Source organism: Sulfuriferula sp. (assembly GCF_054605375.1).
Genome location: NZ_JBTSEG010000006.1, coordinates 1 through 112,775 on the forward strand (window position 1 = coordinate 1; position 112,775 = coordinate 112,775).

Sequence of the window (112,775 nt, forward strand, 5' to 3'; positions counted from 1 at the left end):
ATGGGCTTTGGTACTACTTGATGTCTATGGCGGGGATGCTGGTAGCAATGTCCGACCCTTATGACAAACCGATGAGTGAGCTCAACCTTATCCCTAATCCCATACATAAAGATGGTATAAAAAATCAGTAGTGTCCGGTTAAATGAAGGGGTAAATCGCTGAGAGCCATGATTGACGCGGGATTTAAAGCAATGAAGGGTGTCTCCGATTTGAACGGCGAAAGGTGGTTCTGGCAGTCTTCCGGTTTTTCTTCCGGAGGCTGCCATGAACATCGGCAAGACGCTGTTCGCTCAACTCATGGACTTCCTCCCCTGGAAGACCTTCCATCGCATCGTCGATCGCCACGACGGTGATCGCTACGTAAAGTCCATGACATGCGCCGATCAATTCCGCGTGATGGCCTTCGCGCAACTGACGTACCGCGAGAGTCTGCGCGACATCGAAGTCTGCCTTTCGGCACAGTCGGCCAAGCTCTACCATATGGGCTTGCGGCAGGAGATCAAACGCTCGACGCTAGCCGATGCCAACGAGGCGCGCGACTGGCGTATTCACGCCGAATTTGCCCAGCGCCTGATCGGGCAAGCACGCAAGCTTTATGCGGGCGACAGCTTTGGCATCGAGTTGGAGAATACGGTTTACGCGCTGGATTCGACGACTATCGATCTGTGCCTGTCGCTCTTTCCGTGGGCGCTGTTTCGCACCACGAAGTCTGCGGTGAAGATGCACACGCTGCTGGATTTGCGCGGCAACATTCCCAGCTTCATCCACATCTCCGACGGCAAGCTGGGCGATGTCAATGTGCTCGATGTGCTGATGTTGGAGGCAGGGGCGATCTACGTCATGGATCGGGGCTATCTGGACTTCGCCCGGCTTTACGTGTTGCATCAAGCACAAGCCTTCTTCGTTACTCGTGCCAAGTCGAACACCCGGCTCAAGCGCATTTATTCGGCTCCGGTAGATCGCAGCACGGGCATCATCTGCGATCAGACCGTCGCGCTGACCGGCGCCACCAGCCGCAAGGGCTATCCCGAACATCTGCGCCGCATCCGTTACAAGGACGCCGAGACCGGCAAGACACTCTTGTTCCTCACCAACAACTTCGCGTTGCCGGCAGCCACCATCTGCGCGCTCTACAAGGCACGCTGGCAGGTGGAACTGTTCTTCAAGTGGATCAAGCAGCATCTGCGTATCAAAAAGTTTTACGGCACTACCGAGAATGCGGTGAAGTCGCAAATCTGGATCGCCGTGTCGGTCTATATCCTCGTCGCCATCGTCAAAAAGCGCCTCAATCTGAACGCCTCGCTCTACACTTTGCTACAGATTTTTTCCCTCACCCTTTTCGAGAAGATGCCCATCCAGCAAGCGTTTCCGGGTAGCAACTACAAATCCGAACAGGGCAACGACTGCAACCAGATGAATCTATTCGCGTTTTAACCGGACACTACTGATAAAAAATCATAGTTGATCAAAAAATCACATTAATTACTGTGGATGAAAAACCATATTAAATGGCGCATGCAGAACGCGACCAGCCGAACAATTATTTGCCAACAGGCAGTGCAGATCGTCTCTGCAAGGAAATCATTACATGCTCAATAACTCATCCATACTTATCACCGGCGGTACCGGGTCTTTTGGCCACACATTCGTGCCGATGACCCTGGCCAAATATAACCCGCGCCGGCTTGTCATCTTCTCCCGCGACGAGATGAAACAATGGGAAATGGCCAAGCTTTACAACGGTGATGATCGTGTGCGATTTTTCATTGGTGATGTGCGTGACAAGGATCGTCTTTCACGCGCACTCGACGGCATTGATTATGTGGTTCACGCTGCAGCTACCAAGATCGTACCAACAGCCGAATACAACCCCTTTGAATGCGTGAAGACCAACATACTGGGTGCGATGAACCTGATCGACGCATGCATAGACCGAAAGGTTAAACGCGTTGTCGCACTTTCGACCGACAAGGCGAGCAGCCCGGCCAACCTTTACGGCGCGACAAAACTCGCCTCCGACAAACTGTTCGTAGCGGGCAATGCCTACGCAGGTGCTCACGAAACGCGCTTTGGTGTGGTTCGTTACGGCAATGTAATGGGCTCACGCGGTTCGGTAATCCCATTCTTCCTCTCCATCGCCGACAAGGGCATTTTACCGATTACCGATGATCGCATGACCCGTTTCATGATTACCCTGGAGCAGGGCGTAGACCTCGTATGGCATGCCTTCGAAGACATGGTTGGTGGGGAAATTTACGTCAAGAAGATACCCTCCATGAAAGTGACCGACATTGCCAGGGCCGCCGCATCCGATGCCCGCCATGAAATCGTCGGTATTCGCCCGGGTGAAAAACTCCACGAACAGATGATCGGGCCTGAGGACGCACCACATACCTACGAATATGCCGAGCATTTTAAAATTCTGCCGGCAATTCACAACTGGAGTACGGACCTCACGCGCATCAATGACGGGAAAAAAGTCGCTGAAGATTTTACCTATTGTTCAGACAATAATCCCGATTGGATGAACATTGATACCCTACGTGCCTGGATTGAGCAGAACCGGAATAAAATCGGCAACATCTGAACACAATGATTCCATACGGACGTCAAGATATTTCTGAAGCCGACATCCAGGCTGTCGTGGATGTTCTGCGCTCGGATTTCCTCACCCAGGGTCCTGCTGTCCCTGGTTTTGAGAATGCGGTAGCAGCCTATTGTGGTGCGCAGCATGCGATAGCGGTCAACAGCGCAACCAGCGCCTTGCATATTGCCTGCCTGGCGCTGGGTGTGGGTCCAGGCGACTGGGTATGGACCAGCCCCATCACCTTCGTGGCCAGCGCCAACTGCGCGCTATATTGCGGCGCGCAGGTCGATTTTGTAGACATCGATCCACGCACTTACAACCTCAGTGTGGAATACCTGACAGCAAAACTGACACAGGCGGAAAAGTCCGGCACCCTGCCCAAGGTGGTCATTCCGGTACACCTGTGTGGCCAACCCTGCGACATGGCCGAAATCCACGCCCTGAGCCAACGCTACGGTTTCAAGATCATCGAGGATGCATCGCACGCAATAGGTGGCCGATACAAGGATGAGCCCATCGGCAATTGCTGCTATAGCGACATCACCGTGTTCAGCTTTCATCCGGTCAAGATCATCACCACCGGCGAAGGCGGGATGGCGATGACCAATGACGCGCAACTGGCCAAGTGCATGCAACGCTTACGCAGCCATGGCATTACTCGCGATACAACTGAGATGACGCATGCGCCGGATGGCCCCTGGTACTACCAGCAGATCGACCTCGGTTTTAACTATCGCATGACCGATATGCAAGCGGCATTGGGCTTGAGCCAGATGCAGCGGTTGGATGAGTTTGTGATCAGGCGTCACGCCATCGCCAAGCAATATGACGCACTTTTAGCCGATTCGCCAGTAGTTATCCCCTGGCAACATCCGGACAGCTACTCCGGTCTGCATCTGTATGTAATTCGGTTGAAGCTCGGTGAAATTGGTACGACACACCGAAAGGTATTCGAGGCACTACGGGCGGCGGGTATCGGAGTGAACTTGCATTACATCCCTGTGTATCGCCAGCCCTACTACGAACAAATGGGCTTCAAGGCAATACATTGCCATGAGGCGGAGAAGTATTACGCCGAGGCGCTCAGCTTACCGATGTACCCTGGGTTAACTGATGTACAACAAAAAGAAGTCATCACAACGATTTACAAGACAACCTCAAAATGAATATCGCCATCATTCCCGCCCGGGGTGGCAGCAAACGTATCCCACGCAAAAATATCAAGAATTTCTGCGGCAAACCCATGATTGCCTGGTCGATTGAGGCAGCCAAAACATCGGGCCTGTTCAACCACATCATCGTATCGACTGATGATGCGGAAATTGCAGAAGTGGCCACGCAGTGGGGCGCCAATGTGCCTTTCATGCGCCCCGCAGAGCTGTCTGATGACTATACGGGGACTACCGAAGTCATTGCCCATGCAACGCGGTGGGCTTCAGACCAAGGTTACGATGTGGATGCGGTCTGCTGCATTTACGCTACCGCGCCTTTTGTGCAAGTGGAGGATCTCAAACGGGGGAGAAAAGCGCTCGAGTCTGGTGATTGGGCCTACGCGTTCAGTGTGACTGAGTTTGCCACCCCGATTTTTCGCGCATTCAAACAGGCTGCTGACGGTGGGGTAGAAATGTTCTTTCCGGAACATTTCTCAACACGCTCGCAGGACTTACCAACAGCACTACACGATGCCGGGCAATTTTACTGGGGCCGACCAACAGCTTGGATAGAGGGGAAACGCATTTTTGACCGACACTCCATTCCGGTTGTGATGCCACGCTGGCGCGTACAGGATATTGATACTCAGGAAGACTGGGAGCGTGCGGAGATTCTTGCGCCAATCATTATGGGCACAAAGATTTAAGAATGGCTGCGCAAAACATCGCATTCCGAGTAGATGCATCCAGCCAAATCGGTACCGGGCATTTCATGCGCTGCCTGACCTTGGCGGATGCATTGAAACAGCGCGGGGTACAGATTCGTTTTGTCAGCCGTCACATGCCCGAGCATTTGCGGGACATGTTGGTTGTCAACGGCCATGAGTTCATGTTGCTCGATAGCAGCCCAAGCGATGCGATTTCTGATGGTCTCTCTCACGCCCACTGGCTCGGCACCAGTCAGCACGCCGACGCGCAAGACACGGCTCAGGCCCTGTCTGATCATACTTGGGACTGGCTGGTCGTTGACCACTATGCGTTGGATTTCCGTTGGGAGTCAGAGCTTCGCCAAACGGCCAAAAATATCCTGGCCATCGACGATATTGCTGATCGCCAGCATGACTGCGATGCGCTGCTGGATCAAAACTTCTACGCCGATATGGATACCCGCTACATCGATAAGGTGCCCTCGCACAGCAAGTTATTACTAGGTCCGCGCTATGCCCTACTGCGAGACGAGTTTCGCCAACTGCGTGAACAAGTCAAGCCGCGTAGCGGGCCAGCCAAACGAGTGCTTGTTTTTTTTGGTGGTGTGGATGCCGACAATTACACTGGCCGCGCCATAGAGGCAGTGGCAAATATCAACATTCCTGATCTGCGTGTTGATGTGGTGATCGGCGTACAGCACCCTTCTCGTGAGGAAATCGAGGGCGCCTGTGTCAAGCATGGCTTTAACTTGCATGTGCAGACCGCGCGGATGGCCGAACTGATGGTGGCCACAGACTTGGCTATTGGGGCGGGTGGCGCAGTAACCTGGGAGCGGTGTTGTTTGGGGGTTCCTGCATTGGTTTTTGTTGTGGCCGAGAATCAGCGACGCCTGGTTGAGGATGCCGCGATACAAGGATTTTTGTATGCGCCGCTATCGCGGTCTGGCACCACATCATCTGTGGAGTTGCATCTCAAAGCATTTTTGGACAACCCCGCCCTTTTGCAGTTAGTGTCTCGCAGAGGTTTGGATGCCGTAGACGGTCGCGGAGTCTACCGTGTATTACGAGCGATTGGGTGTGGTTCGATTGTAATCCGTGAAGCGACGCAGGCAGACTCAGAAAATTTGTTTCTTTGGCGGAATCATCCCTCAATTAGAGCGGTATCTCGCAACACCAATCCAATTGAGAAACCTGATCATCAGGCATGGCTTGGTGCAATACTGTCTAGCCCCGACAGTTTGCTGCTGATCGGGGAGTGTCAAGGCGAAGCAATTGGGGTAGTGCGCTTCGATGTACGTGCTGACGAGGCCGAAGTTTCGATATACCTGGTGCCGGGTCGTCAGGCACAAGGTTTTGGCTCGGAGTTGTTATTGGCGGCGGAACAATGGCTGACTAAATATCGTGCCGATGTGCTTTTTATCAAAGCAGAAGTCCTCGGCAACAACGAACCTTCGCAGCGTCTTTTTCATACTGCGGGATATCAAACGCACGCTACTCTGTACACCAAGAAAGTTCATCGTTTATGAGCAAATCATTCCGTATTGCCGACCGTATTATAGGTTCTGAGCACGCCCCATTTATCATCGCCGAGATGTCCGGCAACCATAACCAATCGCTAGAGCGCGCTTTGGAGATCGTCGAGGCTGCGGCGAAGACCGGCGCGCACGCCCTGAAGATACAGACATATACACCCGATACGATGACGCTTGATCTGGATGAGCGAGAATTTCATATCAGCGATCCCAACAGCCTGTGGGCGGGCACGTCGCTCTACAAGCTCTATGGTGAAGCCTACACGCCGTGGGAATGGCACAAGCCCATCTTCGACCGGGCACGTGAACTGGGTATCATCGCTTTCAGCACACCTTTCGATGACACGGCTGTAGATTTTCTCGAAAACCTGGACGTGCCGTGCTACAAGATTGCCTCGTTTGAAAACACCGACCTGCCGCTGATTCGCCGCGTGGCGGCTACCGGAAAACCGCTCATTATTTCAACCGGCATGGCCACAGTCGCCGAACTGGATGAAACCGTTCGCGCCGCGCGGGATGCAGGTTGCAAGGACTTGATCCTGCTCAAGTGCACCAGCACCTACCCAGCCACGGCCGAGAACACCAACATCCTGACCATTCCACATCTGCGCGAATTGTTCGACTGCGAAGTGGGGCTGTCCGACCATACCATGGGCTTGGGCGTATCTGTGGCCAGCGTAGCACTGGGTGCAACTGTCATCGAAAAGCACTTCACCCTCAACCGTGCCGATGGCGGAGTGGACTCGGCTTTTTCCATGGAGCCGGCCGAGATAGCGCAACTGGTAGCGGAAACCGAACGGGCTTGGCAGGCACTTGGGCACGTGAGCTATGGGCCAACTGAAAAAGAAAAGAAATCCCTGGTGTTTCGCCGCTCTCTGTATGTTGTGAAGGACTTGAAAGTCGGCGAGACGCTGACAAAGGAGAACCTGAGAGCGATTCGTCCGGGTTATGGATTGCCTCCCAAATATCTTCCTGCATTGCTTGGTCGGCGTCTTGTAAAGGACGTGAAGATGGGTACAGCCATGTCATGGGACTTGATCGGCTGATCCTGATGATTAAACGATTGAAGGGATGGTTGTCCAATCCGCAACAAAGCTCCCTTTACACACACTTCAAGGGCATGCGGCGGAGTGCCGTGTCGCCCAAAGAAGTTGTATTGGTGCAGTGTGTCGAGGATTTGTATTGCTTCGGCCTGTTTGGCCAGATCGCGTCTTCGTTGCGCGAGAAAAATGCTGTCCGGGTCGAACAGTATGTGTTGAGAAGCTTGCGCGTGGGAGAGGCGAAATCCCTGTTCGCTTTTATGGCTTCACGCTTGTTTATCAACCCATTGCATAGCTTCAAGTGGATACGTTTATACAAGTCTTTTTGTGATGGTGTCGGTTATCGCAGTACCGCACTTCGCCCAATCGGGGACTTGATTGATATTTGCCGTGCATGGAAATGCTGGCGAAGTTTGTCTGACAAAGAACCACTAGTCGGTATGAAGATAGATGGAATCACTGCGGGAGACTTGATCAATGACAGTTTCCTTCGCTTTAAGCCTGCCCCCACGGTTGATCTGAAAGATATTTATTTACTGGCATTACTTTGGCAAGCACATCGGGATGTTCGACGAGCAAAAGCTTATTTCTCGCGCGTCAGACCAAAGCTCTATCTGACTTCTTACAGCACCTATATTCAGCATGGCATTCCGGTAAGGGTGGCTCTGCAATATGGCGTACGGGTATTTTCGTTTGGCAATTATCAGGAGTTCACAAAAGAGCTAACTCTTGAAGACTGGGTACATACCAAAAACCCCGATGGTTACGCAAAAGAGTTTTTAACGCTGAATTGTCAGGATGAAAGATTGGCTTTGGCAGAAACGGCCTTGTCCACGCGCGTGACCGGTGGAGTGGATAGTGCAACCGCCTATATGAAAAAATCCGCCTATGCAGAATCGGGTGAACCGGTGCCAGACGTACGGGGTATGACGGGCCTTTTTCTGCATGACTTTTACGATAGCCCACATGTTTATCGGGAAATGGTATTCCCTGATTTCTGGGAATGGGTGTGCTTCACGATTGAAACGCTGAATAGTGCGAATATTCGCTTCTTTGTGAAACCGCACCCGAATCAAATCAGCCTGAGTGACAAGGTGCTGGATGCCTTAAAGCAACGCTATCCAGGGCTGTCGATGATTTCATCCGGCGTCACAAACAAGCAGTTGGCCGAGGCGGGGATGTCCTGTGCGGTAACGGTCTATGGCACGGTCGCTCACGAAATGGCGTACCTTGGTGTGCCGACCATTGCCTGTGCGCATCATCCGCATATCAGCTTTGGTTTTTGTAGAACAGCACATAGTCGGGATGAATATGCCGATCTATTACAGAACTCCTGGCACTTTTGGATGGATAAAGCGCCCATGCACCGTGAGAGCTTGATTTTCTACCATATGCACAGCCTGAACCTAAGTGAGGAAATGAAGGTACTTAGAGATGCTGCAATGGGATTTCGCAAGGCTTGTGAAGAAAATAACGGGCAGCACGATCTGGCCGGAATGCTGAGTAAAATTGCTACACTTCCGGGCTATGAACAAAGCATTAGCCGGTTGGCTGGGAGATGATGCGGCTGCCTATGGGTGAAGGGTGTGTGATGGCATCTGCCCGATTTTACTTAGCGATCCTCGGTCTGTGCCCTTTTATTGCCGGTCAGGCTTTTGCCTGATTGTCGAACTTATTGGAGGGATCATGCGTCATCCAGAAATCGATTATTCCGCTCATCCGGCGTACGCGCCGTATCAGAGTAATTTGCGCTATGACGAAGATTTCGTCTTGCAACAAATTCAAGAGATCGATGAGCAACATGCGAAATTTTGTGCGTTGACTTCACCGTCCGATAAAGATGCGGAGGATGCTTTGGCGCACGCACAAAAACGTATGGAACAAATTTTGCGCCATGCCAAGGAACAAGACATCTCCATCCTCGCTGAGGAATGGCTACATTCTACGGCCAAGTGGGCTATCACCGACTTGAGCCATGAATATGCGCGCAGAATCTTTTCAGAGCGAGAATATCCGGGGCAGACACTTTCATCCGAAAAATCGAAGCAGCTTGCGTTGATGCAGGAGCAAGGAATGTATATCACCGATCTACCGCCAGATGATTATGCTGATATTCGACAATTGGCACTGGCACATCGGCCAGAACTGCGTCAAAGAGCCATTTCGGATCGGTTCAATCGGGCAGTGACGAATGTGGCCTTCAATTCACCGTTGTGGAAAGCCATCAAACATGCGTCAAAAGAAGCGGGGATTCTTGATGTATTGAGTGAGCTCAAGCGGAATCGAATGACTATGCTGGGAGCCGGTCTGGAGTATTCGTGTCCGGAACAGGATTGGTATCAGAGTCTTTATGCGGATGTTGGGCTCACGGATAGTCCGATGCAGTACCTGCATTTTGACGAGGGCGATTGTTTACCGAAATCCATGATTTACGTGACGCCAGTAAATGAGGAAAATGGTCCGACCCGGGCAATTCCCGGAAGTAATCGCAGGGAAATATCAGAGTGCCAGATCCGCATGCACAAGGCCCTGGATCGGGTGGTGGGAGATCGCTACGCAAAATTCGTGCGTAAGGCACATTACCGGCCTTTAGCTAGGCATGCCGAATTGCGCCGTATTTTTATGGAATTGCCAAAGCCGTTTCAAGGGTCAAGTCATTTTGGTGACGATGTGCTTGCAGGGACGGGGCTAGCCGATAATTTGGCAAAGCTGGAGATGCCCTACCTGAGCCAAGGGGGACAGGCTTTAGTGTTTGATGGCCCGCACCTGTTGCATCGCGGCAGTCTCGTTAAATCGGGTGAGCGAATGGCACTACAGGTGATCTATCGGAATCAAAATCAGGAGCGCATCAAATCACATTTATCCAAAGAGACTTTGCTAAAGGATCAGGTCGCGCTGGCGAAGAAATATGTGCGCAAGTTTGTGATGGGATATGTGTGACCGATTTATTTGAGGATAAAGGATATCGAATGATTCGTCGTTTTGTCGAACAACGCAGAAAAGCGAAAGAAACCGCTTTGCTTCCCGTTAAGAATGCCATCCTTGGCGCGGAACGAATGGTTGGTGTGGATGTAGGGTCTGCCGGAGGCTTGCAGCCTCATTGGCGTTCTTATGCGGGGATTGTGGAGTTTTATCTTTTTGAGCCGCATCAAGAAAGTTATGAAAAACTGAAAGCGTCGTTTTCAGCATCGGCGCATTCGAATCTGTTCCATGTGCTCCCTATTGGGTTATCCGAGGCTGGCGGAGAGCGTACCTTGTACATGCTTAACTGTCCCACCGGCAGTTCACTGTATCCGGTAAATCCAGCCAGCGAGTTTGCAGGCCCGGACAATAGTTACATTTATCCCATCCGTGAAACCCGGATTCAAACGCGTTGCCTGGAGGGCGTGTTGAATGAGGAGAAAGTAGCGAATGTGGACATCATTAAATTAGATGTTCAAGGAGCCGAGCTAGAGGTTCTTCGGGGGTTGGGCGATGCCAGGCGCAAACATCTTCTGCTGGCTGAGGTCGAGGTGAATATCAGCAGTGGCGTGACCAATAATATCGGCCCATATCAGGGTGGCCCGACTTGGGGACAAATCGATGAGATGTTTTCGGCTGAGGGGATGCGTCTGCTGGATGTGAGCGTGGCTCGCAGTTACCGATCTAAAGGCGGGGACAGCGATTGGTATCAACGAGAGATATTCGATGTATACGAAAACAGCCCGTCACTCTCGGCCCGTATTTGGGAGGCCGATGTGGTGTATGTACGTGACTGGAGGGCGCTTGTGGCGGCCGGAGATACGGCATCTATTCGCAAACTCGCTGTAGCCCTTTGCGGGTATCGTTTCTTTAGTGAGGCCTATTTCATGGTGGAGCGGGCTGAAGAAGCTGGCATATTCGATGAAACCGTTGCAAGCGAGATAAAACGCAGCATCGTTGCCTGGCATCGTGCCGGACGGCATTTCTGGCAAGGGCGAAGTGCGTTCTGGTACTGGTTCAGGCGTGCATTGCGGATTACAGGGATGTCGCAACTATTACGTTGGAAACAATACATGTGGTTTGATTATCCCAACGGCTGAGGCATGTTAAACCGAATGAAACCCTATGGGCTGCTCAAGGTGGCCGCTTATTTGCCGCGTTTTGCGTCATATGTATTCAGACACTTCCCCTCCGCCAGACTCGCTGTGGCAGTTGCGGCGCTTGGGGTGATTTTTGAATATGCTGCATTGAGCGTAATGTTGCCGCTCGCCCGCGGCAATGGGAAAAATATTAGCGATACATCCTCAACGGTAATCGATATCTGGCATACCATCGCGGCACACATGGGGTTGCCCGATGAGCCGCGCACTTGGTTGTGGTTGTTCTTGTTGCTGCTGGGAGTGCGAATTGCGGTGGCATTTGCCCAGATCGCCTTGAATACCTGGGTATCGAAACGTATTCTTGCCCATCTCAGTGGGGGGATATTTTCTCGTGTTGTGATGCACGAGCCGCTGGCGGAGATATACCGCCGTACCGTGGGGCATTACACGGCACTTGCCGGAGATGAGGCCGTGCGGGTTGGTCAAGTATTCTTTCATCTTGCACAGACGTTGTCTGCATTAATCGCTGCTACCGTTGGGCTGGTCGTTCTGCTGATTTTTTCTCCCCTGGTATTCAAGTTGACCCTGTTGTTTATTTTACTGTCCGGATTGGGCATCGGGTTGGCCATGAAACGGGTCTTTTCCTGGAGTAATGAGTCCGCACTATTGTCGCGCGAAGCGAACACGACTTTCATCGAGGCATTCAATGGCATCCGTTCCATACGCTCGATGGCTGGGGAGAAATTCGTCGCCCAGCGCTACCGCAACTTTATCAATCGCTATGGGCGTGTGTTGTTTCTTTTGGATGTGTTCAATCATGGGTCGCGCTCGCTGCCCGGGCTGATATTGATTGCGTTTGGATTGGTTGTTTTATTTCCATCCGTGGGATTATTTCAAGATTTTTCCGCCATATATTTCTTCACCGTCACGACTATGTTGATCCGTGTGCTTTCCTTTCTCGGAACAGCCGTATCCTCGGGCGGCCGGGTTGCAATCGATATTCGTGCAGCCTTCGATTTGGAGGACATCATCGGGGAGCCTTCCTCAAGTGGTCAACCACCCTTGGTTGGTGAGGTAATATCTTCTGTCCGTAACATAAACATGTCTAATTTGTCTTGCGGGTATGCGTCAGGACATCCAGTTTTAACTGGCATTTCCGTACAACTGGAAGCTGGACGCAGCTATGCACTTGTGGGCAGATCCGGTTCAGGAAAATCCACCCTTTCAGATGTTTTGCTAGGGCTATTGACCCCCATGTCAGGTAAACTGCAAATCGGTAATTTGCATTATGACCAAATCGACTTGGCTTCTTTACGCCGTAAAGTGGTGCTGGTCGAACAACAGACACGGATATTCAGCGGTAGTGTGCGTGAGAACATCGCATTTGGGCTTACACCTAAGGATACCGAATTGCAGATTGCTGTCGAGGCCGCAGGTTTGAGCGAATTCATAAGCACCCTGCCGGACGGCTTGGAAACGCGTCTGGATTATCAGGGAGCGAATCTTTCCGGAGGCCAACGACAACGTATCGGTCTGGCGCGCGCGATCGTGAGGCAACCAGATGTGCTGATTCTCGATGAGGCAACAAGTGCATTAGATAGCCTCACTCGGGATTTGGTTTTGCAGCATTTACGCACGTTATTTCACGATAAAATTTTGCTTTTCATAACGCACGATAACCACGTCATCCAGGTTGTGGATGAGGTTTGGCACATCAAAAAAGACAAGCTGGTCATTGAGCCGATGATGGTGCCTGCATGATCAATCGGCCTGAATGGGTAAGCCGCCTGGGAAATTGGTTACGGAACTACATTCCATTAGGCCGCCTTTCTTACTCGCAGGAAGGTGAGGATTTGGTGCTTGCACGAATCCTTGGAGAACTAAAGATAATGACGGGGTTCTTTGTTGATATTGGTGCACACCATCCAACGCGGTACTCCAATACTTATTATTTTTATCGGCGCGGTTGGCGCGGTATCAATGTTGATGCATTACCCGGTACAAAAAGACTTTTCGACCGCATGAGACGCAGGGATATAACCATAGAGTGTGGTGTTGGTTCTCATGAGGGTGTGCTGAAATATTTTGCCTTCAATGAACCCGCTTTGAATACTTTCTCTGAACAAGAAGCAGAAAAGAAAATCAGCCCTCAGTATCATATTATCAACACACTCCAAATCCCGGTCGTGACGCTGAAGCGGATTCTTGATGAACATTTGCCGAGTGGTACGAAAATTGATTTTATGACCATCGACGCGGAAGGTTTTGACCACGAAATTATTTCTTCCAACGACTGGAATCTTTACCGCCCTCGCGTGGTTCTGGTGGAGCTGCTGAATACTGATATCCAGAATCTGGAGACGCATCACACTGCACAGATATTGTATCGGCATAACTATCGAGCTCTGGCCAAGACTTTTAACACTTATTTTTTTGTTGCGAATGAAGCTTTTCCTCGAAGCATATAAATGCACGTCAATAGTTTTCTCTCAGGGGTGATGAAGTGAATTGTGCGCCCGTTGCATTATTCGTTTACAACCGGCCATGGCATACCCGCCAAGCCATTAAGGCATTGCAGGCCAACGTCGAGGCAACAAAAACACCACTGTATATATTTTCAGATGCCCCAAGGAATTCTGCTGCTAGCCGGGCAGTTGCAGAAGTCAGGTCGCTTCTTCGCGAAATTTCCGGGTTTAAATCCTTGTCAATCATTGAGCGTGAAAATAATTTTGGGCTGGCCCGTTCAATTATTGATGGGGTTTCACAAGTATGCAAGCAACACGATCGGGTAATTGTGTTGGAAGACGATCTCGTAATATCCCCATATTTTCTAAAATTCATGAACGAAGGATTGCGGAAATATCAGGATGATGAACAAGTAATAAGCATTCATGGGTATATTTATCCATTGGAACAGACATTGCCGGAGACGTTCTTCTTGAAAGGAGCGGATTGTTGGGGTTGGGCAACGTGGAAGCGTGGTTGGGACCTGTTTGAGTCTGATGGGCAAAGTTTACTTGATGAGTTGAAACGCCGAAAACTGACTCGCCTCTTTGATCTTGATGGAAGCTATCCTTACACCAAAATGCTCCAAGACCAAATCCTGGGAAAGAATAACTCTTGGGCGATTCGCTGGTATGCCAGTGCCTTCTTGAAAGACAAACTAACACTTTATCCTGGGCGTAGTTTGGTGCATAACATCGGACTGGATGGGAGTGGTATTCATTGTTCAGTAACGAGTGACTTTTCTAGCAAACTTACGAACCACCCAATTTCTATTGAAAAAATTTCAGTAGACGAAAGCATTTCTGTTAAACAGGCAATAATAAATTTTCACAAACGAACACGGCCGTTATTGCCTATGCGAATAGTCCGCAAAGTGTGGGCCAGAGTGGTCCGGGTAACAAAGCAATATGTAATGAAACAACAATACGCCCCGGATTTTCTAGGGCTTTGGCTTAATCCGTTCTACCATTCGCGTAGCGGATTAAGCAAAGCAATTGGACAGATGGCACTGCACTTAAATGGGCGGTTACTGGATGTCGGATGTGGCCGTAAGCCCTATCGGGAAATGTTTTTGACGGATGAATACGTTGGTCTTGAAATAGACACCCCAGAAAATCGGACAAACAAGCAGGCAGACTTTTTCTATAACGGAAATTCCTTTCCGTTTGCAGACCACGACTTTGATGGGGTGGTCTGCAATCAGGTATTGGAGCATGTGTTCACCCCAGACCTGTTTTTAGGAGAAATTCATCGTGTGTTAAAACCGGGAGGGCTGCTGTTGTTGACTGTCCCCTTCGTTTGGGATGAGCATGAACAACCATGGGACTACGCTCGATACTCGTCATTCGGCCTTAAAAGTTTGTTGGCGAAAAATGGGTTTGGGGTATTGGAACAGCATAAAATCAATGCCGATGTGCGGGTGCTGTTTCAGCTGGTCAATGCGTATTTGTTTAAGGTGCTATGGACGCGATGGTCAGTCGTCAACCTGCTGATTTGTGCAACCGTGATGGCGCCGTTTAATATTCTTGGTGTGCTTTTGTATAAGGTGCTGCCTGATAATCCCGATTTGTATTTAGACCAAGTGGTATTAGCCAGAAAGATTGCAAATGATTGATTATCAAGATATGCGAGGCAAAGAAGTGTTGATCACAGGCGGAGTCGGATTCATCGGCTCCAATCTGGCTCGACGCCTGGTGATGCTGGGTGCAAAAGTTACCCTGGTAGATAGTTTGATTCCAATCTACGGGGGAAATCTACATAATATCGAAGATATTAAGGATCAGGTGACGCTGAATATCAGTGATGTTCGTGATGCTTTCTCGATGGCTTATCTTGTTCAGAACAAGGATTACCTTTTTAATCTTGCAGGACAAACCAGCCATCTGGATTCGATGACCAATCCGCAAGCGGATCTTGATATCAATGCGGCTGCGCAATTATCCATTCTGGAAGCGTGCCGACAACACAATCAAAAAATAAAAATCGTGTTCGCCAGCACGCGCCAACTATATGGCAAGCCGGAATACCTGCCAGTCGATGAGGTACACCCGATCAGGCCAGTGGATGTGAATGGCATTAACAAATTGGCTGGGGAATGGTATCACTTGCTGTACAACAATGTGTATGGCATTCGAGCTTGCGCCTTGCGGTTGACGAATACGTATGGCCCCGGTATGCGGGTAAAGGATGCCAGACAGACTTTCTTGGGTATCTGGATCAGAAATGTTATCGAGGGCAAACCCATCCTGGTGTTTGGCGATGGTTTACAATTGCGCGACTTCAATTATGTAGACGATGTTGTGGACGCACTCTTGATGGCTGCACTTGATGCAAGGGCAGATGGACAAGTATTCAACCTGGGTAGCAAAGAGGTAGTGAATCTAAAGCAATTGGCGCAGATGTTTTGTGAATTATTTCCTGGATCAAGTTATGAAATTGTGCCTTTTCCGCCGGAGCGCAAGATCATTGATATTGGCGATTACTATAGCAACTACGATAAATTTCAAACGACTTTGGGTTGGGAGCCCAAGACGGATATTAGGCAAGGATTGGTAAGCTGTCTTTCCTATTATCAAAAATTTCATCAAGCATATTGGAACGCAGCATGATTTTGATGAATGACTTCAAAGCCGAACCGGAGAGCCTGCGGGCTGCGGAGTTGACAGCTCTGGATAGGGTACTGCGCTCAGGTTGGTATGTGCTTGGTAACGAGGTGAAGGCATTCGAAGCTGCCTGGGCCGGGCGTTGCGGTGTCGCAAATGGTGTTGGCGTTGGCAATGGGATGGACGCCATTGAGATCGGCTTGCGTGCGCTTGGCATCGGAGAAGGGGATGAGGTCATCACTACGCCGATGACGGCGTTTGCCACTGTGCTGGCAATCCTGCGTGCCGGCGCAACGCCAGTGCTGGCCGATATCGAAGCGCACACGGCATTGCTTGATCCAGCGAGCGTGGAGCGTTGCATTGGCCCGCGTACCAAAGCCATATTGCTGGTACATCTGTACGGGCAGATGCGCGAAATGGAGCGCTGGGCGGCGTTGTGCGACCGGCATGGCATCGCCTTGCTGGAAGATTGTGCGCAATCTCATCTGGCGCAGTGGAACGGGAAGGCAGGCGGCAGTTTCGGACGTTTTGGTGCGTACAGCTTTTACCCTACCAAAAATCTGGGTGCACTGGGCGATGGCGGGGCTTTGGTGAGCGATGATGCGACGCTCACGCAACGCGCTGCCGTGTTGCGCAATTACGGCCAGAGCGTGCGCTACCATCACCCGGAACTCGGACTCAATAGCCGCCTTGATGAGTTGCAGGCAGCGCTATTGCTGGTGCGGTTGGAATGGCTGGAAGGCTTTACCGACCGCCGCCGCCAGATTGCAGCAACTTATCACGCAGGCATTAGCAACCCGTCAGTGCAACTGATGGCTACGCCAGCCCAAGCCCAAAGCCATGTTTACCATCTGTTTGTTGTGCTGTGTGAGCAGCGTGACCGATTGGCGCAACACCTCAAGGCACAGGGCGTGGAAACGCTGGCGCATTATCCGGTGCCGGTGCATTTTCAGCCGCCCTGCAAAGAAATGCGTCGTGATCCACACGGTTTGAGTGTTGCCGAACGCCACGCCGCACAGTGCCTGTCCATTCCCTGTCACCCGCAGATGAGTGATGCGGACGTGGCTCTGGTGATTAGTGCGATCAATGCTTTCGAATAGTCAAACTTTACCGGTTGAACACTTTGTTACCCTGTTCGACAACAACTTTCTGCCGATGGGGCTGTGTCTGTACCAGTCATTGCTTGAACTTGACCAACCTTTTCACCTGTGGATTTTGTGCATGGATGAGTTGGCGGAGCGCCATTTGCATCAGTTGGTGCTGCCGCATGTCAGCCTGATTTCGCTGCGCGAGGTAGAAGATGACCGGCTGCTTGCGGTCAAACCCACACGCAGCCGCGGTGAATATTGCTGGACGCTCACACCCTTTACCCCGCAATTCGTTTTTGATCGTGATGCCAGCGTAGACCGCGTGACTTATCTGGACGCAGACCTGTACTTTTTTGCTTCGCCGGAACCGTTTTTCGAGGAATTCGATCGCTCCGGAAAGCACGTGCTAATTACCGAACATGCCTACGACCCACGCTATGACAAGACCCGCCGGAGCGGGCGATTTTGTGTACAGTTCATGACCTTTCGTCGAACTCAAGAGGCCGAAAAAGTCATGCACTGGTGGCAGGCGCGTTGCCTGGAATGGTGCTACGCTCGAGTCGAAGGCGGCAAGTTCGGCGACCAGAAATATCTCGACCAATGGCCAACGTTATTCGGGCACGAGGTACACATTCTGCAACAGAAGGATAAAACGCTGGCACCCTGGAATGTCCATTATTACGAGCATTTGGGAGACGGGTGCGTGGCGCCGGTGTTCTATCATTTTCACGGCCTACGCTTAATTGCGCCGGGCAAGTTACTGCTTTACTCCGGTTATCAGGTAGGAAATGCTGCATGCGTGTTGTATGACGCGTATAAGCACCGGTTGCTAACCAGCATTAACGTATTGAGAAAAAATGACATTCCGGTTCCATACCTACCGCTTCGCGACGATTTTATTGGTCGTCTATTGCAATGGAAGCGGAGAATCTTTGCTGGGGAGGGCTACGCGACGCTCCCGAATTTAGGCAGTATCGATTAACGCTGTAAAATCCCCTAATGAAAATCAGCATTATCACTGCGGCATATAACGCCGCCGACACCATTACCGACACGCTGGAATCCGTCGCTGCACAGCGCCATCAGGATATCGAACACATCGTAATTGATGGAGCATCCACGGACAACACGCTCAAGATTGTAGAGCGTTACGCCGACACCATTGCCCACGTGCTTTCCGAACCAGATCGGGGAGTGTACGACGCTATGAACAAGGGATTGGCGTTCGCATCCGGCGAAGTGGTTGGCTTCCTCAACGCAGACGACATTTATATGCACCAGGATGTGCTGACCAAGGTTGCCGCGACCATGGCCGACCCTGCCATAGACGCCTGCTATGCCGATCTGGTTTACGTGGATCGTGAGCAGACCAGCCGCGTGGTACGTCACTGGGTATCACGGGATTACACGTCAGGGTTATTCGAAAAAGGTTGGATGCCCGCCCATCCGACCTTTTTTGTGCGCAAATCCGTGTACAAAAAGCTCGGTGGGTTCGACCTGCGTTACCGCCTGCAGGCGGATTTCGATCTCGCGCTCCGCTTCATGGGCATTAATGGAGTTCAAGCTCGCTATGTGCCGGAAGTCTGGGTGCGCATGAGGATGGGCGGAATGAGCAATAACAGTATTCGCAACATGGTACGTGGCAACATCGAGGCCTATACATCTTGCCGCGCCAACGGTTTGAACGTACCACCCTGGTTCATCCTGACTAAGGTGCTCTCTCGAGTGCCGCAATTCATCAGAGCGCACCGGATGAAACTGGATTGATCCCACTGCCACTTATCCTGCTTTGCACAGCCTGTAGCGGCAGCCTTGATAGTTTCCACATTCGGCATGTTCACCTTCACCTGAGTGATCTGGAAACGCATACACTACCCTGGGCGACGACCTCACCCACCTGGCCGGGCGGATGGAATTTGGTCTTAAGGCGTGAGCGAATTCGTCGAAGCCGCACGCCTGTTGGCGCAAGCGGGGATCAACACGCGCTTCGTGCTGGTGGGCGACCCCGATTCCGGCAACCCGGCCTAGGTGCCGGAGGCAAGCTTGCACGCATGGCGTGGAAAAAATGGCGTGGAATGGTGGGGGCAACGCGACAATATGCCAGCCATGTTCCACCAGCACATATCGCCTGCCTGCCGTCCTATCGCGAGGGTTTGCCCAAATCGCTGCTGGAGGCGGCGGCGTGCGGTCTGCCGATTGTCACCACAGACGCCCCCGGCTGCCGGGAAATCGTGCGTGACGGCGACAACGGCTTTCTGGTGCCGGTGCGCGATGCGCAAGCACTCGCCATCGCGCTGCGCAGCTTGATCGACAATCCGGTGCTGCGCGCCGAAATGGGCTTGCGTTCGCGCGAGATTGTTCTGGCAGAATTCTCCCGCGAGCAGGTCATCGCGGAAACCCTGGCGGTTTATCGGGAATTAACACAATGAAGGTATTAACAACCGGCGCCTCTGGTTTCATCGGCAATGCGATGTGTAGCTGGCTCATGGCCCAAGGCCTCGATACCGTCGGCACGGTACGTAAATTACCCGCTCGCCGCTTGCCGAATGTAGACTACCGCATCGTGGGCGACCTGAATGCAGACACAGACTGGCGTACGGCGCTCTCAGGTGTGGAAGGTATCATCCACTGCGCCGCGCGCGTGCATGTGATGCGCGAGACGGCAGATGATCCGCTGATGGCCTTCAGAGCCACCAATGTGGCAGGTACGGGACAGCTTGCCCGTCAGGCCGCGGCAGCTGGAGTGAAACGGCTGGTTTTTGTCAGCAGCATCAAGGTAAACGGCGAGGAAACCGCCACCGGCTTTAATGAGGGCGATACGCCTGCTCCGCACGACCCTTATGGCCAGACCAAGCGGGAAGCAGAACAAATGCTGTCTCAAATATCGAAGGAAACCGGCCTGGAAGTAGTGATCGTGCGGCCGCCGCTGGTTTATGGACCTGGTGTGAAAGGCAATCTGGCGCGTTTGTTGAGCTGGGTGGAACGCGGTATTCCACTGCCGCTGGCCGGAATCCGCAACACTCGCAGCCTGATCGGCATAGATAATTTCACCAGCGCACTGCACGCTTGCCTCACCCACCCCGCAGCCGCTGGACGGACTTATCTGGTACGTGATGGCGAGGATATTTCTACGCCAGAGCTGGTACGCCGATTGGGGCACCATCTGGACAAGCCGGCACGGCTGTTTGCGCTACCCTCATCGCTGCTGGAGCATTTAGCGGGATTGGTTGGGCGACGTGCTGACGCGCAGCGCCTGACCAGTTCACTGATCGTGGACGACAGCCGGATTCGGCGCGAGCTGGGCTGGTTGCCACCGTGCACGCTGGATGATGGATTAGCCCAAATGGCGCATGCTTGGCTGGATAGCATCAGATAACTCAACTGACGCCACAGACATGCATGGGTTAGAATCAAGCCCCATTGGCGCAGTTCTGTCCTACATGTAACAGAAACAGCATTCGTAAAAATACCGGACACCTCATTGCCTAATTTATCCGACTTCTATTTTGCGTTATTGGCTTTGCCAGTCAGCGCGCTGGCCGTGTGGCTGTTTTCGAGAGGGCGTGCCGCCGATCTGGCGCTGGATCATCCCAATTTACGTTCGCTGCATACGCTACCCATTCCGCGCACTGGCGGATTGGGCATGATTGCCGGCGTTGCGACCGGCTGGTTCGCGGCCGGGGTCAATTTACCCATTCCATTATCGATCAGTGCCGGACTGCTCGCCGCATTATCATTTGCGGATGACCGCCACAACCTGCCAAGCAGCGTGCGTTTTCTCGCCCACACCGCAGCCGCGACATGGCTAGTGACTACACTGGGCATAAACTGGAACGTCTGGATGTGGCCTCTGGCGATCATTATCGTCGTCTGGATGACCAATCTGTATAACTTCATGGACGGTTCGGACGGGTTGGCAGGCGGCATGACGCTGTTTGGTTTCGGTAGTTACGCACTGGCCGCGCTGCTGCACGGGCAAACCGATCTGGCCCTGGCCAGCACGGTGATTGCTCTCGCGGCAATAGGGTTTCTATTATTTAATTTTCCGCCCGCAAAGGTGTTCATGGGTGATGCCGGATCCATTCCGCTGGGATTTCTGGCCGCCGGACTTGGGCTATTGGGTACGGTACGCGGAAGCTGGCCAGGCTGGTTTCCCCTGCTGGTTTTTGCGCCATTTGTGCTGGATGCCAGTGTCACCCTGGCGCGCCGTGGCATGCGCGGCGAAAAGGTATGGCACGCACACAAGGAGCATTATTACCAGCGCCTGATCCGCATGGGTTGGAGCCACCGCAAAACCGCACTGGCCGAATATGCCGTCATGGCTGGCAGCGGCAGTGTCGCATTGCTCGGCATATCCATGTCCGCTTCAACAACCATCGCGATGGTGGCACTATGGGACGCAATCCTGGCCACGCTCATGTGGCGTATAGATAAACACTGGCATGAATTTTCACATAATCCCAATGATATCCCTGCCCCGCTTTAATTCGCGAATCGCACTTGCGGTCCTGCATGATCTTGGTGCGGCCGCAGCCGCATGGCTCATCGCCTACTGGCTGCGCTTCAACCTCGCCATTCCCCCCGCATTCTGGATGGCGGCGCTGGAAACCCTGGTGTGGGTGGTACCGTTGCAGGCGCTGGCATTCTGGTTTTTTGGCCTGTACCGCGGCATCTGGCGCTTTGCCAGCCTGCCGGATCTGCGCCGCATTCTGACGGCAGTGGGCGTAGCTGCATTGCTGGTGCCGCTCGGGCTGCTGATGTTCCGCACCCATGCCGTGGTGCCGCGCTCGGTATTGCTGCTCGACCCCTTGCTGCTGGTGCTGTTGATGGGAGGCAGCCGCCTGCTTTACCGCGCCTGGAAAGAGCATCGCTTTTCCAGTCCGCTGCAAGCCGAACGCAATCCCCTGCTGATCATAGGCGCCGGCAGTGCAGCAGCATCGCTGGTACGCGAACTCGCACAGAGCAAGGAATGGCGCGTAGTCGGATTGCTCGACAACACGGCCACCAAGCTGGGACGCGATATCCACGGCATAGCGGTACTGGGCACACTGGACAGCCTGTCTGACCAAGCCAGCAAGTTGGGTGTAAAGCACGCAGTGATTGCCATGCCCTCTGCTCCGCATTCTGTGCGCCGCCACGCTGCACAGCTGTGTAATGACGCCGGTGTATCGGCACTGACCGTACCCGCCTTTGAAGACCTGGTGAGTGGCAAGGTGACCGTCTCCAGCTTGCGCAAGATCGAGCTGGACGATTTGCTTGGACGCGATCCCGTACAGCTTGATGATGCCGGCCTGCATAGCCTGCTGTGGGATCAAGTCGTTATGGTGAGCGGCGCAGGCGGTTCGATCGGTTCAGAATTGGCACGGCAAATTGCGCGCTATCAACCTCAGTTATTGATCCTGTTCGAGCTGAGTGAATTTGCCCTATATCAAATCGAACAGGAATTCAGCAATCGTTTCCCCGGCATACCTATCCTCTGCATCATTGGTGATGTTAAAAACCGTGCCGTACTCGACGATCTGATGCGGCGTCATCGCCCCACTGTGGTATTCCACGCCGCCGCCTACAAACATGTGCCACTGATGGAACAGCAGAATGCCTGGCAGGCGCTGCAAAACAATATGCTCGGCACCTATACCCTGGCCAGTGCCGCCCAAGCGCACGGTGTCGCCAAATTCGTGCTGATTTCCACCGACAAGGCGGTCAACCCGACCAACGTGATGGGCACCAGTAAACGCAGCGCGGAAATGGTATGCCAGAGCCTGCAGCAAACTACGGGTACGCGCTTTATCGCGGTACGCTTCGGCAACGTGCTGGGCAGCTCAGGCAGCGTGATCCCGAAGTTCCAGGAACAGATTGCCAAAGGCGGGCCGATTACCGTCACCCATCCAGACATCACACGTTATTTCATGTCCATCCCGGAAGCCTGCCAACTGGTAATGCAGGCCGGATTGATGGGCACAGGTGGCGAGATTTTTGTGCTCGACATGGGCGAGCCGGTCAAAATAACCGACCTTGCACGCGACATGATCCGGCTGTCTGGATACACCGAGCAGGATATCAAGATCGTTTATTCCGGCCTGCGCCCTGGCGAGAAATTATTTGAAGAATTACTGGCCGACGACGAGCACACCTTGCCTACACCTCACCCCAAACTGCGCATCGCGCAAGCACGCAGTGTAGATGCCAAGTGGTTGACGGCGGCGCTGGACTGGCTGATGCAGGATGGCGTGGTGGCGGAAGCGGAAGTGAAACAGAAACTGCGCGAATGGGTGCCGGAATACACGCCGAAACAAGTTGATGACAGAAAAGGTATACGGGCCTGATTAAAAATAAGGGTACCGCTGAACATGGCTGGAAAACCACCGGCTCACCCCTGATCGAAGCCAAGCGCATCACAAGCTTGTCTTCGACAACGCCTCACTGTGCTCGATGACCCGCGCACCACAGGCCTCACCAGCCTGCATCTCGGCGCATACAGGCGCTACCGCGTCGGCGGCTATCGAATCATCTGCGACATACTGGACAGCGCGCTTTGCGTGATCGAGACCGGCGGCCTGAGCAACTAATCGGCAAGCACCAAACATGCTGGGCGAGGGGTTGCGCGAGATTCAATTCATTAAGTCGACAATCACCTCAAAACAAATATACTTACTAAGTAATTACATTTAGGTGATCGATATGGAAGTGAAACTGGTAAAAATCGGCAACTCGAAAGGTGTGCGTTTACCCAAAGCCATGCTCATCCAGACGGGCATGACTGAGCGTATCGAGATTGAGGCGCGAGGGCATAACATTATCCTCAAACCAGTTAAAGAACCGCGCAGCGGCTGGGAAGCGAGCTTTGCCAAAGGTGGTTGTGATCTGACCGAAGAGGACCATGCATGGCTGGATGCTGATCTTGTCACTAGCGAAAGTGATAGCTGTTGAAACGCGGCGAAGTCTATTGGGTCAATCTCGATCCGACGGTGAGCAGCGAAGTGAAAAAACGCCGTCCCGCCGTTATTTTGTCGCCGGATGAAATGAACCGCAGTCTGCCGGTGGTAATCGTGGCGCCGATTACCAGCAGCAAAAAATCATGGCCAACTAGAGTAGATGTCACGTTAAGCGGCAAAGCGGGGCAGATCATGCTGGATCAGATTCGCACCGTGGACAAATCCAGACTGATGAAGCGCATTGCCGAAGTTGAAATTGTTGAAGCACTGCACGCATTACAAATCATGTTTTCCCCATAGCACCCCCAAAGCTTACAATCGTACGCTGCGCCCGCCATCAACGGTCAACACCTGCCCGGTCACATAACCTGCATCGGACACCAGATAGCGCACCGCACGCGCAATGTCCTCCGGTTCGCCGGCCTGTTTGAGGATGGTGTGGGAAATGATGCGCTGGCGCGATAGTTCGTCGAATATGGCATCGTCTTCCGGCCATAAAATCGGCCCCGGCGCGACGGCGTTGACGCGCACTTCCGGCCCCAACTCCCGGGCCAGCGAGCGCGTGAGCCCGACCACACCGGCCTTGGCGATGCTATATACCGCGTAGCTTTTCATCGGCCGCTCGGCGTGGATATCGGCAATGTTGACGATGCAGCCATGTCGGCGGCGCAGCTCATTGGCCGCTGCCTGCGAGAGGAAAAGCGGCGCTTTCAGGTTGGTCCCGATCAGGTCATCCCAGTTGGTTGCGTTGATCTCGCCGATAGGAGTAGCGTAAAAACTGGAGGCATTGTTGATCAGCACGTCGAGGCTGCCGTAGGTTTCCACAGTAGTGGCGACCATGTTGGGAAAAGCTTCGGTTTTGAGCAAATCACCCTGGATCAGCGTCACTGAATCGGCTCGGATGGCATTAAGTTCGTCTTGCAATGCGCGCGCCTGCTGCACCGAGGTATGATAATGCACCATCAGATTGGCGCCCTCGCAATGCAGTAGCCGGCAGATGGCTGCCCCCACCCGTTTTGCCCCGCCTGTAATCAATACCGTTTTGCCTTGCATGGCTTAATTCCTTATCCTCTCAGCTTTACTGAACTTCAACCAAGCATCATGCCTTTACCCACACCCAGCCCCGAAGCTCTCGCCCATAGTACCGCGCTCGTCCATCATATAACGGATGTTATTCACCAAACTGATGGCTGGATCAGTTTTGCCCGCTATATGGAGCTGGCGCTGTATGCGCCCGGGCAGGGCTATTACAGCGGCGGATCAGCCAAATTCGGCGCTGCCGGGGATTTTGTCACCGCGCCGGAAATATCTCCCCTGTTTGGCCGCAGTCTGGCACGGCAGGTGGCCCAAGTCCTGCAAACCTGCGGCGGCGATGTGCTGGAGGCAGGTGCAGGAAGCGGCCGTCTGGCATGTGATCTGCTCCAGGAACTGGCGGCGCTTGACTGTATCCCTGAGTATTATTACATCCTCGAAGTGAGTGCCGACTTGCGCGAAAGACAGCGCACCACCATCCTGCAGCAAGCTCCACAGATGCTGGAACGCGTATGCTGGCTGGATGCCCTCCCGGAAGCCTTTACAGGCTGCATGGTTGGCAACGAGGTACTCGATGCGATGCCAGTGCACCTGTTGCACTGGATGCCAGACGCCCTGTTCGAACGCGGCGTGGCCTGGGTAGACGATGCTTTCACATGGCGCGAACAAGCCATTATTGACGGACGTTTGCAGGGCGCGGCTCACGCGCTTGACGTCCCTGCCGGCTATGTCAGCGAAATCAATCTGGCGGCTGGCGCATTCATCAAGAGCCTTGCGCAGTGCCTGCAGCGCGGCGCGCTGGTGCTCATCGACTACGGTTTCGGCGAGCGCGAGTACTATCATCCGCAACGCAACCGGGGCACGCTGATGTGCCATTATCGCCATCATGCGCACGATGATCCATTTTATTATCCGGGGTTGCAGGACATCACGGCCCATGTGGATTTCACAGCAATTGCCGTAGCCGGTATCGAGGCGGGAATGCGCCTGGCGGGCTATACCAGTCAGGCACAATTCCTGATCAACTGCGGCATCACGGGCCTGTTGGCACGCACCCCGGCAAGTGATGCCGGTGCCTATCTACCCCAGGCCAGCGCGTTACAAAAACTGATGAGTCCAGCCGAGATGGGTGAATTGTTCAAGGTCATCGCCTTGTGCAAGGACATGGACACCACTTTGCTTGGTTTTGTACAGGGCGATCAACAACGCAAATTGTAGACACGCCTGATTGATCAGGCTTTAGTCTCAAACCAGTTCATTTTAGACATTCCTGCAAGTGCGATTCCGTGCTGATATTGTGGCGCCTGGTCAGCTGATGTTTTGATTCAATGCAAATGCGGCGTGGGTTCGGCCGATTCCGGGATTTGTGCGTGCACCAGTTCACCTTCCGGACTGGGGAATAACGGCGCACCACAGTCATCACAATATTCCAGCGGCATACGTTCATTCAGCAGCAGCACTTCGGTAATTCCGGCGGCGCGCACGATGGCCTCGATTTCGCCTGGCACTTCGGTGGCTTCGTCTTCATTGCCGATCAACGGCCAGACGACACCATGCAGAACATCATTCGAACCAGTACGGGTAAATCCGATCCGGTATTCTTCCAGCACGTGATCATGAAAAGGCGCAACCACCACACGCAGTGAGCCCGCAGGTAACGCCAGTATTGCTTTCAGGTAGTCCACGGTGGAACGCACTCCCCAGCCGCGCCCGGACAGGTCCGATTCACGCCAGGCACTGAAATAGGCATTGGGCAGTAATGCTTCGATTGCACAACCCGGCAACATGGTTTGCAGCACGCTGCCGCCGTGCAGCTGCCAGTCGCGCAATACCTGCTCGCGGCTCTGCTGGTCTTCCTGCCAGCGAAAAACTGCCGCGCCCGGCATCGCCTTCACCGCACCCACGACATAACGCACATCGGCCACGAAAGGGACGGCTTGAGCCAAACCAGCCGGGTCAATATGCATCAGTTGCTCATGTTCTACCACATCAATCAGGCTGCATAGAAATTTGCGCGTCGCAGCAAAGCCGCGCGGCAATTGATCCGGGCTGAACAACACATCCGCCAGTCCCACATGCACGCCCGCGGCCAGCACATGATCGTGCAACCGGGTGCGCAGTTCCGTTAATCGCGCCGGCGTAATCGCACCGGACGCAATACTGTAACGCGACCACGCTTGCACCGGCAGGGCGATCAGCAATAATTCCCGTCCGTCAGCATCCAACAATCCGCTGCTACGCGCTTCGATGGCCTGTGCAAGGGCATCATAAGCCGGCGGATTGGCAGTCCAGAGTTGATCCAGGGCGGATTCCAGCGTGTCCTCCTGACCCTTGTCAAGCACGCTATCAATTTGCGCATCCAGTTGCTGCGTCCAGAAGCGGTCTTCCATACGGCTTGCAGATACGCTCAGCGCGATGGCAAGGCGCAACAGCTGTGTCGTGTCGCGGCCCAGGCGCGGTGTGCGGGGAAGTCGAGGTCGTTTCATCAGAATGGTGTGGGTTGAACCGGGGAGCTCTAGTGAGATATCCCCAAGAGCATCAGCTCAATTTGCCGTGGCACTGTTTGTATTTTTTACCTGACCCGCATGGGCAGGGATCATTGCGCCCCACCTTGTCTTCATTCCGTATCGGTACAGCCGGCGCATGCTCAACGACATGATCAGCCTGGTTACCTGCAAAATCCTCTTTGAAATCGGCGTGTTGATATTCCACATTAGCCAGCGGAGTGACAGTCTCGACTGCCTCGACTTCCTGTTCTGAACGTATCTGTACCGTTGCCGTCGTTTGCGTCACCTCGCGCTTGATGGCTTCGAGCAGCGCAGAAAACAGTTCGAAGGCTTCGCGCTTGTATTCCTGTTTGGGATTTTTCTGCGCATAACCGCGCAGGTGAATACCCTGACGCAGATGATCCAGCGCGGCCAGATGCTCGCGCCAGTGGCTATCCACATTCTGCAGCATGATTGCCCGCTCGAAATGACGTATCACCGGCTCGCCGACCTGGGTGACCTTATCCTGATAGCGCGCGTTGGCTTCGGCCACGATACGCTCGCGCAGGCCATCTTCGTCGAGCTTGCTGTCCTGCTCCAGCAATTCCTGCAGTGGCAATTGCAGCTGAAACTCGGCTGCCAGTGCACGCTCCAGTCCTGCCACGTCCCACTGCTCGGCCATGCTGCCGGCCTGGACATATTCGCCCACGATACTGTTCAACACGTCCGTACGCATCGCGTGAATCGTTTCGGATATATCTTCGGATTCCAGCAATTCATTACGCTGCTGATAAATCACCTGACGCTGGTCGTTGGAAACGTCATCATATTCGAGCAATTGCTTGCGCATGTCGAAGTTGCGTGCCTCCACCTTGCGCTGCGCATTTTCAATGGCACGGGTAACCCAGATATGCTCGATGGCTTCGCCTTCGGGCATTTTCAGGCGGTTCATGATCGATGCCACGCGATCGGAGGCAAAAATACGCAGCAGCGGGTCTTCCAGCGACAGGTAAAAACGGCTTGAACCGGCATCACCCTGACGCCCGGAACGGCCACGCAACTGGTTGTCCACACGCCGCGATTCATGGCGCTCGGTACCGATAATATGCAAACCACCAGCCGCCAACACGGCGTCATGAAGAGGCTGCCACTCCGTTTTGATCATCTGGGTGCGCGTCTGTTTGATACTGTCCGACAGGCTCTCGTCCAGCCGGATGGCTTCGAGTTCCTTCTCGATACTGCCGCCAAGTACGATGTCGGTACCCCGTCCCGCCATGTTGGTGGCGATGGTAATGGCCTTGGGCTTACCCGCCTGGGCAATGATTTCGGCTTCGCGCGCGTGCTGCTTGGCGTTGAGCACTTCGTGCGGCAGCCTGGCTTTTTTCAGGAGTGAAGACAGGTATTCGTTGTTCTCGATCGAGGTGGTGCCCACCAGCACCGGCTGGCCACGCTCGTAGCAATCCTTGATGTCATTGAGAATGGCCTGGTATTTCTCGCCCGCAGTACGAAATACCTGGTCCATCTTGTCGATGCGGATCATCGGCCGATGGGTCGGGATGACCACCGTTTCCAGTCCGTAAATCTGCTGGAATTCGTAGGCTTCGGTATCTGCCGTGCCGGTCATCCCGGACAGCTTGTTGTACATGCGGAAATAATTCTGGAAGGTAATCGAAGCCAGTGTCTGGTTCTCCTTCTGGATGGCGACACCCTCTTTCGCTTCCACCGCCTGGTGCAGACCTTCCGACCAGCGCCGGCCGGACATCAAGCGCCCGGTAAACTCATCCACGATGACGACTTCATCTTCCTGCACGACATAGTGCTGATCAAGATGGTATAGCGCGTGAGCACGCAGTCCGGCGTAGATGTGGTGCATCAGACCGATGTTGGCGGCTTCATACAAGCTGGAACCCGGTGGTAGCAGGCCTGCGCCGGTCAGTAACTGCTCGGCGTGCTCGTGTCCGGCCTCGGACAGCAATACAGTGTGGGCTTTCTCGTCCACCCAGTAATCGCCTTCGCTGTCTTCTTTTTCCTGACGGGTCAGGCTGGGAATGACTTTATCCACTGCCAGATACAGTTCAGTGCTGTTCTCCGCCTGGCCTGAAATAATCAGCGGCGTGCGCGCCTCGTCGATCAGGATCGAGTCGACCTCGTCCACAATGGCGAAATTCAGGCTGCGCTGCACTTTTTCATAGACCTGGTAGACCATGTTGTCGCGCAGGTAGTCGAAACCGAATTCGTTGTTGGTACCGTAGGTGATGTCGGCAGCGTAAGCGACCTGTTTTTCGTCATGCGGCATCTGCGACAGATTCACTCCGACGCTGAGACCGAGGAAATTATGGATACGCCCCATCTGTGCGGCATCCCGGCTGGCCAGATAATCGTTCACGGTAACGATGTGCACGCCCTTGCCCGACAAGGCGTTGAGATAGGACGGCAGAGTCGCCATCAAGGTCTTGCCCTCGCCGGTGCGCATCTCGGCAATGTTGCCATCGTGCAGCACCATGCCGCCGATCAGCTGCACATCGTAATGGCGTTGATCCATCACGCGGCGAGCTGCCTCTCGCACTACTGCAAACGCTTCCGGCAGCAATTGATCCAGCGTTTCGCCCTTTTCCACACGGGCTTTGAATTCATCCGTCCTGGCGCGCAATTCCGCGTCGGTCAGCTTCTGGAGGACAGGTTCGAGAGCATTGATGGCCTTGACTTTGGCCATATACTGTTTGACCAACCGCTCATTGCGGCTGCCAAACACTTTTTTCAGCAGGGAAGAAATCATGGCTAAAGGGTAAATCCTTGACGCGTTGCGAGAAAATCAGGCAATGTTACCATACTCAGACTTGCATTCCGAAGACACTCCATGCGCCCTACCCTGCCAGCTCGCCAAGCCAACGTTTTTCTGACTGAAAACGATAAATTGCGACTACTCTCCACCCAGGTTCAAACACTACTTGGTTTACAGCGCATCTGGGAGGCTGTGGCGCCCGCGAACCTGGCTGGCGTATCTCATATCGGGCAAGACGAGTTCGGTCAGACAACGCTTTATTGCGACAACGGCGCAGTGGCGGCAAAACTGCGTCAGCAACTGTCCACGCTGGCAGAAACATTACGCAGCAAAGGGGTCGCAACGACAAATCTGCAGGTGAAGGTACGTGCCCAGGCACTACCTGTACCGGCACGCACTGTGCAAAAACGGGAAATCAGCCGCGCTGGGTTAGACAATATTGCGCAACTAAGCGATCAACTGGAAACCGGCGAGCTCAAGTCCGCATTGGATCATTTGCTCGCCCGGCACCACCGGAATTAACGAACCAGTCCACTCTCCAACAGCATGCTGCGGTGAAGGTTACCGAACGGAAAACAGCCCACGTCAGAAAATCCGCGTGAGCATTGCGCCCGCACCCCAATCCGGGCTGGCATTCGAAAAGCCATTCACAGCATAAACCTGGGCTTTCCAGTCCTGGTTGATCTTATGACTTATAAACGCAGTGACATCCCGTTGCGACGCTCCTGTTGAAATCACCTTCTGGCGCAGATCCAGAATCAGCCCCCCGCTGGTTTGTTGCGAGATTTTGTATACGCCGCCTACCGAGCCATACAACACATTGTCCAGTTTGAGCCCAGGTGCATTGCCGAACACCTTGTAACCCACTGTACCCAGCGCGGTAAATTGCCCCATGCCTTTGTACATATCAACCTGCGCAGCATAGTCATTCGAACCGGTACCGAGACCCTTTTTCTCGTCTGCCGTGCCGAACTTGACCTTGCCAGTCAAATCAATCAGCAATGGATCCGGGCCGTTGCCTGCGTAGGCGTTATAGGTAGCGCCCGCCACGATGTCACCCAGACCCGATTCGGTGGTGCGCGTCGTCCGGCCCGAACGCAACACAATACCGCCCTGGGTCACGTTGCCAGGGCCCGTAATTCGCACATAGGGAACAGTTAACTGAAAAATCCAGCGTCCTGTTTCATATTTCCCCGTTAGGGGGATATATGTGATGTCGGTGGACTGTGTACCACCGTATTTGCCCGAACTGTAATCCAGACCCGTGGTGAAGCTAAGACCTGAGTTTCCGGCGATTGCCTGGCTTGAGACCAAAATCAGTGCAACCAAAGCGCTAGCCTGAATCGTATTTCCTATTATTCTCTTCATGTCATGCCCTATTTAAGAATGATCGGGGCGTTCGACCTGTTCAGGACGTTCGACTCTCTCCGGACGTTCGACCCTCTCCGGGCGCTCGACTTTCTCCGGACGTTCAATTTTTTCCGGGCGCTCCGCTTTTTCTACACGCTCGGTCTTTTCAACCCGCTCCACTTTTTCGTGTTTTTCGGCTTTTTCAATACGTGTCTGATTACGCTCCAGCCGCTCCTTGGCATTCTTCAACCCGCGATTGTCCGGATTTTTGTCCAGATTCGTATTCACACTGGTCAACGCCTGATCCAACGGCTGTTTTGATGTAGCGGAAGTCGTGCTGGCAGTACCTGTTGAAACCGTGGTTGTGCCGGCAGCTACAGCAAAATTAGTCCCAACGATCAAAAATACCGAGCTCAGTGCAACTACAACATGTTTTTTGGTAAACATACGTTCTCCTGTGAGGTAATGATTCCGAACAAGCCAATCTAAGCGTTTAAATGGCCTGCATACACGTTATCACAACCCAACGAAGTAATGCTGTCTACTGAAAACCGATCAACGGCAGGGTATGGAGGATGAGTGGTCATCTGAAAAACAGATTACGAAAAAATGCTGTTTACCCTCTGAATTCATAAAAAGTTGCGGCCGTCGACAAAAGCCGACGGCCGCATAGTCAAAGCAGGAATACCTCTCCTCTGCTATTAACTTCCAACCGATTATTTATGGACGGATATAAGCGTAGCCCTGTCTTTGTTTTTCCATCAACTCTACCACACCGGCTTTCACGTAACCAATATTGGGCAGCATGTCTTCCTTGGTCAGTTTTGCGTTGTGCATGGTGTTGCCGCAAGCAACCACATGAGCACCTGTACCGAGCGCTTCTGCCACGCGGTTGCCGACAGCCGAATCCAGTTTCAGCATGCCAATACCCGGGCCATAGGCTACCACCTCAATATCCACATTATCCTTGCCCAGATCATGCTGAATGTTTTTCACGTTATTAAGCGTCAGATTCCATTTTTTCGGGTCAGCATCGCTAACCTGAAACACGACTTTTTGTTTGACCACGCCTTTCATTTCTGCGGACGACGCGTCGACTGGCTGGGTGCCGGCCGCTGTGGCAGCGAAAGATGCGCCTGTTGCAAACAGGGCGGTCGCCATAACCAAACTACCGATAAGATTTGTCTTCAATTTTGTCTCCTTGCGTTCACGGGTGTTGTTGTAGGTATTTACAAAGGCGGTACCTGTTAAATTGGTATGCCCTGCATGGGTAGACGAGGTGGAATGCCAATTTATTCCATTTATGATTAAATATTCGCCACGCAAGCAGCCAGGACAATATCGATCACCATGGCATGGTGATCAATCAGAGAAAAAGAAAACGTTCTGCCACCACCAAGGCGCCGAATACAAGCACCAGCACCACGCCGAATTTGAGCACGTTCCAGACAAAGTTGACGTAACGCCGGTTGCCGGTGAATAGATACAGCCCACCGGACACTGCCAGCGCCAGCAAGGTCAGTACAAACAACAGGCGAATAATGATCACGCAGGGTTATATTGCTGGCGCATACAATTGCTGAATCCCGGCAGGCGCACGGGCTTCATCTTCGAAGCTGACATACTCCCAGGCACTCTGCGTCTGCAGCAAGGTCCGCAACAGACGGTTATTGAGCGCGTGCCCGGATTTGTAGGCATTGAATGCGCCAATAATCGGATGCCCAAGAATATACAAATCACCAATGGCATCCAGAACCTTGTGCTTGACGAACTCGTCTTCGTAACGCAGGCCGTCGTTATTCAGCACACGAAATTCATCCATGACGATGGCATTATCCAGGCTGCCGCCCAGCGCCAGGCCATTGGCGCGCAACCACTCAACTTCTTGCATGAAACCGAAGGTACGCGCACGGCTGACTTCTTTAATATAGGAAGTATTGGCAAAATCCAGCGTGATTTCCTGGCCGGATTTTTCGAACACCGGGTGCTTGAAATCGATCGTAAAATTGATCTTGAAGCCGTCGAACGGCTCGAAGCGAACCCATTTGTCCCCTTCTACCACTTCGACGGTTTCCTTGATACGCACGAATTTCTTCGCCACATTCTGCGTCTCTATCCCCGCCGACTGCAGGAGAAACACAAATGATGAGGCGGAGCCGTCCATGATCGGGACTTCCGGGCCATCCAGATCCACATACACGTTATCCACACCCAGGCCTGCCAGGGCCGACATCAGGTGCTCGACGGTCGCGACGCTGGCTTGACCATTGTCGAGCGTGGAACATAGCCTGGTATCTCCCACCAGCTCGGCAGAAACGGGCAAATCCACCGGGCTGGCCAGATCGATACGGCGAAACACCACGCCCGTATCGGGCGCGGCCGGACGCAGCGTCATCAGGACTTTTTCGCCCGTATGCAGACCCACGCCCGAAGCGCGGATCACGTTTTTCAGTGTACGTTGTCGGATCATGCAAATATTTCCAATGAATCAGCGCATTATAGCGCGGATTCCGAAATTTCGGCTGGCTGCTTGAGCCAGCCGAAATTCAGTCGGCCTGTTTACGCAGGAATGCCGGTATATCCAGCATTTCCATGCCTGACTGCCGCATTGCTTCGACCTGTGCTTCACGACGATTGTTGCGAAATACCGCAGGCTCGGCTTCGGAGCTTTGATATTCCGTTGTTGAGGTCGCGTAATGATGATCCGTGCCGGTTTTAACAATGACCGGTTTTACCTGGCTGCGCGCCACAGGGCTGCCCAGGCCGGTCGCCACCATGGTCACACGGAGCTCTTCACCCATGTTCTCATCCACCACTGCGCCGACGATCACGGTGGCTTCTTCTGCGGTAAAGCTCTTGATGGTGTTCATCACCTCGTGGATTTCACGCATCTTGAGGTGGGCGCTGGCGGTAATATTCACCAATACGCCACGCGCTCCAGCAAGGTTGATGTCTTCGAGCAGCGGACTCGCCACGGCTTGCTGCGCTGCCTGGCGCGCGCGCTCGGCACCGCTGGCCACTGCGGAACCCATCATCGCCATACCCATTTCCGACATCACGGTTTTCACGTCGGCAAAGTCGACGTTGACCAGGCCGGGGCAATTAATCACTTCGGCAATACCCGCCACCGCGCCATGCAGCACATTATTGGCTGCCGTGAAGGCATCCAGCATGGAGACATCCTCACCCAGAACCTGCATCAGTTTCTCGTTGGGGATAATGATGAGCGAGTCCACATGACGCGACAGCGCTTCGATGCCGGCATTGGCCAGACGTACGCGCTTGCCTTCGAACATGAAGGGCTTGGTCACTACGGCAACCGTCAGGATACCCATTTCCTTGGCGACTTCCGCCACCACCGGCGCTGCACCCGTGCCGGTTCCGCCGCCCATGCCAGCGGTGATAAACAGCATATCCGCGCCTTCGATCAGCTCGGCGATGCGCTCGCGGTCTTCCAGTGCGGCTTCGCGGCCGATTTCCGGATTGGCGCCAGCACCCAGTCCACGTGTCACGCCTGTCCCCAGTTGCAGCTGGATTTTGGCCTTGTTGCGCTGCAGCGCCTGCGCATCGGTATTGATGCTGATGAACTCCACGCCCTGCACACCAAAATCGATCATGTGGTCTACCGCATTACCGCCACAACCCCCAACGCCGATCACTTTGATAATTGCATCCTGCGTTTGTGTATCCACGATTTCAAACATTGCCATCTCCTTTATCAACCAATCAAAATTTACCCAGACCACTTAACTGCTCAACCCGTGACTGCTATCCCATCAGAAATTCTTGAACCAGCCCCTCATACGCTCCAATATTTGCTTTACCGAACTCCCCGACAATTTCATCGGCTGATGCCGATCTTGTTGATCCATACCTGCCAGCAACAAACCCACGCCGGTGGCGTAACGTGCATTGCGCATCATTTCCGACAGGCCGCCGGTGTATTGCGGCAGCCCCAGCCGTACCGGCATGTGAAATACTTCCTCGCCCAAATCCACCATGCCCTGCATTGCTGCAGAGCCCCCGGTAATCACGATGCCGGAACGCATCAGCTCCTCGAATCCGCTGCGCCGCAACTCGGCCTGAACCAATTCATACAGTTCCAGCACGCGCGGCTCGATGACCTCGGCCAGCGTCTGGCGCGACAACTGGCGCGGAGCGCGTTCACCCACTCCCGGCACTTCAACCATATCGTGCGCCCCAGCCAACTGACGCAACGCACAGCCATGCGCGATTTTGATATCTTCCGCATCCTTCAATGGAGTGCGGAGCGCCAGCGCGATGTCGTTGGTAATCTGGTCGCCGGCGATCGGTATCACGGCAGTGTGGCGAATCGCCCCTTGCGTAAACACCGCGATATCGGTGGTACCCCCGCCGATGTCTACCAGCGCCACACCCAGATCTTTTTCGTCCTCGGTCAACACAGCCAGCGCAGAAGCCAGCGGTTGCAATACCAGGTCGCGGACTTCCAGACCGCAGCGGCGCACGCACTTGATGATATTTTGCGCAGCGGATACCGCGCCGGTCACAATGTGCACCTTCACTTCCAGGCGTACGCCGCTCATGCCGAGCGGTTCACGCACGTCTTCCTGGCCGTCCACCAGATATTCCTGCGGCAGGATGTGCAGGATTTGCTGATCGGTAGGAATATTCACCGCGCGCGCTGTCTCGATTACCCTGTCCACATCGAGTTGGCTGACTTCCTTGTCCCTGATCGGCACCATGCCATGCGAGTTGAAGCTTTTGATATGGCTACCGGCAATACCGGTGTAAACCTCGCGTATCTTGCAATCCGCCATCAACTCGGCCTCCTCCAGTGCGCGCTGAATTGCGCTGACGGTGGATTCGATATTCACCACCACGCCTTTTTTCAGACCACGTGATGGGTGGCTGCCCATGCCGATCACCTCCACTTCGCCATCGGGCGACAACTCTGCCACGATCGCGAGAATTTTTGAGGTGCCAATATCGAGTCCGACAATCAGCTCGCGTGTGTCCTTGTATCTGCTCATCCCAGCTTTCCTTGCCCCGTAACCAAGCGGGCGCTATGTATTAAATCTCGATGTAATTGATTTCGACTGGATTGCTTGTCGGGCAATCCGGCATGCTTGATGGCGGCGACCGGCACGCGCACTGCAAAGCCATCCTGGTAACGCAAATCCACATATTTAACCGGTGTTGCCACGTTAGCCAGCGTACGCGGATACAACTCGACAAAACTGGCCAGACGCGTATCCACGTGCTCACGGCCCAACGCAATACTCATGCCGCCATCCAGACGGATACTCCAGGCGCGTCGCGCACTCAAATCCACCTCGATTGGCCGGTGATGCAAGGGCAGCAGAATGCGGGTGAAATCGGCATAGCGCTGCGCCACTTCCTTTTCGCTGCCAGGCGGCCCGGACAGCAGCGGCAGTTTTTGTGCGGTGGCCGCCTGGAATAATTCACCATAGGTATTCAGCAATCCTTCATCGTCCCAGCGAGCCAGCGGCTTGTGTTCCTCCAGCGTCACTTCCAGCCCATCCGGCCAGTGTCGGCGCACGCTGGCGCTGCGCACCCACGGTAACTTGGTGAAAGCGGCGCGCGCCGAATCCAGATTCACCGAGAAAAAATTCCCGCGCAAGTGCTGGTACACCACCAGATTCACCTGCTCGCGCGTCACATGCTCGGCACCATTGACTTTGATCTGGCGCAAATCAAACCAGGGCAGACGCGAGGCCAGCACCAGCAATGCCCACAGCACGAGGAGTGCGGTTGCCCACAGGCTCCAGCGGGTCAGGCGCGCAAGCGCGGCCTCGTCATCCCACACGAGCGGTCTCCAGAATCTTCAGTACCAGCATGTCGAAATCCATTCCTGCCGCGCGTGCCGCCATGGGTACCAGGCTGTGATCGGTCATCCCGGGTGACGTGTTCGCCTCCAGAAAATACGGCTTCCCCTCCTCATCCAGCATCACGTCGAGTCGCGCCCAGCCTCTGCACCCCAATACATCAAAAGCCTTCAGCGCCAGTGCCTGGATAGACTCCTCTTCAGTAGCAGACAGGCCGCATGGCACCCGGTATTCGGTGTCTTCACGCAAATATTTGGCCTCGAAATCATAAAAATCCTTTTTCGGCACCAGGCGAATCATCGGCAATACGTTCGGACCCACAATTGCGCAGGTATATTCGCCACCCGATATGAAGCGTTCTGCCAGTACCAATGGGTCAAACTGCACGGCTTTTTCCCAGGCAGGCTTCAGATCGATTGCTGCCGTTACCTTGCTCATTCCGATACTGGATCCCTCACGTGCCGGCTTGACGAAAATCGGCAATCCCAGCTTGCTTACCACGCCATCGAAATCGGTTCTTGCATCAAGCAACGCGTACTCTGGAGTGGGCACCCCCGCGGCTTGCCACAGCAACTTGGTACGCCATTTGTCCAGCGCCAATGCCGATGCCATCACACCGCTGCCGGTATACGGAATACCCATCAATTCCAGCGCACCCTGTATCGTGCCATCCTCACCATAGCGGCCATGCAGGGCGATAATGACACGATCAAAATGCTCCTGCGCCAGCGCTGCCAAATCGCGTTCCGCCGGGTCAAACGCGTGCGCATCCACACCCTGGCGCAACAATGCGGCCAATACCGCAGCACCACTTTTCAACGACACTTCACGTTCTGCCGAGCGCCCACCCAGCAGCACCCCGACTTTTCCAAATTCTTTCATTGCTTCACTCACATTCGTGTCCCGATGATGCGTACTTCGCGGACCAGCCTTACGCCGGAATGCCGGTTTACCTGGTATTCCACTTCGTCGATCAAATTTTCAATATCTGCGGCTGTGGCGCCGCCTGTATTGACAATGAAATTGGCGTGTTTTTCCGATACCTGCGCACCACCGATACGTATGCCTTTCAAGCCGCACGACTCAATCAGGCGCGCAGCAAAATCACCTGGCGGGTTACGGAATACCGACCCGGCATTCGGCAGATTCAGCGGCTGGGCGGCGATGCGGCGGTTCAGCAGATCCTTGATACGCTGCCGGGATGCGGCGCCGTCGCCGCGTGCCAGACGGAACCAGCCACCCACAAACCATTCGTCTGCCCCGCTGTTCAATGCCACGTGGCGGTACGCTAGCGTGTAATCAGCCACACTGCGCTCGGTGAAATATCCATTACGATTGAGCGTCAACACCTGCGCCGCCACATCCCATGTTTCCGAGTCGTAACAGCCGGCATTCATCGCCAGCGCGCCACCTACCGTACCGGGAATGCCGGCCATGAATTCGGCACCCACCAGGTTATGGCTGGCTGCATAACGCGCCAGCTTGGGTGCGGCCACACCAGCTTCGGCATACACCACACCGTGCCCCTCGACCGCTTCGCCTTCCCAACTGGTTCCCTTGACCCGCGACTCCAACGCGATGCGCTTCAATGCCGCATGCAACAACACCACCACGCCTGGCACACCGCCATCGCGTACCAGCAAATTGCTGCCCAGCCCGACGAAAGTCACTGGCAAATCAGGCGGCAATCCGCGCAGATATTCAGCCAGGTCACTCATGTCAGCGGGGATATAAGCGCGCTCGGCGCTCCCGCCGGCACGCCAGCTCACATGCCTGGCCATGGGCTCGTGCAGACGCACTTCGCCGCGCGTGCCGGTGTTGCTGATCGCCCCACCCGAGGCGCTATGACCGAGCTCTTCATTGCGTCGCATTGGCTGCCTCCACAATCTGCGCGGGTATCTGACCGATGGATCCGGCACCCATGACCAGCACTACGTCGCCGTCCTGTGCCGTATCCAGCACGGTGCGTGGCATTTCATCGATATGTTCGACAAACACCGGTTCGGTCTTGCCCGCCACGCGTAGCGCCCGTGCCAGCGCACGCCCATCCGCCGCGACGATCGCTGCTTCGCCTGCGGCATAGACTTCGGCCAGCAGCAGCACGTCCACACCGGACAATACCTTGACGAAATCCTCAAACACGTCACGGGTGCGGGTATAGCGATGCGGCTGGAACGCCAGCACCAGGCGCCGCCCCGGAAATGCAGCACGCGCTGCCGCCAATGTGGCGGCCATTTCCACCGGATGGTGGCCGTAGTCGTCTACCAGCGTAAAGCTGCCGCCGCCCGCAATTTCAATTTCACCATAGCGCTGGAAACGTCGGCCTACGCCGCTGAATTCTGCCAATGCCTTGACAATTGCGCCTTCGGCCGCGCCGACCTCAAGGCTGACGGCGATCGCTGCCAGCGCATTGAGCACGTTATGCAGACCGGGCAGATTGAGGGTGACTTCCATCACACGCCGCCCGCCGCCATTGATCACGCCAAAACGCATTTGACCACCGCTATGGGTAATATCCACCGCGCGGATGTCGGCGCCGTCATTCAATCCATAGGTAGTCACTGGTTTGCTGATGCTGGGCATGATTTCCCGCACATTGGCATCGTCGCTGCACAACACCGCCATGCCGTAAAAAGGAATGTGCTGCACGAAATCCACGAATGCCTGCTTCAGGCGGTTGAAATCGTGGCCATAGGTTTCCATATGGTCGGCATCGATATTGGTCACCACTGCCAGCACCGGCGTGAGATGAAGGAAGGAGGCGTCCGACTCGTCCGCCTCGACCACAATGAATTCACCCTTGCCCAGGCGCGCATTGGCGCCCGCCGCTTCCAGGCGGCCACCAATGACGAACGTCGGGTCCATACCCGCTTCCGCCAGAATGCTGGCGATCAGCGAAGTGGTCGTGGTTTTGCCATGAGTGCCGGCTATGCCAATGCCTTGACGCAAGCGCATCAATTCCGCCAGCATGATTGCGCGCGGCACCACCGGGATATGATTTTCACGCGCCGCCATGACTTCCGGGTTGTCTTCTTTCACTGCGGTGGAAACCACGACTGCATTTGCACCACTGATGTGCGCTGCGGCATGACCGTAAAATACCTTGGCACCCAGCTTTACCAGGCGCTGCGTAGCTGCATTTTCGGCCACATCGGAACCGGTCACGACGAAACCCAGATTGACCAGGACTTCGGCAATGCCACTCATACCCGCGCCGCCAATACCGACAAAATGCAGCTGTTTGACTTTATGCTTCATGCTGCCAGCTCCATGCATATCTGCGCCACGCTTTCGGTGGCATCCGGCTTGGCCAGTGCGCGCGCATGCTGTGCCATAGCCAATAATTTTTCCCGATTCAGGCTGCGCAATATTGCAGCCAAACTATCCGGCGTTAATTCGTCTTGCGGCATGAGCAAAGCGGCACCGGCTTCGCTCAGAAATCTCGCATTCGTGGTCTGGTGGTCATCCACCGCATGGGGATAAGGCACGAGCACGGCAGGCACACCGGCGGCGGCAAGCTCGGCGATGGTCAAAGCGCCCGCACGGGTCACAGCGAGATCACACCAGGCATATACTTCTGCCATGTCGGCGATGTAGTCACGCACATCCGCAACCACCCCTGCCATAGCATAATTGGCACGCAAGCCGTCCGCATGCCGGGTGCCGGATTGATGAATGACCGCGGGACGCTCAGCTTCCGGAAGCAGTGCCAACGCACGCGGCACCACGTCATTTAACGCCGCAGCACCGAGGCTGCCACCCACCACCAGCAAACGTAATTGCGACAAGGCGCGTGCCTGCGGAGCAGGTAATGCAGCGATGCTATTGCGCACCGGATTTCCTACCCATGTCGTGGTCACAGTGCCGCACGGTAGCGGTTTATCGCGCCGGCTTTTGAAAACGTCAGGAAAACCGGTTAATACCCGATCAGCCACGCATGCCAGCACGCGATTGGCGAGTCCGCCTACTGAATTCTGTTCATGGATTACCAAGGGCTTGCCCAGCAATACGCTCATCATGCCGCCCGGAAAACTCGGATAGCCCCCCATACCCAACACGACATCGGGGCGATGCTGCAGCAAGGCGCGCAGTGCCTGCGCAAACGCCACCAGCAGCGTCACCGGCAACAACAACTTACGCAGCAAACCGTTACCCCGCACACCGCCGAGCGATAGCCAGGCCATCGGGTAGCCATGCTCCGGCACCAGACGTGCCTCCATGCCGTGGCGGGTACCCAGCCAGACCACATTCCAGCCGTGATTGCGCAACGCATCTGCGGCGGCAAGTCCCGGATAGATATGACCGCCCGTTCCGCCGGCCATGACCATCAGTGTCCGCACGCCGCTCATGAGCCCTTCTTTCCGCGCATCAGGCAACGCGTTTCATGGTCTACGCGCAGCAACAGCGCGATGGCGATACAGTTGGCGACAATTCCGCTGCCGCCAAACGACAGCAATGGCAGGGTTAAACCCTTGGTGGGGAGCAGCCCCATGTTCACACCCATGTTGATGCATGCCTGCACGCCCAGCCACACGCCCACACCCATCGCCGTCAACGCGCAAAAATGGCGTTCCAGCCCGGCCGCCTGACGACCGATCTGGAAGGCACGCAGGATCAGCCAGCCGAACAGCAGAATCACGGCAAGCACACCCACAAAACCCAGCTCTTCGGCAATGACGGCCAGCAGAAAATCGGTATGCGCCTCCGGCAGATAGAACAATTTTTCCACGCTGCCACCCAGCCCCAGCCCGAACCACTGGCCACGCCCGAAGGCAATCAGCGCGTGCGACAACTGATAGCCCTTGCCGAACGGGTCCGCCCACGGATCCATGAAACCGACAATACGTTGCAGGCGGTAAGGCGAACTCCAGATCAGCGCCACGAAACCGACGACCAGCAATACAATCAATCCGGCAAAAATACGTAAATTCAGCCCGCCCAGAAACAGCGCTGACATGGCGATGGCAATAATCACCACAAACGCGCCGAAGTCCGGCTCGCGCAACAACAGGAAACCGGTGAGCAGCATGACGATCAGCATCGGCATGAAACCCTGCTTGAAGCTGTGCATGAAGGCAGCCTTGCGCACTGTATAGTCAGCAGCGTAGAGCACCGCCACCAGCTTCATCAATTCCGATGGCTGCAGATTGAGAACCCCCAGCGGCAGCCAGCGCTGGCTACCGTTGACGTTGCGCCCGACACCCGGAATCAGCACAATCGCCAGCAGGCCCAGGCCGCCAATAAACAGCCAGGGTGCAGCACGCTGCCACTCGCGCATCGGCACCTGAAATGCAGCAAAACCAGCCGCGATACCCAGGCCAATGAACATGGCTTGGCGAATCAGAAAGTAGGCCGAATTGTGGCCGGTGCGGCGGCTCGCCTCGGCAATGTCGATGGATGCCGAATACACCATTACCAGACCAAAGGCGAGCAGAATCAATGTGATCCACATCAGCGCGAAGTCATATTCCGGAACCGCGCTGCGGCGCGGCATGGCGGCAGCTGTCGCGGAACTCATGCGGTGACTCCGGACAAGGCGCGCACCGCGTCTACAAACACCTGGGCGCGATGGGCATAATTGTTGAACATGTCAAAACTGGCGCAGGCGGGTGAAAGCAGGACCGCATCACCGGATTGGGCGATTGAAAATGCGGCTTGCACTGCGTCCGGCATGCTTTCAGCGCGCAACACCGGCACCCCTGAATCCGCGATGGCGGCGGCAATCAATGCGCCATCGCGGCCGATCTGTACAACGGCACGTGCGTGCCGGGCAACGGCCGCCTTGAGCGGACTGAAATCCTGTCCCTTGCCATCGCCACCGGCGATCAGCACCACTTTCCTGTTCATTCCGTTTAATGCAGCCTCGGTAGCACCGACATTCGTGCCTTTGGAATCGTCATAGAACTCGACACCGTTGACGCTCGCCACCCACTCCACCCGATGCGGCAGGCCACGGAACTGGCGCAGCGCCTCGGCCAAGGGCGCAATCGGCAAACCTGCTGCACGACACAGTGCGAACGCAGCCAGCGCGTTAGCCACATTATGCAAACCGGCTAGCGGCAATTGGTCGATTTCCATGAGTCGATGCTCGCCCTCCCACATCCAGCCGTCCTTGATGCCGAATTCATTCAACATCAGGGGCGCGGTCAGCCCGAATGTCAGCACCGTGCGCCAGGGCAGCGCCATGCTCAGACTGGTCGCATCGTCGCGATTCAATATCTGTATGCCATCACCGCTGAAAATGCGCGCCTTGGCCGCGCTATAGGCATTGAGATCGGCGTAACGATCGAGGTGATCCTCGCTGATATTCAGCATGACTGCCGATGTGGCATTGAGGCTGGCCGTCGTTTCCAGCTGAAAACTGGACAATTCCAGTACAAAAATATCCGCTTCTGGATGATCTTCAAGCGCATCCAGCACAGGCAGGCCGATATTCCCAGCCATGATGGTTTTTTTACCGGCCCCCGCACACATTGCACCGACCATGCTGGTGACGGTGCTCTTGCCATTGGAACCGGTAATGGCAATGACTTTTGCAGCGGCAGGAACAGCCTGTGCAAACAGCTCGACATCGCCCTCCACCGCCACGCCGCGTTGCATGGCTTGCTGGATCAAGGGCTCGGACACGGCGACGCCGGGACTCGTCACGATACGTTCAGCCCAGTCGAAATCGGCACTGCGAAACGGGCCAACAGAAGCGGCTACGTCAGGCAGCATTTCCTGCAACCGCGCCAGATTGGGTGGCGCGCTACGGGTATCTGCCACACGCACCGTGGCACCGCGCCGCGCCAGCCAGCGCGCCGCAGACAGGCCGGTATCACCCAGCCCGAGTACCAGAATATTTTGTCCGTATAAATTCATCAGCGCAGCTTCAACGTGGACAAACCGATCAGCACCAGCATCATGGTGATGATCCAGAAGCGGACGACGACTTGCGTCTCCTTCCAGCCTTTCAATTCATAATGGTGGTGCAGCGGCGCCATGCGGAATACCCGCTTGCCAGTCAGCTTGAACGAAGCCACCTGGATCACCACAGACAGGGTTTCCACCACAAACACACCGCCCATGATGAACAGCACAATCTCCTGGCGCACGATCACTGCCACTACGCCCAGCGCGGCGCCCAATGCCAGCGCGCCAACGTCGCCCATGAACACTTCTGCCGGATAGGCGTTAAACCACAGAAATGCCAGCCCCGCTCCCGCCATGGCAGTACAAAACACCACCAGTTCACCCGCACCCGGGATATGCGGCACACCGAGATATCTGGAAAACACCGCATTGCCCGCCACATAGGCAAAAATAGCCAGTGCCGAGGCCACCATTACCGTGGGCATGATCGCCAGCCCATCAAGCCCATCGGTCAGATTGACCGCGTTGCTGGAACCTACAATGACGAAATATGTCAGGACGACAAAACCGAATGCACCGAGCGGAATACCGACATGCTTGAAGAACGGCACGATCAATTCGGTCTGCGCAGGCAAATGCGTGGAGTAGGCAATAAACAAGGCGGCAATCAAACCGATCAGCGACTGCCAGAAATATTTGGCCTTGGCGGACAGACCTTTGGGATTGCGGTGCACGACTTTCCGGTAATCGTCTACCCAGCCGACGGCACCGAAACCAAGCGTGGTAAACAATACAACCCATATGTAATGGTTGGACAAATCCGCCCACAACAAGGTGGAAATGGTAATGGACACCAGGATCAACGCACCGCCCATCGTCGGCGTACCAGCCTTGACAAGATGGGTTTGCGGACCGTCATCACGTACCGACTGACCGATTTTCATTGAAGCCAGCTTGCGAATAACCGCTGGCCCGACCACAAACGAGATGGTGAGCGAGGTCAATGTCGCCAGTACCGCACGCAAGGTGATGTAGTTGAACACATTGAAGGCGCGCACATCATGTGCCATATGTTGGGTAAGCCAGAGCAGCATTAGCGTTTGACCTCGAAACTTTGCACGACCCGCTCCATCTGCATGAAACGGGAACCTTTTACTAATACAGTCGTTTCTGCATCCAGCCGGTTTTCCAGTTCCGCCAGCAATTCCTCGATGCGTTCGAAATGCATCGCGCCGTGACCGAATGCTTTAGCCGCCTCCGCACTCATCTCTCCCAACGCCAGCAGCCGATCAATGTTTGCTGTGCGCGCGGCATGGCCGATCGCCGCATGCATCGCCGCAGCCTCCTCACCCAGCTCGCCCATATCCCCCAGCACCAGGATTTTTGTGCCCGGATTCGCCGCCAGTACTGACAGTGCAGCGTTTACCGAATCCGGATTCGCGTTGTAGGTATCGTCAATCAGGGTTGCGCCATGCAGTGCAGACTTGAATTGCAGACGTCCGCCCACCCCGCCGAATCCGGACAGGCCTTTCACAATTGCGTCCGCATTGATATTTAATGCCAGTGCCGCAGCAGCTGCCGCCAGCGCATTGCGCACGTTATGTTCTCCAGCCACCTGCAGACTGAATTGAAACTGGCCAATCGGCGTATGCAGCGTCACTTCACTGCCGCGAGCATGCGCACTGTAGCTACCACGAACAGCACCATGCCCGATCCCGAAATCCAGTACCGGATGTTTACCCGCCAAATTGCGCCACAATCCGGCGTAAACATCATCGGCATTGATCACCGCCACTCCACCGTCTTTCAGACCGGCAAATATTTCGCCTTTGGCGCGCGCCACGTTTTCCACTGAACCCAGCATGCCGACATGCGCTGCACCAGCGTTATTCACCAAAGCCACATCGGGGTGCGCCAGCCGCGTCAGGTAGTCAATTTCGCCCTGGTGATTCATGCCCATCTCGATGACCGCGTATTCATGTTGCTGCTGCAGTCTCAACAGCGTGAGCGGCATGCCAATGTCATTATTGAAATTGCCCTGCGTCGCCAGCACCGCATCGCTGGAACTGGCAGCTCGCAGAATTCCCGCGAGCATTTCCTTGACCGTGGTTTTACCATTGCTACCGGTGATCGCCACCAGGCGCGCAGGCATTTGCGCACGCCACCAGGCAGCCAGCTGACCCAGTGCCAGACGCGTGTCGCCAACGACTAACATAGGCTGCACATCGCAACCGCTGCCCTCAGCGACCATGACCGCCACCGCGCCCTTATCCAGCGCCTGCCGGGCAAATTGATGACCATCGAAACGCTCGCCTTTGATCGCCACAAACAAATCACCGGACTGGATAGTGCGGGTATCGGTGGCGACGCGCGTAAATTCCACATCCGTGCCGCGCATATCAGCATGGATGGCGGCGGCGGCGCTGGAAAGCCTCATCATGCCCACGCCCCCAGCGCCTGGGTGGCAACGGCGATATCACTGAATGAATGCCTCACACCTTGAATCTCCTGATAATCCTCATGTCCCTTTCCTGCCACCAGCACCACATCGCCAGCGCCGGCCATCCGCACGGCCGCCGATATGGCTGCAGCGCGATCCGCTTCGATGCAATAGTCCCCACTCATGCCAGCCGTGATATTGGCGATGATGACCAATGGATCTTCATGGCGCGGATTGTCTGAGGTTACGATGACTTGATCAGCCAGACGGGCGGCAATGGCGCCCATCTGCGGGCGCTTGCCGGCGTCGCGCTTGCCCCCGCATCCAAATACGCAGACCAGCTTTCCGTGCGGATTGATTTCGCGCAGCGTGCAAAGCACCTTTTCCAATGCATCCGGTGTATGCGCATAGTCCACTACCACCACCGGCTTGCCATTTCCCCCCAGCGCCTGCATGCGGCCGGCTACCGGTCTGATGGCTGCCAGCTGCTGCGTTGCAGCTGCCATCGGCATACCGCTGACCAGCAATGTAGCCAGCACGGCTAGCAGGTTGTACGCATTGAAACTACCGAGCAACGGTGAGACCAAATGCGCCTTGCCCCATTCGGATTCGACCTCCATTTCCAGACCTGCTGCGCTCAATTTAAGCGCAGTGCCACGTACGCGGCTGTTACGCATGCCGTAACTCACCACTTCAACTTTGCTGCCACGTAATTTCCCGGCCAGTGTGCGACCTAACTCGTCATCTACATTAAGTACCGCGTAGCGCAGTCCCGGCCATTCAAACAGCGCAGCTTTGGCCGCAGCGTAAGCGGCCATGTCGCCGTGGTAGTCAAGATGGTCGCGCGAAAGATTGGTGAGTACGGCCACGTCAAATTGCACGCCATTTACCCGGCCTTGCGCCAGACCATGCGAGGACACTTCCATCACCGCAGCGCTCGCTCCTTGTTCGACATATCCGGCTAACGCCTGTTGCAGCACAATGGCATCGGGAGTGGTGTTGGCGGACGGTGTCAGCGCATCGGGAAAACCGTTACCCAGCGTACCGATCACAGCACTGCGCCGGCCGCTGCCGGACAAGCTCTGCGCCAGCCAGTGCGCGCAGGAGGTTTTGCCATTGGTCCCAGTCACACCGATCATCCATAATTTGCCGGATGGATTGCCGTACACTGCTGCGGCAATTTCTCCAATACGATCTTTCAATCTGGTCACCGCTACATTAGGTAGCTGTGACCATTCCTGCGGCCAGGCATAGTCACGCTGCTCCCACAGCACGCCTGCCGCACCTGCGGCAATCGCCTGATCCAGATAATCGCGGCCATCGCTGGTGTCGCCCGGGTAGGCAGCGAACCCGCAACCCGGTTTGACCATGCGGCTATCCGCCGTAAGATTTTCCAGCAACACACCCTGGCGAGCCAGACTTGCCAGGATATCGCCTGCGGTTTGCTCTACATCCGGTGCCGCCATCACATCGACTCCTCTTCGGCATGGCTGGATGCCGGTGGCAATACGACGTTGCCAGTAGGATTGTCCGGGGTCACATTGAGTATCCGCAGCGCGCCGCCCATTACGCTGCTGAATACTGGAGCAGCGACAATACCGCCGTAATACTGGCCGGCATCCGGCTCATCAATCATCACTGCGATAATCAAGCGCGGGTTACTGACGGGTGCCATGCCGATGAATGAGGCGATGTATTTGTGCGCAGAGTAGCGCCCATCTTCCGGTTTATGTGCAGTGCCGGTTTTTCCCGCGACCCGATAACCGGCAACCTGGGCACGCGGCGCGGTGCCTTGCGGCGAAACCACCGTTTCCATCATGGCAAGCACTGCATGCGCCGTCGCCGGACTGAATACCTGCACTTCCTTGCTGGATGGGTCATCCTGTTTCAGCAAAGTAACCGGCTTCATCGCCCCGTCATTGGCAAACACGGTATAACCACGCGCCATTTGCAACAGACTGACCGCGATGCCATTACCATAAGCCATGGTCGCCTGATCAATCGTGTGCCAGCGTTGATACGGGCGCAGACGGCCGCTGGCCACACCCGGAAATCCCAACTGCGGCGCGGTACCAAACCCCACCTTGTGCAGCTCATTCCAGAGATACTCCGGCTTGAGTTCCAGCGCAATCTTGGCCGCGCCGATGTTGCTGGATTTCTCGATAATCTGCGAAATGGTAAGCATGCCGTTGGCATGCGTATCGTGAATGCGCCGATTGCCCACTTCATAGGTACCATCACCAGTGTCAATCACAGTATCCGGCTTGATCGTACCCGCATCCAGCGCGGCCGCTATCGTAAATGGCTTCATCGTTGAACCCGGCTCATACTCATCGGTGATCGCATGATTTCGCATCTGCCAGAGCTTGACGCCTTCACGGTTGTTGGGGTTGTAAGACGGGGTGTTGGCAAGCGCGAGAATCTCACCGGTTTTCGCGTCCAACACCACAATCGCACCATCCTTCGCCTTATTGTCGATCACGGCTTTCTGCAATTCACGATAGGCCAGATACTGGATTTTCATGTCGATGGACAACACCAGATCACGCCCCGGCTTCGGACTCTGGATGCTCTCCACATCTTCCACAATATTGCCGCGTCTATCTTTCATGACCCGGCGACTGCCTGGTATGCCGGCAAGCCAATTCTGATAACTAAGCTCCACGCCTTCCTGGCCCGCATCATCAATATTGGTAAAACCCAGCAACTGCGCCGTGACATCCGCTGACGGGTAGTAACGGCGATATTCGCGCCGCAGATACAACCCCGGGATCCCCAACTGGGTCACAGCGGCCGCCTGGTCAGGTGGCAATAAACGCTTGAGGTATACGAATTCACGGTCCTTGTCATTCAAGCGGGCTTGCAGATCCTTTACCGGTATTTCCAGCAACTTCGCCAGATGTTTGACCTGCTCCTGGCTGGCACTGACTGTGCCGGGATTGGCCCATAACGACTCCATGGGCGTACTGATCGCCAGCGGCTCCCCGCGACGATCGGTGATCATGCCCCGGTGCGCAGGCAAGGCCAGGATCCGGTTGGTCACCGCATCCCCTTTGCGCTGTAGAAAATCATGGTGCAGCCCTTGCAAATACACCGCGCGCCCTACCAGCGCCAACAACCACAGCATCAACAAACCGGCCACAACGCGGCCGCGCCAGCGTTGCAAATGCAACTCCAGCAAATGACTGGAGGGGCGTGTGGCAATACGGCTCATTGCGCTGGTCCCACCATGTCATTTACTACTTGTACCCGATCGGCAGACGGCACCTGCATTTGCAGGCGCTCTTTCGCCAGCTTTTCAATACGCCCATGCATTGCCCAGGTACTCTGCTCCAGTTGCAGCTGCCCCCACTCCACATCCAGCTTGCGCTGTTGCGCCTGTTCCTGCTGCAAGGCAACAAACAGCTGGCGACCATGATGCTGACTGTTCACCACCCCCAGCGCGCAGACCACGACCAGCGCCAATAACACGAGATGCAGCCGGCTCACTCAGCCACCCCGCATCGCTCGGCAATACGCAAAATCGCGCTGCGCGCACGTGGATTGGCGGCGACCTCGGCAGCGCCTGGACGAATCGCACGCCCCACCAAACGCATTTCCGGAATCGGAATATCCGCAGCTCGAACCGGCAAACGACGCGGCAGCTCGGGCGGACTGGACACTTCACGCATGAAGCGCTTGACGATACGGTCTTCCAGCGAATGAAAACTGATCACCGCCAAACGCCCGCCGGGAGCAAGCAATTGCTCGGCCTGAGGTAACGCTAGCGACAACTCCTCAAGCTCCCGATTGATGTAAATCCGTATAGCCTGAAAGGTGCGGGTCGCCGGATTCTGCCCTGGCTCGCGCGTGGGCACGACTCCCGCCACGAGATCCGCAAGCCTTTTGGTGGTTGTAATCGGCGCGCCCGCTCTCTGCGCAACAATCGCGCCTGCAATCGATTTAGCATACCGCTCTTCGCCATAATCCTTGATGACCCCCCTGATCTCCCCTTCATCAGCATCCGCCAGCCAAGCGGCGGCAGACAGCCCGCGCGTGGTGTCCATACGCATGTCGAGCGGCGCATCGAAACGAAAACTGAAACCGCGCTCAGCATCATCCAGCTGCGGTGAAGACACACCCAAATCCATCAACACACCACTCACTTGAGTTAAGCCACGCGAGGACACAGCCTCCGCCATTTGCGCAAAGCTACTATGAACGATCTCGAAACGAGGGTCTTGCCAGCCTTGCCCCGCCACCATGGCAGCCGGATCTTTATCAAATGCGATCAGCCGCCCGTTCGCTCCCAATTGCGCCAGTATCGCGCGACTGTGTCCGCCACGACCAAAGGTTGCATCTACATAGATGCCGTCCGGCTTGATGTTCAGTGCTGCAACCGCTTCCTCAAGTAGAACCGTTTCGTGCTGCAAGCCAAAGCTCACAGAGAGAAGCCCTCAAGCTCGGGCGGCATGGCGCCATCCCTGAACACCAGCGCCTGTTCCATTTGCGCCTGCCAGCGCTCCTCATTCCACAATTCGAATTTCACGCCCTGGCCTACCAGCACCACGTTTTTTTCCAGCGCGGCAAACTGGCGCAACATGGCCGGCAGCAAGACACGCCCCGCGCCATCCAATTCCAGATCGGCTGCATTACCCACCAACAGACGCTGCAAACTGCGCGTTTGGGGATTGAAGCTGGACAAGCTATTGAGTTTTTTCTCGATGGGTTCCCACTCCGGCAGCGGGAACAATAACAGACACTGGCTGGGATCGGCAGTGACCACCACTCGCCCGGCGCCATGCACCATCAGCGCGTCACGATACCTGGAGGGCACTGCCAGCCGGCCTTTACTATCCAGGTTTAGTGTTGCGACGCCACGGAACATGAGATCCCTTGATTTACCTAACCAGGAGGAAATTTCCCACTTTCCCCCACAATTTACCACTTCAACCCACTATAGATAAAAAGCCATAGGGGGTCAAGCAGCTAAAAGGGATTTTTTCAAGACGTTACAAACACTTACACAAAATTAGCAAAAGCTAATTAACAATCAAAAATAAGCACATAGCCCATTCTCTGAAGGCTTGATATCAAGTGTTGGCGGCATGTAGATGTAGCAGACACCTGGCGTGAACCAGGTTAGGCGTCACCAGATGATGCGGATGGTTCAGAACTTGTTATGTAGCGCACTTCCAGAACATCGATTTCGCGCAATCCGGACGGGCTTTGCAGGCGTACGACATCGCCTGCGCGGGCCTTGACCAATGCTCGAGCCAGGGGCGACGCCCAGCTGATGCGGCCAGCGCCCGGATCAGCCTCATCCGCGCCCACAATCTGATAAACATGTTCGCTGCCATCCGCCTCGCCCACACTCACCGTAGCGCCGAAAAACACTTGCTCCAATCCTTGTTGAGTCGAAGGATCAACCACAACCGCATCATCCAGACGCTTGGTAAGGTAACGCAAACGACGATCGATCTCACGCAGGCGTTTTTTGCCGTAGATATAGTCACCGTTCTCGGAACGGTCGCCGTTCGATGCCGCCCACGATACCGTCTCCACCATCTGCGGGCGCTCGATTTTCAGCAGATGATCGAACTCGGCTTTAAGCAGCACATAACCGCGCGGCGTCATGTAATTTTTTGCACCCGGCGGAAGAAGTTGCGTTACAAACTCAATTTCCTCCTCGCCGGTTTCAGATTCTTTAGTGAAAGCTTTACTCATATTGAACGGCGTATATCCGATTTTATAATTGGTTTTTCAAATAGGTTTGACCAGAAATCAGATTCCGGTAAATGAACGCGGAGGCCGAGATGATGATCATCGCATCCCTATGCCGGGTGAGGCTGGAACCGCATTGTCATTGCCACCAATAACCACAGCCCGAGCTTGTCAATTTCCAAACGCAACCTATATTGAACACAGCGCTTGTTGTTTTCTTCAGTTGGGATGGCTTTCTGCCAAGACGGCATCGTGACCATTGACGAGATGATCGATTGCCCCAGCAAACCCAACTCCACCGGCTTCACAGGTATCAGCAACAAAATCCGGTACTGAAACCAGGAAATCACAAGCTGTAGCCTCAACAGACGTTTATAGACGAAAGGAAGCATTTTATGAAGCTGCATAAACCTTTATTCCTGCTGGCTGCGGCATTACTCGTGAGCTTGCCATCAGCCTATGCAGACAGCACAGGATCAAATTACCTCAACGGCGGCGTAGGCGAAGAGGAACTGGCGATGATGCACAGTTCAGCCAAAGAATATCCACTCCACATTACTTTTTCTGCGGGCAAGAGCGGCACATATCTCGCCGACGTCCCGGTTAAAATTGTTGATCTGCATGGCAAAACCGTGTTTGACCTGGCTGAAGCGGGCCCATTATTGTATGTACGCCTGCCAAAGGGTACCTACATTGTCAAAGCTGTGTCGAAAGATGTGCCGCTATCCAGCAAAGTGAAGCTGGATGGCAAGCACAACAAATCGATTATTCTGCATTGGAAACACGAGCCGGATGAATAGCCACATCCTCTAGCCAGCAGCGCATTGAGATTGATTGGCTCATATCTGTGCTCTGCTGCCGGGAAGGCTACAGAGCACAGACCCTTAACGGTGTGCCGGCTTTATTTTCATCCTGAACAATATAAGCATGAACTAATTTTGTTTCGTCAGCACTAATCCATCGTGCCCTGATTCAACATCTTGAGCACACCAGTTCTTCCACACCCATCAATCAGCGTACCCAAGGAAAATCATGCTTAAAAGCAAGCGATCTATCACGCTGGCCATCGCCGGGCTTCTCATCCTGTCGTTGCCAGGCATGTCGACGGCGGTTTTCGCCGAAACCAGCGACACCGCAGCAAACAATACACTCCCGCCGCTGCAGATCGTTAACCAGACGGGATTGAAAATTGCGATCCAGGTCAATTATTCCGACACGGTTCCCAACGGGGTCAGCAAGCAAGTGCTGGCGGCAAAAAACCTGTATGACCAATATACCGCACTGGGCATGAAACCCGGTAAGGACTATGAAATAGTGATGGTTTTCAGAGGTGATGGCGCTCAGTTCCTGCTGACTGACGAGGCCTACGATCAAAAAGTGAAGCAGGCACACCCCAAAGGCAATCCCAATCTGAAGATACTCGATGCCCTCAACAAAAATGGCGTGAAAATGTATGAGTGCGCTGTCGCCATGAAATTGAAGGGCTACTCACCTCACGACATCCTCCCCTATAGTCGAATAGTAACGTCCGGCATTGGCGCGATGGTTGACCTGGAGAAATCCGGTTATCTTTCCATAACGCCTTAAGCCGGTCGTTAACCCATCGACCACCTTGATGCATGTTAGTGATCAATGCCGCCGAATCCACGCCGGGAGCGCCGTCATATCCTGTGTAAGGTGAAGCTGGCCGATAAGCCGGGTTTTGTCGTGGACAGTCATTCCTCTAGGCCGCCGGTTACCCGACGGCTCAAGCAGCCTACCCGCAGACTCAGCGAGCCGCTTCATCGCCTGCCTATTTGGCCTTGCTCCGGATGGAGGTTACCGCGTTTCACTCCGGACTTAACCGGCTCGTCTCTGTGGCCCTGTTCCTCGCCTCACGGCGGCCGGCCATTAACCGGCATCCTGCTCTATGGAGCCCGGACTTTCCTCCCCCCCGGTTGCCCGGAGCGGCGACTGTCTGGCCAACTTCCCCGCCATTCTATCATCATCAGCCCAATCTATATCCTTGACATTATTAGATTTATTACCTAGAACGCACTATGACGCTGCTTGACTGGCAGCGCTCTCCCCGCCCCTGTCAGGGGCACTCTGATGTCCAGATACTTTCTTTCAAAGGAGTAAATGATGAGACGCAGACTCTATTTCACGGTGCCGGATACGGTCAGTGCCCAGCAGATGGTCAATGATTTATTGCTGGCACGAATTGATGAAGGGCATATGCACGTCCTGGCCCGCGATGGCATTCCTCTCGACGGCTTGCATGAAGCCTCCATTCTGCAAAAAAGCGACGTCATCCACGGCATGGAAAGCGGTTTGGTCATTGGCGGCATTGCCGGCATTCTGGCAGGTATCGTGGGTATATTATTTCCTCCAGCAGGCGTCGATTTGAGGCTGGTCACCATTCTGGTGACTGCGCTGGCAGGAGCCGCGTTCGGTGCCTGGGTATCCAGCATGATTGCCAGCTCGGTTCCCAATTCCAGACTCAAGACCTACGAAAAAGCGATTGAACAGGGACGCATCCTGATGATGGTTGACGTGCCCAGCGGGCGCGTGGACGAGATTCGCAAGCTCATCGCCAGCCGCCACCCCGAGGCCAGCAGCAGCAGTATGGAACCCACCATCCCGGCTTTTCCCTGATCCATACAGGGAACATCGCATCTTGACCAAGTCCGCGGGGATTATGCCCCCGCAGACTTGGTGGATATGCCCCGCCCTATTCCGGACAAGGACTTCTTAACCAGCAGTATCAATCAGTTACATCCTGGCACGGCAATTGTATGCAGAAAGGTAAGGACCTTGTTTTTGCCGGAGAACAACATGCACGCTTTTACCTATGGCCCGCTCATGATTGCCTTGCTGTTGAGTAGTGCGCTAATTCCTGCCTGGGGGGCAGAGGCCGGGATAGCGCGACAGATGTCGGGGAGCTCTGGTTCCGCTTTGAACATGCAGCAACAACATCAACTGTCGAATATGGCAATCAATGCTCTGCATCAGATTTCCGCCGCGCGGGAGGATATCGCTCAGCACAATCCCGCCGCCGCTCATCAGATGCTGGATAAGGCCAGCGTCCTGCTCGACAGCTTGCAAACCGGCCTGACCGCGACCCCTGTTCTCGAGCATACGGAGATCGCGCAGAAACACCTTGAACACGATGGTCGCGCGGGCGGATTCCCCGATCTGATTCCCATCTACACCGACCTGCACACATTGCAGGATTTCATGCCGGTGAAGCAACGCAATACGCCGGATTCGACTCTCAACTATCCGCAACCTGGTTTGAAACTGCCTGACAACAATGGATTGCATACTACGGATACTGCGCTGATTTATACCGAAGCCGACCTGCCAATCGCCCATACCCGACATGCCGTGGATGCGGCACATCACGCGCTTGATCAACACCATTGGCAGCGCGCTGACAACGCGTTAAAGAATGCCGAAAACGGCGTCGTGTTCATGTCGACAAGCGTGAACAACCCCTTCTCGGCCGGCCGCCAATCACTGCTGCAAACCACACGTTTGCTGGCGGCAGGCGAAATGACCCAGGCCCGGGTCGAGTTGCGGCGCGCGCGCAGCTATCTGCAACACGCCACGCAAACCACGGATAGCATAGCCAGGGCTGATGCCGACAAGCTGCTGCAGGATGCCAGCCAGCTTGACGCGCACATCCAGAATGATGATGCCAACCTGGTCAATGATGCGCAAACCTTGTGGTACAGGGCAGCCGCACTGGCTGAACGCTCCAATGCTTATCTGGGCAATGAATGGGCCAGCGTCATGCACGACCAGCCGATCAAGGCCAGGCTCATCGAAGCACGCCTCGCCTTACGCGATGCGGCTATTGATCAATTTTCCGCACACCAGCCGGCAGCCGCCGAGGCGGCACTGGCGCATACGCAAAACTATCTGGGTCAGGCACTGAAAATCGCACGGAACGGCAATCAGCCGCAAATGGAAATACGTGGTGTACAAAAACACGTTGCCCGGCTTGCATCTACGCCTCCAGCCCGGCGCAGCCAAAGTCGATATAATCGGCTTGCCGGCGAATTAGGCATCCTGATCGGCCAAAGTTGATTGCATGTGGCTTGCCTACCCTAGCGAAACCAGTTTGAATAGCGGACATGACGATACCAATGTCCGCTCCATGTCGAATGCACTGATCCTGCGCCCATTTCGCGTACCCGCGATGGTACTGGGCAGTATGGTGATCCTGACCCTGACCCTGATGACGCTGACTGCCTGGCGTGCCGAAACCCGCATCGACACCGTGCAGCGGCATATGCAGAACATTCTTGCACTGCAGGCGCTGTCGACGCATATCGAACACGATTATCTGCGCCTGGTGAATCCGCAGGCGCCCCTTCCGGCAGGCGTCCGGCAGACGCTGGACAAGCAACTGTCTGACATTATTACTGCCGATCACTCGCGCACAGCCGATACACCCGCTGTGCTGAGCCAGTTAAGGCAATTGCTGGCAGGCGGAGGCGCCAGCCATGACACACTGCTCTCCGCATTGGCGCAAATTCATGAACGCATCACCCGCGAAACCAATGCCCACGCTGCGTTGATCAGCGCGGTAAAACGTACCGCGCACTTCGAATTCAATCTCGCACTGACGCTGGTCGCGGTACTCCCGCTATTAGCCTTGGCTATCCTCTATCTGCTGCGCCACCGCATACAGCTGCCGCTACGTGACCTGAGCTGGCTGATGCAGCGCCTGTCGCAACAGGACTACGCCAGCGCACCCATTACCCACGCCGACCCGGTGATCAAGCCATTGCTGTTGCGTTACAACCATCTGGTCAGCCGCCTGGCCGAACTTGAGATCGAGCACCAGAACCGCGAAACCTTGCTCGAACAGCAGGTGCGCGCTGCCAGTACCACCTTGCTCACTCAACAACAGCATCTGGCACAGGCAGAAAAACTCGCCAGCGTCGGCGAAGTCGCCGCCAGCATCGCGCACGAATTGCGCAACCCGCTATCCGGCATTCAGCTGGCATTGACCAACCTGCGCCGGGAAACAGAATCAGGCGATCATGCCGAGCGCCTGGATATGATCCTGGATGAAATCAACCGCATCACACGCTTGCTAAACGGTTTGCTGAATCAGGCGCGACACCGGCCCGAAACAGCCCGTGAAGTAAACCTGGCAGAACTGTGCAGCACACTGGCGCGCCTTGTCCATTATCTTCTGCCGCCGAATATCACACTGATAACCGAGGTTCCCCCGAATTTACACTGCGTGATCGCGGACGACGGCCTGCGTCAGGCATTGCTTAATTTAATCCTCAACGCGAGCAAATCAATCGGCGAAAATACCGGCAGCATCATCCTTGCCGCCAAGCCCGGTGAAGGCCGCATCGAAATCAGCATCACCGACAGCGGCAGCGGCTTTTCCGATACACTGCTCAGCCATGGCCCGCGCCCGTTTATCAGCGGTCACGAATCCGGTACCGGGCTCGGACTGGCTATCACACGCCGTTTTGTAAACGACCTGGGCGGACGCCTTACCCTGGACAATCCCCCCGCCGGTGGCGCGCGCGTCACCCTCTACCTGCCTTGTGCCGCCCATGCCTGACAGCCTCCTCATCATCGAAGACGAAACCCTGCTCGGCACCGAACTGCAGCGTCATTTCCGCCGTGAAGGCTGGGAGGTCAGCTGGGTGCGCAGTATTGCCGAAGCCGAAACCCTGTTGTTCAGCGAGAGCCTGTCGCCGCTGATCGTGCTTTCCGACATGAGCCTGCCGGATGGCAACGGTCTGGACTTGCTCGAATCCGTGCGCCAGAAAAATCTGCCCGGCGAGTGGCTGTTCCTTACCGGCTACGGCACCGTGCCGGATTCGGTACGTGCGCTGAAACTGGGTGCCCTGGACTTTCTGACCAAACCCTGCGATCTGGCGCGACTCGATCTGATTATCGCCGCCGCCACGCGCAGCGGGCGCGCCCAACGGCGTATCGCGGAGCACTCAGCAGTCGCCGCACAGCGCTATTGCGTGGACAGTTTCAGCGGCGATAGCGCTGCCTCCGGCGCAGCACGCCAGATGCTCACCCGGTTAACCGGCGTGCCTTATTCGGCGCTGCTCATCCATGGCGAAACCGGCACCGGAAAGGGCCTGGCGGCACGCATCCTGCATCACGGCGGGACGCGGGCCAGCGCGCCATTGATCGAGGTCAATTGCGCCGCGCTACCGCGCGAATTGATCGAATCCGAGCTGTTCGGTCACGAACCCGGCGCCTTTACCGGTGCCAAGACCCGACGCCGCGGTTTGTTCGAGCAGGCCGATGGCGGTACCTTGTTTCTGGATGAGGTGGGCGAACTGGCACCTGATTTGCAGGCCAAGCTGCTCAAGGCGATTGAAGACAAAGTGATCCGCCGCGTGGGGGGAGACCGCGAAATTACGCTGGACGTGCAACTCATCGCGGCGACCAACCAGAATCTGGTCGAAGCGGTCGCAGCGCAGCGTTTCCGCGAAGATTTCTATCATCGCCTGTCGGTGTTCCGCCTTGAGCTGCCGCCGCTGCGCCAGCGGCGCGAGGACATTCGTGCCCTGGTGCAACGCTTTGTCACCGAATTCAACCTCAAGGCCGGCAAGAAAATACGCCATATCCGCGACAGCACCTGGCTGTTGCTCGAGCAACACGACTGGCCGGGTAATGTACGCGAACTGCGCAATGCCATCGAACGTGCCGTGCTGCTCACCCAGAGCGATGCCGACACCCTGCAGGAGGAATGGCTGCAACTCACTCCGGCTCGAACCACACCCGCATCGTCAAAATCACAAAGCGACGAAAATCTGTTGTGCCTGCCACTGGATGGCAGTATGGCGCTCGACGATATGGATCGCCACATCATCCAGACTACCCTGACACGCTGCGCCCACAATGTGACTGCCGCCGCGCGCGCGCTCGGCACCACACGCGAAACCCTGCGCTATCGGGTGGAAAAATACGGCCTCAAACCCACGGCAAATTCAGACAGTTGAGAATACCGGCTATTTTTCCAGCCAACCGCTGGCAGAAACACATTCTCGTGGATACCGCCTGTAACCGTCAGTTTCCATTCACCCCGGGCGTCGCGACCGGCGCGGATACAACCACCGTGATATTGCCTCGGGGGGCGTTACCCGGAAATGGAGCTGGCGGCAGAGGAGAAGTACGGAGGATGGCGGCACGCACCGTATTCGCCAACTCATCGCTCGCACACTGGCCAGGATGAACCGCTTCAATAACGCCCTCCCGGGTAATGGTCACAATGGCCATGCACGATCCCGTCGGCAGCGGAACCGGTTTTCCTGCTTTTTTCATTGCCCTGCTTTCCTGTTCAACACGAACCTCGCGCAGTGAATGGCCCTCAATACTTTCAATGCCTACCATATAGCTTCTGACATTTTGCCAATACACGGTTTGTGCAAAAGAGTTTTGCGCTGACGCGGCGTTTGGCTGCGCGGGTTGGACGGGCGGAGACACAACTGCACACCCGGAAAGTGCTACAAGCACGAATGCACCAATTGCAGTGATTGATTTCAATGTCTCCCCCTTATCAACGATTGAACAACGGCCTAAATGTTGAATTGATCGTGCAGAAAACCAGCAACACGATTAACTCAAGTTATTCTTGATCTGCTTAAAAATAGTCAGCCCGGATGCCATCTTGCATATTTAAGCTGACACGGTGCTGACGTCCCTGCTGGCGGGCAGCCTGCCTTCTGAAACAAGCCATCCCGGTGCGATATCACCCTGGTTTTTTTCAGGCACCGGGGCATATCCACCGGGTCGCGTCACAAAAAATAATCTTTATGTTTTTTTTCAATCAGTTAAAGCTCTGGCATGGATGCTGCTGAACTCCTGGGTAAAGTATCCGCGTAATGAACGCCAACAACGCCCACGCAGTAAAGGAGAATGAAATGAACCCTGTCGGTTATGCCATTCACACCGTAGTTCTGTTACTTGCCTTTGCAAGCATTGCAATCTGGGTATTTGGTAAATAGCGCAAATCGTGTTTCGGCAAGGACGCCGACATCCCGTTTGGAGAAGCACGGAATTGATTTTGGACATTACCTTGGCACTTGCCTGGCAAACCGGGTCACAAGCTTTACCAACCATCCAATATCTGGAGATATCAACATGAAAAGTACGCTGCTCGTCACTATTATCGCCACTTCGATTATTTCTTTTACCGCCATCGCCGACCCTGTTGCTGGCTCCGAAACCGTAGGTGTATCCGTCCAGGAAGCTCATATCACTGCGATGGGCTGGAGCGCAGAAAAACAAATCCTGCACAAAGCGGTCTATAACGACAGCAAGAAGAAAATCGGTGTAATCGAGGACATTATCGTGTCACCCGAAAATTCGGTTTCTTATGCGGTAGTCGGGGTCGGCGGCTTCCTCGGCATGGATCGTCACGATGTGCTGGTGCCGTTCAATCATTTCCAGGCCAAGGGAAACCAGTATTTGCTGCCGGGTGCGAGCGTAGCCATGCTCAAATCGTTGCCTGCATTCAAGTACAGCACTTGAAAAACGCGGGCGATTGCGGAGTCTGCACATCTCGATGTGTGCCAACTCGAATCGAGTCAAGGAATTCATTATGAGACGTCGTATCATCCCCATACTCACCGTGTCCACATTGGTCATTATGCTGGCGGGTTGTGCCAGTGTTCCGCCGCCGGCGCCGCTTCCGGTGTCAGAGGTGATTCGACTGAGCAAGGAAGGCGACCCGCCCGAACAAATCATTCAGCGCATGCGTGACGCCGGCATGGTTTACCGGCTTGAGGCCAGCCAGCTGGCGCACCTGCATCAGCAAGGGGTGCCGGATGCGGTACTCAATTACATGCAGCACACCTATCTTGAGGCGGTACGCCGCGATCAGCACCTACAGGACTGGAACCTTTGGAGACCCGGGCCCAACGGCTATTTTTATGGCGGTTGCTACTATGGATGGCCATACAGCTGCTACTGATGGGCACTTTTTCTGAAACGGAAACATGGCAGGCAACCCTCCCCTGTGCAGCAGACCAATAACCCAACCTCGGCATGAGTCAGTTGAAGAATCTTTCATCGCATATTTTGCAGACATCGGCCTCCATGGTGGGGGTTTGCATGATGATTATCAGCATCGTCAAACTCATCCACATGGGCGGGACCATGAGCCGCCTGGTGGACAAGATTCTTGCCTTCGACAATGTTGTATTTCTGCTCAGCGCCATCCTGTCCTATGCATCCATGCGCTATGAACGCAGGGCGGTGCATCTGGAGAATATGGCCGACACCGTGTTTATCGTCGGGTTGATTTGCATGACGGTCGCCTCGCTCGTGCTTTCCCTGGAGATATTTTGATCGGCATTCACCCACAGAGGACACAATGAAAAACAGCATCCCGCAACCTGCAGGTACCGCCCCGGCGCCAGAGTGGCGCAACCCGGCCTCCTGGTCATCTGCGCGCAAGGATATGACAGGCACCACACTCGGCGCCTCACGGCTGTGGTTCAGCGTAGCGCAGGGAATCGTCAGCGAGGTGTATTACCCGCGCCTGGATATTCCGCAACTCAAGGATCTCGGCCTGATCGTCGCCGATGGCCAAGGCTTCTGGCAGGAATTACGTAGACTGCCCGGCTATACCCTGGAATTCGTTGCGCCCGGCATCCCGGTAGTGACCATTCACCACCGGCATGCGCGCTTCGACCTGCACCTGCGCATCTGTCCCGACCCGCAACGCGACGTGCTGCTGCTGGATATCGAGCTGGAGGGCGATACGGAATTGCGCCCTTATCTGCTCGCCGCACCACGTCTTGGTGGAGACAGCCTCACCAACCGCGCCTGGGCGGACAGCTGGGAGGGCCGCTCCTTGCTATGGGCGGAACAGGGCCCTTTCGGGATGGCGCTGATGTGTGCCGGTAATGACGGGTTACCCGGTTTTGGCATGCGTTCAGCGGGCAGCGTGGGGGAAAGCGATTTATGGCAGGATTTCGACCGCCACCGGCGCATGACCTGGTGCTTTGCCGATACCGAGCCGGGTGAGGTGTCGCTGGCTGGTGAACTGCCACATCGCTGTACGGTGGCGCTGGGTCTGGGCAGCAGCAAGGAAGCCGCTGCCACACTGGCCTGGAGTGCATTGATGCGAGGGTTCGAGCCGGCCTGGAAAGATCAATGTGCAGACTGGGAAAACTGGCAAAAGAACTGGCAACTGCCGGTGGCCCTCAGTGCCTTGCCTGATGCTGCTCAGCAACTGTTGCAACGCTCTGCCAGCGTGCTCAAGATACACCAGGACCACACTTACCCGGGGGCCGCTGTCGCCAGCCTGTCGGTACCGTGGGGCGAATCCAGCTCGAGTCAGGGCGGCTACCATCTGGTATGGTCACGCGATCTGGTGGAGACTGCGGGCGCATTGTTGGCCATGGATAAACTCGACGATGCGCGCGCCATCCTGTGCTACCTGATGGCCACCCAGCAGAGCGACGGCCACTGGCTGCAAAATCAGTGGCTAGGCGGCAAACCGTTCTGGCAGGGCATCCAGCTGGACGAAACCGCTTTCCCCGTACTGCTGGCCGCCGCTCTGCATGCACGCGACGCGCTGGCGCAAATTCCGGTACACGATACGGTGCGTCGCGCGCTCGATTTCATCCTGCGTGAGGGCCCATCCACAGGTCAGGATCGCTGGGAGGAGGACGCCGGCATCAATACCTTCACCCTCGCCGTGGCCATCGCCGCATTGGTAGAAGGCACCGCTTTCCTGCAAGGCCGCGAGCGCGATTGCGCACTGATGCTGGCGGATTACTGGAATGCCCGGCTGGAAGACTGGACCTGGGTGGAAGACACGCAGCTGGCGCGCAGCCTTGGCGTACCCGGCTATTATTTGCGTAGCGCCCCCACCGACGAGCTCATCCACGACGGCGCCAAACTCGAACACCTGCTGATCAAAAACCGCGCTATCGATCCCGATCTTCCCGCCGAGGAGCAACTGGCAACCGATTTTTTGCAGCTGGTGCGCTACGGACTGCGCGATGCCCATGATCCATGCATCGCGGCGAGCGTCACCGCCATCGACAAGCTGCTCAAGACCGATACGCCCAACGGCCCGGTATGGCATCGCTACAACGGTGACGGTTACGGCGAACATGCCGATGGCAGACCCTTTGACGGCAGCGGACACGGACGCGGCTGGCCGCTGCTTACCGGTGAACGGGCGCATTATGCATTGATGGCCGGAGATGACGTGTTGCCCTACATCAACGCCATCACAGCCATGACCGGCTCCGGTGGCCTCATTCCTGAACAGGTATGGGACGCCGATCCCATTCCTGCACGCGATCTCTATCCGGGCCAGCCCAGCGGTTCCGCAATGCCGCTGGTGTGGGCGCATGCCGAGTACATCAAGCTCTGCCTGAGCCACGCGCAGGGCTATCCGGTGGATCGTCCGGTGCAGACCTGGCTGCGCTATCACGGCCAGCGTCCGGCCATTTCCTACTATCTGTGGCGTCTGCAACAGCGCCCGCGCAACCTGCCCGCAGGCAAGGAACTGCGTCTGCTGTTGCACTCACCCGCCCGCGTGCACTGGGGGCACAGCGGCTGGCAGGACATCGCCGATGTGGACACGCAGGACTGGGGGCTGGCGCACATCGCCATCCTGCCGACGACGCAGCTGAGGCCGGGCGACACACTGGAATTCACCTTGTACTGGCCTGAAACCGGGCAATGGCAAGGCGAGAATTTTTCCCTTCACATCACTGGAGACGCATCATGATGCAAATTGATTTAAGCGGGCGCCGGGCGCTGGTTACCGGCGCCAGCTCCGGTTTGGGTGAAGCCGTTGCAACGGCTTTAGCCAGCGCAGGCGCACAGGTGGCGATTAACTACCTGCATGACAAAACAGCCGCAGATGCGGTGGTGGCACGCATCGCCAAGCAAGGCGGCAAAGCGCAGGCGTTTCAGGCTGACATCGCCATAACGGGCGATGTCACGCGGCTATTCGAAGAAGTCGGCGCCGCATTCGGCGGGCTGGATATTCTGGTCAACAATGCCGGCATCGACGGTGGCTCGGCCAATTGTGCCGGCAGCGATCCGGACCAATGGGCGCGCGTCATCGCGGTGGACCTGCAAGGTCCCTACTACTGCGCGCGCCAGGCACTGCAATGGATGCTGCCGCAGAAACGCGGGGTCATCATCAACATCACCTCGGTGCATGAATTCATCCCCTGGTCGGGTTATAGCGCCTACACCAGCGCCAAGGCCGGGCTGTCCATGTTTACCAAAACGCTGGCGCAGGAAGTGGCGGGAGACGGGGTACGCGTACTCGCTATCGCACCCGGCGCCATTCGCACCCCGATCAACGCCAATGTATGGGAGGACACACAAGGATTGGCCGATCTGGATCAGAAAATTGCCATGGGACGCATGGGCGAGCCGGATGAAATCGGCCAGGTCGCGGCTTTCCTGGCCAGCGATCTGGCCAGCTATATCACCGGCACCAGCATTGCGGTGGACGGCGGCATGCTGATCTACCCGGACTTCCGTCATGGCGGATGATCTGGATGCCGATCTGATCATCATCGGTAGTGGTGCCGGGGGTGGCACGCTGGCGCGTGCGCTGGCGCCCAGCGGTATTTCCATTCTGGTGCTGGAGCGCGGCGATTATCTGCCCAGGGAAAAAGCCAACTGGCAGGCCGAAGCCGTATTCCACGCGCACCGCTACCATACGCAGGATCATTGGCGCGATGGGGCCGGGCGCCTGTTTCAGCCCGCCACCGGCTACCACGTGGGGGGCAACACCAAGCTCTACGGCGAGGATTTTGTGGCGCGCAAGCATGCCGACGGCAGCACCCCGAACTGGCCGATTGGCTATGCCGACCTGCGCCCGTTCTACGATGAAGCAGAACGCTGGTATTACGCGCACGGCTTGGCCGGTGCCGACCCTACGGAGCCACCGCGCAACGATTATCCATGGCCGCCGTTCACCCATGAGCCTTACATGGTAGAAGTGGCGCGCCAACTGAAAACGCTCGGGCTGCACCCCTTTCCGCTGCCGCTGGCGCTGGATCGGGACGAAGATCATCCGCAACAAAGTGCCTGCATACGCTGCGACAGCTGCGACGGTTTCCCGTGCCTGGTGCATGCCAAGGGCGATGCGGAAACCTGCGGCATCCGCCCCGCATTGCAGCACGCCAATGTTCATATTCTGCCTGGTGTCCGGGTGCAAAAACTCCTCACCAATAGCGCTGGCAGCCGCGTGGAAAGTGTGGAGGCGCTGGACCTGCAAGGAGCGCGACGTTTCCGCGCGCGCGTGGTTGTCGTCGCTGCCGGCGCCATCAATTCCGCCGCGCTGTTACTGGCTTCAGCCAGCACCCGGCACCCGCGCGGGCTGGCGAATGGCAGCGACCAGCTCGGGCGAAACTACATGTGCCACCTCAACAGCGCCTGCATTGCCATCGATCCGCGTCGCCGCAACCCGACCGTGTTTCAGAAAACCATTGCCATCAACGATTTTTACCATAGCTCGGGCGAGGTGGATTTCCCCTACCCGCTCGGCCATATTCAAAATCTCGGCAAGGTCACCCCGGCCATCCTCAAGGCCCAGCGCCCGGCCTTGCCCTGGCCACTGGCGCGCTGGGCGGCGCAGCATTCGGTGGACTGGTGGCTGACCACGGAAGACCTGCCGCGCCCGGACAACCGGGTTAGCCTGGACGCTGACGGCACCATCCGGCTGCACTACCAACCCACCAACGAAGCCGCGCATCAGCGCCTGGTCGGTGGCTGGAAAAACATCCTGAAACGGCTCGGCTATCCGCTCGTCTTCACCCAACGCATGGGCATCGAGGCGGTGGCCCATCAGGTGGGCACGGCACGTTTCGGCACCGACCCCGGCGCCAGCGTGCTCGACCTCCATTGCAAAGCGCATGAGCTGGACAACCTGTATGTGGTGGATGCGTCGTTCATGCCCTCCATCGCCGCCGTCAATCCGTCGCTGACCATCATGGCCAACGCGCTGCGCGTCGGCGCCCATCTGTGCCAGCGTTTCGCTCAGGGCGATTGGCATGGATAGGCTACTGGTGTGCCGAAATGGGGATTGAAAAGCACTTTGGCCACAGAGAACACGGAGGAAACGCGCTTCCCAGGCCTGAGTACCCAGTCGGTCAACTCAAAATACGGCATACCCGCGCCTATTCTGTGGCCTCTGTGTTCTCTGTGGCTGCAACTGCTTTTTCCAGATTCATGACATTGACGACCTAATCGAGAGATTCAGACATGGCCAAGCTCAGCGCCGTCGCAGTCTATACAGCAGGTTTCCTGCAAGGTTGCGCGTTTGTCCTGATCCCGGCGCTCGGCACCATTCTGGCCGCGCCGCCTTACCACCTGTCCAGCAGCGCATATGGCGTGCTGTTTCTGCCGCAGACGCTGGGCGCCATCTTCGGCGCGCTCGCTGCCGACACGTTGCACCAGCGCATCGGCAGTCGCGGTCTGTTCCGTACCGGCGTTGCAGCTAATGTGGTCGCCCTGCTCCTGCTGGCCGGCGCGGCCTATAGCCGTGGCACGCTGGCGCATGCCTTGCTGTTGATGGAAACACTATTTCTCGGCGTGGGTTTTGGCTTGACGCTGGCTGCCGTCAATCACTATGCGGCGCTGCTGTTTCCCCGTACCGCCACGATGGCAGTCACCTTGCTCAACGCCGGCATCGGCGGCGCCACCGCGCTCTCCCCGCTCATCCTGCATGGCATTACTGCCTGGACCAGTTGGGGCGTATGGCCGCTCATGCTGGCAGCGGGATTCGGACTGGTGCTCTTTCTGCCGCTCCCGGCAAGCACTGCCAAAACGGGTGAATCACCGCGCTGGCAAGCCGCCATGCTGCTGTTTGCGCTGGCCGCATTTCTCTATGCCATCGGCGAGGGCATCTTCGGCAGTTGGGCCAATATTTACATCAGCGTGAACAAGGCCCTGCCGACACATTACGGGGCACTGGCGCTCTCCGCTTTCTGGGGCAGCATGACGCTGTTTCGCATCTTGCTGGCGCTAGTGCCGGAGCGCGTGATCGCGCAGCGTTGGCTTTATCTGGCGGCGCCGCTCGGCATGGGCGCCTGCTTCGCTACGTTGCCATTTCTGTCCAGCGCCTGGACTTTGATAGGCACGTTTGCACTGGCCGGCGCAGCATGCAGCGTCTACTTTCCGTTTTCCATGTCGTATGGTCTGGCCGCCTTTTCCGGGCAGCAGACGCGCATGGCCGGTCTGATGGTGGCTGCGCTGATGGCCGGTGAGGGCATCGGCTCATTTGCCCTTGGGCCTTTGCAAAGCCTGGTCGCGCTGCCGCGCATCTATCTGTTTTCGGCCCTGTTGGCGGTGCCGCTGTTCGTGCTCGGCTGGCGCCTCTCGGCGCGGGCAAAAACCAGCTAGACTAGTTATCGGCTGACAAAAACAACAACGCCGTTAAGAATAAAGTAAGTTTTCTCGGCGCAATATTCAGACATGGATATCGAATCATTACGTTCAGAATTCATGTCGACACAACCTGCTTGTCCGTGACGGTTTAATGGCCGGGTTAATAATTGCAAATCACAAAGGCTTACCGTGCGAATTCTAATCATCGAAGACGATCATGTTATTGCAGCCAACCTGTATGACTATCTCGAAAGCAGAGGCCATACCGTCGATGCGGCGATGGAAGGCGTGATGGGGCTGCGCATGGCGGTCACCCAGAAATGGGACGTCATCCTGCTTGACGTGTCGTTACCCGGCATGAGTGGTCTGGACCTTTGCCAGAAGCTGCGCCAAGAGGCCGGCCAGGACACGCCCATTCTCATGCTCACGGCACGCGACACACTTCAGGACAAACTCGACGGATTTGCCAGTGGCGCCGATGATTACCTGGTCAAACCCTTTGCGTTACGGGAGGTTGAAGCGCGCGTGACTGCACTGGTGAAGCGCTATCGGGGTCGGGTCACAAATTCCGTGTTACGCGTTGGTGATTTGGTCTTTCATCCCGAGACTTTAGTCGTCGAGCGGCATGGTGAAGAAGTGAAGCTGCCGTCCAAATGCTTGCGCATCCTCGAACTCATGATGCAAAACCCAAACCGGGTATTCAGTCGCGCGGAGCTGCAAGCCGCAGTGTGGGGCGAGGAACAGACCGACAGCGACACGTTGCGCACGCACATCTACATGCTGCGCCGCGCACTGACCGAACGCGGTGGAAGCGATCCGATCGAAAATATTCGCGGTGAGGGCTACAAGCTGGTGACGTCGAATGCGCATCAAGCATAGTCTGCGGCTCAAGGTCGCGTTAAGCTTCGCCCTTTTCACTGTTCTGATTCTCGTCGCGCTGATGGTGGGTGTCCTGTCGCTGGCAGAAAAACAGGCGGAGCAGTTAATTGATGCCACTGTCTCCGACGAAATGTCGCATCTGATGCATGAGTACCAGCGTAGTCCTCAGATATTTCCTCCCCGCACGCAAAACCTTCACGGTTACATCATCCAAAATGACGACGAGAACGCTACGCTGCCCAGTTACCTGCGTAAGCTCGGTCCGGGTATCCATCACACGTTCGTGGGTGACAGGGAACTGCACATTGCCGTCCGGTATTCCGGAACGACCAAGTTTTACCTCGTCTACGATGTCAGTCGCTATGAGCAAGGCATCAAGCAATTCAGGGTGGCACTACTGTTCATCACCGCCGTCATATCAGCGCTCACCGTTTGGATGGCCTTCTGGCTGGCCGGTCTTCTGACCCGGCAGGTATCCGATTTGGCAAATCAGGTGGAGAGCTTAAGCCCCAATGATATGAAAATACCTTTGGCCGCCAAATACAATGACGAGGAAGTGCTCGGCCTGGCCCGCGCGTTTGACGGCTATCACCAGCGGGTTCAGGAACTCCTCGACCGGGAACAGGAATTCACTGCGAATGCCAGCCACGAATTGCGTACCCCCTTGACCCAAATCAAGACAAGTTGTGAACTCATCGCCCAGAATACCGCTCTCGACGCCAGGTCAAAAAGACGTTTGAATGACGTCAATCAGGCCGTTGACCATATGACTGAAGCCATCAATTCCTTGTTGTTGCTGGCGCGAGGCGGCTCGCAGGGGGCAACAGACTCGATTCCAGTTAAAGCGTGCCTCGATATGATCATAAACTCGTGCGCCGATACACTTGCCGCCAAGCCAATCTTGCTGGAAATAAGCATTGCCCCCGAAGCCACCCTGCAAGTCCACCGGGACGCGTTCGATCTTGTACTCACCAACCTGATCAAGAACGCGATCGTCTATACCGAGCAGGGCAAAATTTCTGTCCGCTACGAAGCGCAGCGCTTATGCATCGAAGACACGGGCATTGGTATCTCTGCTGCCGACCTTCCTCATATCTTCGAGCGGTTTTATCGGGGAATCCACCCCATGGAGAAACAGGGCGGCCTAGGGTTGGGACTTTCGATCGTAAAAAGAATCTGCGACCAATCCGGCTGGCGGATTACGCTGCATAGCGAAGAAAACCGGGGAACCCGAGTCATGATCGACTTTTCGCCTGTCTAGATTTCATGGCGACTTGACGCAGATTTGACATTCGCCGAACTATTATCGTCGGCAATGTGTACTTCTTTTCTCCCTATCTTCGGGGAAGCTTCGGCTTCCAGTTTTTTTTGCAAGGAGTAATGGCATGAGGACATTGTTCCTACTTAGTATTGCGGCGTTGCTGTCTGGCTGCGCGATGCAGTCATATCAAGCACGGCCTCTTGATCCAGCCAAGCTGGCAAAGTCCTATGAGGCACGTACGCTCGACTCCGCAGAACTCCATCAATTCATCCAGACGAGTTTGGGTCAGGAGGATGTGATTCCTTGGCCGCCCAAAAGCTGGAGCGGGAAGATGCTTACCTTGGCCGCCTTTTATTACAGCCCTGATTTGGATGCGGCGCGCGCTAAATGGGGAACGGCCAAGGCGGGCATTGTTACTGCCGCGCAGCGGCCCAATCCAACGCTGCAATTGCCTTTTCAACACACGACCGGCTCAAGCGGAAGCTCCCCGTGGACGTTTGGCCTGGGACTCGATATTCCGATTGAAACCGCGGGCAAGCGTGGGTACCGGGTAGCGCAAGCTCAACAATTGTCGGATGCCGCCCGCTTCAGCATCGGCAACGTGGCCTGGCAAGTCAGAAGCCGGCTGCGTGCACAACTGCTTAAGCTTTACACCGCTACCCAAAAGACCTCAATACTGAAGCAGCAGATCGAGGCTCAGAGTCAGATCGTCAAGATGCTGGAGCAGCGTCTCTCGGCGGGCGAGGCATCCGCCACCGACGTGAATCAGCAGCGCATTGCGCTGATCCAAAGCCGCACTGACCTGGCGAATGCGCAAAAGCAGAGGGAAGATGCCCGTGCCCAGGTGGCAAGCGCAATCGGCGTGCCGGTGAGCGCACTGGACGGCATCCCTATCAGCTTTGCAGAGTTCGACCGGATTTATCCGGATATCCCGATGCGAGACGCCCAACGCCAGGCGATCCTTAACCGGGCGGACCTGTTGAGCGCGTTGGCGCAATACCAGGCTAGCCAGGAAGCCTTGCAGCTTGCAATCGCCAATCAATATCCGGACATCCACCTGGGGCCTGGCTACCTCTGGGATCAGGGCGCGACCAAGATCGCCTTCGGTGCTAGCGGCATCGCCCTCCCCATCCTCAATCAAAACCAGGGGCCAATCGCCGAGGCAAAAGCGCGCCGCGCCGAAGCCGAGGCGAACGTAATATCACTACAGGCGCAGGCCATCAACCAAACGGGCCAGGCGCTGGTCGCTTACCATGCGGCGCTTAACAGCTTAAGCCAGAGCGAAGCGCTCTTGTCCGCGCAACAACAGCAACTTTCATCTGTGCAGAATTTGTATAGGGCGGGCGAGACAGACCGCCTGATGTTGACGCTGGCGCATCAGGCTCTTTTTACGGTTCTCCTCGCCCGTCAAAATGCGCTTATGCAAGTCCAGCAATCGTTAAACCAGCTGGAAGATGCGATCGAGCGCCCACTGGACGGCGCTATCGAAGTAAGCACACTGCCTGACCCCGCGCGCAACGCGCCTGCCAATCAAGGATCCCGGCCATGAAACACAAACGTAATATCCTCGTGGGCCTGATCGCCGCTGTGATCATTATCGGCGCGGTTATCTGGATACGCAGCAAGCCGGCCCAGCCCGCCAACCCGGCGGCTAGCTCGCGAGCGGCCACGACCAGCGCAGGTACGATTGAGATCACCCCCCAGCAACTGACGGCGAGCGGCATAGCAGTGCAGGCGTTGCCCACCACGCGTTTCCAGCCGCAGACCAGCGCTTACGCCAGCGTGCTGGACCCGGGGCCGTTGCTGCAGTTGCGCGGACAACTGCGCTCGGCACAACTCCAGACCGACGCGGCGCGCGCCCAGGCGGCGGCCTCGGAACGCGAATACCGGCGTCTGGCTGTGCTTAATGGTCAGGACCACACCGTGTCGGACAAAGTGACCGAAGCGGCGCGTGCCACCCGGGATGCAGACCGCGCGCATCTGGAAGCGGCACAGGCAGGCTTATTGGCTGCCCGCGACACGGCGCGCAGCCGCTGGGGCGACGTGCTGGTGGGCTGGGCGCTCGCCGCACGCTCGCCGCAACTGGATGCGCTGAATTCCGGGCAGCAGGCTTTACTTTCCGTCGCATTGCCGCACAGCGAGGCGGCAGGTACACCACCGCCAACCATCCATATCGGCGTGCCCGGAAGCAGCGGGACTCAGATCATTGCGCGCCTCATATCGCCTTCGCCGCTGGCCGACCCGGTCATCCAGAGCCCGGCTTATTTTTACCAGGCGCCGCGCGGCGGATTGCGCACCGACATGCGCATTGAGGCCTTGCTGCCCGCCGGCCCCTCTCTCGAAGGCGTTACCATCCCGAACTCGGCTGTAGTCTGGTACGCCAACCGGCCGTGGGTCTACGTGCAGTCCACCGATACACAATTCGTGCGCCGCGAAATCGCCGTCAACACACCCGCACCCGGCGGCTGGTTTGTTGCGCAGTGGCACGCTGGCGAACGCGTGGTGGTCCAGGGCGCCGCGCTGCTGTTCTCGCAGGAATTCCAGCCGAAACCGCAACCGGGCGCCCCGAGCAGCGGCGGCGATGACGATGATTAACGCGCGAATTAAGTTAAATAAAAAAGGCGATTTATCCACGAAAAACACAAAAGACACGAAATAAATCAACGGCGAAATGCCTGCTTACCCTATTTCGTGCTTTTTGTGTTTTTGCGAGTTATTGCCCAAGGGCAATATCCCTGCGAGAACCATTTCGTGGACCAACTATTTTTTCTTGGTTGAAAGGATTTTTCCCTTCCATGCTGACTCCCATCGTTCGCTTTGCCATCCGCTTTCGCGGCGTCGTCATCGCCCTGGCCATACTGCTGGCGGGGTATGGCCTGTTCGCTCTCAGCCATGCGCGGCTGGATGTATTTCCGGAATTCGCGCCACCTCAGGTGCAGGTGCAGACCGAGGCTCCGGGCTTGTCGCCCGCCCAGGTGGAAGTACTGGTCACCCAACCCCTGGAGAACCGGCTGGCCGGCCTGACCGGTATCAAGACCATGCGCTCCAAGTCGTTTCAGGGGCTGTCCATGATCACCCTGACTTTCACGGCGAACACCGATATCTACCGGGCCCGGCAGGTCGTGGCTGAACAAATGGGCGGCACTGCCGCTACGCTTCCTCAGGGCGTGAAGGCGCCGGCCTTGCTGCCGCTGGCTTCATCCACCAGCGTGGTGCTGAGTCTTGGTCTGACCTCGAAGTCGCGCTCCCTGATGGAACTGCGCACCCTTGCCGACTGGAGCGTCAAACCACAGCTGCTTTCCGTGCACGGGGTGGCGGGCATTTCCGTATTTGGCGGTGAGGTGAAGCAGTTGCAGATCCAGATCGCCCCCGACAAGCTGGTGCGCTACGGCCTGGCTATCCAGGACGTGGTCGATGCGGCAAAACGGGCAACCGCAGTGCGCGGCGCCGGCATCATCGAAAACAACAACCAGCGCATCACGCTGGAAACCACCGGGCAGCCCATCTCCGCCGCAGCGTTGGGAGCGGTGGTGCTGCGCAATCAGGGCGGCGCCACGCTGCACCTGGCAGACGTCGCGAATGTGACGGTGGCGCCCGCCCCCGCAGTCGGTGCGGCTTCGATCGAGGGGCAGCCGGGAGTGATGCTGGTGGTCGAGGAACAGTACGGCGCGAATACCCTGGCCGTGACCCGTGCACTGGAACAGCGCCTCGCGCAGCTCAAACCCGCCCTCACTGCCGAGGGCGTGACGCTGAATCCCGACCTGTTCCGTCCGGCCAACTTCATTGAAACCGCGATCAGCCACCTGCGCACCGCGCTGCTGATCGGCGCTGCGCTGGTGCTGATCGTACTGTTCCTGTTCCTGTTCAACGCACGCGCAGCGGTCATTTCTGCCACGGCGATTCCGCTCTCGCTGCTGACTGCGGTGATCGTGCTGAATCACTTCGGTATCGGCCTCAATACCATGACGCTGGGCGGACTCGCCATCGCCATCGGCGAGGTGGTGGACGACGCCATTGTCGATGTGGAAAACATTTTCCGGCGCCTGCGCGAAAACCGCCTGCTGGCTGCACCGCTGAATGCGGCGCAAGTGGTGCTGAGTGCCTCGCTTGAAGTGCGCGGTGCAGTGATCTACGCTACCTTCATCGTGGCGCTGGTGTTCGTACCTGTACTGACGCTGTCCGGCGTCGCGGGCAGCCTGTTCGGCCCGCTGGCAATCGCTTATATTGCGGCCATCATGGCTTCGCTGGTGGTGGCGCTGACGCTTACCCCGGCGCTGGCCTATGCGTTGCTGGCAAGTCGTGCCGCTGAAGCAAAAGAGCCGCCGCTGGGTAAATGGCTCAAGGTACGCTACACCCGTCTGCTCGCCGGCATCGATCAGCGCGCGGGTGCGGCGATTCTGGTCGTGGTGTTGCTGTGCGGTGCGGCATTGGTGGTGCTGCCGTTCATGCAAGGCAGCTTCCTGCCCACGCTGCGCGAGGGACATTTCATCGTCCATATGAAAATGGCACCGGGCACGTCGCTGGCCCAGTCGCTTGCGCTGGGGCAACGTGTGAGCGCATCGCTCAGCCGGATTCCGGGAATACGTTCAGTGGCCCAGCGCGCGGGACGGGCCACCCAGGTGTCGGATCCGGCAGGCGCATTTTCGAGCGAGTTCGAGGTGGACCTGACGCCGCTCTCGGGCCCCGGACAACAGCGCGTATTGAATGCCATCCGCAGCACCGTTGCGCCATTCGTGGGCGCGAGTTTCTCGGTCAACACCTTCCTGACCGAGCGCATCCACGAAACAATTTCAGGCTACACCGCGCCGCTGGTCGTGGATATCTACGGCAACGACCTCGACGTGCTCGACCGCAAGGCCGAACAAGTCGCCGCCGCGATACGCAGCGTGCCGGGCGCCGGCGCGGTGCAGGTACAGGCGCCGACAGGCAGTCCGCAACTGGTCATCCAGCTGCGCGACAGCGCCCTGTCGCGGCTCGGCATCGCCCCGGTCGACGCCCTGAGTGCGATTCAAACCGCCTACGCCGGTACCCAAGTCGGCGAGGTGTACGAGGGGAGTCGCGTATTCGACGTGACGGTGGTACTGGCGCCACAGCTGCGCCAAAGTCCGGCGCAAGTGGGCGAGCTGCCGTTGAAGACATCGGACGGCCGCATGGTGCTGCTCAAGGACATTGCCGATATTCACCAGACCGATGGGCGTTATTTAATCCTGCACGACGACGCGCAACGCCTGCAGGTAGTGACCGCAGACGTCAAGGGACGTGCGCTGTCGAGTTTTGTCACGGCGGTAAAAAAACACATCGCGGCCCAGGTCACGCTGCCGCGCGGCACTTACCTGGTCTACGCCGGCGATGCGCCGGAGCAGGCCCGCGCGCAACAGGATCTGCTGTTGCATTCGGCACTGGCGGCGGCGGGCGTAGCGCTGCTGCTGTATATGGCGCTGGGCGGCGTGCGCTCGACCATTCTGGTGTTCGTCAACCTGCCGTTCGCGCTGGCCGGCGGCGTGGTAATGGTGCTGGTCACTGGCGGGGTATTGTCGATCGGCTCGCTGGTGGGTTTCGTCACCCTGTTCGGCATTACCCTGCGCAACGCCATCATGCTGATCTCGCACTATCGCCATCTGGTCGAGGTGGAAGGCGTGGCATGGGGCAAGGATGCAGCGATACGCGGCGCAGCGGAACGCCTGTCGCCGATCCTGATGACGGCGCTGGTCACCGCGCTGGGGCTGCTGCCGCTGGCGCTGACCAGCGGCGCGCCCGGCAACGAGATCGAAGGCCCGATGGCCACCGTCATCCTGGGCGGGCTGATCACCTCCACGCTGCTCAACCTGCTGATCCTGCCGACCCTCGCGCTGCGCTACGGGCGGTTTGAGGGCCGCGCACAACGGGAAGATGATCTGGCGCAGACTTAGATTTCAGCGGCTGCGCGACCGTTTCGACATGGCCCAGTAAACAACTGCAACCAGCAGGGCCAGCGCCAACGCGCCCGCCAGCCACAACTCTGCCGTATGAACCCGCAGCAGCCATGCTTCAATCCGCTTGCCGAAATAGTAGACGCCCGCACTCCATGCGCCAACCCACAGGAGCGCGCCCAGCGCGTTGTAGACTGCGAAGCGTTTCCAGCCCATTCCGGCACTGCCCGCAACGATGCCGTTGAGCTGTCGCAGCACCGGGAAGAAACGCGCGACGATGACGACTTCCGGGCCGTAATGCGCGAAGAAGCGTTCCGTCTTATCCAGTCGTTCCGTGCTGATACCTACGCGCGCACCGTGACGAACCACCAGCTTGCGGCCACCGAAATGACCAATGGCATAGCCCAGGTTATCGCCCAGCGCTGCTGCAGCCCATGCCGTCAGACCTACCAGCCAGATGTTGAGCTGACCCTGTGTGGCGAGAAACGCAGCCGCGACCAGAAACGTCTCGCCTGGCAACGGCAGGCCTATCGACTCCGCAAATAACACACCGAATAGCGCGCCGTAACCGTACTGCAGAATATAGGGGTGGGCGGTGGCCAGCAGACTATTCATTGACCGCCATGGTCGTCGTCACCATAAGCCAACCCATCCACCTTGCCGCTGAACACCAGATATTGATAGCCGTTGTAAAACAGCATAATCGGTATCAGTGGCAGGATGCCAACCAGCATGAACAATTGCGTGCCGGGGGAAGCTGCCGATGCACTCCAGGTCAACGCAGGCATGACCGCATACGGATACAGACTCGCAACCAGACCCACAAACGACGCCACGAACAGCAGCAACGTGCCCAGAAATGGCCAGTATTCGTGCCGTTTAAGGTAAGCCCAGATGGTGAGCAGCGCTGCGAATACAGCGACACCTCCGGCTAGCGCATAGGGCAGTGCTCCATTGCCGGTCCAACGCGCCGCGATATGCGCGTTGTGCAGCGGCGTCAACGCCAATACCAGTGCGCCGGTCGCCAAGGCTCCCAGCAGTAGCCAGAAGCCACGCTGATAAGCGCGATCCTGCATCTCGCCCGTGGACTTTAGTATTAACCAGCCTGCGCCCATCAAGGCATAACCGAGCACAACGCCCAGCGCAGTCAGCAACGTGAATGGCGTCAACCAGTGCCAGCCATGCTGCACATAGTTGCCGGCCTCGGTCGGCCAGCCTTGAATCAGGGCGCCCAGTATCATGCCCTGGCTAACCGCAGCGCCCAGGCTACCCAGACCAAAAGTAAAATTCCACAGCCATTTTCGCCCGCTGGCATGGCGGAATTCAAATGCTACGCCACGCATGATCAGCGCAAACAACATCACCATGACTGGAATATACAAGCCTTGCAGCAAGGCTGCGTAAACCGGCGGAAATGCGCCGAATAACACGCCGCCCAACAACACCAGCCAGGTTTCATTGGCATCCCATACACTGGACAGGCTTGCCATCATCAAGCCGCGCCGGTCTTCATCGCAAGCGACCAGAGACAGAATACCTACCCCGAGATCGAATCCGTCCAGCACCACATACAGCAGCAGAGACAGCCCCGCTACGCCGATCCAGAATGCCACCAGGAAAGTTTGCATATCCATACAGCATTTGTCCTTGAATGATTAAACCGTGTTGCCATGCGCAGCGTGTTCAGATACGCCGATCCTGCCAGGCATGTGGCGGCGCCTTTGGCGGCTCCAGCGTCAAATCGGGGCCTTTGCGTAACCAGCGCCGGGCAAAAATAAAGAACGCAATTGCCAACACGATGTACAACAACGAATAGCCGGCTATGCTGAACATGACGCTGGACGCAGGTAATTTCGAGGCCCCCTCGCTGGTGCGCAATATCCCGTAGATCAACCAGGGCTGACGCCCGACCTCGCGCACGATCCAGCCCATTTCCACCGCCACGTAGCCCATCGGCACCGCCCACAACCAGCCTTTGAGCAGCCATGGCCGCTGCTGCCAGTCCTGTTCCCGCCAACCGTGACGCCACGCCTGCCACAGACTCATGGCCATCAACGCAAAAAAGTAAAAACCGATCGCCACCATCAAACGGAAACTGTAAAACAACAGCGGCAACGCGGGTGGCCGATCCTGCGGCGCAATATCGAGCAGGCCTTTTACCTGACCGTCCCAGCTATGGGTGGCCAGCACACTCAATACATTGGGGACTTCCAGTGTCCAATCGTTACCGCCCTTTTCCGCATCGGGCCAGGCAACGACTGCCCAGGGCGCGCCCTGCCCAAGCGAATTGGTATGCCAGTGTCCTTCGATTGCCGCACCCTTGGCTGGCTGATACTGGAATACGGATTGCCCGGAACCGTCACCCAAGAATATTTGCAGCGGGGTAATCAGCACCGCTGCCAATACCGCCATTTTCAGGCTTTTCATGAAAAACGCAGGATTACGGTTTTTCAGCACATACCAGGCGGACACGCCGCCGACCACGAAACAACCCACTTCCAGCGCGGCCACCCACATGTGGCTCACGCCCCAAATCATGTCCGGATTGAACATGGCGGCCCAGAAGTCGGTCACCACAAAATGGCCGTTCACAACCGTCCCGCCTGCCGGGGTTTGCATCCAGGAATTCGCCATGACGATCCACAGCGCCGACAAACTGGCGCCCACCGCCACCATCAGCGTTGCAAAGAAATGCACGGCCCGTGGCACGCGCTTCCAGCCCAGCAGCATGATGCCGAGGAAGCCTGCCTCCAGCATGAACGCCATGGCGCCTTCGAAGCCCAGCACCGCGCCGAAAAAGTCGCCGGCAAAGCGTGAGAATTCCGCCCAGTTGGTTCCAAATTCGAATTCCAGCGGCAGGCCGGTAACGACCCCTACACCGAAATTCAGCACAAATAATTTTGCCCAGAAACGCGCATGTCGATAGTAGTCAACGTCGCCCGTCTTGAGCCAGAGCGCCTCGATTACAACCAGAAAGAACGACAACCCGATGGTGAGTACCGGCCACAGAATATGAAACAGCGCGGTCAAGGCGAATTGGGCACGAGACAGATCGGTAACGAGCGTGGCTGACATGAGTGATTGCATTAGCAAATTAGGATGTACTTAATAATAATTCATCGACTGACTTGCAAACCTTAAGTTCAATCCGCAAGCCAATTACATTTGGCTTATATCCCCCAAGCCCGGGCATGACCCGGGACATATCCCCCGCACTTACTTCCAACGAATCCACAACATTACAATAAATCAACTGCCTGTAAATATGGCATGCGACATGCGTCGTATCGCTTGGGCAATTATCTGAACAAAACAATCGCAACAGGAGGTTCCCATCATGAACAAGCGAATCATGCCATCCGCAAAATTCACATTACCCATCATGTTATCCATGTCGCTCATATCCGGTACCAGCTATACAGCGCTATCCATGACTCACCCAAATCTGCGCATTGAAATTAAAAATACACCGAAAATAGCGGTTGGGCCAATCCCGAGATGGAACACGCGGCGGCATCATCCGACACACATCCTCAAGCAGAGCAGGGGGTGAAGGAGGTACAGAAATCCGGTTTCGACATGAACAGACCATCCATCATCGGACGTGGTTATCACAGCGAAGAACATCCGCTCGGCTTCTACACTCGCGGCGATCACATCAAAACCCGGGGTGGCATCGACGCCTTCTTCTGGGTACCCGGCCACGGCCCGCTAGCCGTGGCCTGGAAGGCGCTGCGGTGGCAGGTGGCATCAGCGCCCTGGTCGCCACACTGATGAGTCTGGGCATGCCCAAACACAGCGCGATCAAATACGAGACCTTGCTCAAGGCAGACAAATATCTGGTCATCGCTCATGGCAGCGTCGAGGAAGTGGATAACGCCCGGGAAATCCTGCAGCGTGCGAATGCGCTGGAAACCAAACAGTTAGCCGCCTGATTTACACTTGCTTCGGTCAGAACCGACAGTTTGAGTAGTGTCGATCGGCATGAACATCGCGAGGGCGGCTAATAGACAGCGCCGCCCTTGATCTGGCAGAAAACCCGTTGCACCTCAATAAAATACCATGGCATGATGCGCGTCAGTATTGTTGGCTATTAGCCCGGACGCATATATTCGGTTAATCACTGTTATGTCCCGAAAAGAATGGATGAGATAGCAGAAATCCTGAGCGAAGCTAAAGCGTTGGCGAGAAAATATCGCAAGCTCACTGGTAAGCCGCTCGGCATTACCGGCGAGATCGCCGAATTCTCAGCCGCACAGATTCTTGGCTTGGAGTTAGCGATAGCCAGGCAGTCCGGCTATGATGCAATACGGCGAGAAAACGGGCGGGAAACAAAAATACAAATTAAAGGCAGGTGTATCCCTATCAACGCAAAACCGGGGCAACGTCTTGGCAGCATCCAGCTTGATAAAGAATGGGACACCGTACTCTTGGTGCTAATGGACGAAGACCTAACAGTATTAAGCATATATGAAGCCACGAGGCCTGCAATTGAACACGCATTGCTCGCGCCAGGCTCGAAAGCGCGCAATGAACGTGGTGCTTTACCCGTAAGCAAATTCAAGGCTATAGGGTATGAAGTCTGGAAACGTTAAGTCGTCGCAATCAATGTGTTCAAGATCGTTCGCTGTCGCTCACTGCGGCACACTCCTTACATGCCCTTATCCACCGTAGCTAAATCAGTTAAAGGGGAGATATAACCATGGCGCTTGAAATAATCGGTACAGGCTTCGGACGCACCGGCACATTGTCTGTATACACCGCGCTTCAGCAATTGGGTTTTCCGTGCTATCACATGTTCGAGGTGCTGGAAAACAAGGACAACAAATCGCATCTGGATTTTTGGCGCAAGGTCGCCAACACTGCGCCGGGCACGCAGCATGACTGGACGCAGGTATTTTCAAAATATACCGCCGCGGTGGACAACCCGGCGTGTTGTGTATGGCGGGAACTGCTGGTCGCCTATCCCGATGCCAAGGTATTGCTGACTGTACACCCGCGTGGCGCCGAAGCCTGGTATGAAAGCACGATGGACACCATTTATTTCACGGAGAAAATGTGGCAGTTCAAGGTACTGGAATTAGCTACGCCGTTCGGGCGAAAGTTTGGCGACATGTCCCGCAAGCTGATCTGGCAGCGCGCGCACAAGGGCACCATGGAGGATCGCGACCAGGCCATCGCTCACTACCATCAACACATCGCTGATGTAAAAGCAGCGGTTTCCCCGGATCGGCTGCTGATATTTTCCGCCGACCAGGGCTGGCAGCCGCTTTGCACGTTTCTGGAAGTTCCGGCGCCCGAATCAGAATTTCCCAACGTCAACGATCGTGCAGCCATTAAAAAAGCATTGAATGGCATGACGCGTGGCGCCTATGTCATTCTAGGTGCAGGTGCGGCAGCCGTGGCTGGTTTGATTTATGGTGCGATGCATTTCTTCGCCTAAAAATAAAGGCATGGCGAACCATCAGGGGCTCGCCCTACTCACCTGGACTGGTCGCGTACGGTGCTGTGCCAGCCTATTAACTCAAAGGCAATCATTTTTCGAGGAAGCAGGAGGCCAGGCGAAGTGAACAAAAACATTTTTGTGGCTGGCGCGGGAGGAGCTATCGGCCGCAGGCTGTGCCCGTTACTGATTCAGGATGGCTGGGTGGTGACTGGCACAACTCGCTCGGTTGAGAAAGCGGCGGCGCTACGCGCCATGGGCGTAACGCCGGTGATTGTAGACGTATTCGACGAGCAGGCACTGCTCGACATTGTTTGCTCGGCACAGCCAGCGGTTGTGATGCACCAATTGACTGACCTGCCGCCTGCGCTCGACCCTGCGAAAATGCCCGAAGCGCGAATCCGCAACGCGCGTCTTCGTGAAATCGGTACGCGCCATCTGGTTGCCGCTGCCGTCGCTGCGGGAGCCCGCAGGATGGTCGCCCAAAGCCTTGCCTTTGTTTATGCGCCCGGCCCGCTACCCTACCGCGAGGATGCGCCGCTGGATCTGAATGACCCTGATGCGGGATTATCAGCCCGTGCCGTTGCCAGTCTCGAACAGCAGATGCTCGGTGCGCCATTCGAGGGGATTGTGCTTCGTTACGGCAAGCTCTATGGCCCAGGGACCGGCTTCGATAAGCCATCTGCTGGCGGGCCATTGCACGTGGATGACGCTGCCGATGCTGCACGCCGTGCAGTCACAAGCGGCCATGCAGGGATTTACAATATCGCGGAGGAGGATGGCACCGTTGCCATCGCCAAAGCCGTGGCCGGACTGGGCTGGCGGCCAGGATTCCGCTATGACGGAAACAATCGTTGATCGAGCACGATACCGGCGGCAGAGCGCTGCCTGGTATCTGCGCTTTAGTAAACCTGCCGGTCCATGATCTACTAGCAATCATTAATTCATTGCACATCAATCAATTGCGATGGCACTATATGTTGGATATTGAAATTTCAAGTCAGCAAGCCGCATGAGATTTGCTACTGTCCGATACCGTTAGCGTATCCATCACCTGTCAATTGGGGGATCAACATGAAAACCGGATCGTTGATATTTGCGCTTGTTTCCAGCCTTGCCTCGCTTGCGCCGCGCCTGAAAATGGCTGGCATGAAGGGGCGTTCCGTGATGGCGCATACGGGCGGGGACAATCATGCCGATCACCCTGCCCCACTGGGCGGAGGCGGTGCTCGCGTGGCCTGCGGCATAGTACTTTAAGATACACATTTTTTTGACGGGCAATCCATTGCACCATCTTGCCTGTCTGCACTTTGAACGGAGTTCCAATGACGACAGCACAGGATACCTGCCCCAATTGCACCCACTTGCGTCAACAGTTGTCTGAACATGAACAGACGATCGAGGCGTTGCGCCATCAGATGGACAAATTATCCCGGCATGACGCACTGACTGGTGTACTCAATCGGCGCAGCCTGTCCGAGATGCTTGATGCCGAATTGCAACGTGCATTGCGAACCGGCCACCCTTTTAGCTTCGCCATCATGGACATCGATCATTTCACTGCAGCGAATGACCAGCATGGCCGGCAGGCAGGGGATGCCGTATTGAAAACGGTAGCCGATACCGCAATCAAGCTGCTCAGGACGGTGGACCGTTTTGGCCGCCTGGACAATGATCAGTTCGGCATCGTATTGCCGGCCACATGGCTGGATCATGGCTTGATAGCAATGGAGCGGTTAACCAAAGCCGTGGCGGAGTGCAACTGGGCAGCCATCGCGCCAGGCATGACGGTGACCTTTTCAGCGGGCATCACCACCAATGCGCCAAAAGATACCGTCGAAGTGATCATCAAACGCGCAGAAAAAGCCCTCGCTCAGGCAAAACAGGAGGGCGGAAATCGCACCGCACAAATGGAAGAAGCGCTACCGGATTTCCCGTCAATGGATTAACGGTAAGCGCAGAGCAACCCTGATTCATCCGGAAACGCGGTCTCCATGGCTAGTCCTGCGCACCGCCTGTGCTTCTTGATTTTTGTTGAGCCTTTGATCGTGGGGATGTCTAGCGATGGGTCTTGCCGGCTCACTTGGGAATCTCCAGCCGCCGTACCGGTTGCGGTTGATAGCGCCCCGTTTTCAGGTCGTTGTGCAGTTCTTCAAGATGGCGTTGCGCGCGACTATCGAAGCGCTTGACGCTGATTCGATCTACGCCCGCCGCCCCCTTGTTGCGCCGCACCAGCTGCCATCACTTCCGGCCGGTATACCTTGTCCATCAGGCTGAACCATTTGCCTCCTTGGACGCCGTTATCCAGCGCCGCCAACATGCGCCCCGTCCACACTGCGGCTTCGACCCATGCCCGGTTTTGGGTGGGGATGTCTGTATCTTGTTTAGTCGTTTCCAGCACTGCCGATACTCCTGCTCGCCGTTCGCTTTCAGTGCCCTGGTCCGGCTTTTGCGCATCTACCTTCCTGCCTCGCTTCCCTGTGCACGGGTTATGTTGTCCCGCGCTTCACCATGTCCGGTGCCAGATGCTTTAGGACGCTGTTTGTGTTCTCCGTTTGCCGCCTGGTTTCCCGGCGGTGCCACATTGTCGATCCTACGGACCGGTCGTTCATCTCCGGTTGCTCTCCACCTCGCCTCACAGCGACGCAGTTACCTTTGATTGCGGAGGCATGGCTTTCTCCGGCACGGATTTCCACCGTGCTGTTCATGCGCCTTCGCACGCGCACGCGCAATGCGCTTCGCTTATTTATGTTGTTGATCTGGCATGAACAAAACACGGGTTGGTATCGATGGAGACGGAATGTGGCGGATAGCGCGGGAGCCCGGGATTTTGGGTCAACGGGTTAACCGTTCATTTTTCTACTGTTGAGTTTTCATACTGATCCCATGGCACTTCAGAGACTTGGTACTCGCCTTGTGCTTTAGCCCAGGCATGCACATCTGAAAAATATGCATCGTCATCATCCGCTAAATTATTTCCATCAGATGCTGCGACTATTTCCCGGGAAGGTTTAATTGGGAATCGCCAGTAAATTTTCTCAACTACTGTGCCTGTGGTTTTGAAAATATGGGATATCAGATTATTCTCTAAAATGATGGAATAACGGAATCGCTTTAATGGTTCGGATTCTATCAAGACAACGAAATGATTGTTACCCTCCAGCTTAAAGCAAGTTACCCGTGTCTCTGCTCCGCTATCATTGAAGTACCCTGTTATGAAATCCGTTATCGCACTCTTCGCCTTATTAAGCCGTCTTTTCTTGTGAAAGATGTACAGGATATACGAAAGCAGGAGAAGGACATCAGCAGCAACTATGTATAAAGCCAGGGAATCCAAATTAATTGTCAATGTAAGCATGAAGCATCCTCATGATTATCAATTTAACTTTTTACCGTTTGCCGGAATAGTGTAACGCTTGCACCCTGATTAATTCCCTCCCGGACTCCATCAAGATCATATTACCATTAAAGCCTATGCCAGCTTTCCATTTACCTGGCTGACCGTCAGTTGATTGCCGCATCCAAGCACCCCATACCAAGGCTTGCCACTTATCCCGCTTCGTTGACCAGCCGCCACGCCACCGATTCTCCCGCCCTGAGCGGCACCAGCATTGTCTCGCCCAGGGGTAGCGCATCGGGCACCACCCAGATTTCACGTTTCAGCGTGATGCGCTCGCTGTTACGCGGCAAACCGTAAAAATCCGCCCCGAAATGGCTGGCAAAGGCTTCCAGCTTGTCCAGCGCGCCGGCTGCTTCAAACGCTTCGGCATAGAGTTCGATGGCGGCATGCGCAGTGTAGATACCGGCGCAGCCGCAGGCGGTTTCCTTTGCGCCTACCGGATGCGGTGCGCTGTCGGTACCCAGAAAGAATTTTGCGCTGCCGCTGGCGGCGGCGGTAATCAGTGCCTGGCGATGCGCTTCCCGCTTCAACACCGGCAAGCAGTAGTAATGCGGGCGCATGCCGCCCTGGAACAGGGCGTTGCGGTTGTACAGCAGATGGTGTGCAGTAATGGTAGCCGCCACGTGGGCGGGTGCGGCGTTTACAAACTCGACGCCTTGTTTTGTCGTGAGATGTTCGAGCACGATTTTCAGCGCGGGAAATTTTTTTCGCAACGGGATAAGATGACGCTCGATGAATACGGCCTCGCGATCGAAGATGTCCACCGCCGGATCGGTGACTTCGCCATGCAGTAATAACGGTACACCGTGCTGCTCCATCGCGGCAAATACCGCGTCACAATTGGCCAGATCGGTCACGCCTATATCCGAGTTGGTCGTCGCCCCGGCCGGATAGTATTTCACCGCGTGCACAAATCCACTGGTCTTGGCACGCGCAATCTCACCGGGATCGGTGTTGTTAGTGAGATACAGTGTCATCAGCGGCTGGAAATCCGACCCGGCAGGCAAGGCTGCCAGGATGCGCTCGCGATAGGCGTGTGCATTTTCTACCGTGCGCACCGGCGGCTTGAGATTGGGCATGACGATGGCGCGGGCAAAGCGCCGTGCCGTATCGGGCAGGACCGACTGCATGTCGGCACCATCACGCAAATGCAGGTGCCAGTCGTCTGGGCGAGTAAGGGTAATCTGATTCATGGATTGCTTTCTTCCTTCATTTGCAAAGCCAGCTCGTAGGCGGCATTTTTCTTCAGGCCAGTCAGCTTGGCAGCCAGCTGTGCCGCCTGTTTCACCGGCAATTCTTTCAGCAGTACCGTGAGCGTATCGCGCAGACGCAACATGTTTTCATCCATACCGGCCTCGGGTGCCCCTTCCACGAGCAGCACGAATTCGCCTTTCTGGCGGTTGGTGTCTGCTTCCAGCCACGCCTGCGCCTCGCCTAGCGGCAAACTGTGGATGGACTCAAACAGCTTGGTCAGCTCGCGTGCCAAAGTGACGCGCCGCTCGCCACCCAGAGTTTCGGCCAGATCCGCGACACAGTCGAGGATACGATGCGGGGCTTCATAGAACACCAGCACATAAGGCAGCCGGGAAAGGTCGCTCAGTGCCTGGCGCCGTGCGGACGATTTGGCGGGCAAAAATCCGTAAAACAGCCAGTGCGGCGCCACCACCCCGGCCGCCGATAGCGCACAGATCACGGCACTTGCACCCGGCACCGGCACTACGGCTATTCCCGCCGCATGCGCCGCAGCCACCAGCAATGTACCGGGATCGCTGATCGCCGGGGTACCGGCATCGGTCACCAGCGCCACATTCTTGCCGCCCTGCATGTCTGTTATCAGACGCGCGCTGATCTGCTGCTCATTGTGCTCGTGCAACGCCACAAAACGTGCCTGGATGCCCAGCCGGGTAAGCAACTGGCCGCTGTGGCGGGTGTCTTCGGCCGCGACCAGATCAACCGAGCGCAACACCTCCAGCGCACGCTGGGTAATATCACCCAGATTACCAATGGGCGTTGCCACCACATATAATGTCCCGCATGTATGCATGTTTACCGCCGCTGACGAATCCTGCTATTGTCGCCGCCCCAGCCAGCCGGAGCAAATCCTGATGCCGACCGGTGCAGTGGCGGAGCAGGCCGCCGCAGCGTATCTGGTCAAACGCGGGCTGCAACTGGTGGAAAAAAACTATCGCTGCCGCTTTGGTGAAATCGATTTGATCATGCGCGCCGGCACAACGCTGGTATTTGTCGAGGTGCGCAGCCGCAGCTCACGCGCATTTGGCGGCGCAGGCGCCAGTATCGATGCCCACAAGCAACGCAAACTGATCGCCGCAGCACAGCATTATCTGGCCCAACTTGGAAAACCGCCGCCGTGCCGGTTTGACGCCCTGCTGTTTGAAGGCGACGAAATCGAATGGATACCAAATGCCTTCGGTGCATAGTGCATGGCGTGTGTCATAATTTAATCTATGGATCTAATCGCACGTATATCTGAACACTTTGGCGACAGCGCGCGCCTCAAAATGGATGCCATGGACACGCTGGCAGTGCCCATCGCGCTGGCCGTGGAACACATGAGCGAATGCCTGCTGGCGGACGGCAAAATCCTGTCCTGCGGCAATGGCGGCTCGGCCGCCGACGCGCAGCATTTTTCTTCGGAGCTGGTCAACCGCTTCGAGATCGAACGACCCGGCCTGGCCGCGATTGCGCTGTCCACCGACACATCGATCCTGACCTCGATCGCCAACGACTACGATTTCAGTCTGGTATTCGCCAAACAGGTGACTGCTCTGGGTCGCGAGGGTGACATATTGCTGGCGATTTCCACCAGCGGCAATTCGCGCAATGTGATTGAAGCGATCCGCGCTGCCCATGCCCGCGACATGCGCGTGATCGCATTGACCGGCAATGGTGGCGGCCAGATTGACGAACTTCTGCGCGACGATGACGTCCATATCTGCGTACCGGCCACTTCCACGGCACGAATTCAGGAAGTTCACCTGCTCACCATCCACTGTCTGTGCGATGGGATTGATTGTCTAATTCTAGGAGTCGAATAATGCGTACTACATTGATTGTTGCCGCACTCGGTTTGGCGCTATTGCAATTACAGGGATGCGTACCACTAGTTGCAACCGGCGTCGGCGCAGGCGCGTTGATGGCGGCAGACCGACGCAGTTCGGCCGCCTACATCGAGGATCAGGAAATCGAGCTGCGCGCGGGTAACCGCATCGGCGCGGCCTTCCCCAAAAATACACATGTCAATGTCACCAGTTTCAATCACGATGTATTGATCACCGGCGAAGTGCCGAGCGCCGAAGCGCAGCAGAAAATCACCGATATCGCCCAAGGTGTGGGCAATGTACGCAAGGTATACAACCAGACCGTGGTGGGCCCGGTGTCGCTGTTCTCCTCGCGCAGCAACGACGCCTACATCACGACCAAGGTCAAAGCGCGCTTTCTCGACGCCAAACGTTTCCAGGTCAACTACGTCAAAGTGGTCACCGAAGACGGCGTGGTGTACCTGATGGGCCTGGTCACTCAACAAGAAGCAGATGACGCCGCACAACTCGCCAGCACCACCAGCGGGGTGAAGAAAGTGGTCAAAATGTTCCAGATCGTTCAGTAAACGCGTTGAAATCCACCTACCCGTTGCCTGATTTCGAGGCCAGCATTGCCACGCTGCAAACGCTGCCCGACCTGCTGGCTCGCCTGCCGCGCCCGCTGGTGTTCACCAACGGCTGCTTCGATATCCTGCACCGCGGACACGTCACCTATCTGGCGCAAGCGCGTGCGCTGGGTGCGGCGCTGATCGTCGGGGTCAATTCGGATGACTCGGTACGACGCCAGAACAAGGGTGCGGATCGCCCCATCAATTGTCTGGAGGACCGCATGGCGGTACTGGCAGCACTCGGCTCGGTCGACGGCGTGATCGGCTTCGACGACGATACCCCGCTGGCTCTCATCCAGTTGATTCATCCCGACGTTCTGGTCAAAGGCGGCGACTGGCCGGTGGAGGCCATGGTCGGTGGCTGCGAAGTACTCGACTGGGGCGGGCAGGTACATTCCATCCCGTTCCTGCACACCACTTCCACCACAGCAACTTTGACGCGTATCCGGGGACTGGTTTGAAATACAAAGACCTGCGCGATTTTATGGCGCAACTGGAAAAAATCGGCGAACTGAAACGCATCGGTGCCACCGTCAGCCCCCATCTCGAAATGACGGAAATCTGCGACCGGGTACTCAAAGCCGCAGGGCCGGCCATCCTGTTCGAGCACCCTGCCGGTCATACCATGCCGGTGCTCGGCAACCTGTTCGGTACGCCACGACGGGTCGCATTGGGCATGGGCGAAGACTCGGTCGAGGCGTTGCGAGAGGTCGGCAAGCTGTTGGCTTTCCTGAAAGAACCGGAACCGCCCAAAGGTCTGAAAGACGCGTGGGACAAATTGCCGGTGTTCAAGCAGGTGCTCAACATGGCCCCCAGGGAAGTGAGCAGCGCGCCCTGTCAGGATATTGTGTGGGAAGGCACCGACGTGGACTTGGCCAAACTACCTATTCAAACCTGCTGGCCCGGTGACGCAGGTCCGCTCATCACCTGGGGTTTGACTGTTACCCGCGGACCGCACAAAAAACGCCAGAATCTGGGTATCTACCGCCAGCAGGTCATCGCGCCCAACAAGGTCATCATGCGCTGGCTGGCGCATCGCGGCGGCGCGCTGGATTTCCGCGAGTTCCAGCTGGCACATCCGGGTAAACCGTTTCCTGTCGCCGTCGCGTTGGGCGCCGACCCGGCTACCATTCTCGGCGCAGTCACGCCGGTGCCGGATTCGCTCTCCGAGTACCAGTTCGCCGGGTTGCTGCGCGGTGCAAAAACTGAAGTAGTGAAATGCCTCGGCAGCGATCTGCAGGTGCCCGCCAGCGCCGAGATCGTGCTGGAAGGCGTCATTCACCCTGGCGAAATGGCGCAGGAAGGCCCGTTCGGCGACCACACCGGTTATTACAACGAGGTGGACAGCTTTCCGGTGTTTACCATTGAGCGCATCACCCTGCGCCACGACCCGATCTATCACAGCACCTACACCGGCAAACCGCCCGACGAACCCGCAGTGCTGGGCGTGGCACTCAATGAAGTATTCGTGCCGCTACTGCAAAAACAGTTCAGCGAAATCGCCGATTTCTACCTGCCGCCGGAAGGCTGCTCCTACCGGCTGGCGGTGGTCAGCATCAAAAAAAGCTATCCCGGCCACGCCAAGCGCGTGATGTTCGGGGTCTGGAGTTTTCTGCGCCAGTTCATGTACACCAAGTTCATCGTGGTGGTGGACGACGACATCAACATCCGCGACTGGAAAGAGGTGATCTGGGCAATCACCACGCGCATGGACCCGGTACGCGATACGCTGCTGGTGGAAAACACCCCGATCGACTACCTTGATTTCGCCAGCCCGGTGTCCGGCCTGGGCGGCAAGATGGGCATGGATGCAACCAACAAATGGCCGGGCGAGACGGCGCGTGAATGGGGTACCCCCATAGTCATGGATGCCGACGTGAAACAGCGCGTGGATGCGATGTGGGACGAATTCGGCCTGGGTAAAGCCTGAGCAGGGAATGACCAGCGCCACACGGACATTACACCCATATACACCGCCCGGCTCCACGTCTATCATATCCTGTCAGTACCCTGACAAACTTCAGCGCTATATAACGATTATCATCAGGAGTCATTCATGAAACGCTTTCTGCTTACCGCAATCATCGCCCTCGCGGCCAGCCCTGCGCTTGCAGCCGACGTTGGCGTCTCGGTCAGTATTGGTCAACCCGGTTTTTATGGGCAGATCAATATCGGCAACAACTACCCGCGCCCTCAGCTGATTTATGCGGAACCTATCGTGATCGAGCGTCATCATCGCGCTCCGCCGCCGATTTATCTGCGCGTACCGCCCGGCCATGCCAAACACTGGCGTAAACACTGCCATGAATACAATGCATGCGGGCGGCCGGTGTATTTCGTGCAGGACGGCTGGTACAACAATGTGTATGCACCGCGCTACCGCGAGGATCATGGGGATAGAGGCGGGGAGCACCGTTATGAAAACCGTGGTGACCGTGACCACCGGGGCTATGACAACGAACGAGGCCGTGGAAAAGAGCATGGCCGCGGTCACGACAAAGGGCACGGGGAAGGTCATGGCAACGGACACCATGACGACTGAGTCCCGGCGACCCGGCAGCTAACCCAAGGAACAACGTCCCGGAATAATTATCGCCGGGGCGTTGTTTCGGGCGATGGCAGAATCCGCAATCTAGCGGCCGCCGTAGACCCATTCCAGCAAGGCATCCTGCGCCGCACCGCCTGCCGCCGCATTCGGGTCGTTGATATCGAACACCACCACAAAACGCTTGCCGGTCTTGTCGAACACGTAACCGGCAATGGTTTTGACTCCTTCCAGCGTGCCGGTCTTGATGTGCGCGTGGCCCGCCAGCGGAGTGTCTTTGCAGCGCGATTTCATGGTGCCGTCCACTGCGGCGATGGGCAGCGCGGATTCAAGCTCGGCAAACACCGGACTGTCGTAGGCGGCCAGTAATAATCGCGCCATGCTATGCGGACTGATGCGTTCGATGCGCGACAGGCCGGAGCCGTTTTCAAGCACCAATTCCGGGAAATCCAGGCCTTTGCCGGCCAGCCAGCTGCGCACCGCATCGGCGGATTTTTGCGGATTACCGGGAGCGCCGCCGGTCACTGCGCCCAGGCTCAGAAACAGGCTGCGCGCCATGACGTTGTTGCTGAATTTATTCAGGCTGCGCACCACCTCCGCCAGCGGCGTGGAATCGAACACCATCAGCTGCTGCGCATTGGCCGGCACCTGACCCACGCGCCAGTTGCCGGTAAAGCGCCCTCCCAATTCCTGCCACAACATACGGAATGCATCCGCCACCGCTACGCTGGCATCGCCCAGATTGAAAGCGGTGCTTTTCTCGCCGCAGGCTAGCGCATAATTGCCGTTCAGCACCAGACGGCTATTGCCGTTGTCGGGCAACCACTGGATATCGATACGATCGCGCCATTCGCCACAGGGCGCATTATCGAGCTGCAGTTTGTTGACCAGACGCATGCCCGGCGGCAACGGATCGGCGTATGCGACCACACTGTCCGCCGTTGGGGTGAGTCGCAGCATCGTGCTGTTGAAATTCACCATCAGCGCGGCCGGGATCGCATTGTAGGCGCGTCCCGGCTCACCATCGAAGCGCGCCGGGTCGGCACCGGGCAAGCTGAAATAACTTTGATCCAGCACCAGATCGCCGCGAATCTCGCGCACGCCCCGGCTACGCAACTCGCGCAATAGCAGCCAGAAGCGCTCCAGGGTGAGCTGCGGATCGCCATTGCCCTTGATGTACAGATTACCGGTAAGCACGCCATCAACCAGGCTGCCATCGGTATAGATTTCGGTTTTCCAGGTATAGGCCGGACCGAGTAATTCGAGCGCGGCATAACTGGTCACCAGCTTCATGGTGGACGCGGGATTGAATGACAGCGTGTCATCATGCTGCAGCAGCGGCGCATGCTTGCCCACTTCCCAAACGACGATACCGACATGGCTGACCGGGATATTGGCTTGACGCAGGGCCGCCTGCACCGATTGCGGCAACGCCTGATTACCCGCCCAGGCGGTGCTCCATACCAGCAATAGAACCAGTATCTGCAGGGGTTGAAGAATCGCGCGCATCGGCATCCTGTTCTGTGCGGTGTGAGCGCTTTTATTCACTTGCATTGCAATGGCACAGCGTGGATTGGGGCATGCGCGCCGTCGGGCGCCGGCCAAGATTACCCAACACCAGGGCAACCATGACGATCAGCGCACCGGCCAATTCTGCGATGCTCAGGCGATGGCCCTGAAACCAGCCGATGATCAGTGCCGTTACCGGCACAAAATTGATAAACAGCACCCCGCTGGCACCGACCCGTTTGATCCCCATGTTCCACGCCAGCACCGCCACCACACCGGCGAACATGATCAGATAAATCAATTCACCCGTGAGACCGGCCAACATAGGCAATGAAGGTGCATGCGCCACGCCGACCAGGGTAGCGATCAGCGTAATACCAGCGATGCTGGGCACCGCCATCAGGCAACTCAGCGCGGTGTAGCGCAACGGCGACCAGCCGGGAAAATCCTGCGCCCCGATTGTGTAAATGACCCAGCACAGCGCGCCGGCCAGAATCGACAAATCCGCCATTGCCTCACCACCCTGCGTGAGCGCAGCCAAATGGCCCTTGGTAATGACCAGCGCCACCCCGCTTAAAGCCAGCGCGATGGCTGCGATATTCCCCGGCGTGGGTCGTACGCCGCGCCACACTGCATTCACCAGTACGCCCAGTAACGGCATCAGCGCCAGAATGATGGCGCCATGTTCCGGTTGCGAACGCGACAAACCCAAAAACGCCAGAATACTGAATCCGGCAAACCCTGCGGTACCATAAGCCCACAGCGCCAGGGTGCGTGATTCGAAACGCAACACGGCACGCCCCTCGATCGCCGCCAGCAGCGCCACAAACAATAACGCGCCGCTACCATAGCGAACCAGCGTCAGCCAATAGGCATCCAGCGTTACCAGGGCTGCCTTGGCCACCGGGAACATCCCGCCCCACAATACGGCGGCCAGCAACAAGGCCAGCATGCCGCTCATCAATCCGGGCTTGCGCGTTTGAGTCACAGGGTCACCTGATTCAATCGGAAGTTACAAAAGAAAGATCAATTAACGCAATTATTGATCCCACATCACATCGGCTTTTGCGGCCACCGCTGCTTCCAATAGTTTGACCAGCGGCAACGCGCGATGCGACAAACTTACCTCAGGCTCATCGCCGTTGTCCGCGCCGGCCAAGTCGGATTGCGGCGCGCTGGTCGCCACGCCCGTCTGCAGCTTTTGCAAGGCAGCAGGCACATCCGCCGCCAGTATGGCGCCCGGCACGGTGGCGCTATGCCCCATCAATTTGAGCATGTTGAGCGCCGCATCACCAAACATGGTGATGTCTGCATAAGCGTCGGTACGAAAGGTAATGAGCATCTTGATTTCCTTGAAGTTGAATAGCGCGGGACAGACCCATTATATCCCTGGGTCCGCCGGTAAATGAGGTTAACCAACCGGTGCCGGCTGCGTGATTATTTCCCATGCCGTGAGCTTCTGCACCTGACTCAACGCAGCATGCGCAGGGCTGGTAGAAGGCAGTCGCTGATAGTGCAGCCGGGCCGCTGCACCAAGACCGAGCAACACATGTTTACGATAACAGGCTTCGGCTTTTGCACCATTGAAAAAAACATGCGTGATATTTGGATGTACCCGATGGAACGACGCGAAATCATTGGCGATGATGGAAGTATCGTCAATAGCGGAATCCAGACTGCCCTCCCGTGTGCACGACTTCAGCACATCCCATAGCGCGATGCCGTTGGCTTTCAGCACCTGCAATCGGGCAGCATACGGCAAGTGCGGGCCTGCGCCCACCAGCTCACCCAATATCGGCCAGAACGCATTGCGTGGATGCGCGTAATACTGCTGCGCCTGCAATGACAGCTTGCCGGGCATGCTGCCCAGAATCAGTACGCGCGCCCGGACGTCGGCAATAGGAGAGAAACTATGGAGCTGGTGCATGGCAACACGAATGGACAATTGAGTTGAGAGTGCGTAGTGCGCGATGAGTTCGCAGATTTTCCGCTATAGCCTGCGGATTCCATTAAATTCTCCCACCGATGCAACGACTTTCTCGGCTGGCGTGGCCGCAGCGGAGGTCTGTTTGTCGGCCTCATCGGTCATTCGCTCTATCTTGCACGGGGAATCAGGATTACCGGAGCGAATGGCCGCTTCTTAAAACTCGGCAGGCCTCCTACCCAGAAGTGATCTCCGCTCTTAGATCATCAGCTGTCCGCTTGTTTGCCAATTCCAGCTTTCAATATCATCAAAATACTTGCTGCAGAGTGGAAGAGTCCAATCCCATGCCACCACCAACATTCCCAAGCGCGTCATTCCAATTTCGAATAGAAAGAAGAACTAAGGCGGCGGAAATGAGCCAACGACGACATAGAATAAGGTCAGGTGTCGAAGACGTAGCCAACGTTTTATCGCTTTATTGTTTTTATTCGAAATTGAAATAGATTCACCTACTTATCGCCAGCAGGGCCAACCCGAAGCATATCACCGCAATGCCCGCCAGCCGCATGCGCCAGTGGGCACGTTCGCGGAACAGGGAGATGGACAGGATGCCGGCAATGACAATGCCCGCGTTGGTAAACGTCACCACCACGGCGGCGGGCAGATCGCGCATGGCGTGGATCACCAGGGCGTAGGCCAGGCCGATGCTGGCGCCCGCAATCAGCAGGTAGGGCAGCCGGGGCGCGCGTTGCGGCCGCCAGATGCCATGCTTGATGCGCATCTGCAGGGTCAGCGCGACGAACGAGGCGGTGTAGCCGACGGTCACGAAGCCGACCAGGCTGCCGAAGGTGGGCAGGTAAGCCGTCGCCGCCTTGTCGCTCAGGGAATAGATGCTGGTCGCCAGGGCTGCGGTCAGCGCCAGCGGCAAGGCGGCGAAACCGTCCTTGCGCCACGCGGTAGCGGCCAGCAACAGCAAGCCAACGACACTGACCCCCATCGCACCCCAGGCAGGCACGCCCAGCGACTCGCCGAAAAACAGCACGCCCCACAAGCCGATCAGCAGCGGCGAACTGCGCACGATGGGATACACCAGCGCCACCGGCGCGTGTTCGTAGGCGCGGTTGAGGGTCAGGAAATACAGCACGTTGGCGCTGGCCGACACCAGCAGGAAACCCACCAGCTCCAGGCTCCAGCGCGCCTCGCTCGCCAGCGCGAGCAGCCCCCACAGGCCGAGCGTCGCGCAATGGGCCGCCAGCGCCCACCATAGCATCCGGGTTTGGGTGCCCTGGTGCCGGACCAGCAGGTTCCACGCCACATGCATCGCCACCGAGCCGGCAATGGCCAGATACGCCTGTTCGGGCACCGCGTTTACTCCGTCAGGATATCGCGGGGATCATGCACGGACGCTCCGTCGCGGGCAACGAAAACCTGAGGCGGCAAGGTGTGGCGATTGTCTTTCAGCCACGCGTCGAGTTCGTGCCCGATATGGGTCAGCCAGGCGCGTTGCGGCCGCACCGCCGCGATGGCCGCCAGCGCCAGGTTCACGTCGTTGTGGCTTTTCGAGGGGGTGGCACGGGGCGGGTAGGAACAGTCGATGACCAATGCCGAAGGCTGCCAGTCGCGCAGGAAGGCCTCGGTTTTGGGCGGCAGCCCGGCGGTGTCGGTGAGGTAGGCGATCCGGCTGTCGCCGGATTCGATGCAGTAACCCAGCGTGACTTTCGAGTGGATCAGCGGCACCGGCGTGACGCTCATCGGCCCCACGTGAAAGGCCTCGAACTTGCGTACCGGCCTGAAATCCAGCAGGCCCGGATTCTTGTAAAGGTCGGCGCAGCCTTCCGAATCCGGCGGGCAATAGACGGGGATGCGCTTTCCCACCCCCCAGCGCAGGTGAAACAAGCCCTGCACGTGGTCGGGATGGAAATGGGTCAGCAATACCGGGGGGAGATCGCCCGCCGAAAAACGCTCAGCGAGGTCAGTCAGGCCGGCGTCGATCAGCAGCCGCGCATCCCCTGCCTCGATCAGCACGGATGCGGGACGACGGCGCATTTGAGGATGGGCGCGCGCCTCGGTGCAAACCGCACATTCACAGCCATACAGCGGCGGCGCGCTGGTGGAACCGGTGCCGAGAAAGCTCAGGCGCATCTCAGACCCTCCCCCCGCCCGGCGCGCTTGCCGGTCAGCAGCTGGACGAAGCGTTCGCCAGCCTGGTGCAATTCCCCGTCGTTGTCGATGCGTTCCACCTGCCCGTCGGGACGCATGAAACAGCTGGCGCGTTCCAGCCGCCCGGCGATCTCGGCTTCCGTTTCTCGGCCGCGGGCGCGCAGTCTCGCGGCCAGCACCTCGGGCGAAACAGTGACCATGAGCGCATGCAGCGCCGGGTAGCGACGCTGTGCTTCCGGCAGATACTCGCGCGAACCGTTCATCACCACATTGCAGCCCTTGGCCAGCCACAGGTTGATTTCGCGGCCGATGCCGTAGCGCAGGCCGTGACTACGCCAGTACATGGCGAACAGGCCAACGCGCAGACGCACCTCGAATTCGGTTTCGCTCAGGGCGACGTGGTTTTCGCCTTGCAGTTCCACCGGCCGCGTGATGTAACGGTGCGCGAAGACCACGCCGGGGTCGCCGGCAAGGCGCTCGCGACCGTAGCGCATCAGGCTGTCCTTGCCGCTGCCGGAGGCGCCGATGACATAGAACAGCGTGCCCTCAACCATGGTCGAAGCGCGCCTCGAATACCGGTTTACCGGCCGAGAACACGCTGCTCGCCTGGGCCAGTCCGTTGACGTCGGAGACCGCCACCAGATCGGCGCGTTTGCCGACGGCAATCTCGCCGCGATCCGTCAATCCCGCAGCGCGGGCCGGGTTGATGCTGACCAGCCGCACCGCATCGGCCAGCGTGATTGCCGCCAGTTCCGGCAAGCGGAACACCGCCACGATCAGTGCCGCCGGGTGATAGTCGGCGCACAGGCAGTCGGCCACGCCGGCCTTCACCGCATCGAGCGCCCGCACGGCGCCGGACTGGCTCTTGCCGCGCAGGATGTTGGGTGCGCCGAACACCGTGCTCATGCCGCGTTCGCGGGCGGCGCGGGCGGATTCCAGGTTGATGGGGAATTCCGAGATGCCTACGCCCAGCGCGTGCAGGGTCTCGACCTTTTCCGGCGTGTCGTCGTCGTGGCTGGCGACGCGGATGCCCTGCGCCTGCGCCGCGTCGATCAAGCGGCGGATGCGCGCCATCGCGCCTTCCGCCTGCGCGAGCTTGTTTTCCATCAGGATGTCCAGCTCGGCTTCCGACTTTTTGTAGGTGCGCGCCAGATAATCGCGAAAGGCGGCGATGTCCCTGAACTGCCCCTGGCCGGGGGAATGATCCATCACCGACAGCAGGTGCATCTCGCCGGCGGCCATCAGCTCAAGCAGGATGTCGGGCGCGCTCGGGTCGGTCACTTCGTAGCGGCAGTGCACGCGGTTGTCAACGAGGCCGTGCGGGTTCCAGGCGTGGACCGCGCGCGCCACCGCAGCGGCGAAGGCGTTGTTGCGCACGCCGAGTTCCTCGTTGGCGAAAGAGAGCGCATGGAACACCGTGGTGACGCCGGCGGCGGCATTGCGCTTGTCGGCCTGGGCGCAGGCGAAGTCGAGCGGAAAATGCACGTTGGGGCGCGGCTCGACCTCCTTTTCCAGGGCGTCGCAATGCAGGTCGATCATGCCGGGGATCAGCGTCTTGCCGGAGAGATCGACGACTGGCGCGCCGTGGCCTGATTCGGGGTTGATGGCGGCGATGACGCCGTCCTCGATCAGCACGGCGGCGTCTTCGAGCACGGCGTCGGGCAGCACCACGCGGGCGCCGGTCAGATACAGCGGGTTCATGCGTATTCCTTGAGAAGGGCTTCGACCGCGGGCGGCGGGGCCAGTTCGACGACCTGGTCGGCCAGCCGGCGGGTGGTTTCGGGATGGTGAAAGATGGCGAGCATCGCCGTGCCTTCGGCCTTGAGTCCTTCGATCAGGCGGATGACGCATTCGGCCGTGGCCGGGTCGAGGCTGGCCGTCGGCTCGTCGAGCAGCAGCAGGCGCGGCCTGGCAATGAAGCCGCGGGCGAGGTTCACCCGCTGCCGCTCGCCGCCGGAAAAAGTGGCCGGCGAGACGCTCCACAGGCGCTCCGGCAGATTCATGGCAGACAACAGATCGGCCGCACGCTGCCTGGCTTCCGCGCGCGGGGCGCCCAGGCCGAACAGCGGCTGCGCGACCACGTCGAGCGTCGGCTGGCGCGGCAGACAATGCAGGAACTGGGTGACGAAGCCGATTTCGCGACGCCGCAATTCGAGAATCTGGTGCGCACTGGCCAGCGCCAGATCAAGCTCGTGGCCCATCGCATCGCGATAGAGAATGCGGCCGGCACTCGGCAGATAGGTGCGGTAGATGCCCTTCAGCACCGACGACTTGCCGGCGCCGGTGGGGCCGATCAGCGCGGTGAGCTCGCCTTCGCGCGCCGTGAAGCTGACGTTGTGCGCGGACGGGATCAGCTTGTTCTGCTCGTGCAACTCGAAGTGCTTGCCGTAGCCTTCAACCTGGAGAATCGGTGGGGTCATGTTGCGTTCCTCACAAGGCGGACGCCACCAGCCGCTGGGTATAGGCGTGCTGGGGGTCTTCGAGTATTTGATCGGTCAGCCCCGCCTCGATGACGCGGCCGTATTTCATGACGATGGCGCGGCCGGTCAGCAGGCGGATCACGCCGAGGTCGTGGGTGACGACGACCATCGCGGTCTTCAGCTCCTGCTGGATTTCCAGGATCAGATCCAGAATCCGCGCCTGCACCGAAAGATCGAGCCCGGTGGTCACCTCGTCGAGAAACAGCAGCGGCGGCTGGGTGGCGAGCGCCTTGGCGATCTGCACGCGTTGCTGCATGCCGCCGGAGAAGTGCTTCGGCAGGTCGTCGACGCGGGAGAGCAGCACCTCGGTGCGCGCCAGCAAGGCCTTGGCCCGTTCGCGGATGGCGCCGTAGTCCATCAGGTCGCTCATCAGCAGGCGCTCGGCGATGTTGCCGCCGGCGCTGATGTTGAAATTGAGGCCCAGATTCGGGTTCTGGTAGACCATGCCGAAGCGGTGATTGCGCAGCCAGCGCTGCCGCGCGGCGTTGAGGGCGAACAGCTCGTGCTGCGTGTCGCCGTCGAAAAAGATCGCTTCGCCGCCGGTGGGCGCCTGATCGAAATACAGGGCCTTCACCACGGTCGATTTGCCGCTGCCCGATTCGCCCATGACGCCCAGGATCTCGCCCTCGAACAGGTCGAAGGACACGTCATGGATGGCGACAATGCTGCCGCAATGCGGGCAAAGATTGGTGTCGGCCTCCGGGCCGGTGGAGTCGACGCAGCGCGGGCAGCCCGGGCCGTAGCTTTTGCTCAAGCCCCGGACTTCGAGAATCTTGTTCATGCCGTTGCCTCCCCGGTCTTGCGGAGCAACTGCGTGTCGCACCAGTCGCTGTCCGAGCACTGATATGTCTTGCTGCCCGCATCGCCGACGAACTCGTCGAGAAAGGAATCCGTGCAACCGCAGCGGGCGCAGGCGCGGCGCTGCCCCGCCGGGTCGCGGAAATCCTCGACCCGGAACGGCACGTCGGAAAAGGCCAGCGGCTCCGCCCGCGTGTGCGGCGGCACGGCGTAAATCTTCTTCTCGCGCCCGGCGCCGAACAGCACCAGAGCCGCCGAATCGTTGAGTTTGGGCACATCCCAGCGCGGAATCGGCGACGGGTCGATGACGTAATGGCCATTGATGCGCGTCGGATAGCGGTGCGAGATGGTGATCTCGTCGAACTGGACGATGTCCTCGTACAGCTTCACCAGCAGGCGCGAATAGTCGGCCTCGCCGTGCATGGTCTTGCGCTTGTCCTCGGACGGCTCGACCACCACCAGCGGGTCGGGATAAGGCACCTGCAGGACGAGGATCTGCGTCGATGTCAGCGGCTGCTCCGGGATGCGGTGGCGCGACTGGATCAGGGTGCTCTCCGCCGTTTTCGTGGTGGTGGCGATGCCGGGACAGGTCATCTCGATGAACTGGCGCAGATTGACCGCGTTGACCGAGTCGTCGGAGCCCTGGTCGATGACCTTGAGCACCTCGCCGGGGCCGATCAGCGCCAGCGTCAGTTGCAGGCCGCCGGTGCCGAAGCCGCGCCCCATGGGCATTTCGCGCGAGGCGTAGGGCACCTGATAGCCGGGGATGGCGATCGCCTTGAGGACGGCGCGGCGGATTTCCTTCTTGGCGTATTCGTCGAGGAAGCCGAAGTTGTAGGCGTTGCCGCGGGTGGTGTGGGGCATGGCATTCATGCGGGCTCCCCCGACTTCTGCTGTGTGGTGCGCAGCCGGTCCAGATCGGACTGGAAGGTGACGTAGTGCGGCATTTTGTAATGCGAGGCGAAGCCCATGGAATCGACGCCGTCGACGTGCAGCAGCACGAACTCCGGATCTTCGGACGGGTTTTCCGGGCCGTCCTGCATGCCCTTCTGCAGCGCGCGATCGAGAATGGCCATGGAAATCGCCTTGACCTCGTTGTGGCCGAAACAGGCGCCGTAGCCGACGGTGAACATGGGCTTGCCGCCGGGCTCAATGGCCGCGTACATCGCCACCACCTCGCACTCGGTGATCAGCACCTCGCCGGCTTCGGTGAGTTCGCCGGTCACCGGATGCGGCAGCAGCACCGGCAGATAGCCGACCCGCAGTTCCGCCACCGTGGGGTGCACGTCGCCGTAGCCGCGCATGTTGGAATAGGCGATGGCCAGCAGCGAGCCGGTTTCCGCCCGCGCCAGGGTGGACAGCGCCGCCGAACGCGGCACCGGAAACACCAGCGGTTCGCGGGTGATATCAAACGCTGCCGGTTCTCCCCTCTCCCCCTGGGAGAGGGGCTGGGGGTGAGGGAGCGGCGGCAGCAGGCCTTCCGCGCGCAGGGCATCGAGCACCTTGGGAAAGCTGTCGGGCAACTGCGCCTCGGGGCAGCTTTCCAGCCAGTCGCGGGCCACCGCGCGGAAGGCCTCCGGCGATTCGTCCATCAGCTCCAGGCGCAGCAGGCGCAGGGCGTAGTCCGGCGTCGGCCCCAGCATCTGGCCGCCGGGAATATCCTTGAAGGCGGACGAGATGCGGCGGATCAGGCGCATGCGCGAGGTGTCGAGCGGCGGCGTGGCGGACAGGCGCGGCCGGGTGGAGCGCCAGGCGCGCAGCGCGAACGCGGCTTCCAGCGTGTCGCCGAGGCTCTGCTTGATGGCGAGCGCGGCGAATTGCGGGTGATACACCCCGCCTTCGGAAACGACACGATCCACCAGATGGCGCAGCTGATGCAGGATGGCGTCGATGGCGAGCGGCGCGGCGGCGGGATTGTCCAGCCCTTCCTCGGTGCGCAGATATTCGGTGACGGCGGCGGCGCCGGCGATGGCGCGGCCGCCGCCCTTGATGGCAACGTAACTCATGTCAATGGGTTCCCTGTAATTGTCGCGCGCGTGGTGCGCGGCAAGGCGACAATGCGTGTCGCATCGGTAAGCAGCATGTCGACGCCGAGCGGAAAACCGGCGCTCCAGTCCGCGCGACAGAGCAGCCAGTCGGGATGCAGACCGTCCAGGCGCAGTTCACGCCGGCCGTCGATGCCAAGACCATCAATTCCAGGCCCGGCGAGTTCCAGGGCCAGCGGGCCGCTGCCGACGGCCGCCACCTCGATCAGCAGGGTCGCGCCGGATTCCGGGCTTTCCAGCGTGCCCAGCGCCGGCTGGAAATCGGGCGCCCGGCGGCCGTCGGCGACGACATAGCGGGCGGTCTCCGTCGTGCCCCGCCGGGCCTGGAGCAGGGACCAGTCCGCGGCGCCGAGCCGTGCGTGGGGGTCGGCGAGCGTGGTCTCCCCGTCCATCAGGGTGGCCAGCACGGCGCGTTGCGCGGCGGTGCCCGCGAGCCAGTCCGTCAGATCGCGCACCGTGCCCGGCCGCGAAAACGCCTCGACCAGTTCGCGGAATACGCGCTGCTGGGCATCGGCCTGCCAGATGCATTCACGCTTCATCGTCGTCCTCCCCGGCGTTGCCCAGCAGGGCGAAATCGACCCGGGTGGCGGCGAGCATCGCGCGGCGGCGTCGGTCTTCCTCGTCGCGCCGCGCGGCGCCGGATTGCACCTGGCCGGATACCGTTTCCCACCCCGGCAGCCGGGCTGCGAGCACGGCGTCAAGGATCGCCAGCGAGCGGGCGAGCGCCGCGTCGTCGGCCATGACCTGCGCGCCGCCCTCGGCCCTGCGTCCATCCGCCAGCGTCAGTTCAAGGCTGCACGTGGACAGCGGAAATTCGCCCAGGTAATAGGGTTCATGCAAGGCGCCGTCGGCAAGCTGAAGCAGGCCCAGCCCCGCCTGCGGCAGGCGGGTGAGCCGGACTTCGCAGCCGGCCGCCAGCCGCTCGGCCAGCGCGTGCAAGTCGGGGGCGGGATGGGCGGTGAGCGCCCGGATCCAGTCTGTGCGTTCCAGCTTCATCAACCCAGTCTCCTGCGCAACCACGCCGAGGCGTAATCGATGATTAAAATAGTAGCCAGGATGACCAGAATCAGAGCAGATGACTGTCCGTAGTTGAAAAGATGCAAGGTATCGATAAGCGCAAGACCAATGCCGCCAGCACCCACCATACCGAGCACGGAGGCCATGCGCACGTTACGGTCCAGGATGTAGAGGGTGTAGCCTAGGGCCTCGCGCAGAATGGATGGCCAGCCGGCATACATGACGAGCTGCGGGAAATTGGCGCCAGTGGCTGCCACACCCTCACAAATGCCTTGGTCTACTCGCTCCAGGCTTTCGGCGAAAAACTTGCCGAGAAAACCGGCCGTATGCACGCCAAGCGCCAGCGCGCCGGGCAACGGCCCCAGCCCGAGAGTGGCAACAAAAATCAGAGCCAGCAGCAAATCCGGCATGGCGCGCATGAAATTCAGTATTTCGCGGGCGATGCGATAAGCCACCGGATTCGGCGTGAAATTGCGCGCCGCGAGCGGCGCCAGTAGGAACGCAACTAGCAGCGCGAACACCGTTCCCCAAAGTGCTGTGGCCAGGGTGATACCCATCAGAGACAGATATCTAGACAAGTTAGTGAAGTCAGGCTGCCCGTAACGGCCGAAATACTCGGCCATGTCCTCAACGCCATAGGCAAGGTTCTCGAAGGAAATATCCAGATCCCATATGATCAGCCAGAGGACGACCAGCGTCGCGGCTACCCAGACCGGCATCGGGTTGCGCGGCCTTGGCGGGAGCGCCTGTGCTGGTGGACGAGCGGATTTCAGGTCATGGACGTTCATCTCCGGCTCCCATAAATGATGCGGCTGCGTAAACGGTCGGACGCACGATCAAGGGCCGTGACCACCAGATAGATGGACAATGCGATCAGCAGCAGCCGGTCATACTGGAACAAGCGCATGGACATCACCAGGTCGTAGCCGATACCACCGGCGCCGACCAAGCCCAGGATGGCGGCCGCGCGCAGGTTGTGATCCAGGATGTACATCACCGTGCCGACGAAGTCAGGCAAAGCCTGGGGCAGCATGGCGAACACGCGCACCTGCAACCAGCCCGCGCCGTGTGCCCGAACGCCTTCCACGGCCTTGTGGTCCACGACCTCAATGGATTCCGCGAAGAACTTGCCCATGAAACCGATCGTCACAAAAGCCAGCGCCATCACTCCGGGCAGCGGACCCAGACCCACTGCCGAGACGAATACCAATGCCCACACCAGTTCCGGCAGGGCGCGCATCAGGCTGAGCAGATCCCTGACCAGCCGATAAACCAGCACATGTGGCGTCGCATTGCGCGCGGCAAGCACACCCAAAGGCAGGCTGACAAGCATCGCAATCATGGTCGCGAGGAAAGTCATCTCGATCGTTTCGAGCATCTTGTCGAGTAACTGGGGGAGATAGCTCCAGTCCGGTTTGACAAACAAATGCCCGGCGAAGGCGAGCATCTTTTCCAACGCGTCGAGGAAACGGATGGAATCCACATCCACCAACGGCGCCGTCAGCCACATCGCGACCAGCACCGCACATAGCGACGCGACGGCCGGCAACGGTGGCAGGCCGTTAGGCGTAGGCCAGCGCCATGTCGAGACTATTATCATCTTCGATGCCTTCCCGTTGGTAGATGGTGCGCAGCACGGGCTGCGTCATTTGTTCGGGGCTACCGTCGAAAACAATCTTCCCGCTGTTCATGCCGATGATGCGATCGGCAAAACGCTTGGCCAGGTCCACCTGATGCAGGTTGACCACGACCGTGATGCCGTCGCGGTCGCAGATTTCCCGCAGCAGCGTCATGATCTCCTCGCTCGATACCGGATCGAGGCTGGCAACCGGCTCGTCGGCCAGAATGACCTTGGGCCGCTGCGCCAGTGCCCGCGCAATGCCGACGCGTTGCTGCTGCCCGCCGGAAAGTTTGTCGGCCCGGCTCCATGCCTTGTCAGTGAGCCCGACGCGCGCCAGCACTTCTCTGGCGATATCCATGTCTTCGTTGCGGAACAGATAGAACACGCTACCGGCCCAGGAGCGATGAGCCAGTCGACCGGTCAGGACGTTGGTTGCCACCGACAGCCGCTCGACCAGATTGAACTGCTGAAACACCATGGCGACGCGCGAGCGCACCTTGCGCAAATTTGCCTTTCCAAGCATTTCTCCGGCAATACAAACGCTGCCCACGGTAGGCGTTTCCAGGCCATTCATCAGCCGGAGCAAGGTGGATTTTCCGGCGCCGCTCGGCCCGAGAATGATGGTGAAACTGCCGGGCGCAATGTCCGCACTGACGCCTTTTAGCGCCTCGAAGCCATTCGGAAAACGCTTTGATACAGACTGGATCGAAATATTGGACATGACCATCTCCTCTGAATCGGGCGGGCAACAGGCGTTACCCACCCTTTACGGGTTACTTGAGCATTTGCTCTTTTTTCAGGCCGAGTTCTTTCACCATGTCGCGGATCGGCTGATAATCCGCCGGTGTCACAGCGTCGTAGCGAACGATGTTCCCGTAGCCGCTAACCTTGATTTCCTTATGCGCATTGAGGATCGCGTCCCGAATTTTCTTTTTCAGGCTGTCAGGCAAGTCGCGGCGGTAGGTGAGAGGTGAACCGGGCAATTCCGGCGACTCCATGAGAACGCGATTGCTTTCTTTCGTGATAAGTCCTTTTGAAAGCATCAACGGGTAAGTAATATCGTTGTCTGCGGCAATGTCCACTGTTTTGTTCTTGACCGCCATCTCGGCGGCGTCGTGGGACCCGGTCCAGGTGAACTTGCCAAAGAACTGCTCGGGCATCATTCCGGTCATTTTTTTCACCAAATAAGTCGGCATCAATCCACCGGAAGTCGAGGCTGGATCAACAAAAGCCGCGCTCTTCCCCTTCAAATCCATGAGGCTTTTCGCGGGAGAATCACCAGGTACCACAAAATAAGATTTGTAGGTCGATTTCCCGTTTGGCATGACACCTACGGCGAAGGCTTCTGCCCCCGCTTCCTGTTCAGCCAAGTAGTAGGACAATGGCCCGAACCACGCAATGTCGAGACGCTTCTTCTTCATCGCCTCAATCACGCCGGAGTAATCCGTGGCGGTATACACTTTCACTTTCTGTCCCAGTTTCTTCTCCAGGTAGGCGCGCATCGGCTCGAACTTCTGAATCATTTCTTCGTTGTTTTCAGCTGGAATGAGGCCCATGATGATGTCCTTGGCCAGGGCCTGTGCGCTGACTGCAGTCAAGACAGCAGCAGCGATGCTGGCGGAAATCAGTTTCTTCATATACATTTGAGATGCTCCTTCAGGGTTGGGATGACGTTGCAAAGTCAGGGATTGATGCGCAGTTGGATCCGGTCGGCGCGAAACCGGGTCAGGGCGTATTCGAGCGGGGTTCCATCCCGTTCGTCTACATTGACGCTTTTGACCCGTAGCACGGGCTGGTTCTGAGGCATGCTAAGCAGCGAAGCATCGTCGCCTTGCGGGAGCGCCCCACTGACCAAACTTTCGATCCGCCTAAGTTTCAATCCGTAGCGGACGAACAGATGTTCATGCAGCGACCCCCCGTGGTATTCGTTCAGCAATTCTGGGAAGCCCTGCTGTGGCAGGAAGTGGGAAATCACGCAGATGGGTCGATCGTCGGCGAGGCGTAGGGATTCGATCCAGACCACCGGGTCGTTTTCGGTCAGGCGCAGGCGGGTGGCAACGCCTCCCCGTGCAGGGATGATCAGTTTGCGCAAAGTACGACTGCTTGCGGTTCTGCCGAGCGATTCGAAGGTCTCGGTAAAGCGCGTACTGCTGCCCAGTACGTAGTCGGCGGGCGCATCCAGCACGAAAGTGCCTTTGCCGTGGCGACGCTCCAGCAGACCAGCGGCCATCAAATCTTCAACGGCGCGTCGGATCGTGTGGCGATTGACGCCGAAACGCTCCGCCAGTTCGTTTTCCGAAGGCAGACACGCCCCCGGCGCCAGGAACGAAGCGATTTCTTCCTTGAGCAGTTTGGCGATCTGGCTATAGATCGCCTCGCCGCCGTTTCGTTGCAGAGCTACAAGACTCATCTAGACATCCCTACATTAAGTTGATGGGATTCTAGCCACTCAATGTGACAGGATTGTGAAACGCGGATGTTTGCGCCAGCCTGAGGGAGCAGAAATTAAGGGTGGCTCTAACATGCCCCGCCCGAGTGTGACCATCCGCTTCGCCTTACTCGGCAAGATGGATGATCAGGCGTGCCAGTTGGGGGAAGGAGGCGTTGTCGCTTGGTACTGATCGGAAATGGTCGGCTTGATGACGGCAAAGGTCTTGATGACCATGGCAAGATAGAGAGCGCCCAAGCCATCATCGTCCCCATCGGGAATAGGAGAGCGAACATTGACGCGCATGCACCACCACACCTGCTAGGCGCGCAATCTGAGGAGCCATCCAGAGATCATCGCCGTCTGCAATTGTGTAGGTTTGTCCGACGCCTGCCCACCCACCTCGGCTGGTCATCTGCCGCTTGCACGGTCAGGGCAGGCATCGAACAAACCTACACAAAATCGGTCATATGAACCGCATAACCAATCCATTATTAACGCGGCTGCCACTCCTGATAGGTCAGCACGTCCTCGTTATCCTGCAACCAGGAAACGTCATGCGAACACCAGATATGCATGGCTGGCTGTGCGCCCGGGTCTTCATCCAGCGTCGCCACGCGCAGGATAACGTGAGCTTGGGCGGGCCATTCCGCCAGGATGTGGGTGCCGCAGACTGAACAAAAATAACGTTGTTTCCCCGGCGACGACTCGAAGGAGCTTAGTTTTTCCTTGCCTTGCAACCACCGGAAATGCGAGCGATTGACACCAGCACTGGGGGCATACGCAACTGCATGGGCCTTGCGGCAAGTGTGACAGTGGCAATGAACAATCGGCATATCGAGTTGTTCGGCCTCGTATACCACCGCGCCGCATAAACAAGCTCCCCTCATCACTGCCTCCGATCGCAATTCATCCATAGAAGGATGCCCGCATTCAAGCAACCCTGTTTCAGGCTATCCAAATAAGCAGCAATGTGTGTGGTGATGGTTTTTTAGTTCTCGACCTCAACAACATGAGCCTGAATCTTGCCATCTATCCGGCCGTGCCCGAACCGTGCGGCAATCGCGTTTTCGGCAGCCTGCGTTGCCCGATCGAGAAAAGCACTGTTACGCATTTCGATTTCATTGCGGAGGGGCGTACCCTGGCAGTATGCCAGCGCGGCGATGCTTGCGGAATCCGCGATGCTTCTTGCCGCAATTGTTTCGAACAATGGCGCAGAAATGAAACCGCTATTCCGCAGATCCTGCCGGATGATTTCGATGTCGTAATAACCATGCGGTGTGCGCGCCATGAAATGCGGAGGGTCTTCGGGAAAAATCGCTTCGAGCGCACAAGATACCGCATGCGCGAATTCGTTTTCCTCGATTCGATCCCATACGTTGAACAGCAGCACACCACCTGGCTTTAAAACCCGGCGAATTTCTGCAAAAGCCTGTGACTTGTCGGGGAAAAACATGACCCCGAATTGACAGGCCACCGCGTCGAATGAGTTTGCTTCAAAAGGGAGTTGCATGACGTCGGCCTGCCGCCATTCGACTGGGCGGACAGTGCCTATCCCGGATGCCATGTCCAGCATGGGCTGATTCAGATCGGTGGCTACAATCGCCACCTCATCCGGCAATAGCGCTACAAGTTGACGGGTGAGTACGCCGGTCCCTGCCGCAACCTCCAGAACCCGGGCCGGTTTTCGTGCAGCCAGCCGCTTCGCCAGTCCTTCCGCGTACTGCTCGAAAATGAGCGGTGCCAGATATTTTTCGTAAAGCGCAGGAATTGAACCCGCGAAGAGTTTGTCTGATTGAGCGATACTCATCCCGGTTCCTTTGCAATGTCTAATAACTATGCAATTCTCCGACCCGTCCCGCACGAACGGATAGTGGCCATGATACGCGTCTTGTGCGTGGCGCATCTCCCCACAACGGAGCCAGTTCCTTCTCCAGGACATCGACCGGATCGATGCCGTGTGCAGCGATATAGCGGCCGGTCGCCGACCAGCTGCGCAGATAACCGAGCAGCTCTGCCAGAGTCCATGCCGTTTCCATCATGAATTGTGGTGTTTGAATTGCGCTGAAAGGGAACGCCAGTGTCCGATAACCGCTTTCCACTTGCATACGTTCCGGCGGCCAGAACGGGCCCACCGTGTCCTGATAGAAGGCATTCGTGCAGTCATTGATTGTTTCACCTTCCACGCTGAACACGCCATAGGTCCAGACTGCCAGCACCCCGCCAGGTTTCAGAACCCGCCGTACCTCGACATAGAACGGGTCGAGGTCGAACCAATGCAAGGCCTGTGCCACGGTGATCAGGTCTGCCGAGGCATTGGCGAGACCGCTGGCCTCCGCCGCTGCAACACGATATTCGATTTGGGGATGAGCCCGCGCGACGGCAATCTGCGCCGTACTCGCATCCGTGGCGACAACCCGATTGAAGTGCGCAGCCAGATCACGTGCCGCCTGCCCGCTGCCCGTCGCGCAATCCCACGCGAGGCTCCTGTCCGGGGCAATTTGCGCCAGCCACGCGAACAGCGCTGCGGGATAGGTTGGACGGAAATCAGCGTAACTGGCTGCTACCGCGACGAAGTGATCGTTGAAGGTTTGAACCATATGGAATAGGGTCTCCTGACTTTGGTCAGGCCAGATTTTGAACAATGATGATGCAGAATGCGCCATCACGGATCAATCAAAAAATCTGTTATGTTCCGTTATAAGTGCGTATTGGGCTGCAAAATAACCAGTTCTGCCATTTAAAATACCGGAAATCGTGGGATTTGCTTACGATCGCACTATTTCTTCTTCGTATTTTTCTCTATTTCCGCCATTCTCTCGCGCCATTCATTGAGCTCCTTATCCTCTATCTCGAGCTGAATCGCCACGACCTCCAGTTCACTCAGCTTGTTGTCTTCCAGCCTGCGCGTGAGCTTGGTACGCATTCTTGACAACAGGCGCTCGGTTTCGTCCTTGGTCAATCGCTTGGCTTTTTCGAGGTATTGTTCATCAGGTGTTTTTCTCATTGCAATTCATCCTTGAATTTATGGAAAAAGACATTTTCATGCTACAACATTACCGGATTGCCTCGCTACCTCTTCCGGCGTCACACTCTTGGCGGATTTTCAATTCACGGTGGCACACTACTGGCCAGATGCAGGCATCGCGCCACTTCTGCCGCGATCAATTGATGCGCCAGTGCATTCGGATGCTTGCGATCCGCGCTCCATATACCGGGGTCGTGAGTGCTCGCCAGCTGCCAGCAATCCACACAGACGCAACGATATTGTTCGCTTAATTCCCGCACAACGCTATGCGTCTGTTCCAGGCGCGAGCAGGTTCGCGCGGCAAGCCGTGGAGGCAAAACGGAGGCGGGATTCAACAAGGTAAAGGAAATGACCGTCGCGCCTTGCAGTTTGAACGCGCCAAACAGTTTTTCCAGCGCGCTTCTGTATTGTGGCGGGGACCAGTGTGGCGACAGAACGTCATTTCCGCCGCACAGAATGCTGACCAAGTCCGGCCGCAGCGCCTCGGCTTCTGGATACTGGATACTGCCGGGTGAGGATGTCCTGAGCGGTATGACCGTGCTAGGCCAGATTGTCATAGCGCAGACCGGGATTAATCTGGCGCAATGTCCGGGCGAGACGATCTGGCCAGCGTAGCGCCTCGATACCGGCAACGCTATCGCCCATTCCCGCCGAAATGCTGTCCCCAAGCGCGACATAATGCTTCCAGCGCATGTCTGCTTACCTCACTTCAGGCGTTGCCTGATACTGGCGTACCTTGCGGCTGCGCAAACTGACAAGGTAATGATATGGCATGGCCAGCATGCCCCATGTCCATACCCGATTCTGATCATTGCCGGACAGTTCTCCGTGGGACTGGAATGGCAGCGCAGCCGCCATCACGCGTTAATCGAGCGTGGCAATATTTTTCAACTCAACGCGAACCACCGCAATGGAATTATTGGTTTTATGGAATCGCCAATAGCCAAATATCCCGGTTAAAACCCCACTCGGAATACAGGTGATGCCCACAACAGTAAACCATACCTCGTGCGAGAAATGGATGATCGATACGCCTGCAATAAGCAGTGCCACGCCTGAGCGCAGATACGACAGGAAAGTTCTCTCATTCGCCAATAGCGTACGATCAATTGCCAGCTGATCTCTCAAGATCAGCTCTGCTGCTTCAAAGCGTGAATATGGGCCGTGTGCCATCTTGCTCGGGACTCCTTGGTTTGGTAAAAATGAAAAGAATAAGCCCCCGAAACGGTGCAGGAAGCGCCGTGATATTGGGGGCTGGGAAGTATGTGCTGTAAGGCGCCATGGGCGGGCATTATAAACCCCGCTGTCGCCGCATGGGGCTATTCGGGCAATTCAGTACCGGCAAAGCCGCTGATTACCCGATCATATTTCAGAACCAGAACGAGGTATCTTTCAGCAAAAACTCGACATAGGACATGTAGTGCGAGCCGTCGCAGGAGAAGGTCAGGCTGATCATGCCATTGAATATATTGATCGAAGCCGTGCGCAGATAAATGGTTTGATCGGCAAAGCGCAAGGCGCGCATGGTGGCCAGAATCCGCTCGATATTGTGCTGCGGGATGGTCGCATCATGCGGGTAAGGACGGGACGGGAATATCAGGCAGATGTCCGGGTCGCTCAGTGCTTCATGATCCAGCATGCGATAGCGATAGGGGTCGTCTACGGTCCAGATAGTGGCCTGGCTGCTGGAAAAATGAATCTGGCACTGAAACACGCCGCGCATGGTCAGCAGTTCTTCGAGAATGGACAAGGCCTGTTCCAGATTGCCGTCCATGGGGCTGTCCACGCGGCATTGCTGAAATACCGTGCCGCGAATGGCCGGATCGCCTTTTACCTGCCGCCAGTAGCCTGGTTCTTCGTAGAGTTCCGAAGTGACCGGCAGATCGCGCAAATCGAAGTCGGCACCCAGGTAGCCCAGCATGTCCGAACCCGAGCGCACCACCTGCAGTGCCGTGAGCGAAGGCCGGTGCCCCATCATGCTGATATAGGCATCGGAAAGCAGGAAACCCCATGCCGGCACTGCTTCCTTCATGTACGGGCGCTGGGAACGGTCGCGCCCGAAATGCTCCCGCGCCAGTCCCGTCTGACTGACATTGTCGCAAATCTGGACGCCATCGGTGCCCAGACAATACAGGTAGGCACAATAGGGAACGCTGGAAAAGCTGCCGGCAAGAATTTCGTCCAGCCGCTCGCGATCTCCCCATGCCGAGGCGCATTGTTCGGCCAGATGCGCGAGCGGCTCACGCAGCTTTTTGGCCAATTCTTCCCGTTGCACATAAATACATTCTTTCCAGGAGCTTTTCATATATTCCGGTCAACATGATTGCGTGTAGTGAAGCAGTGTTGCAGTAACGCCAGCATCGTGAAGATACACCACCCGAATTTCAGATTGGATACGGCCCGCTGACAAATGGTTTCCGTATTTTCATTCCTGAAATTTTATCGAACCATGGATTGTTCGAGGTAATGTTTCAACACCATCGCGCTGTTGTGCTGCTCATCTTTTGCCGCAAAAACCAGGGTTACCTTGTCTTTCCGGGCCATCTGCCTTAACTGGTCAAGCAGTCCGGATTTTCCGGCCAGCTCAGCCTGATAACGCTGCTGGAATTCAGGCCATTT

General features: G+C 57.0%; 119 protein-coding genes and 1 other RNA gene (1 of these 120 running past the window's edge). 55 read left to right on the plus strand and 65 right to left on the minus strand.

What is annotated here, in order from left to right; all coding sequences use genetic code 11:
* Window positions 1-264 precede the first annotated feature (264 nt).
* The 22 genes from ACYCZJ_RS05190 (at window position 265) to ACYCZJ_RS05295 (ending at window position 24,509) form a co-directional block, all read left to right on the plus strand.
* Window positions 265-1,434 carry an IS4 family transposase gene (locus tag ACYCZJ_RS05190; protein WP_461553156.1) on the plus strand — a complete coding sequence of 390 codons (1,170 nt, stop codon included), beginning with the start codon at window positions 265-267 and terminating at the stop codon, window positions 1,432-1,434.
* A 154-nt stretch (window positions 1,435-1,588) separates the two neighbouring features.
* The gene (gene pseB / locus ACYCZJ_RS05195; RefSeq protein ID WP_461553157.1) at window positions 1,589-2,587 is read left to right on the plus strand and encodes a UDP-N-acetylglucosamine 4,6-dehydratase (inverting); all 999 of its coding nucleotides are present in this window, start codon (window positions 1,589-1,591) and stop codon (window positions 2,585-2,587) included.
* A 5-nt stretch (window positions 2,588-2,592) separates the two neighbouring features.
* The gene (gene pseC / locus ACYCZJ_RS05200; protein WP_461553158.1) at window positions 2,593-3,753 is read left to right on the plus strand and encodes a UDP-4-amino-4,6-dideoxy-N-acetyl-beta-L-altrosamine transaminase; all 1,161 of its coding nucleotides are present in this window, start codon (window positions 2,593-2,595) and stop codon (window positions 3,751-3,753) included.
* On the plus strand, window positions 3,750-4,445 hold the full coding sequence (gene pseF / locus ACYCZJ_RS05205; RefSeq protein WP_461553159.1) for a pseudaminic acid cytidylyltransferase: 696 nt from the start codon (window positions 3,750-3,752) through the stop codon (window positions 4,443-4,445). Before pseC ends, pseF begins: the two co-directional genes overlap by 4 nt.
* Window positions 4,446-4,447: 2 nt before the next feature.
* The gene (pseG, locus tag ACYCZJ_RS05210; protein WP_461553160.1) at window positions 4,448-5,971 is read left to right on the plus strand and encodes a UDP-2,4-diacetamido-2,4,6-trideoxy-beta-L-altropyranose hydrolase; all 1,524 of its coding nucleotides are present in this window, start codon (window positions 4,448-4,450) and stop codon (window positions 5,969-5,971) included.
* The gene (gene pseI, locus ACYCZJ_RS05215) at window positions 5,968-7,023 is read left to right on the plus strand and encodes a pseudaminic acid synthase (RefSeq protein ID WP_461553161.1); all 1,056 of its coding nucleotides are present in this window, start codon (window positions 5,968-5,970) and stop codon (window positions 7,021-7,023) included. The genes pseG and pseI overlap by 4 nt, the downstream gene beginning before the upstream one ends.
* A gap of 5 nt (window positions 7,024-7,028) precedes the next feature.
* Window positions 7,029-8,579: a hypothetical protein gene (locus tag ACYCZJ_RS05220; RefSeq protein ID WP_461553162.1), complete on the plus strand. Its 1,551-nt coding sequence runs from the start codon at window positions 7,029-7,031 to the stop codon at window positions 8,577-8,579.
* Window positions 8,580-8,703: 124 nt separating this feature from the next.
* Window positions 8,704-9,957 carry a phytanoyl-CoA dioxygenase family protein gene (locus tag ACYCZJ_RS05225; RefSeq protein WP_461553163.1) on the plus strand — a complete coding sequence of 418 codons (1,254 nt, stop codon included), beginning with the start codon at window positions 8,704-8,706 and terminating at the stop codon, window positions 9,955-9,957.
* The gene (locus tag ACYCZJ_RS05230; RefSeq protein ID WP_461553164.1) at window positions 9,954-11,078 is read left to right on the plus strand and encodes an FkbM family methyltransferase; all 1,125 of its coding nucleotides are present in this window, start codon (window positions 9,954-9,956) and stop codon (window positions 11,076-11,078) included. The genes ACYCZJ_RS05225 and ACYCZJ_RS05230 overlap by 4 nt, the downstream gene beginning before the upstream one ends.
* A gap of 3 nt (window positions 11,079-11,081) precedes the next feature.
* Entirely contained in the window at window positions 11,082-12,839 is a 1,758-nt protein-coding gene (locus ACYCZJ_RS05235; RefSeq protein WP_461553165.1) for an ATP-binding cassette domain-containing protein, read from the plus strand.
* A complete protein-coding gene (locus ACYCZJ_RS05240; protein WP_461553166.1) occupies window positions 12,836-13,546 on the plus strand; it encodes an FkbM family methyltransferase in 711 nt (236 codons plus the stop codon). Before ACYCZJ_RS05235 ends, ACYCZJ_RS05240 begins: the two co-directional genes overlap by 4 nt.
* A 35-nt stretch (window positions 13,547-13,581) precedes the next feature.
* On the plus strand, window positions 13,582-15,198 hold the full coding sequence (locus tag ACYCZJ_RS05245) for a methyltransferase domain-containing protein (protein ID WP_461553167.1): 1,617 nt from the start codon (window positions 13,582-13,584) through the stop codon (window positions 15,196-15,198).
* Window positions 15,191-16,192 carry an NAD-dependent epimerase/dehydratase family protein gene (locus tag ACYCZJ_RS05250; protein ID WP_461553168.1) on the plus strand — a complete coding sequence of 334 codons (1,002 nt, stop codon included), beginning with the start codon at window positions 15,191-15,193 and terminating at the stop codon, window positions 16,190-16,192. Before ACYCZJ_RS05245 ends, ACYCZJ_RS05250 begins: the two co-directional genes overlap by 8 nt.
* Before the next feature lie 5 nt (window positions 16,193-16,197).
* Window positions 16,198-17,286 carry a DegT/DnrJ/EryC1/StrS family aminotransferase gene (locus ACYCZJ_RS05255; RefSeq protein WP_461553169.1) on the plus strand — a complete coding sequence of 363 codons (1,089 nt, stop codon included), beginning with the start codon at window positions 16,198-16,200 and terminating at the stop codon, window positions 17,284-17,286.
* Complete coding sequence (locus ACYCZJ_RS05260; RefSeq protein WP_461553170.1) at window positions 17,273-18,256, plus strand: glycosyl transferase; 984 nt, start codon at window positions 17,273-17,275, stop codon at window positions 18,254-18,256. The genes ACYCZJ_RS05255 and ACYCZJ_RS05260 overlap by 14 nt, the downstream gene beginning before the upstream one ends.
* 17 nt (window positions 18,257-18,273) lie before the next feature.
* Window positions 18,274-19,041, plus strand: a complete 768-nt coding sequence (locus ACYCZJ_RS05265) for a glycosyltransferase family 2 protein (RefSeq protein ID WP_461553171.1) — start codon at window positions 18,274-18,276, stop codon at window positions 19,039-19,041.
* A 284-nt stretch (window positions 19,042-19,325) separates the two neighbouring features.
* Complete coding sequence (locus tag ACYCZJ_RS05270) at window positions 19,326-19,703, plus strand: glycosyltransferase (protein ID WP_461553172.1); 378 nt, start codon at window positions 19,326-19,328, stop codon at window positions 19,701-19,703.
* On the plus strand, window positions 19,700-20,650 hold the full coding sequence (locus tag ACYCZJ_RS05275; protein WP_461553173.1) for a UDP-glucose 4-epimerase family protein: 951 nt from the start codon (window positions 19,700-19,702) through the stop codon (window positions 20,648-20,650). The genes ACYCZJ_RS05270 and ACYCZJ_RS05275 overlap by 4 nt, the downstream gene beginning before the upstream one ends.
* Window positions 20,651-20,755: 105 nt before the next feature.
* Complete coding sequence (locus ACYCZJ_RS05280) at window positions 20,756-21,760, plus strand: MraY family glycosyltransferase (RefSeq protein WP_461553174.1); 1,005 nt, start codon at window positions 20,756-20,758, stop codon at window positions 21,758-21,760.
* Window positions 21,738-23,600 carry a polysaccharide biosynthesis protein gene (locus ACYCZJ_RS05285; protein WP_461553175.1) on the plus strand — a complete coding sequence of 621 codons (1,863 nt, stop codon included), beginning with the start codon at window positions 21,738-21,740 and terminating at the stop codon, window positions 23,598-23,600. Before ACYCZJ_RS05280 ends, ACYCZJ_RS05285 begins: the two co-directional genes overlap by 23 nt.
* Before the next feature lie 355 nt (window positions 23,601-23,955).
* Window positions 23,956-24,204, plus strand: a complete 249-nt coding sequence (locus tag ACYCZJ_RS05290; protein WP_461553176.1) for an AbrB/MazE/SpoVT family DNA-binding domain-containing protein — start codon at window positions 23,956-23,958, stop codon at window positions 24,202-24,204.
* Entirely contained in the window at window positions 24,201-24,509 is a 309-nt protein-coding gene (locus ACYCZJ_RS05295; RefSeq protein ID WP_461553177.1) for a type II toxin-antitoxin system PemK/MazF family toxin, read from the plus strand. The genes ACYCZJ_RS05290 and ACYCZJ_RS05295 overlap by 4 nt, the downstream gene beginning before the upstream one ends.
* Before the next feature lie 12 nt (window positions 24,510-24,521).
* On the opposite strand, the gene ACYCZJ_RS05300 is transcribed toward ACYCZJ_RS05295, so the two are convergent.
* Window positions 24,522-25,262: a pteridine reductase gene (locus ACYCZJ_RS05300; protein WP_461553178.1), complete on the minus strand. Its 741-nt coding sequence runs from the start codon at window positions 25,260-25,262 to the stop codon at window positions 24,522-24,524.
* A 48-nt stretch (window positions 25,263-25,310) separates the two neighbouring features.
* On the opposite strand from ACYCZJ_RS05300, the gene ACYCZJ_RS05305 reads away from it, so the two are divergent.
* Window positions 25,311-26,459 (plus strand): class I SAM-dependent methyltransferase, encoded by a 1,149-nt coding sequence (locus tag ACYCZJ_RS05305; RefSeq protein WP_461553179.1) that lies wholly within the window; start codon window positions 25,311-25,313, stop codon window positions 26,457-26,459.
* A gap of 107 nt (window positions 26,460-26,566) precedes the next feature.
* Here ACYCZJ_RS05305 and ACYCZJ_RS05310 read toward each other — a convergent pair whose 3' ends face one another.
* Window positions 26,567-27,727, minus strand: coding sequence for a DUF2863 family protein (locus ACYCZJ_RS05310; RefSeq protein ID WP_461553180.1), 1,161 nt, complete (start codon window positions 27,725-27,727; stop codon window positions 26,567-26,569).
* Between the two features lie 52 nt (window positions 27,728-27,779).
* Window positions 27,780-30,503, minus strand: a complete 2,724-nt coding sequence (secA, locus tag ACYCZJ_RS05315; protein ID WP_461553181.1) for a preprotein translocase subunit SecA — start codon at window positions 30,501-30,503, stop codon at window positions 27,780-27,782.
* An 81-nt stretch (window positions 30,504-30,584) separates the two neighbouring features.
* Between secA and ACYCZJ_RS05320 the strand changes: the two genes are divergently transcribed.
* The gene (locus ACYCZJ_RS05320; protein WP_461553182.1) at window positions 30,585-31,031 is read left to right on the plus strand and encodes a DciA family protein; all 447 of its coding nucleotides are present in this window, start codon (window positions 30,585-30,587) and stop codon (window positions 31,029-31,031) included.
* Between the two features lie 63 nt (window positions 31,032-31,094).
* On the opposite strand, the gene ACYCZJ_RS05325 is transcribed toward ACYCZJ_RS05320, so the two are convergent.
* The 23 genes from ACYCZJ_RS05325 to ACYCZJ_RS05435 form a co-directional block, all read right to left on the minus strand.
* Entirely contained in the window at window positions 31,095-31,877 is a 783-nt protein-coding gene (locus ACYCZJ_RS05325) for a transporter family protein (RefSeq protein ID WP_461553183.1), read from the minus strand.
* A gap of 12 nt (window positions 31,878-31,889) precedes the next feature.
* Entirely contained in the window at window positions 31,890-32,306 is a 417-nt protein-coding gene (locus ACYCZJ_RS05330) for a hypothetical protein (protein ID WP_461553184.1), read from the minus strand.
* A 273-nt stretch (window positions 32,307-32,579) separates the two neighbouring features.
* Window positions 32,580-33,050, minus strand: coding sequence for a DsrE family protein (locus ACYCZJ_RS05335; RefSeq protein ID WP_461553185.1), 471 nt, complete (start codon window positions 33,048-33,050; stop codon window positions 32,580-32,582).
* 175 nt (window positions 33,051-33,225) lie between these two features.
* Window positions 33,226-33,408 carry a hypothetical protein gene (locus ACYCZJ_RS05340; protein ID WP_461553186.1) on the minus strand — a complete coding sequence of 61 codons (183 nt, stop codon included), beginning with the start codon at window positions 33,406-33,408 and terminating at the stop codon, window positions 33,226-33,228.
* 6 nt (window positions 33,409-33,414) lie between these two features.
* Entirely contained in the window at window positions 33,415-34,329 is a 915-nt protein-coding gene (gene lpxC / locus ACYCZJ_RS05345) for a UDP-3-O-acyl-N-acetylglucosamine deacetylase (RefSeq protein WP_461553187.1), read from the minus strand.
* Between the two features lie 76 nt (window positions 34,330-34,405).
* Window positions 34,406-35,563 (minus strand): cell division protein FtsZ, encoded by a 1,158-nt coding sequence (ftsZ, locus tag ACYCZJ_RS05350; RefSeq protein ID WP_461553188.1) that lies wholly within the window; start codon window positions 35,561-35,563, stop codon window positions 34,406-34,408.
* Between the two features lie 72 nt (window positions 35,564-35,635).
* Complete coding sequence (ftsA, locus tag ACYCZJ_RS05355) at window positions 35,636-36,871, minus strand: cell division protein FtsA (protein ID WP_461553189.1); 1,236 nt, start codon at window positions 36,869-36,871, stop codon at window positions 35,636-35,638.
* Window positions 36,868-37,668 (minus strand): cell division protein FtsQ/DivIB, encoded by an 801-nt coding sequence (locus tag ACYCZJ_RS05360; RefSeq protein ID WP_461553190.1) that lies wholly within the window; start codon window positions 37,666-37,668, stop codon window positions 36,868-36,870. The genes ftsA and ACYCZJ_RS05360 overlap by 4 nt, the downstream gene beginning before the upstream one ends.
* A complete protein-coding gene (locus tag ACYCZJ_RS05365; RefSeq protein ID WP_461553191.1) occupies window positions 37,658-38,569 on the minus strand; it encodes a D-alanine--D-alanine ligase in 912 nt (303 codons plus the stop codon). The genes ACYCZJ_RS05360 and ACYCZJ_RS05365 overlap by 11 nt, the downstream gene beginning before the upstream one ends.
* An 8-nt stretch (window positions 38,570-38,577) precedes the next feature.
* Complete coding sequence (murB, locus tag ACYCZJ_RS05370) at window positions 38,578-39,558, minus strand: UDP-N-acetylmuramate dehydrogenase (protein ID WP_461553192.1); 981 nt, start codon at window positions 39,556-39,558, stop codon at window positions 38,578-38,580.
* Window positions 39,545-40,945, minus strand: coding sequence for a UDP-N-acetylmuramate--L-alanine ligase (murC, locus tag ACYCZJ_RS05375; RefSeq protein ID WP_461553193.1), 1,401 nt, complete (start codon window positions 40,943-40,945; stop codon window positions 39,545-39,547). The genes murB and murC overlap by 14 nt, the downstream gene beginning before the upstream one ends.
* Entirely contained in the window at window positions 40,942-42,036 is a 1,095-nt protein-coding gene (gene murG / locus ACYCZJ_RS05380; protein ID WP_461553194.1) for an undecaprenyldiphospho-muramoylpentapeptide beta-N-acetylglucosaminyltransferase, read from the minus strand. Before murG ends, murC begins: the two co-directional genes overlap by 4 nt.
* Entirely contained in the window at window positions 42,033-43,205 is a 1,173-nt protein-coding gene (gene ftsW, locus ACYCZJ_RS05385) for a putative lipid II flippase FtsW (RefSeq protein WP_461553195.1), read from the minus strand. The genes murG and ftsW overlap by 4 nt, the downstream gene beginning before the upstream one ends.
* Window positions 43,202-44,548: a UDP-N-acetylmuramoyl-L-alanine--D-glutamate ligase gene (gene murD / locus ACYCZJ_RS05390; RefSeq protein WP_461553196.1), complete on the minus strand. Its 1,347-nt coding sequence runs from the start codon at window positions 44,546-44,548 to the stop codon at window positions 43,202-43,204. Before murD ends, ftsW begins: the two co-directional genes overlap by 4 nt.
* Window positions 44,548-45,633: a phospho-N-acetylmuramoyl-pentapeptide-transferase gene (mraY, locus tag ACYCZJ_RS05395; RefSeq protein ID WP_461553197.1), complete on the minus strand. Its 1,086-nt coding sequence runs from the start codon at window positions 45,631-45,633 to the stop codon at window positions 44,548-44,550. Before mraY ends, murD begins: the two co-directional genes overlap by 1 nt.
* Complete coding sequence (locus tag ACYCZJ_RS05400; protein WP_461553198.1) at window positions 45,633-46,979, minus strand: UDP-N-acetylmuramoyl-tripeptide--D-alanyl-D-alanine ligase; 1,347 nt, start codon at window positions 46,977-46,979, stop codon at window positions 45,633-45,635. Before ACYCZJ_RS05400 ends, mraY begins: the two co-directional genes overlap by 1 nt.
* A complete protein-coding gene (locus tag ACYCZJ_RS05405) occupies window positions 46,976-48,445 on the minus strand; it encodes a UDP-N-acetylmuramoyl-L-alanyl-D-glutamate--2,6-diaminopimelate ligase (protein ID WP_461553199.1) in 1,470 nt (489 codons plus the stop codon). Before ACYCZJ_RS05405 ends, ACYCZJ_RS05400 begins: the two co-directional genes overlap by 4 nt.
* Entirely contained in the window at window positions 48,445-50,193 is a 1,749-nt protein-coding gene (locus tag ACYCZJ_RS05410) for a peptidoglycan D,D-transpeptidase FtsI family protein (RefSeq protein ID WP_461553200.1), read from the minus strand. Before ACYCZJ_RS05410 ends, ACYCZJ_RS05405 begins: the two co-directional genes overlap by 1 nt.
* Window positions 50,190-50,468, minus strand: coding sequence for a cell division protein FtsL (gene ftsL / locus ACYCZJ_RS05415; protein ID WP_461553201.1), 279 nt, complete (start codon window positions 50,466-50,468; stop codon window positions 50,190-50,192). The genes ACYCZJ_RS05410 and ftsL overlap by 4 nt, the downstream gene beginning before the upstream one ends.
* A complete protein-coding gene (gene rsmH, locus ACYCZJ_RS05420; RefSeq protein WP_461553202.1) occupies window positions 50,465-51,403 on the minus strand; it encodes a 16S rRNA (cytosine(1402)-N(4))-methyltransferase RsmH in 939 nt (312 codons plus the stop codon). Before rsmH ends, ftsL begins: the two co-directional genes overlap by 4 nt.
* Window positions 51,400-51,846, minus strand: coding sequence for a division/cell wall cluster transcriptional repressor MraZ (mraZ, locus tag ACYCZJ_RS05425; protein WP_461553203.1), 447 nt, complete (start codon window positions 51,844-51,846; stop codon window positions 51,400-51,402). The genes rsmH and mraZ overlap by 4 nt, the downstream gene beginning before the upstream one ends.
* A gap of 254 nt (window positions 51,847-52,100) precedes the next feature.
* On the minus strand, window positions 52,101-52,685 hold the full coding sequence (greB, locus tag ACYCZJ_RS05430) for a transcription elongation factor GreB (protein WP_461553204.1): 585 nt from the start codon (window positions 52,683-52,685) through the stop codon (window positions 52,101-52,103).
* 107 nt (window positions 52,686-52,792) lie between these two features.
* Window positions 52,793-53,089, minus strand: a complete 297-nt coding sequence (locus tag ACYCZJ_RS05435; protein WP_461553205.1) for a hypothetical protein — start codon at window positions 53,087-53,089, stop codon at window positions 52,793-52,795.
* Between ACYCZJ_RS05435 and ACYCZJ_RS05440 the strand changes: the two genes are divergently transcribed.
* A complete protein-coding gene (locus ACYCZJ_RS05440) occupies window positions 53,078-53,482 on the plus strand; it encodes a hypothetical protein (RefSeq protein ID WP_461553206.1) in 405 nt (134 codons plus the stop codon). The genes ACYCZJ_RS05435 and ACYCZJ_RS05440 overlap by 12 nt on opposite strands.
* A gap of 232 nt (window positions 53,483-53,714) precedes the next feature.
* Window positions 53,715-54,269 carry a DsrE family protein gene (locus ACYCZJ_RS05445; RefSeq protein ID WP_461553207.1) on the plus strand — a complete coding sequence of 185 codons (555 nt, stop codon included), beginning with the start codon at window positions 53,715-53,717 and terminating at the stop codon, window positions 54,267-54,269.
* Window positions 54,270-54,357: 88 nt separating this feature from the next.
* Here ACYCZJ_RS05445 and rnpB read toward each other — a convergent pair.
* Window positions 54,358-54,651, minus strand: an RNA gene (gene rnpB, locus ACYCZJ_RS05450) — RNase P RNA component class A.
* A gap of 152 nt (window positions 54,652-54,803) precedes the next feature.
* On the opposite strand from rnpB, the gene ACYCZJ_RS05455 reads away from it, so the two are divergent.
* The 4 genes from ACYCZJ_RS05455 to ACYCZJ_RS05470 all read left to right on the plus strand — a co-directional run bounded on the left by ACYCZJ_RS05455 (window position 54,804) and on the right by ACYCZJ_RS05470 (window position 59,665).
* Window positions 54,804-55,319: a DUF1269 domain-containing protein gene (locus ACYCZJ_RS05455; protein WP_461553208.1), complete on the plus strand. Its 516-nt coding sequence runs from the start codon at window positions 54,804-54,806 to the stop codon at window positions 55,317-55,319.
* A gap of 180 nt (window positions 55,320-55,499) precedes the next feature.
* On the plus strand, window positions 55,500-56,756 hold the full coding sequence (locus ACYCZJ_RS05460; RefSeq protein ID WP_461553209.1) for a YfdX family protein: 1,257 nt from the start codon (window positions 55,500-55,502) through the stop codon (window positions 56,754-56,756).
* A 4-nt stretch (window positions 56,757-56,760) separates the two neighbouring features.
* On the plus strand, window positions 56,761-58,260 hold the full coding sequence (locus ACYCZJ_RS05465) for a sensor histidine kinase (RefSeq protein WP_461553210.1): 1,500 nt from the start codon (window positions 56,761-56,763) through the stop codon (window positions 58,258-58,260).
* Window positions 58,253-59,665, plus strand: coding sequence for a sigma-54-dependent transcriptional regulator (locus ACYCZJ_RS05470; RefSeq protein ID WP_461553211.1), 1,413 nt, complete (start codon window positions 58,253-58,255; stop codon window positions 59,663-59,665). The genes ACYCZJ_RS05465 and ACYCZJ_RS05470 overlap by 8 nt, the downstream gene beginning before the upstream one ends.
* Window positions 59,666-59,732: 67 nt before the next feature.
* On the opposite strand, the gene ACYCZJ_RS05475 is transcribed toward ACYCZJ_RS05470, so the two are convergent.
* The gene (locus ACYCZJ_RS05475; RefSeq protein WP_461553212.1) at window positions 59,733-60,209 is read right to left on the minus strand and encodes a hypothetical protein; all 477 of its coding nucleotides are present in this window, start codon (window positions 60,207-60,209) and stop codon (window positions 59,733-59,735) included.
* A gap of 597 nt (window positions 60,210-60,806) precedes the next feature.
* On the opposite strand from ACYCZJ_RS05475, the gene ACYCZJ_RS05480 reads away from it, so the two are divergent.
* The 12 genes from ACYCZJ_RS05480 to ACYCZJ_RS05535 all read left to right on the plus strand — a co-directional run bounded on the left by ACYCZJ_RS05480 (window position 60,807) and on the right by ACYCZJ_RS05535 (window position 76,091).
* On the plus strand, window positions 60,807-61,196 hold the full coding sequence (locus ACYCZJ_RS05480) for a PRC-barrel domain-containing protein (protein WP_461553213.1): 390 nt from the start codon (window positions 60,807-60,809) through the stop codon (window positions 61,194-61,196).
* Window positions 61,197-61,266: 70 nt separating this feature from the next.
* Window positions 61,267-61,638: a hypothetical protein gene (locus ACYCZJ_RS05485; protein ID WP_461553214.1), complete on the plus strand. Its 372-nt coding sequence runs from the start codon at window positions 61,267-61,269 to the stop codon at window positions 61,636-61,638.
* A gap of 140 nt (window positions 61,639-61,778) precedes the next feature.
* Window positions 61,779-62,015: a hypothetical protein gene (locus ACYCZJ_RS05490; RefSeq protein WP_461553215.1), complete on the plus strand. Its 237-nt coding sequence runs from the start codon at window positions 61,779-61,781 to the stop codon at window positions 62,013-62,015.
* Between the two features lie 25 nt (window positions 62,016-62,040).
* The gene (locus ACYCZJ_RS05495; protein WP_461553216.1) at window positions 62,041-64,419 is read left to right on the plus strand and encodes a glycoside hydrolase family 15 protein; all 2,379 of its coding nucleotides are present in this window, start codon (window positions 62,041-62,043) and stop codon (window positions 64,417-64,419) included.
* Entirely contained in the window at window positions 64,416-65,201 is a 786-nt protein-coding gene (locus tag ACYCZJ_RS05500) for a glucose 1-dehydrogenase (protein WP_461553217.1), read from the plus strand. Before ACYCZJ_RS05495 ends, ACYCZJ_RS05500 begins: the two co-directional genes overlap by 4 nt.
* Window positions 65,191-66,714 (plus strand): GMC oxidoreductase, encoded by a 1,524-nt coding sequence (locus ACYCZJ_RS05505; protein WP_461553218.1) that lies wholly within the window; start codon window positions 65,191-65,193, stop codon window positions 66,712-66,714. The genes ACYCZJ_RS05500 and ACYCZJ_RS05505 overlap by 11 nt, the downstream gene beginning before the upstream one ends.
* Window positions 66,715-66,917: 203 nt before the next feature.
* On the plus strand, window positions 66,918-68,057 hold the full coding sequence (locus tag ACYCZJ_RS05510) for an MFS transporter (RefSeq protein ID WP_461553219.1): 1,140 nt from the start codon (window positions 66,918-66,920) through the stop codon (window positions 68,055-68,057).
* Between the two features lie 174 nt (window positions 68,058-68,231).
* A complete protein-coding gene (locus ACYCZJ_RS05515; RefSeq protein WP_461553220.1) occupies window positions 68,232-68,921 on the plus strand; it encodes a response regulator transcription factor in 690 nt (229 codons plus the stop codon).
* Window positions 68,905-70,182 carry an ATP-binding protein gene (locus ACYCZJ_RS05520; protein ID WP_461553221.1) on the plus strand — a complete coding sequence of 426 codons (1,278 nt, stop codon included), beginning with the start codon at window positions 68,905-68,907 and terminating at the stop codon, window positions 70,180-70,182. Before ACYCZJ_RS05515 ends, ACYCZJ_RS05520 begins: the two co-directional genes overlap by 17 nt.
* A 331-nt stretch (window positions 70,183-70,513) precedes the next feature.
* On the plus strand, window positions 70,514-71,731 hold the full coding sequence (locus tag ACYCZJ_RS05525) for a TolC family protein (protein WP_461553222.1): 1,218 nt from the start codon (window positions 70,514-70,516) through the stop codon (window positions 71,729-71,731).
* Complete coding sequence (locus ACYCZJ_RS05530) at window positions 71,728-72,777, plus strand: efflux RND transporter periplasmic adaptor subunit (protein ID WP_461553223.1); 1,050 nt, start codon at window positions 71,728-71,730, stop codon at window positions 72,775-72,777. Before ACYCZJ_RS05525 ends, ACYCZJ_RS05530 begins: the two co-directional genes overlap by 4 nt.
* Before the next feature lie 200 nt (window positions 72,778-72,977).
* Window positions 72,978-76,091, plus strand: a complete 3,114-nt coding sequence (locus tag ACYCZJ_RS05535; RefSeq protein WP_461553224.1) for an efflux RND transporter permease subunit — start codon at window positions 72,978-72,980, stop codon at window positions 76,089-76,091.
* 3 nt (window positions 76,092-76,094) lie between these two features.
* Here ACYCZJ_RS05535 and ACYCZJ_RS05540 read toward each other — a convergent pair whose 3' ends face one another.
* The 3 genes from ACYCZJ_RS05540 to ACYCZJ_RS05550 are packed head-to-tail and all read right to left on the minus strand — an operon-like array spanning window position 76,095 to window position 79,166.
* The gene (locus tag ACYCZJ_RS05540) at window positions 76,095-76,706 is read right to left on the minus strand and encodes a DedA family protein (RefSeq protein WP_461553225.1); all 612 of its coding nucleotides are present in this window, start codon (window positions 76,704-76,706) and stop codon (window positions 76,095-76,097) included.
* Window positions 76,703-77,725, minus strand: a complete 1,023-nt coding sequence (cydB, locus tag ACYCZJ_RS05545) for a cytochrome d ubiquinol oxidase subunit II (protein WP_461553226.1) — start codon at window positions 77,723-77,725, stop codon at window positions 76,703-76,705. Before cydB ends, ACYCZJ_RS05540 begins: the two co-directional genes overlap by 4 nt.
* Window positions 77,726-77,774: 49 nt before the next feature.
* Entirely contained in the window at window positions 77,775-79,166 is a 1,392-nt protein-coding gene (locus ACYCZJ_RS05550) for a cytochrome ubiquinol oxidase subunit I (RefSeq protein WP_461553227.1), read from the minus strand.
* A gap of 504 nt (window positions 79,167-79,670) precedes the next feature.
* On the opposite strand from ACYCZJ_RS05550, the gene ACYCZJ_RS05555 reads away from it, so the two are divergent.
* From ACYCZJ_RS05555 to ACYCZJ_RS05585, 7 genes are all read left to right on the plus strand, one after another.
* Window positions 79,671-79,865: a hypothetical protein gene (locus tag ACYCZJ_RS05555; RefSeq protein WP_461553228.1), complete on the plus strand. Its 195-nt coding sequence runs from the start codon at window positions 79,671-79,673 to the stop codon at window positions 79,863-79,865.
* A complete protein-coding gene (locus tag ACYCZJ_RS05560; RefSeq protein ID WP_461553229.1) occupies window positions 79,829-80,026 on the plus strand; it encodes a hypothetical protein in 198 nt (65 codons plus the stop codon). The genes ACYCZJ_RS05555 and ACYCZJ_RS05560 overlap by 37 nt, the downstream gene beginning before the upstream one ends.
* Window positions 80,027-80,233: 207 nt before the next feature.
* Window positions 80,234-80,686, plus strand: a complete 453-nt coding sequence (locus ACYCZJ_RS05565) for a DUF6998 domain-containing protein (protein WP_461553230.1) — start codon at window positions 80,234-80,236, stop codon at window positions 80,684-80,686.
* 107 nt (window positions 80,687-80,793) lie between these two features.
* Window positions 80,794-81,534, plus strand: a complete 741-nt coding sequence (locus ACYCZJ_RS05570; RefSeq protein ID WP_461553231.1) for a sulfotransferase family protein — start codon at window positions 80,794-80,796, stop codon at window positions 81,532-81,534.
* Between the two features lie 123 nt (window positions 81,535-81,657).
* Window positions 81,658-82,392, plus strand: coding sequence for an NAD-dependent epimerase/dehydratase family protein (locus tag ACYCZJ_RS05575; RefSeq protein ID WP_461553232.1), 735 nt, complete (start codon window positions 81,658-81,660; stop codon window positions 82,390-82,392).
* A 216-nt stretch (window positions 82,393-82,608) separates the two neighbouring features.
* Window positions 82,609-82,791: a superoxide dismutase family protein gene (locus ACYCZJ_RS05580; protein WP_461553233.1), complete on the plus strand. Its 183-nt coding sequence runs from the start codon at window positions 82,609-82,611 to the stop codon at window positions 82,789-82,791.
* A 68-nt stretch (window positions 82,792-82,859) separates the two neighbouring features.
* Window positions 82,860-83,483, plus strand: coding sequence for a GGDEF domain-containing protein (locus tag ACYCZJ_RS05585; protein ID WP_461553234.1), 624 nt, complete (start codon window positions 82,860-82,862; stop codon window positions 83,481-83,483).
* Between the two features lie 224 nt (window positions 83,484-83,707).
* Here ACYCZJ_RS05585 and ACYCZJ_RS05590 read toward each other — a convergent pair whose 3' ends face one another.
* The 4 genes from ACYCZJ_RS05590 to rsmI form a co-directional block, all read right to left on the minus strand.
* Window positions 83,708-83,935 carry a hypothetical protein gene (locus ACYCZJ_RS05590; protein ID WP_461553235.1) on the minus strand — a complete coding sequence of 76 codons (228 nt, stop codon included), beginning with the start codon at window positions 83,933-83,935 and terminating at the stop codon, window positions 83,708-83,710.
* Window positions 83,936-84,385: 450 nt separating this feature from the next.
* Complete coding sequence (locus ACYCZJ_RS05595) at window positions 84,386-84,892, minus strand: hypothetical protein (RefSeq protein ID WP_461553236.1); 507 nt, start codon at window positions 84,890-84,892, stop codon at window positions 84,386-84,388.
* A gap of 191 nt (window positions 84,893-85,083) precedes the next feature.
* On the minus strand, window positions 85,084-86,127 hold the full coding sequence (pyrC, locus tag ACYCZJ_RS05600) for a dihydroorotase (RefSeq protein WP_461553237.1): 1,044 nt from the start codon (window positions 86,125-86,127) through the stop codon (window positions 85,084-85,086).
* Window positions 86,124-86,978 carry a 16S rRNA (cytidine(1402)-2'-O)-methyltransferase gene (gene rsmI, locus ACYCZJ_RS05605; RefSeq protein ID WP_461553238.1) on the minus strand — a complete coding sequence of 285 codons (855 nt, stop codon included), beginning with the start codon at window positions 86,976-86,978 and terminating at the stop codon, window positions 86,124-86,126. The genes pyrC and rsmI overlap by 4 nt, the downstream gene beginning before the upstream one ends.
* Window positions 86,979-87,039: 61 nt before the next feature.
* Between rsmI and ACYCZJ_RS05610 the strand changes: the two genes are divergently transcribed.
* The 6 genes from ACYCZJ_RS05610 to ACYCZJ_RS05635 all read left to right on the plus strand — a co-directional run bounded on the left by ACYCZJ_RS05610 (window position 87,040) and on the right by ACYCZJ_RS05635 (window position 91,143).
* The gene (locus ACYCZJ_RS05610; RefSeq protein ID WP_461553282.1) at window positions 87,040-87,372 is read left to right on the plus strand and encodes a YraN family protein; all 333 of its coding nucleotides are present in this window, start codon (window positions 87,040-87,042) and stop codon (window positions 87,370-87,372) included.
* Between the two features lie 27 nt (window positions 87,373-87,399).
* Window positions 87,400-87,990: a phosphoheptose isomerase gene (locus ACYCZJ_RS05615; protein WP_461553239.1), complete on the plus strand. Its 591-nt coding sequence runs from the start codon at window positions 87,400-87,402 to the stop codon at window positions 87,988-87,990.
* Entirely contained in the window at window positions 87,990-88,559 is a 570-nt protein-coding gene (locus tag ACYCZJ_RS05620) for a BON domain-containing protein (protein ID WP_461553240.1), read from the plus strand. Before ACYCZJ_RS05615 ends, ACYCZJ_RS05620 begins: the two co-directional genes overlap by 1 nt.
* 5 nt (window positions 88,560-88,564) lie before the next feature.
* The gene (rfaE2, locus tag ACYCZJ_RS05625; protein ID WP_461553241.1) at window positions 88,565-89,062 is read left to right on the plus strand and encodes a D-glycero-beta-D-manno-heptose 1-phosphate adenylyltransferase; all 498 of its coding nucleotides are present in this window, start codon (window positions 88,565-88,567) and stop codon (window positions 89,060-89,062) included.
* The gene (ubiD, locus tag ACYCZJ_RS05630; protein WP_461553242.1) at window positions 89,059-90,531 is read left to right on the plus strand and encodes a 4-hydroxy-3-polyprenylbenzoate decarboxylase; all 1,473 of its coding nucleotides are present in this window, start codon (window positions 89,059-89,061) and stop codon (window positions 90,529-90,531) included. The genes rfaE2 and ubiD overlap by 4 nt, the downstream gene beginning before the upstream one ends.
* A gap of 126 nt (window positions 90,532-90,657) precedes the next feature.
* Window positions 90,658-91,143, plus strand: a complete 486-nt coding sequence (locus ACYCZJ_RS05635) for a hypothetical protein (RefSeq protein WP_461553243.1) — start codon at window positions 90,658-90,660, stop codon at window positions 91,141-91,143.
* Between the two features lie 90 nt (window positions 91,144-91,233).
* On the opposite strand, the gene dacB is transcribed toward ACYCZJ_RS05635, so the two are convergent.
* The 30 genes from dacB to ACYCZJ_RS05785 form a co-directional block, all read right to left on the minus strand.
* On the minus strand, window positions 91,234-92,655 hold the full coding sequence (dacB, locus tag ACYCZJ_RS05640) for a D-alanyl-D-alanine carboxypeptidase/D-alanyl-D-alanine endopeptidase (RefSeq protein WP_461553244.1): 1,422 nt from the start codon (window positions 92,653-92,655) through the stop codon (window positions 91,234-91,236).
* A gap of 31 nt (window positions 92,656-92,686) precedes the next feature.
* Window positions 92,687-93,643 carry a DMT family transporter gene (locus ACYCZJ_RS05645; RefSeq protein WP_461553245.1) on the minus strand — a complete coding sequence of 319 codons (957 nt, stop codon included), beginning with the start codon at window positions 93,641-93,643 and terminating at the stop codon, window positions 92,687-92,689.
* Window positions 93,644-93,694: 51 nt separating this feature from the next.
* On the minus strand, window positions 93,695-93,997 hold the full coding sequence (locus ACYCZJ_RS05650; RefSeq protein ID WP_461553246.1) for a DUF1840 domain-containing protein: 303 nt from the start codon (window positions 93,995-93,997) through the stop codon (window positions 93,695-93,697).
* Between the two features lie 69 nt (window positions 93,998-94,066).
* On the minus strand, window positions 94,067-94,582 hold the full coding sequence (locus ACYCZJ_RS05655) for a DNA-deoxyinosine glycosylase (protein ID WP_461553247.1): 516 nt from the start codon (window positions 94,580-94,582) through the stop codon (window positions 94,067-94,069).
* 502 nt (window positions 94,583-95,084) lie between these two features.
* Window positions 95,085-95,942 carry an EamA family transporter gene (locus tag ACYCZJ_RS05660; RefSeq protein ID WP_461553248.1) on the minus strand — a complete coding sequence of 286 codons (858 nt, stop codon included), beginning with the start codon at window positions 95,940-95,942 and terminating at the stop codon, window positions 95,085-95,087.
* A gap of 5 nt (window positions 95,943-95,947) precedes the next feature.
* On the minus strand, window positions 95,948-96,721 hold the full coding sequence (phnP, locus tag ACYCZJ_RS05665; protein WP_461553249.1) for a phosphonate metabolism protein PhnP: 774 nt from the start codon (window positions 96,719-96,721) through the stop codon (window positions 95,948-95,950).
* Window positions 96,712-97,293 (minus strand): phosphonate metabolism protein/1,5-bisphosphokinase (PRPP-forming) PhnN, encoded by a 582-nt coding sequence (gene phnN, locus ACYCZJ_RS05670; protein WP_461553250.1) that lies wholly within the window; start codon window positions 97,291-97,293, stop codon window positions 96,712-96,714. The genes phnP and phnN overlap by 10 nt, the downstream gene beginning before the upstream one ends.
* Window positions 97,286-98,440 carry an alpha-D-ribose 1-methylphosphonate 5-triphosphate diphosphatase gene (locus tag ACYCZJ_RS05675; protein WP_461553251.1) on the minus strand — a complete coding sequence of 385 codons (1,155 nt, stop codon included), beginning with the start codon at window positions 98,438-98,440 and terminating at the stop codon, window positions 97,286-97,288. The genes phnN and ACYCZJ_RS05675 overlap by 8 nt, the downstream gene beginning before the upstream one ends.
* Window positions 98,437-99,159 carry a phosphonate C-P lyase system protein PhnL gene (gene phnL / locus ACYCZJ_RS05680; protein WP_461553252.1) on the minus strand — a complete coding sequence of 241 codons (723 nt, stop codon included), beginning with the start codon at window positions 99,157-99,159 and terminating at the stop codon, window positions 98,437-98,439. Before phnL ends, ACYCZJ_RS05675 begins: the two co-directional genes overlap by 4 nt.
* A gap of 10 nt (window positions 99,160-99,169) precedes the next feature.
* Window positions 99,170-100,000 carry an ATP-binding cassette domain-containing protein gene (locus ACYCZJ_RS05685; RefSeq protein ID WP_461553253.1) on the minus strand — a complete coding sequence of 277 codons (831 nt, stop codon included), beginning with the start codon at window positions 99,998-100,000 and terminating at the stop codon, window positions 99,170-99,172.
* On the minus strand, window positions 99,997-100,890 hold the full coding sequence (locus ACYCZJ_RS05690) for an alpha-D-ribose 1-methylphosphonate 5-phosphate C-P-lyase PhnJ (protein WP_461553254.1): 894 nt from the start codon (window positions 100,888-100,890) through the stop codon (window positions 99,997-99,999). Before ACYCZJ_RS05690 ends, ACYCZJ_RS05685 begins: the two co-directional genes overlap by 4 nt.
* Window positions 100,887-102,023, minus strand: a complete 1,137-nt coding sequence (locus tag ACYCZJ_RS05695; protein WP_461553255.1) for a carbon-phosphorus lyase complex subunit PhnI — start codon at window positions 102,021-102,023, stop codon at window positions 100,887-100,889. Before ACYCZJ_RS05695 ends, ACYCZJ_RS05690 begins: the two co-directional genes overlap by 4 nt.
* Window positions 102,020-102,601 carry a phosphonate C-P lyase system protein PhnH gene (phnH, locus tag ACYCZJ_RS05700; RefSeq protein WP_461553256.1) on the minus strand — a complete coding sequence of 194 codons (582 nt, stop codon included), beginning with the start codon at window positions 102,599-102,601 and terminating at the stop codon, window positions 102,020-102,022. The genes ACYCZJ_RS05695 and phnH overlap by 4 nt, the downstream gene beginning before the upstream one ends.
* Entirely contained in the window at window positions 102,591-103,058 is a 468-nt protein-coding gene (gene phnG, locus ACYCZJ_RS05705) for a phosphonate C-P lyase system protein PhnG (RefSeq protein WP_461553257.1), read from the minus strand. Before phnG ends, phnH begins: the two co-directional genes overlap by 11 nt.
* Window positions 103,058-103,867, minus strand: coding sequence for a phosphonate ABC transporter, permease protein PhnE (gene phnE / locus ACYCZJ_RS05710; protein ID WP_461553258.1), 810 nt, complete (start codon window positions 103,865-103,867; stop codon window positions 103,058-103,060). The genes phnG and phnE (ACYCZJ_RS05710) overlap by 1 nt, the downstream gene beginning before the upstream one ends.
* Window positions 103,864-104,679 carry a phosphonate ABC transporter, permease protein PhnE gene (gene phnE / locus ACYCZJ_RS05715; protein ID WP_461553259.1) on the minus strand — a complete coding sequence of 272 codons (816 nt, stop codon included), beginning with the start codon at window positions 104,677-104,679 and terminating at the stop codon, window positions 103,864-103,866. The genes phnE (ACYCZJ_RS05710) and phnE (ACYCZJ_RS05715) overlap by 4 nt, the downstream gene beginning before the upstream one ends.
* The gene (phnC, locus tag ACYCZJ_RS05720) at window positions 104,642-105,421 is read right to left on the minus strand and encodes a phosphonate ABC transporter ATP-binding protein (RefSeq protein WP_461553260.1); all 780 of its coding nucleotides are present in this window, start codon (window positions 105,419-105,421) and stop codon (window positions 104,642-104,644) included. Before phnC ends, phnE (ACYCZJ_RS05715) begins: the two co-directional genes overlap by 38 nt.
* A 52-nt stretch (window positions 105,422-105,473) precedes the next feature.
* Window positions 105,474-106,337 carry a phosphonate ABC transporter substrate-binding protein gene (gene phnD, locus ACYCZJ_RS05725; protein WP_461553261.1) on the minus strand — a complete coding sequence of 288 codons (864 nt, stop codon included), beginning with the start codon at window positions 106,335-106,337 and terminating at the stop codon, window positions 105,474-105,476.
* Window positions 106,338-106,381: 44 nt separating this feature from the next.
* On the minus strand, window positions 106,382-107,110 hold the full coding sequence (gene phnF / locus ACYCZJ_RS05730; protein ID WP_461553262.1) for a phosphonate metabolism transcriptional regulator PhnF: 729 nt from the start codon (window positions 107,108-107,110) through the stop codon (window positions 106,382-106,384).
* A gap of 165 nt (window positions 107,111-107,275) precedes the next feature.
* Complete coding sequence (locus ACYCZJ_RS05735; protein WP_461553263.1) at window positions 107,276-107,434, minus strand: hypothetical protein; 159 nt, start codon at window positions 107,432-107,434, stop codon at window positions 107,276-107,278.
* 188 nt (window positions 107,435-107,622) lie between these two features.
* Window positions 107,623-108,018 carry a GFA family protein gene (locus ACYCZJ_RS05740; RefSeq protein ID WP_461553264.1) on the minus strand — a complete coding sequence of 132 codons (396 nt, stop codon included), beginning with the start codon at window positions 108,016-108,018 and terminating at the stop codon, window positions 107,623-107,625.
* 101 nt (window positions 108,019-108,119) lie between these two features.
* Complete coding sequence (locus tag ACYCZJ_RS05745; RefSeq protein ID WP_461553265.1) at window positions 108,120-108,938, minus strand: class I SAM-dependent methyltransferase; 819 nt, start codon at window positions 108,936-108,938, stop codon at window positions 108,120-108,122.
* 19 nt (window positions 108,939-108,957) lie between these two features.
* Window positions 108,958-109,728: a class I SAM-dependent methyltransferase gene (locus ACYCZJ_RS05750; protein WP_461553266.1), complete on the minus strand. Its 771-nt coding sequence runs from the start codon at window positions 109,726-109,728 to the stop codon at window positions 108,958-108,960.
* A 179-nt stretch (window positions 109,729-109,907) separates the two neighbouring features.
* Complete coding sequence (locus ACYCZJ_RS05755) at window positions 109,908-110,135, minus strand: hypothetical protein (protein ID WP_461553267.1); 228 nt, start codon at window positions 110,133-110,135, stop codon at window positions 109,908-109,910.
* A gap of 104 nt (window positions 110,136-110,239) precedes the next feature.
* Entirely contained in the window at window positions 110,240-110,713 is a 474-nt protein-coding gene (locus ACYCZJ_RS05760) for an SGNH/GDSL hydrolase family protein (protein WP_461553268.1), read from the minus strand.
* Window positions 110,697-110,849: a hypothetical protein gene (locus tag ACYCZJ_RS05765; RefSeq protein WP_461553269.1), complete on the minus strand. Its 153-nt coding sequence runs from the start codon at window positions 110,847-110,849 to the stop codon at window positions 110,697-110,699. The genes ACYCZJ_RS05760 and ACYCZJ_RS05765 overlap by 17 nt, the downstream gene beginning before the upstream one ends.
* A 6-nt stretch (window positions 110,850-110,855) precedes the next feature.
* Window positions 110,856-111,014 (minus strand): hypothetical protein, encoded by a 159-nt coding sequence (locus tag ACYCZJ_RS05770; protein WP_461553270.1) that lies wholly within the window; start codon window positions 111,012-111,014, stop codon window positions 110,856-110,858.
* A gap of 6 nt (window positions 111,015-111,020) precedes the next feature.
* Complete coding sequence (locus ACYCZJ_RS05775; protein ID WP_461553271.1) at window positions 111,021-111,329, minus strand: DUF202 domain-containing protein; 309 nt, start codon at window positions 111,327-111,329, stop codon at window positions 111,021-111,023.
* Between the two features lie 196 nt (window positions 111,330-111,525).
* Complete coding sequence (locus tag ACYCZJ_RS05780) at window positions 111,526-112,461, minus strand: PDC sensor domain-containing protein (protein ID WP_461553272.1); 936 nt, start codon at window positions 112,459-112,461, stop codon at window positions 111,526-111,528.
* Window positions 112,462-112,595: 134 nt separating this feature from the next.
* Window positions 112,596-112,775 carry the 3' portion of a DUF488 domain-containing protein gene (locus tag ACYCZJ_RS05785; protein ID WP_461553273.1) on the minus strand. The gene runs 174 nt beyond the window's last position, so 180 of the gene's 354 nt are visible here — the last part of the coding sequence; its start codon lies beyond the right edge, outside the window; the stop codon is at window positions 112,596-112,598.

What these genes read in the sequence shown, in the direction of transcription:
- ACYCZJ_RS05190 (WP_461553156.1), top strand. Translation starts at nt 265, where the DNA reads ATGAACATCGGCAAGACGCTGTTCGCTCAACTCATGGACTTCCTCCCC.
- pseB (WP_461553157.1), top strand. Translation starts at nt 1,589, where the DNA reads ATGCTCAATAACTCATCCATACTTATCACCGGCGGTACCGGGTCTTTT.
- pseC (WP_461553158.1), top strand. Translation starts at nt 2,593, where the DNA reads ATGATTCCATACGGACGTCAAGATATTTCTGAAGCCGACATCCAGGCT.
- pseF (WP_461553159.1), top strand. Translation starts at nt 3,750, where the DNA reads ATGAATATCGCCATCATTCCCGCCCGGGGTGGCAGCAAACGTATCCCA.
- pseG (WP_461553160.1), top strand. Translation starts at nt 4,448, where the DNA reads ATGGCTGCGCAAAACATCGCATTCCGAGTAGATGCATCCAGCCAAATC.
- pseI (WP_461553161.1), top strand. Translation starts at nt 5,968, where the DNA reads ATGAGCAAATCATTCCGTATTGCCGACCGTATTATAGGTTCTGAGCAC.
- ACYCZJ_RS05220 (WP_461553162.1), top strand. Translation starts at nt 7,029, where the DNA reads ATGATTAAACGATTGAAGGGATGGTTGTCCAATCCGCAACAAAGCTCC.
- ACYCZJ_RS05225 (WP_461553163.1), top strand. Translation starts at nt 8,704, where the DNA reads ATGCGTCATCCAGAAATCGATTATTCCGCTCATCCGGCGTACGCGCCG.
- ACYCZJ_RS05235 (WP_461553165.1), top strand. Translation starts at nt 11,082, where the DNA reads ATGTTAAACCGAATGAAACCCTATGGGCTGCTCAAGGTGGCCGCTTAT.
- ACYCZJ_RS05240 (WP_461553166.1), top strand. Translation starts at nt 12,836, where the DNA reads ATGATCAATCGGCCTGAATGGGTAAGCCGCCTGGGAAATTGGTTACGG.
- ACYCZJ_RS05250 (WP_461553168.1), top strand. Translation starts at nt 15,191, where the DNA reads ATGATTGATTATCAAGATATGCGAGGCAAAGAAGTGTTGATCACAGGC.
- ACYCZJ_RS05255 (WP_461553169.1), top strand. Translation starts at nt 16,198, where the DNA reads ATGAATGACTTCAAAGCCGAACCGGAGAGCCTGCGGGCTGCGGAGTTG.
- ACYCZJ_RS05260 (WP_461553170.1), top strand. Translation starts at nt 17,273, where the DNA reads ATGCTTTCGAATAGTCAAACTTTACCGGTTGAACACTTTGTTACCCTG.
- ACYCZJ_RS05265 (WP_461553171.1), top strand. Translation starts at nt 18,274, where the DNA reads ATGAAAATCAGCATTATCACTGCGGCATATAACGCCGCCGACACCATT.
- ACYCZJ_RS05270 (WP_461553172.1), top strand. Translation starts at nt 19,326, where the DNA reads ATGGCGTGGAAAAAATGGCGTGGAATGGTGGGGGCAACGCGACAATAT.
- ACYCZJ_RS05275 (WP_461553173.1), top strand. Translation starts at nt 19,700, where the DNA reads ATGAAGGTATTAACAACCGGCGCCTCTGGTTTCATCGGCAATGCGATG.
- ACYCZJ_RS05285 (WP_461553175.1), top strand. Translation starts at nt 21,738, where the DNA reads ATGATATCCCTGCCCCGCTTTAATTCGCGAATCGCACTTGCGGTCCTG.
- ACYCZJ_RS05290 (WP_461553176.1), top strand. Translation starts at nt 23,956, where the DNA reads ATGGAAGTGAAACTGGTAAAAATCGGCAACTCGAAAGGTGTGCGTTTA.
- ACYCZJ_RS05300 (WP_461553178.1), bottom strand. Translation starts at nt 25,262, where the DNA reads ATGCAAGGCAAAACGGTATTGATTACAGGCGGGGCAAAACGGGTGGGG.
- ACYCZJ_RS05305 (WP_461553179.1), top strand. Translation starts at nt 25,311, where the DNA reads ATGCCTTTACCCACACCCAGCCCCGAAGCTCTCGCCCATAGTACCGCG.
- ACYCZJ_RS05310 (WP_461553180.1), bottom strand. Translation starts at nt 27,727, where the DNA reads ATGAAACGACCTCGACTTCCCCGCACACCGCGCCTGGGCCGCGACACG.
- secA (WP_461553181.1), bottom strand. Translation starts at nt 30,503, where the DNA reads ATGATTTCTTCCCTGCTGAAAAAAGTGTTTGGCAGCCGCAATGAGCGG.
- ACYCZJ_RS05320 (WP_461553182.1), top strand. Translation starts at nt 30,585, where the DNA reads ATGCGCCCTACCCTGCCAGCTCGCCAAGCCAACGTTTTTCTGACTGAA.
- ACYCZJ_RS05325 (WP_461553183.1), bottom strand. Translation starts at nt 31,877, where the DNA reads ATGAAGAGAATAATAGGAAATACGATTCAGGCTAGCGCTTTGGTTGCA.
- ACYCZJ_RS05330 (WP_461553184.1), bottom strand. Translation starts at nt 32,306, where the DNA reads ATGTTTACCAAAAAACATGTTGTAGTTGCACTGAGCTCGGTATTTTTG.
- lpxC (WP_461553187.1), bottom strand. Translation starts at nt 34,329, where the DNA reads ATGATCCGACAACGTACACTGAAAAACGTGATCCGCGCTTCGGGCGTG.
- ftsZ (WP_461553188.1), bottom strand. Translation starts at nt 35,563, where the DNA reads ATGTTTGAAATCGTGGATACACAAACGCAGGATGCAATTATCAAAGTG.
- ftsA (WP_461553189.1), bottom strand. Translation starts at nt 36,871, where the DNA reads ATGAGCAGATACAAGGACACACGCGAGCTGATTGTCGGACTCGATATT.
- ACYCZJ_RS05365 (WP_461553191.1), bottom strand. Translation starts at nt 38,569, where the DNA reads ATGAAAGAATTTGGAAAAGTCGGGGTGCTGCTGGGTGGGCGCTCGGCA.
- murB (WP_461553192.1), bottom strand. Translation starts at nt 39,558, where the DNA reads ATGCGACGCAATGAAGAGCTCGGTCATAGCGCCTCGGGTGGGGCGATC.
- murC (WP_461553193.1), bottom strand. Translation starts at nt 40,945, where the DNA reads ATGAAGCATAAAGTCAAACAGCTGCATTTTGTCGGTATTGGCGGCGCG.
- murG (WP_461553194.1), bottom strand. Translation starts at nt 42,036, where the DNA reads ATGAGCGGCGTGCGGACACTGATGGTCATGGCCGGCGGAACGGGCGGT.
- ftsW (WP_461553195.1), bottom strand. Translation starts at nt 43,205, where the DNA reads ATGAGTTCCGCGACAGCTGCCGCCATGCCGCGCCGCAGCGCGGTTCCG.
- murD (WP_461553196.1), bottom strand. Translation starts at nt 44,548, where the DNA reads ATGAATTTATACGGACAAAATATTCTGGTACTCGGGCTGGGTGATACC.
- mraY (WP_461553197.1), bottom strand. Translation starts at nt 45,633, where the DNA reads ATGCTGCTCTGGCTTACCCAACATATGGCACATGATGTGCGCGCCTTC.
- ACYCZJ_RS05400 (WP_461553198.1), bottom strand. Translation starts at nt 46,979, where the DNA reads ATGATGAGGCTTTCCAGCGCCGCCGCCGCCATCCATGCTGATATGCGC.
- ACYCZJ_RS05405 (WP_461553199.1), bottom strand. Translation starts at nt 48,445, where the DNA reads ATGGCGGCACCGGATGTAGAGCAAACCGCAGGCGATATCCTGGCAAGT.
- ACYCZJ_RS05410 (WP_461553200.1), bottom strand. Translation starts at nt 50,193, where the DNA reads ATGAGCCGTATTGCCACACGCCCCTCCAGTCATTTGCTGGAGTTGCAT.
- mraZ (WP_461553203.1), bottom strand. Translation starts at nt 51,846, where the DNA reads ATGTTCCGTGGCGTCGCAACACTAAACCTGGATAGTAAAGGCCGGCTG.
- greB (WP_461553204.1), bottom strand. Translation starts at nt 52,685, where the DNA reads ATGAGTAAAGCTTTCACTAAAGAATCTGAAACCGGCGAGGAGGAAATT.
- ACYCZJ_RS05440 (WP_461553206.1), top strand. Translation starts at nt 53,078, where the DNA reads ATGAAGCTGCATAAACCTTTATTCCTGCTGGCTGCGGCATTACTCGTG.
- ACYCZJ_RS05435 (WP_461553205.1), bottom strand. Translation starts at nt 53,089, where the DNA reads ATGCAGCTTCATAAAATGCTTCCTTTCGTCTATAAACGTCTGTTGAGG.
- ACYCZJ_RS05445 (WP_461553207.1), top strand. Translation starts at nt 53,715, where the DNA reads ATGCTTAAAAGCAAGCGATCTATCACGCTGGCCATCGCCGGGCTTCTC.
- ACYCZJ_RS05455 (WP_461553208.1), top strand. Translation starts at nt 54,804, where the DNA reads ATGATGAGACGCAGACTCTATTTCACGGTGCCGGATACGGTCAGTGCC.
- ACYCZJ_RS05460 (WP_461553209.1), top strand. Translation starts at nt 55,500, where the DNA reads ATGCACGCTTTTACCTATGGCCCGCTCATGATTGCCTTGCTGTTGAGT.
- ACYCZJ_RS05465 (WP_461553210.1), top strand. Translation starts at nt 56,761, where the DNA reads ATGTGGCTTGCCTACCCTAGCGAAACCAGTTTGAATAGCGGACATGAC.
- ACYCZJ_RS05470 (WP_461553211.1), top strand. Translation starts at nt 58,253, where the DNA reads ATGCCTGACAGCCTCCTCATCATCGAAGACGAAACCCTGCTCGGCACC.
- ACYCZJ_RS05480 (WP_461553213.1), top strand. Translation starts at nt 60,807, where the DNA reads ATGAAAAGTACGCTGCTCGTCACTATTATCGCCACTTCGATTATTTCT.
- ACYCZJ_RS05485 (WP_461553214.1), top strand. Translation starts at nt 61,267, where the DNA reads ATGAGACGTCGTATCATCCCCATACTCACCGTGTCCACATTGGTCATT.
- ACYCZJ_RS05490 (WP_461553215.1), top strand. Translation starts at nt 61,779, where the DNA reads ATGATGATTATCAGCATCGTCAAACTCATCCACATGGGCGGGACCATG.
- ACYCZJ_RS05495 (WP_461553216.1), top strand. Translation starts at nt 62,041, where the DNA reads ATGAAAAACAGCATCCCGCAACCTGCAGGTACCGCCCCGGCGCCAGAG.
- ACYCZJ_RS05500 (WP_461553217.1), top strand. Translation starts at nt 64,416, where the DNA reads ATGATGCAAATTGATTTAAGCGGGCGCCGGGCGCTGGTTACCGGCGCC.
- ACYCZJ_RS05505 (WP_461553218.1), top strand. Translation starts at nt 65,191, where the DNA reads ATGGCGGATGATCTGGATGCCGATCTGATCATCATCGGTAGTGGTGCC.
- ACYCZJ_RS05510 (WP_461553219.1), top strand. Translation starts at nt 66,918, where the DNA reads ATGGCCAAGCTCAGCGCCGTCGCAGTCTATACAGCAGGTTTCCTGCAA.
- ACYCZJ_RS05520 (WP_461553221.1), top strand. Translation starts at nt 68,905, where the DNA reads ATGCGCATCAAGCATAGTCTGCGGCTCAAGGTCGCGTTAAGCTTCGCC.
- ACYCZJ_RS05525 (WP_461553222.1), top strand. Translation starts at nt 70,514, where the DNA reads ATGCTTACCTTGGCCGCCTTTTATTACAGCCCTGATTTGGATGCGGCG.
- ACYCZJ_RS05530 (WP_461553223.1), top strand. Translation starts at nt 71,728, where the DNA reads ATGAAACACAAACGTAATATCCTCGTGGGCCTGATCGCCGCTGTGATC.
- ACYCZJ_RS05535 (WP_461553224.1), top strand. Translation starts at nt 72,978, where the DNA reads ATGCTGACTCCCATCGTTCGCTTTGCCATCCGCTTTCGCGGCGTCGTC.
- ACYCZJ_RS05540 (WP_461553225.1), bottom strand. Translation starts at nt 76,706, where the DNA reads ATGAATAGTCTGCTGGCCACCGCCCACCCCTATATTCTGCAGTACGGT.
- cydB (WP_461553226.1), bottom strand. Translation starts at nt 77,725, where the DNA reads ATGGATATGCAAACTTTCCTGGTGGCATTCTGGATCGGCGTAGCGGGG.
- ACYCZJ_RS05550 (WP_461553227.1), bottom strand. Translation starts at nt 79,166, where the DNA reads ATGTCAGCCACGCTCGTTACCGATCTGTCTCGTGCCCAATTCGCCTTG.
- ACYCZJ_RS05555 (WP_461553228.1), top strand. Translation starts at nt 79,671, where the DNA reads ATGAACAGACCATCCATCATCGGACGTGGTTATCACAGCGAAGAACAT.
- ACYCZJ_RS05565 (WP_461553230.1), top strand. Translation starts at nt 80,234, where the DNA reads ATGGATGAGATAGCAGAAATCCTGAGCGAAGCTAAAGCGTTGGCGAGA.
- ACYCZJ_RS05570 (WP_461553231.1), top strand. Translation starts at nt 80,794, where the DNA reads ATGGCGCTTGAAATAATCGGTACAGGCTTCGGACGCACCGGCACATTG.
- ACYCZJ_RS05580 (WP_461553233.1), top strand. Translation starts at nt 82,609, where the DNA reads ATGAAAACCGGATCGTTGATATTTGCGCTTGTTTCCAGCCTTGCCTCG.
- ACYCZJ_RS05585 (WP_461553234.1), top strand. Translation starts at nt 82,860, where the DNA reads ATGACGACAGCACAGGATACCTGCCCCAATTGCACCCACTTGCGTCAA.
- ACYCZJ_RS05595 (WP_461553236.1), bottom strand. Translation starts at nt 84,892, where the DNA reads ATGCTTACATTGACAATTAATTTGGATTCCCTGGCTTTATACATAGTT.
- pyrC (WP_461553237.1), bottom strand. Translation starts at nt 86,127, where the DNA reads ATGAATCAGATTACCCTTACTCGCCCAGACGACTGGCACCTGCATTTG.
- rsmI (WP_461553238.1), bottom strand. Translation starts at nt 86,978, where the DNA reads ATGCATACATGCGGGACATTATATGTGGTGGCAACGCCCATTGGTAAT.
- ACYCZJ_RS05610 (WP_461553282.1), top strand. Translation starts at nt 87,040, where the DNA reads ATGCCGACCGGTGCAGTGGCGGAGCAGGCCGCCGCAGCGTATCTGGTC.
- ACYCZJ_RS05615 (WP_461553239.1), top strand. Translation starts at nt 87,400, where the DNA reads ATGGATCTAATCGCACGTATATCTGAACACTTTGGCGACAGCGCGCGC.
- ACYCZJ_RS05620 (WP_461553240.1), top strand. Translation starts at nt 87,990, where the DNA reads ATGCGTACTACATTGATTGTTGCCGCACTCGGTTTGGCGCTATTGCAA.
- ACYCZJ_RS05635 (WP_461553243.1), top strand. Translation starts at nt 90,658, where the DNA reads ATGAAACGCTTTCTGCTTACCGCAATCATCGCCCTCGCGGCCAGCCCT.
- dacB (WP_461553244.1), bottom strand. Translation starts at nt 92,655, where the DNA reads ATGCGCGCGATTCTTCAACCCCTGCAGATACTGGTTCTATTGCTGGTA.
- ACYCZJ_RS05650 (WP_461553246.1), bottom strand. Translation starts at nt 93,997, where the DNA reads ATGCTCATTACCTTTCGTACCGACGCTTATGCAGACATCACCATGTTT.
- ACYCZJ_RS05655 (WP_461553247.1), bottom strand. Translation starts at nt 94,582, where the DNA reads ATGCACCAGCTCCATAGTTTCTCTCCTATTGCCGACGTCCGGGCGCGC.
- phnP (WP_461553249.1), bottom strand. Translation starts at nt 96,721, where the DNA reads ATGCGCCTGAGCTTTCTCGGCACCGGTTCCACCAGCGCGCCGCCGCTG.
- phnN (WP_461553250.1), bottom strand. Translation starts at nt 97,293, where the DNA reads ATGGTTGAGGGCACGCTGTTCTATGTCATCGGCGCCTCCGGCAGCGGC.
- ACYCZJ_RS05675 (WP_461553251.1), bottom strand. Translation starts at nt 98,440, where the DNA reads ATGAACCCGCTGTATCTGACCGGCGCCCGCGTGGTGCTGCCCGACGCC.
- phnL (WP_461553252.1), bottom strand. Translation starts at nt 99,159, where the DNA reads ATGACCCCACCGATTCTCCAGGTTGAAGGCTACGGCAAGCACTTCGAG.
- ACYCZJ_RS05685 (WP_461553253.1), bottom strand. Translation starts at nt 100,000, where the DNA reads ATGAACAAGATTCTCGAAGTCCGGGGCTTGAGCAAAAGCTACGGCCCG.
- ACYCZJ_RS05690 (WP_461553254.1), bottom strand. Translation starts at nt 100,890, where the DNA reads ATGAATGCCATGCCCCACACCACCCGCGGCAACGCCTACAACTTCGGC.
- ACYCZJ_RS05695 (WP_461553255.1), bottom strand. Translation starts at nt 102,023, where the DNA reads ATGAGTTACGTTGCCATCAAGGGCGGCGGCCGCGCCATCGCCGGCGCC.
- phnH (WP_461553256.1), bottom strand. Translation starts at nt 102,601, where the DNA reads ATGAAGCGTGAATGCATCTGGCAGGCCGATGCCCAGCAGCGCGTATTC.
- phnG (WP_461553257.1), bottom strand. Translation starts at nt 103,058, where the DNA reads ATGAAGCTGGAACGCACAGACTGGATCCGGGCGCTCACCGCCCATCCC.
- phnE (WP_461553258.1), bottom strand. Translation starts at nt 103,867, where the DNA reads ATGAACGTCCATGACCTGAAATCCGCTCGTCCACCAGCACAGGCGCTC.
- phnE (WP_461553259.1), bottom strand. Translation starts at nt 104,679, where the DNA reads ATGATAATAGTCTCGACATGGCGCTGGCCTACGCCTAACGGCCTGCCA.
- phnC (WP_461553260.1), bottom strand. Translation starts at nt 105,421, where the DNA reads ATGTCCAATATTTCGATCCAGTCTGTATCAAAGCGTTTTCCGAATGGC.
- phnD (WP_461553261.1), bottom strand. Translation starts at nt 106,337, where the DNA reads ATGAAGAAACTGATTTCCGCCAGCATCGCTGCTGCTGTCTTGACTGCA.
- phnF (WP_461553262.1), bottom strand. Translation starts at nt 107,110, where the DNA reads ATGAGTCTTGTAGCTCTGCAACGAAACGGCGGCGAGGCGATCTATAGC.
- ACYCZJ_RS05735 (WP_461553263.1), bottom strand. Translation starts at nt 107,434, where the DNA reads ATGCGCGTCAATGTTCGCTCTCCTATTCCCGATGGGGACGATGATGGC.
- ACYCZJ_RS05740 (WP_461553264.1), bottom strand. Translation starts at nt 108,018, where the DNA reads ATGAGGGGAGCTTGTTTATGCGGCGCGGTGGTATACGAGGCCGAACAA.
- ACYCZJ_RS05745 (WP_461553265.1), bottom strand. Translation starts at nt 108,938, where the DNA reads ATGAGTATCGCTCAATCAGACAAACTCTTCGCGGGTTCAATTCCTGCG.
- ACYCZJ_RS05750 (WP_461553266.1), bottom strand. Translation starts at nt 109,728, where the DNA reads ATGGTTCAAACCTTCAACGATCACTTCGTCGCGGTAGCAGCCAGTTAC.
- ACYCZJ_RS05755 (WP_461553267.1), bottom strand. Translation starts at nt 110,135, where the DNA reads ATGAGAAAAACACCTGATGAACAATACCTCGAAAAAGCCAAGCGATTG.
- ACYCZJ_RS05760 (WP_461553268.1), bottom strand. Translation starts at nt 110,713, where the DNA reads ATGACAATCTGGCCTAGCACGGTCATACCGCTCAGGACATCCTCACCC.
- ACYCZJ_RS05765 (WP_461553269.1), bottom strand. Translation starts at nt 110,849, where the DNA reads ATGCGCTGGAAGCATTATGTCGCGCTTGGGGACAGCATTTCGGCGGGA.
- ACYCZJ_RS05770 (WP_461553270.1), bottom strand. Translation starts at nt 111,014, where the DNA reads ATGGCGGCTGCGCTGCCATTCCAGTCCCACGGAGAACTGTCCGGCAAT.
- ACYCZJ_RS05775 (WP_461553271.1), bottom strand. Translation starts at nt 111,329, where the DNA reads ATGGCACACGGCCCATATTCACGCTTTGAAGCAGCAGAGCTGATCTTG.
- ACYCZJ_RS05780 (WP_461553272.1), bottom strand. Translation starts at nt 112,461, where the DNA reads ATGAAAAGCTCCTGGAAAGAATGTATTTATGTGCAACGGGAAGAATTG.